Here is a 115343-nt window from a genome sequence, read left to right on the forward strand (position 1 = left end):
AATGTTTGTAACGAAGCGGCTTTATATGCTGCAAGAAAGAAGAAGGACTTTATCGAAAAGCAAGATTTCTTAGACGCTGTCGATCGTATCGTTGGTGGATTGGAGAAAAAGAATAAGATATTAACACCATTGGAGAAAAAGACGATTGCCTTCCACGAGGCGGGTCATGCTTCTGTTAGTTGGTTGTTAGAACATGCACACCCATTGGTGAAAGTGACTATTGTTCCCCGTGGTTATGCATTGGGAGCTGCATGGTATCTTCCAGAAGAACGTCAGATTACTACCAAAGAGCAACTTCTAGATGAGATGTGTGCTACTCTTGGAGGACGTGCTGCTGAAGAGATTATTTTTGGTCGTATCTCGACAGGTGCTCAAAATGATTTAGAGAAAGTTACCAAATTGGCTTACTCGATGATCTCTGTCTATGGTATGAGTGATAAAGTGGGTAATGTAAGTTTCTATGACTCATCAGGACGTCAAGATTATGGTTTTTCAAAACCATATAGTGATGAAACAGCAGTAATGATAGATCATGAAGTTCGTAATTTGATTCAAGAATCTTATGAAAGAGCGAAAGATATCATTCGCTCTAATCAAGAAGGTTTTGAAGAGTTAGCAAACACGCTACTTACTAGTGAGGTGATATTCTCGGATGATGTGGAGAAGATCTTTGGTGCTCGTCCATGGAAAAGTAAAACCGATGAGTTGGAAGATGCTTATAATGCGGATCATAAAGCTGAGGAGATGAAAAATACTTCTGAGAATATTGAAAAGGATGAAGAAGATTTAAATGAACAAACGACGGTTTAGATCAATATCTATATAGATTATATTCATATAATTAAAGAGCACCTACTTGAAGGTGCTCTTTTTTTATATGTAACTTTTGATGTATTATCTTTCTCTCATTCTCCGATGAAATAGATAGAATACATTGTAATAAGCATACAGCTAAGTTATTTTTTCTTACATTTGCATGACTAATTGATAGAGGAGTGTTAAAAAGTATTATTAAACTAAAGTGTTTTAGGTAAGAGTATCATAAAGATGTTAAGTTTACAAAAGGTCCGTAAAGAGTATGATCGTTATGATGAAGGATGGGTTCTATTGTCCTTCTCAAACGACAATGAGATGCTGGAGGATATAACTTTTTCTCTTCAAGATTTAAAGATCGTTTCTATGTTATTAGACTATAGAGATGAAAATATCAATGCTGGAGGTTTTTCTTTTTTATATGTAAGACCACAGGATGAGATGGCAGCGAAGGTTATTGTTGAACAATATAAAATATACTAAACCCATTGAATAATTTACAACAGAGAATATTGACGGGCATCCTGTTTGTATGTACGTTGGTTGGATCCATAGCCATTGGGAAATGGACATTTTTTGCACTTTTTATTTTGATTTCTTATTTGGCTACCAATGAATTTTACCATTTAGCCTATAGAGCAAAAGCTCGTCCTAATCGAAAGATAGGTATTGCTACTAGTATCTATATCTTTATTTCGTTTTTCCTTATTGCTTCAGGTTTGGTCCCATCAAAAGTAACTTTGGGTATCATCCCTCTGATTGTAGGACTTTTCGTTTATGAACTCTACAGGGATTCTAAAGTGCCTTTTTTAAATTTAGCCTTTACGATTCTAGGATTGGTTTATGTTACCACACCGTTGGCATTGTTTAACTTTTTTGTCTTTCCTCCTTCAGTAACAGGCACTCCTGTTTATTCTCCCCATCTTTTAATGGGAATATTTATTTTTGTTTGGATTAATGATTCTGGAGCTTATCTAGTTGGATCTAGGTTTGGTAGACATAAGCTTTTTGAGCGAATATCTCCTAAGAAAACTTGGGAAGGTAGTATTGGAGGTGGTGTGCTCACGATGAGTGCAGCGGTCGTGATGAGCCGTATTTTTCCACAATATGGACTGATTGATATGGTTGTAGTGGCGCTTATCACTGTAATCGCTGGTACATTAGGTGATCTTGTTGAGTCTATGTTCAAAAGAAGTATTGAGGTGAAAGATAGCGGCTCTTTTTTTCCTGGACATGGTGGTTTGTTAGATCGTTTTGATAGCATAATACTCGCAGCACCAATGGTCTATTTTTATTTTCGATTAATATCTTAACTTTTTTGATAATATACAATTAATTATTGCTTAGTAAACTATGACAACTATTCACAAAGAAGGATTTGGCATTATTGCTTTCTTCCTTATAGTTTTAGCGGGACTGGATACTTTAGTTTGGTTTTCCGGTGAGAGGATTTTCTTTTGGGTTATGTTATGTTTAACAATCCCTTTCTTTACTTTGGTAGTACGTTTTTTTCGTTATCCTAAGCGAGTTGCGAAGGTCGATGACTCTTTGGTTATTTCTCCTGCAGATGGTCAAATTGTGGCTATCGAAGAGGTTTATGAACCTGAGTTTTTTGAGGACAAACGTATTATGGTTTCTGTTTTTATGACTGTTTTTAATGTTCATATCAATTGGATTCCAGTAAAAGGAGTTGTGAAATTCTTTAGACATCATAAAGGACGTTTCTTATCTGCTTATCTACCTAAATCTTCAACTGATAATGAAAGAACAACAATGGTTGTTGAGTTGGAGAATAAGCAAGAGGTTCTTTTTCGCCAAATTGCTGGTGCTGTTGCAAAACGAATTATTAGTTACCCAAAAGAGGGAGATGTAGTAGATCAAAATACTCAATTGGGCTTTATCCGTTTTGGTTCACGTGTTGATGTTTATCTTCCATTAGGAACAGATATAAATGTTGAAATGGGAGAGATTGTAAAAGGGACTGAAACCGTTTTGGCGAAAGTTCAATAGTCATCTTTTGTTATGATAAAAAAGCATATTCCTAACTGTATTACAAGTCTGAACATTATTTCTGGTGTTTTGGCTGTTTTCTTTGCGCTTTATGGAGAGTTAACACTGTCTGTTATTGCGATTTTTTGCGGTGCTATATTTGATTTTTGTGATGGTTTAATTGCAAGAGCTCTTAAAGCATATTCAGATATTGGAAAAGAGCTAGACTCTCTTGCAGATATGATTACATTTGGTTTTGCTCCAGGAGCATTGATGTTTGCAATACTTCAAATATCACTTGATGGAGCAGTTGCTTCACCTAAAGAACTGATCTCTTCAGAATATTTAGGGTTTTATCTGTGTTCTTTGTTTATTCCAGTCTTTTCAGGATTGCGTCTCGCAAAGTTTAATGTTGACACAAGACAGTCTGAATCGTTCATAGGAATGCCAACACCTGCAAATGCAATATTTTGGTCTTCTTTAGCTCTCATGAGAGTGGGAAATACCTCCATGGATCTTTCATTGATCTTTAATCCTTGGGTGATTATTTTGCTAGGAATAGTAACGTCTTTGTTGTTGGTTTCTGAGATTCCCATGTTTTCATTTAAGTTTAAAACGTTATCCCTAAAGGAGAATAAATTACGTTTTTCATTTTTAATTGCAGTCATCGTCTTGATTGGAGTGTTTGGAATCTTAGGAATTGCATTTTCGATTTTACTTTATGTCTTTTTATCTGTGTTGCAGTACTTCTTGCACCGAAAATAAAAGCTACTACATAATATTTAAAAGTCCTTTCTATGGTTAGAAAGGATTTTTTTTGTATTTTAATTATCGAATAGAAAAATATCATGACAAATTCACAAGATGCCATATTTGAAGATCTGAATCGTGCATTAAGTGGGATTTCAGACAAAGATTTGCGTTTTTTCCCTATTGATCGCTTCAAGACGCAACTGGAAATTTTACTGCAACATCGAGATCAATGTCCTGAATGCAATATGCTTTTGAAAAAAACGAAGGAGGTAGTGCCACTTATCCCTATTGCTATAACAGATGTTGGCAAAGAGAGAAAGCAAGTGGATAGACTTCTTCGAGATATCGAGCGTCATTTGCGTAAGGTTCACCATCTTTTGCCTGAATACTACTATGCGGCCCGCTATGGTTCTATTTTTGCTGCCATTACTGTCGTTATTTCATTGATTGCCTTATGGTGTTTTCCGTCTGATAATTCTGTACTTGTTATTATTACGTTGACCTTCATATCTCTTATATTGGGTTTTTTGTGGGGGAATATTAAAGACAAACGTTTCGCTGGAGAGATAGAACACAAATCTAAAAAATAAGATTCTCATATAAGATATGGATATTAATTTCCTTGTAATAGAAGGTAATATTGGTGCAGGAAAGACGACCCTTTCCTCTATGATAAGTGAAAAACATAATGCAAAGTTGGTTTTAGAACAGTTTTCAGATAATCCTTTTCTTCCCAAATTTTATAAGGACCCTGAAAAATTTTCTTTCCCCTTAGAGATGTCATTTATGGCTGAGAGATATAATCAGTTGAAACAGCAAACAGATTTGGAGTTGTTTAAAAGTTTTACCGTTTCTGATTATTACTTTATGAAGTCGTTGATATTCTCCAAATCTACGTTACAACCTGATGAATATGGTTTGTATCGTAAATTTTTTGATATCATATATCAGAATATTCCAAAGCCATCACTCTACGTTTATCTTCATTTAAGTACGGAGAGGTTGATGGAAAATATATCCAAACGAGGACGTAGTTACGAAACGGAGATTACTTTAGACTATTTGAAGAAAATTACAGATGGCTATTTTAACTTCTTTTCTCAACAAAAAGATTTTCCTATTGTTGCAATTACTACAGATGAGTTAGATTTTGTGAAAAATAGAGATGATTATGACAAAATAGAGCAGTTGATTTTTGGAGAACGTTATCCAAAAGGTTTAACTAGGTTAATACCTTAGCTTAGAACAAAAAATTGCTTAAAAACTTTTTCATAATTAACAAATCATTTTACTTTTGTGTATAATGTAGAAATAAGTGGTTTTTAGAAAACTAATAGATGTATATCATGAAACAATTCAACTTTAGATCTTTGGGGGCTATAGCTCTTGCAACTATGTTGCTTACAGGGTGTGCTAGCCTAAAGAAGATGAAAAAGAATGCGGATAAGATTACTTACGACGTTACCCCAGAAATTCTTGAATCTCACGGTGGAAATGTTGATGTAGCTATCCAAGGACGTATCCCTGAAAGCTATTTTGTCAAAGGTGCTACGGTTAAAGCAACTCCAGTCTTTGTTTACGAAGGTGGAGAACAGGCTTTTAAACCTTATTCTCTTCAAGGAGAGAAAGTAGATGGTAATGCAAAAGTAATACCTTATTCAAAAGGTGGAAGCTTTTCTTATAAAGGAGCGGTTCCTTTTGTTGAAGGAATGAGAAAAGGGGATCTTGAAGTTCGTATCGTAGCTTCTAAAGGTTCTAAATCAGTAACTTTTGACCCTATTAAAGTGGCTGAAGGAACTATCGCTACTTCTACACTATTGGAGAACTCACCTGCTTCTATCGTAGGTATCCAAAAAGAAAAAAATACTACTGGTGTTTATGATCCAGCTATTGATCAGTTCCAAAGAGTTGTGCCTGATTCATATCGTGCAGATCTTATGTATTTGATTAATAGTGCATATGTTCGTGGACATGAGTTGAAAAAAGAGGACGTTAAAGAGTTGACTAACTATATTAAGGCTGCTTACGGCGACGAGAAAAAAGAGTTGAAAGATGTTGAGATTTCGGCTTATGCTTCTCCTGATGGTGCTTTAGACCTTAACGAGAACTTGGCTAAGAATCGTGAGAAATCAGCTTCTAAATATGTTAATCGTCAGCTTAAGCGTAACAAAATTGATACTGATGTAACTGGTCGTTTTACTCCAGAAGATTGGGAAGGTTTCAAAGAGCTTGTAGAAGCTTCTAACATCCCAGACAAGCAGTTGATTTTGCGTGTTCTTGCTATGTATAATGATCCTGAGGTTCGTGATCGTGAGATTAAAAACATTTCTGAGGCTTTCACTGTATTGGCTGACAAAGTTCTTCCTAAACTACGTCGTGCTAAAATTACAGCTTCTGTAGATGTAATCGGAAAGAGTGACGAAGAGATTGCTGCTCTAGCTTCTTCTGATGCTTCTAAATTGAACCAAGCAGAACTTCTTTACGCTGCTACTTTAACTTCTGATAAAAACCAACAGATGGCTATCTATAATGCTTTTATCAAGAATTATAGTAATGACTGGAGAGGTTTTAACAACTTAGGTATGGTTCAAATGCAAAATGGTGATGTTGATGCTGCAAGCAAAAACTTCAACAAAGCGGACCAACTAGATCCTAAAAATCCTGTAGTGATGAATAACTTGGGAGCTGTAGCACTTTCTAACGGAGATGTTGCTAAAGCAGAGAAGTTGTTCGGTGCTGCTAATGGTGCTGGTGGTCAAGTGGATTATAACCTAGGAGTTGTTGCTGTGAAGAAAGGTGACTATGATGCTGCTGTAAAATATTTCGGTAAATGTACTTGTGTAAATGCTGCATTGGCTCAAATGTTGGCTGGTGATAACAACGGTGCACTACGTACTTTGAACAGCAACAAATCTGATGATGCTTTGGTTGATTATTTGAAAGCAGTTATCGGAGCACGTACAGCTAAAACAACTTTGTTGTATGCTAGCCTTCGTGATGCGGTAGCAAAAGATGCTAAATATAAGTCTCTAGCTCAAACTGATCTTGAGTTTGCAAAGTATTTTGACGATGCTAAATTCAAAGATATCGTGAAATAATCTTATTGCACGAAGAAAAATATTATATCTTAGGGTAGCGAAAGCTACCCTTTTTTTATTCCTGTATCATGAGTGATTCTACTTTTTTTGTTGATGTTATTGTGCCTTTGCCCTTGAATGCTACGTTTACTTATCATTATGATGGGGGTCGTAATATTGTTCCAGGGATGCGAGTTGTGGTCCCTTTCCGTAATAAGCCGATGGTTGCAATTGTTCGCAATATACACCATGATTGCCCAACTGATTATAAGACGAAATCTATCTATGATATTTTAGATCTAGTTCCTAGTATACAAGATTCTCAATTGAATTTTTGGTCTTGGATTGCAAACTATTACCAGTGTTGTATTGGGGAAGTAATGAAAGCTGCAGTTCCTACCTCTCTACGATTAGATGGGGATGCTCTTATCTCAGTGTCTGAAGAGGTAGAGGTGGAAACACAAAATGAGTGGAGTGACAAGTATAGAGAGATCTACTATTATGCCTTAGGAGACAAAGCATTGAAACTGTCGAAGTTGATTAAAGAATTTGGAAAGAAAAATGTCTATTCTATAGTCTCAGACTTGGTTCAGCAAGGAGTCTTCTCTTTCGATAGCTTATTAACTAGAAATAAGCAGGTAGTAAAAATGGTAAGGTTGGCTAAAGAGTATCAACACGAAAGAACTCTGGAGATCATTATGCGAGGCTTTAGACGTTCTACAATCCAACTTGACATTCTTTCTCTTTTTTATGATAATATTTCCAGAAGTGGAGATTCATCCATTTCATTTAGTTTGTCAGAAATAAAGGCGAAATACTCTTATAGTGCGATTCAAGCTCTGATTAAAAAAGGTGTCGTCGAGAAATATGACCAATCTATTGTATTGGATGAAAATATCTCATCAACTACGAACAACTTACCGATTCTCTCTTTGGATCAAGAAAGAGTTTACAAAGAGATTTTGAGCTCTTTTTTTACCAAACAAGTTGCGTTGCTTCATGGAGTGACTGCGAGTGGAAAGACAGAAGTCTACATTCGTTTGATTGCAGATTGTTTGAAGCAGAGAAAGCAGGTGTTATACCTATTGCCTGAGATCGGATTAACGACTCAGATTGTTCGTAGATTAAAAAGTGTCTTTGGTAACAAAGTTGGACTTTATCATAGTCGTATCTCCGATAGGCAGCGAATGGAGCTGTGGAATGAGATGCTTCAGTATGATCCAAAAGTAGAGGATGGACCTTGTCAAGTAATATTAGGAGCGAGGTCTTCTATTTTTCTCCCATTCAAACACTTAGGATTGATTATTGTGGATGAAGAGCATGAAACCTCTTTTAAACAGTTTGACCCTTCCCCTAGATACAATGCTAGAGACGCTGCGATTGTACTTGCTCATATTCATCAGTGTAAGACCTTATTAGGATCCGCAACACCATCAATTGAATCGTATCATAATGCCCTTATAGGAAAATATGCTTTGTCTACTCTAGATAAGCGATTTAATGATGTTGCCTTGCCCGATATTGTTCTTGCAGATATTTCAGAGTCCAAGAGAACTAAGTCGATGCAAGGGAGTTTGACTCCGGAACTTTATCATGAAATGAAGGAGGCTCTTTCTAATAATAAACAGATTATCCTTTTTCAGAATAGAAGAGGATATGGGCTTTGGGTTCAATGTCGAGATTGTCAGTGGACTCCTAAATGTCTTCATTGCGATGTGAGTTTGACTCATCACAAAGGAGATAATGCTCTAGTATGTCATTATTGTGGATATAAAATGTATATGCCTAAGATTTGCCCCACTTGTAGTGGTTCTCAGATTCATGATATAGGTTTTGGAACAGAAAAAATAGAGTCAGAAATAGCTGCGCTTTTCCCTCAAACAAAATTATTGCGCTTAGATTTAGATACCACAAAGAAGAAACTTGCTTTTGATAAGATTGTTCGTGAATTTGAAAATCATGAAGCGGATATATTGATTGGAACCCAGATGGTAACCAAAGGATTGGATTTCTCTAATGTTGCTGTGGTGGGTATAATGAATGCGGATGCCCTACTTAATTTCCCTGATTTTCGTGCTTATGAGAGAAGTTTTCAACTCATGTTACAAGTAAGTGGTAGAGCTGGAAGAGCAAAAGGAGGTGGGAAAGTAGTAGTTCAAACAAGTGATGTGAAGAATCCGCTTTTTATGGATGTAATTCATTCTGATTATGTCGGTTTGTATCGAAATCAAATTAGGGATAGAGAACAATTTTGCTATCCACCCTTTTATAGAATGGTATCGTTGTTCGTAAAACATAAATTCCAAAATTATGTAGATCAATTTGCTGATCAATTGGCGCAGATCCTACGCCAGCAATTTGGGAATAGAGTTCTAGGTCCTGAGTATCCTCTATTAAGTCGTATACAGAATCAATATCAGAAACAGATTATTTTGAAGTTTGGGCCATCTGATTCTGTCTCTACTTCTAAAAAGAGGATTCAGCAGATTATACAGTTCTTAAATCAAAATTCAGAAATCAAGGGGGTAACTGTTGTAATAGATGTAGACCCAATGTAGGTTATTTTGCAAAAAATATCTTACTTTTGCTTTGGAGTGAATAGGGCCTGTTATAGTCTCTAATTTTGAATATTATAAATAACTATGGGAAAAATCATTGCTTTAGCAAATCAGAAAGGTGGAGTGGGAAAAACTACTACCGCTATCAATTTGGCAGCGAGTTTGTCGGTATTGGAAAAAAAGGTCTTGGTATTAGATGCCGATCCCCAAGCGAATGCCACAACTGGTTTAGGCTTTGATTTAAGTGAAGTTTCTGCTACTATATATGAATGTATTATCGATGGGATGGACCCCCGAACGATTGTACAGAAGACAGAAATGCCAGGCCTTTATTTGATTCCTTCTCATATTGATCTAGTGGGTGCAGAAGTGGAGATGTTACCTCTTCCCAATAGAGAAAAGTTGTTGAAAAAAGTGTTACTTGATATTCGAGATGATTATGATTATGTCATAATCGACTGTTCGCCCTCATTAGGATTGATTACGGTGAATGCACTTACTGCTGCTGATTCTGTTGTTATTCCGGTTCAAAGTGAATATTTTGCGCTTGAAGGTCTAGGAAAATTGTTGAATACTGTAAAAATTATTCAGAATAGATTAAATCCGACACTTGAAATTGAAGGGTTTCTGTTAACGATGTTTGACTCTCGTCTAAATCTTGCGAATGAGATTTATAAAGAGATAAAGACCCATTTCAAGAATATGGTGTTCAAAACAGTAATTTCTAGAAATATCAAACTGAGTGAAGCTCCAAGTTATGGTAAAACAGTGATTGAATATGATGCAAAATCTACAGGTGCTAAACAATATTTAGAACTTGCTAGAGAGATAATTGTTAATAATAGTAGCTTCGCTACAATCTAAGATATACTCGTTAGGAATAAGTTTAATATGGCAAAGAGAAATGCTTTAGGTAGAGGTTTAGGTGCATTAATAGATGATGCAAATATGGTAAACGATCCATCCTCATCTATCATCCATGTGGAGATAGATAAAATAGATGCAAATCCTTTTCAACCTCGTACCGAATTTGATGATGATACACTCCTTGAATTGGCGACCTCTATACAAGAGCTTGGCCTCATTCAGCCTATTACTTTAAGAAGAGTTGCAGGAGGACGTTTTCAAATTATTGCTGGAGAGCGTCGTTTTCGTGCTTCTCAAGTTGCAGGGTTAGAGTCTGTCCCTTGTTGGATTCGTGAAATACATGATGACCAGATGCTCGAAATGGCTTTGGTTGAGAATATACAGAGAGAGAACCTGACTGCGATTGAGGTTGCATTGAGTTATCAACGATTGATCGACGAATGTCGCTATACACAAGAGGTATTAAGTGATAAAGTTGGAAAGAAGAGGGCTACGATATCCAATTATTTAAGACTGCTTAAATTGCCAGCGGTTATCCAAAAAGCACTTCAACAACGTCAAATGTCTATGGGACATGCGCGTGCGATTATTAATATCGAGGATGAAGACTTCCAAATTGAGTTATTCCACCAGATTGTAACAGAAGGACTCTCCGTAAGAAAGGTGGAAGAGATCGTAAGAAATTACAACCATGGAGAGATGATCACTTCCAGCGATGAGAAAAAAAGTAAGGAAACACGTAATCCATTCCCTCAAGAGTTTGCATCTTTAGAAGATCATTTAAGAAGTTTTTTTGATACGTCAGTAAATTTTAGAATGAATAATAAAGGAAAGGGAAAGATTGTAATTCCTTTTGATGATCCAAAAGAACTTGAAAGAATTATCTCAATTCTTGATCAAACTAAAAATTAATATAATAGGTGTCGATGGAGAAAAGTAATTATTGTAGACGTTTGTTTCTTACCTTTTTTACCTTTTTGTTTTTATTGGTCTCTGTTCAAGGACAACAAAAAGTAACTGCAAAGGGTGATACTGCTTTGGTAGAAAAGAAGGTCTCGTTTAAGATGGATACAGTCAAAATATCAGATTCTACTTCGTTACCGTTAGACACAATGGAGTTGGAGCCTGTTTATCGTCTAATCCCTCGATCGCCTAAGAAAGCGTCCATCATGTCTGCCTTGGTTCCTGGATTGGGACAGATTTATAATCATAAATACTGGAAATTACCGTTGATTTATGGAGGATTTGCTGCCATGACTTATGGTTTTATGTGGAATAATAATCAGTATAAAGATTATAAAGAAGGTTACATGTTGTTGTCAAAAGGCTATGGAAATTTAAGTTCTGAAGAACAAGCTTTTTTAGCTCAGCTTATTAGAAATCCAAATTACAATCTTCAAGATCCACAAAACCAACAAGATCTTCAAAGATCATTAGAGTCAGGAATGTCTTATTATAAAAGAAATAGAGACTTAAATGTGGTTGGTATGGCTGCTCTTTATCTTTTAAATATCATCGATGCAAGTATTGATGCACACTTCTCTACTTTTGATATCAGTGATAATTTGTCTATGGATGTCCAACCTTATGCAACTCCTGATCAAATGGGAGTTGGAGTACAGTTAAAATTTTAATCTCAATCAAAAAGATCATAATGAAGTTATATTATAGCCTGCTTTTTATTGCTCTTGGGATCGTCAACGGATCGTATGGTGCTACATTACAGGAAACCAAATCAATTGATAAAGATAGTTTACAAAGAGTACAGATTAAGACGGTAAGTATGCTAGAGGTTGGTGGTCGTTACCAATGGATGTATACTGATATTGATGAGGACCTTTCTGATATCTTTACTGATAGACTTGACTCGTTGGTATTAAAATGGCGATGCCAAACTTTGACTCCTAGTGATACTGTTTCTGTCACGGAAGGATTAGATCATATAATTGATGAGAAAGAAGTTTTAAATGGAATGCTGTCTGATAGTATCTATGTCTCCCAGTTTGAGGGGATTCACTCTTTTATGGATCTATCATACAATAATACAGTTAAGAATTTCATTAATCTGTATGCTGTGCGACGAAAGAAGCAGATTGCAAATTTGTTGCAGCTTTCTGATTACTATTTCCCTATGTTTGAAGAGGTCCTTGATAGATACGACTTGCCTTTAGAGCTTAAATATCTTCCAATTATTGAATCTTCTTTAAACCCTCGCGCTTTCTCTAGAGCTGGAGCTTCAGGCCTATGGCAGTTTATGTATGGGACAGGAAAGCAATATAAGTTGCGTATCAATAGTTATGTGGACGAAAGACGCGATCCATATAAATCTACCGAAGCTGCAGCAAAGTTTCTGAAAGATCTTTACAGAATATATGGAGATTGGCAATTGGTTATCGCTGCATATAATTGTGGTCCAGGAAATGTGAATAAGGCAATACGTCGTTGTGGTGGTGCGAGAAACTATTGGGATATTTATTATCACCTTCCTCGTGAAACACGCGGTTATGTTCCCTCTTTTATTGCAGCAACCTATGTGATGAATTATGCGGATGAGTATGGTATTACCCCTTCTAAAAGATCTTTGCCTCTATCGACCGATACATTAATGGTGGGAAGCTATTTGCATTTAGAACAAGTATCTAAAGAGATGAGTATCTCCATTGATCTGCTAAGAGAACTTAATCCTCAATATAGAAAAGATATTATTCCAGCAACGGAAACCAATAGATATACCTTGCGTTTGCCTGCTGATAAGATTGCTGATTTTATCGATGATGAAGCACATGTATATGCATATGAAAGAGAAAAATATTTCCCTAACAATAGGTTGAAATCTCCAAAATCGTTGGGCTCTTATAGCTATGCTCATGTAAATATTAAGGGGAAGAAGAAAGTCTATTACAAGGTGAAATCTGGTGATAATGTTGGATTCATCGCAGAATGGTTTCACGTTAGAAGTAGTGATTTAAGGTACTGGAACAACATTCGTCGTAACATGATTCGTGTTGGACAGAAACTTGTCGTTTATGTTCCAGCATCTAAGTATAGTTATTACAAAGGTTTTAACAATATGTCTTTTGTTAAGAAACAAGAAGCGATTGGGGCAAGAGGTTATAAAAAAACTATTGCTTCTGCGTCTAGTTCTAGTAATGGCAAATTTCAGTACTATACGGTTCGCAAGAATGATACACTATGGAAAATAGCAAAGAAGTATGAAGGAGTTTCTGAGAATTCATTAAAACGTCTTAATGGGATTTCAAATGCTCGTTCTCTTTCTATTGGTAAGAAGATTAAGATTCGTAAAATATCATAATTATAGAATCTTCTAAATGGTTATTAGAAGATCCTATCGGTGAATTATTTATGATGTAGCCTTTTGCTTGATGTTGCACCATATGACGATAAAGAAAAAAGGGAAAACATATCGTTTTCCCTTTTTTTCTTTAAAGTATTATTACCAATTAAAAGATTCTCGTTGAATAGGCATACTCATGCATCGAGCACCACCACCACCACGAGCAAGTTCGGATCCTTCGATAGTGACAACGACTTTTTTATAGTCATTCACCTCTTTTTTACCTGCAATAAAGTCTAAGGCTGTGATTACCTCAAAACCATGTTTGTTCATCTCCTCAATGGTGTGTACATTTCTAGCATATCCTATCACTTTACCAGGTGCGAATGAGAAGAAGTTGGCACCACTATGCCACTGCTCTCGCTCCATGGTCCATCTATCTGCTGTTCCTCCACATTGTACAGGATCAAGTTCAATACCACGTTTGGCTAATGCTTTTAATAGATTCTCTTCAGTCTCAATCTTTTTGACTTTACCATTATCAATCTCGATGTGTATTGTCTGATATTTATTTCTACCTAATATAAGAGGTTCGTAAACCATACATTTGTCTTCTGCAAGGAATGTGAAAACCATATCAAGGTGTATAAATGATTCTGGAGTATGAGGTAACTCTTGTACAATGATATGTTTCGGTGCGTCTTTTCGTTGTTTTAACGTCTCGATGATAAAATCTATTCCTTGTGTAGTTGTTCTACTTCCACATCCAATAACAAGAAGATCTTCTGCTCCAATTTGTACATCTCCTCCTTCAATAGACACTCTTGGATCAAGAGGGAATTTACGTTTCTCCGTTAATGGGTTAATTGTTTTAGCTTGTATTGTTGGATGATATTGGAATATCGTATCCATAATAAAACTCTCTCGTTCTCTTACTTTACTTGCCATTTTACCAATAAGCACATTATCCCACATGCTCATAGATGCATCTCTTGTAAATAAGAAATTATGCAATGGGCGAAGAGCAAAGCGGTCTTCTGTAAGGTATTTGGTTAAATTGTCTCTTTGGATAGGTACCCCTTGTAGAAGTTGTACTGCAAGCTCTTCGCTAGGAATGCTTTTTAGATCTTCGATGATCTCAAAACATTTTTCTTCACAACATATCTTCTCTAATAGAACTTCTTTTGCTTCATGACTTTTTAAGGTCTCTGAGAGAAGGTCTTTCACCTCAAATACGTTTGTAATCTTTTGTAGAGCTCCTTTAAATTGAGCATACTCTTTTTGAGCAATTGAGAGGTTTAGAATATCACTATAGAGTGCTTTTTCTGCGTTCTCAGGAGTCATGTTCTCTACCTCTATCCCAGGAGTATGAACAATCACTCCATTTAATTTCCCAATTTCAGAAGTTACATTGAGTTGAAATTTTTTCATTGATTATACGATTATCTGTTTGAATACTGTCTATTTACAAATATAATTTATTATAACTATTTTAGGTATGATTATTATTTCTTCCTTACTTTGGAATAATCATGGTACTAATTACAATAATTTACAGAATCATTATGAATGCTTATCGTTCTCTCATAGTTTTCTACTTTTTGTTGTGTGTACTACCTGTTTTTGCTTCGCATCGTGGGTATTCATGTTCTCATGAATTAATAATAAAACAGGACTCTTTGACGAATGAACCTTTACTCTTACCTGAGGTGAAGGTTATACCTAATCAAAATAAGAGATATTGGAGAAGATATTATCGATTGGTGAAGAAGGTGAAAAAGGTATATCCTATGGCTAAAAATGCACGAAAAATCGTTTTAGAATATGAGTCACAGTATGACTCATTTCATAGGAAAAGGGATAGAAAGAAATTTGCTAAAGGTTTGGAGAAACAGTTGTTGAAAGAATATGAGCCTTTAATCCGTAAAATGAAAATGAGTGAAGGTCGGATCTTAATACGTCTCATTGATAGAGAGGTTCAATTAACCTCTTACCAAATTATTAAGGAGTTCAGAGGAGGTTTTTCCGCTTTTTTTTGGCAATCTGTAGCACGTATTTTCAGGCAAGATCTCAAAAGTAGATATGACCCTTATGGTGAAGATTTTCTTCTTGAACAAATTGTTTTAGCTATCGACAGAGGTGAGATCTAATATAGATCACAGAATGAATAATTTGTGATATTATTTTACAATTGAGTTTTTATTTTTTTATCGTAATATCTAAGAACAAGTGAATTAAAATTATTATTTTCGATTGCTTAATACTAATATATTCTCTTCAGTAGATTTCGAGATGATGGATACCATACAACAACAAGGATTGCGAAGAAGATTGGTGCAACAATTGGCAAAAAAAGGGTCTTTTGACCCTATTGTTTTAGATGCAATGATTCGTGTGCCTCGTCACTTATTTATTGAGCAATCATTTCTTCGTTATGCATATAAAGATATGGCTTTCCCTATTGGAGCCAATCAGACCATTTCTCAACCTTTCACTGTTGCCGCTCAAACCTCTTTACTCGATATCGCTCCCAAGATGAAGGTTTTGGAAATAGGAACTGGATCAGGTTATCAGTCTGCTATCCTATGCGAGCTAGGAGCTGAGGTTTATAGCGTGGAAAGACATCTCTCTCTTCATGAAAATGCAAAACAACGATTAACGGAACTAGGATATAAGTTACGTTTGTACTATTCTGATGGAAATATTGGAATACCAACTATTGCACCATTTGATCGTATCATTGTTACAGCAGCTGCTCCTGAAGTGCCTAATTTACTTTTAAATCAACTATCAGATGGAGGGGTGATGGTTGTTCCAGTCGGAGCTGGAGCCAAACAAGAGATGCTTAAAATTAGGCGAATAGGTAGTGAATTTAAGATAGATAACTATGGAACTTTTGCTTTTGTTCCTATGTTAAGAGGAAGAGAATAAAAAATAATGTTATGATGAATATTGCGTGTTTAACTTTTAATCCTGTTCAGGTTAATACCTATGTAATTTGGGACGAAACTTTGGAGTGTGTCATTATAGATCCAGGATGCTCTAACTCTTCAGAAGAACAACAATTAGTTGATTTTATTGAAAATAAAGGCCTATCACCAGTTCGTCTTTTAAATACTCATGGACATTTTGATCATATTTGGGGAAATAACTTTGTTTCTAAAAAGTGGAATTTAGATATAGAGGCTCATGCATTTTCTCAAGAGATTATGGATAAAGGTCCATCTCAAGGTGCGATGTTTGGGATAGATGTTCCTGAAGCAGCACCAATTAGTAAAGAGATTCAAGAAGGAGATAAAATTCATTTTGGAAATAGTACTTTAGATACTTTACATGTTCCGGGACACGAACCAGGAAGTATTGTTTTTTATAGTGCATCAGATCATTTTATGGTTTGCGGTGATGTGTTATTCAATGGGAGCATTGGTCGTACGGATCTATACAAAGGAGATTATGAACAATTGATTCGTGGAATCAAGACCAAAGTGATTATTCTCCCTGATGAAACAATTATCTATTCTGGACATGGTGTTTCAACAAGTATCGAAAATGAAAAAAGGAATAACCCATTCCTTCAATAGTTTGGATGAAATTTAATGGTTCAAAGAGGTTCTTCATGAGCCTCTTTTTTTGTTCCTGCTGTATTGAAAAAAAGAATACCTCTCTTTAGTACACTCTCTCTTAAAGGAACCTAGCTGCATTGTATTATTTCTTTTACGCTGTATAAAACTTTCGTGTGATATATTTTAATTCCTTTTGATTAGAGTTCTATATATTTTCAGAACGTAATCATGTGATGAGCGTGATCTCTGAGGTATTAAATCTCATCTTTTTAGAACTCTTCTTCTGTGGAGTATGCTATTTTTATGTTATACAATATGAAAGTTACACTTCTGTCTATTTTGTGATTAATTTTATATCAAATGTCATTTTAAAATGATTATTATCACTCTTTTTTCTTTAAATCAGTAGTAACATTAGCTAGTGATTTAATGAATCGCTAAATTGTATCAATGTTATTCATGGTAGACTATCTGTATACTATTATTTTGTAAATACATGATGGTTTGCTATTAAAATATACTTCGTTATGCCATACGAAAAATTTGTAGATAGACACATTGGTCCTAGAGACCACGAATTAAAACTAATGCTCAATGAATTAGGGGTAAATACAATGGATGAGCTAATAGCTCAGACTGTACCTAGTGATATACGTATTGGTGAGATGAAGCTTACTCCTGCTATGACAGAGAGGGCATATTTCAAACATATCAAGGAGCTCGCTGCTAAAAATAAGGTGTTCAATACCTATATTGGAATGGGGTATTATGATACGATTACTCCTTCGGTAATTCTTCGTAATGTCTTAGAAAATCCAGCGTGGTATACTTCTTACACTCCATATCAAGCTGAAATATCGCAAGGTCGATTAGAGGCACTATTGAATTTCCAAACCATGGTTGCTGAACTTACAGGTATGGAGCTTGCTAATGCATCGTTATTAGATGAAGGAACAGCTGCAGCTGAGGCCATGATTATGCTTAATAATGCTAAAGGCAGAAAAAAGAAACAAGCTGTTAAGTTTTTTGTCGATGAACAGGTTTGGCCTCAGACATTAGATGTTCTGATCACACGTTCGGAGCCACTAGGTATTGAATTGGTGGTTGGCGACTTCTGTGAGGTTACTTTAGATGACACTTATTTTGGAGTCTTGGTTCAATATCCAAACTCTGATGGGGTTGTATTGGATTATAAAGAATTTACAGATAAGTGTCATGATGTGGGGGTTCGTGTAGCTGTTGCCTCTGACCTTATGGCCTTGACTTTGTTGGAAGCACCTGGTGATTGGGGGGCTGATGTCGTTTTGGGATCTTCTCAGCGTTTTGGTATTCCTATGGGGTATGGTGGTCCTGCAGCAGCTTTCTTTGCAACAAAAGAAGAGTTTAAACGTAATATGCCTGGTCGTATCATTGGTATCACAAAAGATGCTCAAGGAAATCAGGCACTTCGTATGGCTTTGCAAACAAGAGAACAACATATTAAAAGAGAGAGAGCTACATCTAATATTTGTACTGCTCAAGCACTTTTGGCTACGATGGCGGGAATGTATGCAACCTATCATGGTCCTGAAGGGATTAAATTGATTGCAAATAGAATACATACTATTGCTTCGTTTTTGTCTAATAGTTTGATTGAGATGGGTTATTGTCAAGCCAATAAGACCTATTTTGATACTTTACGAATTGTTCTTCCTGCTCATGTTAAGCGTGAAGATATAGAGTGGTTCTCAGTGGATCTTGAGATGAATTTCCGATATTTTGATAATGGAGATGTTGGTATCTCAATTGATGAGACAACAAACCTAGAGGATATTAATTGGATTCTTGAGGTGTTTGCAAAAGCAGCAAATTTTCAAAAACCAGAAGTGAAAGATTTTCCAGAGATTAAAGCTTATACTGGACAATTTAAGCGTACGACTGAGTTCATGAAACAGGAGGTGTTTAATCGCTATCGTAGCGAGACTGAAATGGCTCGTTATATTAAAAGAATGGAGCGTAAAGATATCTCTTTGCTCAATTCGATGATTTCTCTTGGATCTTGCACAATGAAGTTGAATGCAGCAACCGAAATGTTGCCTTTGAGTTGGATCGAGTTTAATGGATTACATCCATTTATCCCTAAAAATCAAGCATTAGGTTATCATGAAATGATTGAGGAGCTTAGACGTGATTTGAGTGAGATCACTGGTTTTGCAGATATGTCTATGCAACCTAATTCAGGAGCAGCAGGCGAGTACGCAGGATTAATGGTGATTAGAGAGTATCATATCCGTCGTGGTGATAAACACCGTAATATTGTTTTGATCCCATCTTCAGCCCATGGAACGAATCCTGCTAGCGGAGTAATGGCTGGAATGAAAGTGGTGGTTACACCATGTGATGAAAATGGAAATGTGGATGTGGAAGCTTTGAGGGAGAAAGCAATCGAACATAAAGATGATTTGGCTGCTTGTATGATTACTTATCCTTCTACTCATGGTGTGTTTGAAGTCGAGATTCGTGAAATCTGTAATATAATTCATCAAAACGGAGGTCAGGTTTATATGGATGGTGCCAATATGAATGCACAGGTAGGGTTGACCAATCCAGGTTTTATTGGTGCAGATGTATGTCATTTAAATCTACATAAAACATTTGCAATCCCTCATGGTGGTGGGGGCCCAGGTGTTGGTCCTATTGGAGTCGCAAAACACCTTGTTGAGTGTCTTCCATCTCATCCTGTTATTAATAATGGACATGTTGGAATTCATGCTGTTTCTTCTGCTCCTTGGGGTAGTGCTTTGGTTCAAACGATTACCTATGGTTACATTAAGATGTTGGGTGCTGATGGTCTTAAAAAGGCTACGGAAGTCGCGATCCTTAATGCAAACTATATTGCACACCATACTAAAGATACTTATGGGGTTCTTTATAAAGGAGCCCAGGGACGTGTTGGTCATGAGCTTATTCTAGAATGTCGTGGTGTAAAAGCAACTTCTGGTATAACTGAGTCTGATATCGCAAAAAGATTAATGGATTATGGATTCCATGCTCCTACTTTGTCATTCCCTGTTCATGGAACTTTAATGATCGAGCCAACAGAAAGTGAATCGAAGTATGAGTTAGATCGATTTATTAAAACTTTAAATACTATCTATGCTGAGATAAAAGAGGTAGAGAATGGTGAAGTAGATAAAGAGGATAATGTTTTGAAAAATGCTCCTCATACTGATCTTGTGATTAGTGCAGATGAATGGAATCATAGTTATCCACGATCTAAAGCAGCATTCCCTCTCCCTTGGTTGAAAGAGAGTAAGTTCTGGGTGCCTGTTGGCCGAGTAGATGATGCTTATGGTGATAGAAATCTAGTTTGTACATGTGATCCAATAGAATCATATATGTAGAATAAGAAAATTAAAATTGTGAACCACTTTCTTGTTTAGAGAGTGGTTTTTTTGTTTTTTAACGTATTATAAAAATATTACAATATTATTGGCATATCTTTTGCATTTGCATGTTTATATTTGAAAACTAGATAAATAATTCAACTCTTATGAAACTTTTAAATCACCTAAGTGTAATTTGTTTGGCTCTTTTTGTCACTTCATGTATTAGTGACGACTTTAAGCCTAAGTCTATTGCCGAGACTTCTATGACGATGTCTTTGCAGTGTGATATGGAAAAAAATAATAGTTTAGTTCAAATTCAGTTCTTTAATGATAATAACTATACTACAGAACTAGTTGGTGGGAATAAAATTACTTTTGAGAATGAGGTTCTTCCTTATGATGCATATGGCAGTAGATATGCTCTTTATAAGCAAGATAAAACTATTTTTCAAGGTGTTTTCTCTATTGAAGGGGATAATGGACAGACCTATAAAAATATTGCATCTATAAATATGTGTGATGTTTGGATGTCAGTGATGGAAATATCTGCTGGAGATCCACTTACAATTACATGGGATGTGGAGTTAGTGGCAGATGAGTCTATGTCTGTGTATATTTATAAGGATGATTTAACAGATGATGGAAATACTTCAGGACAGTCTAATATTAACAACCAAGAGCTGGTTAAAAGTTATACTGTTGATGATGATGGTGCTACATCATTGACTATTAAGGGGGGAGATACCCAAATATTTGATGAAGGGAGTCGTTATAAAGTAGTATGCGTTCGTACTCTATTAACGAATAAGATTGATCAAGCTCCACCTCTAGGAGGACAAATGCTTACAAAATTGTTTTTGCCTCATATGAACCTTCTCGTAAAAAAAGCTGAAAATAATGAGAACTAAATATTGTACTCGGTATAAATAGAAGAAGGGAAGATTATTATCTTCCCTTCTTTATTTTAGTCTTCTATAATTCTTTATAACTTGGGCTCAAATAGGAGCTTAATTCCTATTATTGATTTATTTATGTAATGAACAAACGTATTATTTTCTTTTTTATCGTTTTGCCTTTTTTAGTTTTTGTTGCAAATACATCTGTTATTGCTCAAGAAAAAAAGGATAATTCGATAGAGATCTCTTATACAGATTCCATAATGCATGTGGATTTGTCCGAGATAACGATCATTCCTCCTTACCGGTTTAAAAATGGAAGACAGAAAAAACGTTACGAGAAATTAGAAAATCGGTTAAGACGAGTGTATCCTGTCTCTTTGATTGTTTTAAAGGAGTATGAAAAGGTTAATAAAGAGTACGATGAAGTGTATCATTCTAAAAAGAAAAGAAAAGAGTACATAAAGTGGTACCAGAAACATGTTTATGAAACTTATATAGATACGGTGAAGGCTTTAAGTTATTCTGAGAATAAACTTCTACTTAAATTAATAAGCTATCAGACTGGAAAATCTCCTTATGCTTTGATAAAAGATTTTCGAGGTACTGCAAATGCTTGGTTGTGGAGAGGTATGGCCTTTATGGCAGGTGCAAACCTGAATACTTCGATTGATGAAGAGGACGATAAGATGTTACTACACATTATTAAACGAATAGAGGCAGATCAATTTTAAAAAGTCTTTTTATTTCTTTGCTTGTGATGAATAATATTTTCAATAATATAGATGGAGATACGACTCTTGTCAACCGTGTGACTAAGACAATTGAGTCTGCAATTCTAGAAAAAAAGATACAAGAAGGTACACGTTTGCCATCTGAAAGAGAGTTGAGTGAATTGCTATCTGTAAGTAGAACTACCGTAAGGGAGGCTTTACGTACGCTTGCTGCAAAGGGGTTAGTACAGATTCGTAAGGGTAGTGGTGTATATGTTTCTCATTATGCTTTGAATAATGCACTTGACTCTGTAAACCATTTTTACAACTCTACTTTTAATGAAAAATTGTTGCCTCATTTAGTGGATTTTAGGCTAAATTTTGAGCCTAAAGTTGCTAGAATGGCCGCTAAATTTAGGAATGGTTACAATCTCGAATGTTTACGCCGTAATATAGAAAAGTCACGTTTATTTACTGAGTATACAGACCATCAAACAGCTGCGTTAGATGTTGAGTTTCATCAGCTTGTTGCTCAAGCAACCCATAACCGATTTGTTCTAGTCAGTATGGAGCCTGTATTTAATCTACTCCCTAAACTTTGTGATTCTATTTATCATGAGAGTGGTTATGCTGGTAAAGAAAAGATATGTGGAATGCATGAGATCATATATAAAGCCATTCATGATCGTAATGAGTCTTTAGCAGAAGACGCAATGCACGAACATATTTCTGCTTTTATTAGTCACTATTATGCCTATATTGAAGTGAGTGATATGCCGAAATAATAATTTATATTTGTAATCATAATTCTAAAATAGATTAAAATATATGCTGTTAAATAAGAGTAGATCCTTGTTGGTTTTAACACTGATAATCTTCTCTGGTGTATTGTTTGCCCAGAAAAATATTTCGTTAAAGAAACACGAATTTAGAGGTGCTTGGATCGCAACGGTTGCCAATATTGATTGGCCATTACAAAGAGGAGGAGATGTAGCAAAACAGAAACATGATCTTTCTGTCTTGTTAGATACTTTAAAGTCATACAATTTAAATGCTGTTATTTTTCAGATAAGACCAACTTCCGATGCCCTATACCATTCTAGTTATGAGCCGTGGTCAAAATATCTGACAGGTAGTCAAGGGAAAATGCCTGCACAGTATTTTGATCCGCTTGCTTTTGTAATTCGAGAGTGTCATTTGAGAGGAATGGAATTACATGCTTGGTTTAACCCTTATCGTATTAAACAAAGTCAAGATGATGTGTTGAGTGATTCTAATATTGCAAAGATTCACCCTGACTGGACCTTTCAATATGGTAAAAAAAGTTATTTTGATCCAGGAATTCCTCAAGTTAGAGATTGGGTTGCCAATGTTGTATCAGATGTGGTGCGTCGATATGATGTGGATGCGATTCATTTTGATGACTATTTTTATCCATACCCAATTGCTGGAGAGCAACTTCCCGATTCATTAACCTTTAGAAAATATACCAATCAATTCTCTGAATCACAGCTTAAGGATTGGAGACGAAATAATGTCAACCTAATCATAAAACAGTTAAGTGATAGTATACACTCTATTAAGCCTTGGGTGAAGTTTGGAATAAGCCCTTTTGGTGTTTGGCGTGAAAGAAGAAGTGATTTAAGAGGTTCTGATACCACTGGTGGCATGACAAACTATGATCATTTGTATGCCGATGTGTTACTATGGCAAGAGATGAAATGGATTGACTATATGTTGCCACAAATTTATTGGTATCGAGGTCAACCAAGAGTGGATTACGAGACTCTTGCTCATTGGTGGGGTGAAAATAATAAAGGACGCCATTGTTATGTTGGAAATGCTCTTTATAAAATGAAACCTAATGCGAGTAGTAATGCATGGCAAAGTTGTAATGAACCTATTGAGCAGATTAAGATTGATAGAGAAGTAGAAGGAGTATCAGGTTTCTCATTTTATTCTGCGAAGTTCTTTAAAACGAATATGATGGGACTAAAAGATTCTCTTCGAAATACATATCTGTCGACTCCTGCTTTAACTCCAAATATGTCGTGGATCGACTCCTTGCCTCCTTCATTTCCAACAAATGTTGCTATTAAAAGGGTGAAAGGGGGAAGACAAATTTATTGGGACCCTATCCTGGGAGGAGAGTTTAATAAAGCCCAGTTCTATGTCGTTTATGGTTTTAACAACTATAATGAATTTGCAAATCTTTCTTCCAAAGATATACTTCAAATATCTTCGAAGACGACTTTTGAAATTCCACGTAAGTTTTTGAGATTATTTCGAAGAAAAAAATACTATGTTATTACATCTGTCGACAGACTTAGTAATGAAAGTATTTTTAGTGAAATCTTTGAAGTGAAACAGTAGCTCGTTTTATTCATAAAAGTAGAGGTAGTCTCTATGAGACTACCTCTACTTTTTTATAGACTTAACTCATCTAGTCCTTGCTTGTATTGAATATCCTTCGGTATATTAACCTTTTCTAGTTTTTTTAAATCTGCTTGTAGATCTGCTGGGATAATGGCATAGTTGTCAATAAAATCTTTTGCTCTATCATAGTCCCCATCTCCTTGTATTGTTAGATATAGCTTTGACAAATCAACTATTGCTTTTTGCATCTTTTTAAAGTTAACATGATATCTTCCAGTGATCATATTCTTTTCAAATGCTCCTTTTTGACAGAAGTAATTGTATTTTATAATATTTGCTCTCCCTCCAGTATTACTTGTACCAAAACGAAGTGCTCTAAAGATACTAGTCATAATGGTTACATAATTCTCTTTTATATCATTTTGGATTATCTCTATGTTTTGTTTGTTTACTTGATCTATAAGATAAAGTCCGACTATATCTGCTTTACCCATTTCAATCACGGAGTATTGTTCTTTTAAGCAATCAATTACCTTGTTTTTATTGTGTACAGTCCTTTTCATTCCCATACTATGTCCGATTTCTAAAAACATTGTGTTTTCGAAAAACGCATCGAATGTAACGTATTTTTGTTGATTGTTATCGATTAATACTCTTGTTATCGGAAGCATCACTTTATTAAACTTTGCTTTTATAATATTTTTAAGTTGAATATTTCTACATCCTTTCTTTTTCTGAATATTAATGTCATTTGGTAGGTTTATTGCAATAGTTTTGTCTGGACCATTGGCATCACCTTTTGCATATAACAGATCAAATACATCTAATTGTGAGTTACTGGATGGTATCTCACTCTTATATTCAGGTGCGACTGGAAGAGATGCCTGTAGTTCTGGCAGCATATGGATGATTTTGTCTAGTTTATTAGACCATTTTTTATCTCTTTTCATTAACATTGCCTGGTATGAATATTTCATTCCATATAGTCTATCTTCATATCTTTCAATGGCACCAACGATAAAATCAATATCATTATTTTTTAGATCCATCCAAGTCAGATCACTATTATAGTATTTATCATTTGTTAAAGCCTTGGCACGTTCTAAAAGATATTTTTTAAATGTTGGATCTTTGGCATATTGTGCTGCTTCATTAATTAGTTTGGATGCTTTGGTTAACTCTATATTATATGCAATGTGATATGGCACTACATTTAATATTTGATTCGAATCTCTTCTAATAATAGTATAGTGACTTGATTTGTTTGAAATATTTAATTCATCAAATTCTGATTTGGTCATGTCTTTAGGATAGAATTCAGCTCCAAGGGACTTCTCTCCTATACCAACAATAAACGATTTGTCCTCGTTTAACTTATTCCATGGACCATAATTAATAGCTATCATCTTGTTTAAGTCTTCATCTTTTACATGATCAAATAAGACCTGTTTACTTCCCCATGATTGTCTCCAATATAGATCATCCATTATATCTGAAACTTTAATGAGTGCCTTGATCATCTTCTTGTCTGATTTATTGTAGCCAGAAAGATCCGTATTTAAATCGATGTTGGTATATTGGGCAACAAGAGACTTGGGGGTTTCGTTGCATCTGTATTCGATTTTTTTTTGAGAACATGCAAAAAAAAGAGGGATACAATACAGAAGGGTTTTTAAAAAATTCATATTTATTTTGATGTTTGTTGTTATTCTATCTGCTTTTTCAATTATATAAATGACTCATTCTGATTTTACTTATTTTATATAAAGTTAATTAAAATGATTTGTTTTTAATTGCTATTTGTCACCATTTGTTGAAATATTTTTACGATATGTTAAAATTAGTTTTGTATTTTAAATGAAACAAGTAGATTCTGAAATGGTGATATATATTTTATCTCTTCGTGCTTCTTTGATGTATTTATAAAAAAGTTAGTTTTTTATTTGGAATTATGGATTAAAAAGATGTTTCTTTGCATCGCTTTTAACAACAAAAGCACTTCGTTCTAAGACAACATTGAGAGATTCTGAATATTATCCCTTCCGCTGTGTGACTCCATTGATTCTAGCGAGATGAGAAAGAGAAGACATAAGAAGCTGATAGAAGAGCAGAAGATTGACAAGGTTTTAGATTTTGAAATAATTGAGAGTGTGATTTTAAGTGAAAAAAATAAATCAATTTTTATTTGGATCTTAAAAATGTAAAGTGTTATCTTTGCACTCACGTTCTAAAAAAGCGAACATTGTTTTTTAGTTTTTCGGAGACGAAAAATAAATGAAAAAACATTTGGAGTTTAAAGATAAAATGATTTATCTTTGCAACCGCAAAAACATCGGCGCAACGGCGACGGTGGATGAATAAGAAATAAGTTCTTTGAAGATATTTTTTTGATAATGACAAGTACAAAAAAGCAACCGTCAATCAATAGATTTTTGAGTTTTTGTTGAGCTAAATTAATTAACTTTTTATACAACGAAGAGTTTGATCCTGGCTCAGGATGAACGCTAGCGGGAGGCCTAACACATGCAAGTCGAGGGGTAACGGAGGTAGCTTGCTACCAGACGACGACCGGCGCACGGGTGAGTAACGCGTATGTAATCTGCCTTGTACAGAGGGATAGCCCAGAGAAATTTGGATTAATACCTCATAGTATTATTGAGTCGCCTGGCTCGATAATTAAAGCTCCGGCGGTACAAGATGAACATGCGTGACATTAGCTAGTTGGTAAGGTAACGGCTTACCAAGGCAACGATGTCTAGGGGTTCTGAGAGGATGATCCCCCACACTGGTACTGAGACACGGACCAGACTCCTACGGGAGGCAGCAGTGAGGAATATTGGTCAATGGACGCAAGTCTGAACCAGCCATCCCGCGTGAAGGATGACTGCCCTATGGGTTGTAAACTTCTTTTATATGCAAATAAACCTACTTTCGTGAAAGTAGCTGAAGGTAGCATATGAATAAACACCGGCTAACTCCGTGCCAGCAGCCGCGGTAATACGGAGGGTGTAAGCGTTATCCGGATTTATTGGGTTTAAAGGGTACGTAGGCGGTAATATAAGTCAGTGGTGAAATCCTGCAGCTCAACTGTAGAACTGCCATTGAAACTGTATTACTTGAGTATACTTGAGGTAGGCGGAATGAGTAGTGTAGCGGTGAAATGCTTAGATATTACTCAGAACACCGATTGCGAAGGCAGCTTACTAAGGTATAACTGACGCTGATGTACGAAAGCGTGGGGAGCGAACAGGATTAGATACCCTGGTAGTCCACGCCGTAAACGATGATTACTCGCTGTTGGCGATACACAGTCAGTGGCTAAGCGAAAGTTTTAAGTAATCCACCTGGGGAGTACGATCGCAAGATTGAAACTCAAAGGAATTGACGGGGGCCCGCACAAGCGGAGGAACATGTGGTTTAATTCGATGATACGCGAGGAACCTTACCTGGGCTTAAATGTACGGCGACCGGTCTAGAGATAGACCTTTCTTCGGACGACGTACAAGGTGCTGCATGGTTGTCGTCAGCTCGTGCCGTGAGGTGTCGGGTTAAGTCCCATAACGAGCGCAACCCTTATCTTTAGTTGCTAACAGGTTAAGCTGAGGACTCTAGAGAGACTGCCACCGTAAGGTGAGAGGAAGGTGGGGATGACGTCAAATCAGCACGGCCCTTATGTCCAGGGCTACACACGTGTTACAATGGTCAGTACAAAGGGCAGCTACCTGGCGACAGGATGCTAATCTCTAAAACTGGTCTCAGTTCGGATCGGAGTCTGCAACTCGACTCCGTGAAGCTGGATTCGCTAGTAATCGCGCATCAGCCATGGCGCGGTGAATACGTTCCCGGGCCTTGTACACACCGCCCGTCAAACCATGGAAGCTGGGGGTGCCTGAAGTCTGTTACCGAGAGGAGCGGCCTAGGGTAAAACTAGTGACTGGGGTTAAGTCGTAACAAGGTAGCCGTACCGGAAGGTGTGGCTGGAACACCTCCTTTCTGGAGCCGACAAGAACGGTTTAAGAAAATCGACAGATTAGGTTGTTTTTTCTTGTCATATCAAAAAAACCTTATATACCCACATGACCAACGTGGTGATAGCGTAAGCTGAAAAACTAAGGTGGTTATGTTTTTATAGCATAGTCCCGTAGCTCAGCTGGTTAGAGCGCTACACTGATAATGTAGAGGTCCCCAGTTCAAGTCTGGGCGGGACTACATTTAAGATAACGCAGGTTATTGGGGGGATTAGCTCAGTTGGCTAGAGCGCCTGCCTTGCACGCAGGAGGTCATCGGTTCGACTCCGATATTCTCCACACATTTATACTGATTAACTAATTAGTGTATATAAGTTCTTTGACATTCTGGAAGAAGTAATCTGTAAAAAGAATACAACAGTAATATTTTAGATTAACGAAAAGGTTAATGTAATAGAAAGTAAGTAAGGGTGTATGGTGGATGCCTTGGCTCTTAGAGGCGATGAAAGACGTGATAAGCTGCGATAAGCTTTGGGGAGGTGCAAACAACCTATGATCCGAAGATTTCTGAATGGGGCAACCCAGCCAATTTATTGGTTATCTGATTATATCAGAGGCAAACCCGGAGAACTGAAACATCTAAGTACCCGGAGGAAGAGAAAACAAAAGTGATTCCGTTAGTAGTGGCGATCGAACGCGGATTAGCCCAAACCAATTACGTTTCGGCGTAATTGGGGTTGTAGGACTGCAATATGAGATTATGCGTGAAGTGGAAGTAACTGGAAAGTTACACCAAAGATGGTGAAAGTCCTGTACACGTAAGCAAATATGATCTAGCAGTATCCTGAGTAGGGCGGGGCACGTGAAACCCTGTCTGAATCTGCCAGGACCATCTGGTAAGGCTAAATACTCCTAAGAGACCGATAGTGAACCAGTACCGTGAGGGAAAGGTGAAAAGTACCCCGAACAGGGGAGTGAAAAAGTACCTGAAACCATACACTTACAAGCGGTCGGAGCATATTTATATGTGACGGCGTGCCTTTTGCATAATGAGCCTACGAGTTACTCCTCACTGGCAAGGTTAATAGTTTAAGGCTAGGAGCCGAAGCGAAAGCGAGTCTGAATAGGGCGCTAAAGTCAGTGGGGGTAGACGCGAAACCGTGTGATCTACCCATGGGCAGGTTGAAGTCTTGGTAACACAAGATGGAGGACCGAACCAGGGAGCGTTGAAAAGCTCTTGGATGACCTGTGGGTAGGGGTGAAAGGCCAATCAAACTCGGAAATAGCTCGTACTCCCCGAAATGCATTTAGGTGCAGCCTTGGATATAGTATTGCAGAGGTAGAGCTACTGATTGGATGCGAGGGCTTCACCGCCTATCAACTCCAGACAAACTCCGAATGCTGTAATATGATTACCAGGAGTGAGGGCATGGGTGCTAAGGTCCATGTCCGAAAGGGAAAGAACCCGGACCATCAGCTAAGGTCCCCAAGTATATGTTAAGTTGAACAAACGAGGTCTGATTGCATAGACAGCTAGGATGTTGGCTTGGAAGCAGCCATTCATTTAAAGAGTGCGTAACAGCTCACTAGTCGAGCGATCGGGCATGGATAATAATCGGGCATTAAACATATCACCGAAGCTATGGATTTAATGGACTACCATTAAGTGGTAGGGGAGCATTCTAACCAGCGTTGAATGCATACTGTGAGGTGTGCTGGAGCGGTTAGAAAAGCAAATGTAGGCATAAGTAACGATAAGGGGGGCGAGAAACCCCCCCGCCGATAGACTAAGGTTTCCTGATCAACGCTAATCGGATCAGGGTTAGTCGGGACCTAAGGGAAAGCCGAACGGCGAACTCGATGGACAACAGGTTAATATTCCTGTACTTTGTATAATTGTGATGGGGCGACGGAGTGATGAAAGCACCGCGTACTGACGGAATAGTACGTTGAAGGGCTTAGGTTATGATATGTGTAGGCAAATCCGCACATTGAGCTGAAACCTGATAGTACCAAGCGTCTTCGGACAATTGGATAGTGTGCCTAAGGGCTTCCAAGAAAAACCTCTAAACGTAGATTATACAGACCCGTACCGCAAACCGACACAGGTAGTCAAGGAGAGAATCCTGAGGCGCTCGAGTGATTCATGGCTAAGGAACTAGGCAAAATCGATCCGTAACTTCGGGAGAAGGATCGCTCCTCGTAAGGGGAGCCGCAGTGAAAAGGCCCAGGCGACTGTTTATCAAAAACACAGGGCTTTGCTAAATCGAAAGATGATGTATAAGGCCTGACACCTGCCCGGTGCCGGAAGGTTAAGTGGGGGCGTTATCTTCGGAGAAGCGCTGAAATGAAGCCCCGGTAAACGGCGGCCGTAACTATAACGGTCCTAAGGTAGCGAAATTCCTTGTCGGGTAAGTTCCGACCTGCACGAATGGTGCAACGATCTGGGCACTGTCTCAGCCATGAGCTCGGTGAAATTGAAGTATCGGTGAAGATGCCGATTACCCGCAACGGGACGGAAAGACCCCGTGAACCTTTACTGCAACTTCACATTGATTCTGGGCATGTAATGTGTAGGATAGGTCGGAGACAATGAAGCGGCGTCGCTAGGCGTTGTGGAGTCGTCCTTGAAATACGACCCTTTGCCTGTTTGGAACCTAACTCAGCGATGAGGACATTGTGTGGTGGGTAGTTTGACTGGGGTGGTCGCCTCCAAAAGAGTAACGGAGGCTTCTAAAGGTACCCTCAAGACGATTGGTAACCGTCTGTAGAGTGTAATGGCACAAGGGTGCTTGACTGTGAGACCAACAAGTCGATCAGGTACGAAAGTAGAGCATAGTGATCCGGTGGTTCCGTATGGAAGGGCCATCGCTCAAAGGATAAAAGGTACTCCGGGGATAACAGGCTGATCGCTCCCAAGAGCTCATATCGACGGAGCGGTTTGGCACCTCGATGTCGGCTCGTCACATCCTGGGGCTGGAGAAGGTCCCAAGGGTTGGGCTGTTCGCCCATTAAAGTGGCACGCGAGCTGGGTTCAGAACGTCGTGAGACAGTTCGGTCCCTATCTGTTGTGGGCGCAGGAAACTTGAGAGAAGCTGCTGCTAGTACGAGAGGACCGCGGTGGACAAACCTCTGGTGTATCAGTTGTGCCGCCAGGTGCATTGCTGAGTAGCTACGTTTGGAAGAGATAAGTGCTGAAAGCATCTAAGCACGAAGCTCCACTCAAGATGAGGTTTCCTTAGAGGGTCGTTGGAGACTACGACGTTGATAGGCTGCAGGTGTAAAGGTTGCGAGACCAAAGCCGAGCAGTACTAATTACCCGAAACTTTCATTAGAATAAAGTATGTTGTATTCTAGGATTCCTTCTTCCAGGAGAAATGTCAAAATCATATTGAACTATGTATATTGATTAATATTATTAAAATTATTAGTCACGTATAAATCACCGTATTAACAATTTAAGGTGGTTATTGCATAGGGGTTCCACCTCTTCCCATTCCGAACAGAGAAGTTAAGCCCTATCGCGCCGATGGTACTGCAGAGATGTGGGAGAGTAGGTCGCCGCCCTTTTAATAAAAGCTGATTCTTCTAAAGAGTCAGCTTTTTTTGTGTCTATACTTTTCTGAAATATAACTATGCTATCGTTTTAGAAATAAAGAGATGTATCTTCTAATCTTGGGAAGAGGGACCTCTTCCCGAATTTAATGCCCTTTGGGAACAGAGAAGTTAAGCCCTATCGCGCCGATGGTACTGCAGAGATGTGGGAGAGTAGGTCGCCGCCCTTTTAATAAAAGCTGATTCTTCTAAAGAGTTAGCTTTTTTTGTGTCTATACTTTTCTGAAATAAAGGGGAACAGGGATCAGGTATCTTTTTAGGTGTACTCATATTATCTACTATCTTGGCGTCATTATGAATACACCAAATGCCCAACTATCGATGCTCATTGAGCTAATCTTACCCAAGGAGATATTTAAATAATTTGATGTAATTAATATCGAAAGTGATTCCTCTAAAGTTGATATATACCTAGATGAAAAGAATGACAATCCAGAGGAATATATTCATGCAAAACTAACCTCTAAAGGGTTTTATCCTGCAGCCATAATTAGAGATTTTTCTCTTTGAAACAAGTCTTTATTTTTATATGTATGGAGAAGAAAATGGATCAATGAAGATACTGGCAACATAGTGAGCAGTGATTGGAATAGTGTAGAAAAAGAAACTCGATTAACCAAAGAGTTTGCTTCTTTTTTTAAAGGTCTACTTGGATTCATACCCGATAAGTTGCAATAGTCTTGAGAGATTCTATAATATCAATGGCAAACAGCTCGGAGAACATACAAAAACTACTTAAGTGACTTTCGTATTTGGGAACAAAAAGAAGATGCAGACAAGTGGCTTTTATTTCCTGAGAATATAGGTAAATACTTAAGCCTAGATGAAACGAGTCTTTCAAATGGTGAGTTGTTGTAATAAGCAAATAATAATGTGTGTTTTTTCGTAATTAGTGATGTACAAAAAAAAATAGTATTAGGTAAGAGTGAGCATCGTTGCAATTCTTTAGCTTTGTCCCACATAGAGAATTTTTATTTTCTATTCATTGCCTCTGTTTTTGGTTTGGAGACCTAAAAGATCGAGGCTTTTTTATTAATATACAACTGGTGAATAGCTTTTACGAAAATTTGATGAAGTAAAGTTACCACTTACATTCGGATAAAATACCGATGGGATACCATTGATAAAGAAAACAATACGATAAAATTCGCCAATGAAAAAGGAGGAAAGTACAAACCTGAACTACTTTCTAATGAAGACACTCATAAACAATTTATTGCAAGAAGTCGTTGCTTGTTATTCAAGTCTAAAGACAAATGGAGAGAAAAATCAAACTCTAAGAGCTAAGGTACTTTTTTCATTGTATCCAGATATTGAGAAAGCATATAATCTAACTCATGAACTAAGAATGATATTTTCTCAAACACAAGAGAAAAGTATTGCATATACAAAACTTGCTAGGGGTTTTAACGAAGTTGAGATATCTGGATTTACTACATACAGCAAAAACTCTAATACAATATATAGTCACTATTCTGAAATAGTAAATTTCTTTGATAATAGAAGTACTAATGCTTCTGCTTAATCATTTAATGCAAAAATAAAAGCTTTTAGAGCCACACAAAGAGGAGTAACAGATATACTGTTTTTCTTATATCGTTTGACTAAAATATATGCTTAGTCCACCTAATATCTGGATTGATCCGATATATATTATTTAGATCTATGGGTAAATGTAAAGAGATTTCAATTTTATTTTAAAAGTTATATCCTGACCATGAGAAAGAATATCTCTTAATTCACGTTATGATTGATTTTTGTTCAAAAAGAGAAGAGTGAAGTTGTTTATGCAACACAAGCAATATGGTATAATGAAGTTGAGATCTCTTGCTTTTCTTTATTTTGTAGAATATTTAACACAATACAAAAGCATTATAATGGGATTTAAACCTTCTTTGGTAGTAGAAGTACAAATATTTCTGTAGAATCATTTAATGCCTAATTATGAGCTTTTAGAGTAATACTGAGAGGTGGTCAAATATTTCTTTTTTCCCTGTATCGCTTAACTAAAATCTATGCATAGCTCACTAATATTTGGACTGATGCAAAGATGGTTGTCTTTATGTTGGATAATGATGCGTTGTAACAAAAAATAAGCAATACATTACGATTGTATTATTTAAACAATGCTGAAATCCTTCATAAAGTCAACCTCATTGTATATAGTCTATTATCGTTTTTCTCCATAAATATAGAGCGAGTGATGGGATAGTTTGAAATTATTTTTTTCACAAACCTCTTCAATAATTTTACGAATACGAGCATCACAAAACTCAACGACTTCACCACTTTCTGTATCGATTATATGATCATGTAAGTCTTCATCAAAAGTACGTTCAAATTGTGCTATATTTTTACCAAACTGGTGTTTAACGACCAATTTACAATCCAATAGAAGTTCAATTATATTGTATAACGTTGCACGACTAACACGATAGTTTTTATTTTTCATTGAGATGTATAGAGATTCAATATCAAAATGACCTTGACGTGAATAAATCTCTTCCAAAATAGCAAACCTCTCGGGAGTCTTTCTATGCCCTTTTCTAATAAGATACTCTGTAAATATGTTTTTTACAGTTTCTTTTGTTTTAACAGTACCGCTATTCATTGTTGATCTAAGTTTAAATAGTAGAGTAAAATTACAAAATTTATTTTTATTAGATCTAAATATGACTACAATATTTCTTAATAGTTATTTGTTAGTCTGAAGTCGAACAACTGAGTCTACTCCTTTCACTCTCTTCAGAACATCTATTAAGTCCTCAAGGTCTTGAACATTATGAATATAAAGGTATAATAAGCCTTCGAATATTCCATCATGAGCTTCAAAAGTGACCGACCTGATATTGATGTCATTTTGTTTAGATATAATATTGGTGATATCGTTCAATATCCCCACACGGTCTAAGCCTTTTACTCTAATCTGGGCGAGGGATGAGAAGAGTTTAAACTTAGTCCATTGAGCGGTAACAATTTTATCGCCTTGATTGGCCATTATTTTGATAGCATTGGAACATGTTCTTTTATGAATCACAATATGTTCCTCTCCAACATAACCAATAACTTGATCTCCTGGTAGCGGAAGACAACATTCACTAAGTACGTAATCTTTATTGGTTTCGCCAAGTAAAAATGGCTTCTTTTTGTCAATAATGGTTTTTTCATCGTCTTGAGGTCTTTTCTTTGAGAATGTAAGGCGCCAATATTTAACAAATTTATTTTCGGATTTCTTCTCTAGGATTTGGTTAATATTATCAAGATCAATAATTCCCATCCCTAGATTAGCATATAGTTGTTCTTTCGTATTTAAGCTAAAGTGTCGAATGATTTTCTTTATAGTATTGGAAGATAATTGAAAGCGACTAGATTGTATTGCTTCTTCTAATAGTTCTTGTCCCTTTTCGATATGATTTTTATGTTCTTTCTTGAAAGAATTGCGTATTTTCTCTTTGGCTCTAGATGTAACCACGTCTGTGAGCCATTCAGGGGAAGGTTTCTGTTTTGAAGAGGTTAAAATCTCAATTTGATCTCCACTAGATAGCTTTTGACTAAAAGGAACCAATTTATGGTTTATTTTTGCTCCAATACATTGATCTCCAAGATGGGTATGGATATCATATGCAAAGTCAAGTACTGTTGCATTTTTTGGAAGAATTTTCATCTCTCCTTTTGGGGTAAAGACTACAATCTCATCACTAAAAAGATTCAGTTTAAAGTCATCAAGAAAATCTAGAGCATCATTTTCAGAGTTTTGTAAAACTTCACGGATTTTCTCAAACCAGCGGTTCAGTTCAATTTCTTTCTCTTTCTCTTTCGATTCGATCCCTTTATATTTATAATGTGCAGCAAATCCTCTTTCTGCCACTTCATCCATTCTTCTACTTCGAATCTGTACTTCAACCCATTTACCTTCTGGGCCCATTACGGTAACATGAAGTGCCTCGTATCCATTGGCTTTAGGAATAGTGATCCAATCTCTAATACGATCAGGGCGAGGTTTATAAATATCTGTAACCAATGAAAGAATATCAAAACATTGTCTTTTTTCAGACTTATCTTCGTTTGGATTAAAGATTATGCGTATTGCTAGAAGGTCGTATATCTCATCGAACTTGACCCCTTTATTTTGCATCTTATTCCAAATCGAATATATTGATTTAGGACGGCCATTGATTCCAATATCAAAACCTTCTTCTTTTAATTTCTTTTCAATAGGTTTACAAAAATCATTAACCAACTGCTTTCTTTGCTCTTGATTATTGAACAGTTTTAGCTTTATTTCGTTATATTCTTCAGGATGTTTGTATTTTAAGGAAAGATCTTCTAATTCTGTTTTTATTCTATATAGACCTAAGCGATGAGCAAGTGGTGCAAAAATGAAAAGGGTCTCACCGGCAATCTTAAGCTGTTTGTGCTGGGGCATTGCATCTAAGGTACGCATGTTATGTAGCCTATCTGCTAATTTAATAAGAATGACACGAACGTCATCAGAAAGAGTGAGAAGCATCTTTCTAAAGTTTGCCGCTTGTTTTGAATCGAAATTTCCAGAAAGCTTTGTTAGCCCATCTACAATATATGCTATTTTGGGTCCGAATAAGTTTTCTATGTCTTCGAGTGTGTAATCTGTATCTTCAACAACATCGTGTAGAATCGCAGATATTGCAGCTTTTGTTCCAAGTCCTATTTCACTTGTTACAATTTTGGCGACCGCAAGAGGGTGTACAATATATGGCTCACCTGATTTGCGACGAATTCCCATGTGGGCATCGTTTGCAAAGAGAAAGGCCTTTTCGAGCAATTGACGATTCTCATCAGTCAATGGTCTATTAAATGATTGAAGAAGGTCTTCATAAAGGTCTTTTATATATCGCTTTTCTGCTTCGGTCTGTAGATTCATCTTTAGATTTCTAAAAATGTGAATAAATAATCTTCTTTTGTACTAATTCTTTATACTTCTCGAGAGGTAATTTCTTGACATACATCATAACATGCCTGAGTCAACTTATCCCAACTGTATCGTTTCTTTTCTACCTTTATATTATCTACAAAGGATGTAAAGCGATTGTTTAAATAAAAGTCACTTAATGCGTTTGCAATATCTTTTGGATCTGTAGGAACAACATAACCAACTTTTTTGTCAGGAACAATTTCAGATAACCCCCCCACATCTGTTACTAACATTGGTATTTCAAAATGATATGCAATTTGTGTTACACCACTTTGAGTGGCTGACCTGTATGGCTGTGCCACAATATCTGCTGCGTTAAAATAATATTTCACCTGATCTTCTCCAATAAAATGGGTATGTAACTCTACTTTTTTTTGCAAATTGTGTGATTTTATTAGTGAAAGGTATTTGTCTGGTTTAGAATAGTACTCTCCTGCAATTAATAGTCTAATATTGGGATCAAGATCTGTGATATAACTGAAAGCCTCTATTAGTAAGTCTAGTCCCTTATAATCGCGTATAAAACCAAAAAAAAGGATATATCTATATTGGGGGTTTAACCCTAATTTTTTAATAGACTCCTCTCTTCGCACTTTTTCTCCATAATTATCAAATAAAGGGTGTACAGATAACTTTCTAGGTTTTGTTTGGTCAAATTGTTCCAACTGTTTGAGAACACTAGATGACATGGTAAGAAAACCATCGATATGTTTTACAGTGTATTTTGTCAGAATATTGTCAAAAAAACGTTTCTCATGTGGTATTATATTATCTGCAAGCAATAGTACTTTGGCATTGCTTTTTGTCTTTATAATACGTGCTATCGTACCAAATGCAGGTGATAGAAACGGAATCCAATAACGTATAATTACAATATCAGGATTAAAAGTTGCTACACTTTTACCTGTTTTTATCCAAGAAATAGGATTGATCGAATTGATACTTCTCTCAATATCTAATGAAGGGGTTTCGCATGTCGCATATTGACTGCTACCAGGGAATAGAATAGAAGGATACTGAAGAGTAAATGTAACCAATTTAACTTGGTGCCCCTCAGCTTCAAACTCTTTTGCAAAGCGTTCATTGGTTGTAGCAATACCGCCTCTATATGGCCACGCTGGACCAATGATTACTATTCTCTTTGGTTTCATAGAAATGCTTTTCTCAAAAATACGATTTCCTTACTAGAAAAAAAACTTTCGATGAATTAGGATTTTTTTTTGATACTTGGTCCATTTATACAAATAGATAGTTCAAATAGATCTTCTTACTCCCTGAGTATTATTTTGGGGATACTAACGATGAATTTAAGTCCATTCGTTCAATCACGATAATTGAAGGACATTGTTTCAGATATAATATCGTGTCTGCTTGAAATAATATAAAAATACAATATTATATTTATATATATTAACAAATATTACAATGTTGTATTAACTTTATAGTGCGTGTATTATGTTAATATCTAGTACTTATGAAGTTTATAAACCAAATAATTTCAATCGTAGTATTACTACTTCTAACTTTTCCTGTATCCTCTAAACCATCTAAGATCGTTATCAGAGGTGTTGTTTTCTGCGAAAAAGAACCTATCCCTTTTGCATCTGTTGCATTATATTCTGTGAATAAAGCTGAACTGCTTGGTGGTGCTATTTCTGATGAGACTGGAAAGTATAATATTCAAACATCTTATCATAAAGGGTATGTACTTGTTATCAGTTCCATTGGTTATCAAAAAAGAGAGATTGTAATAGAAAAAATTACTCCTATTATTAATCAAGCAATTCAATTGAAACGTACTGTTACAGATCTTGGTGAAGTACAGGTGAAGGCAAGTGCGATACAAAATAAAATTGATCGCGATGTGATTACTGTTACCAAGCAGATGAGGCAAGGAGCTCCTACGACAAGTTATCTTTTGCGTAAGAGTCCAGGGATTGACGTTGACTACGTAAATGAATCGATAACAGTTGATGGAAATAGTAATGTGCTTTTGATGGTAGATGGGAGTCGGATAGATGCCCGTTATATAAAGAACTTACCATCAAAAAGAATTGAAAAAATGGAGATCTTTAGAGAGGCAAATGGACGTTATGCAATGGAAGGGTACAATGCGGTGATTAATATAATTCTTAAAAAGAATTATAGGGGTTTTTCCTCTAATATTGAAGATACTGAAGTGTTCTCTACCAACGACAATAATGGATCGCATTTTAAATACTTCTCTACACAAAATATACAAGCGGACTATACACAGGATAAGCTTTTAGTCTATGCTACTGGTGTTCGTTATGATCAATCATCTTATGATACGATGGGGGATCAATTTGTCTTTGGTCGGAAAAAGATTATCAGTATGAACTCTGATTCAAAGAACTATAACCAAAATAACAATGTGGGATTTCTTACTGGTAAAGTAGGATTTGACTATAAATTGTCTTCTAAACAAACATTGGGTGTACAATACAGTTACAACTCCAAACCAGATGATGATAATATCAAAACCTCTGATTATACTAGATCTGTCTATGATGATTTAGAAGATAAAACACCCTCTAGTTCTTATAAAATGTTTGATGAGATTAAGAATAAAGAGAATAGTCATTCATTCCAAACAATTTTGAAGACAGAGTTATCAGATCGTTCTAAATTGAATATTGAAGGCTATTATAACTTATCAAATTCGATTAACACCACCACTTTCATTAATTCGAATCAGAATACAGGGACCAATCAAAAGATCGACAAAAGATCTGATTATTTAAAAACTGTTATAGAGTATGACCATAAAATTGGTAAGAAAGGAAATCTTGCTCTTGGTTATAATTATATTTGGAAGCTTCTGAATGATTCTGTGAACTCCTCTTTTTTATCCAATACAGGACTCCCTGTGAATGTATCCGATTATAGTTCGACTGTTACGGTTTATGATAGAAAAGAGATGTATCATCGCGTTTATGGAAACTTAAATTTTCCTTTGAGTAAAAAATTAGTTGCAGGATTCGGTTATGGGGTAGAATGGAATAAATTAGGAGACGTGAACTCTTATCAAGTTCAGCATCTTCCATATGCTCGAGTAATGTATAAACCAAACACAAAATTATCTTTTGTATTAAACTACAAGGTTAATACTCATAATCCATACCGTTCACAAACCTTAGACTATAAACGTCCTGTTGATGAGTATGAAGCTTATCTAGGAAATGCAGACCTCGAAGGTTATAGTACACACCGTGTAGATCTAGCAATTAGTATGTTTGGTAATAAACTACGAATCACCCCATACTATAGTAATAGCAAAGGAACAATTACCCAATGGGGACTAGGGTTAGAAGAAGTAGATGGTCAGAAAAGATATGTCTACAGCTATATAAATGCGGATAAGTATGATCGTATGGGGGTGGTATTTTCATCTAATATTAGGTTTACGAAGAAGTTAAACTTTAGCATTATGGGTAGTTATAATCACTACAAGATAGGATATCAAGATATCACTAAGGAAGAAGATGCTCTTGTTTATCGAGCACAACTAGTCTATTCTTTAAGAAAATATGGACTGGTGTTTGGTGCTATCTATAAGAATAACTTACAAAAAGAACCTCTTTTGATGGGGTATAGCATGAAAGGGAATGATCACTTAGCATGTCTTGTAATGAAGAACTGGAGAAAGAGTGGACTATTCTTAATGGCTTATTATGGAATACCAGCAGAAGGGGATTTGTTTGATTACTCAATTGACAATAAGTGGATTGATGATAGACCTGATATTCATTATCAAAGGAAACACTCCATGAGTACAGCAGTTCTAAAAGGGATTGGAATGGTAAAGATAGGTTGGCGATTTAATAAAGGAAAGACCCACAAAAAGATGAAGCGTCAGGACCTAGAAGAGAAAAAAGAGATAACAAATAGTACTGTCTTTTAAATTTCTCTAAAGGCTCCCTTTTGATAATGAAAACGAATGAGCCTTGTTGTAATTGAAACAACAAGGCTCATTCTTATTATTGCGAACGATGTAGAAATCCTAATAAAGTATTTTTTACTTATTTACAATACGTTCTATTTCACCATAAAATCGAACATCATCTGCTCTCCAATAAATCCTTGTAGACGATCTCCAATTTTTACTTTTCCTACTCCTTCAGGGGTTCCCGAAAAGATAATATCTCCGATTTTTAATGTCATATACTTAGAAGTATGTGCTACCAATTGATCGATATTAAAAAGCATATTTGAAGTGTTTCCTTCTTGAACAGGCTCTCCATTTTTCACTAGAGAAAATTCAATATTATTTACATCCTCAATCTCTTCTATTGGAATAAAGGTTCCAAGAACTGCTGAAGAGTCGAATGCCTTGGCTTTTTCCCACGGCAACCCTTTGTCCTTTAGATTCCTCTGGAGATCTCTTGCAGTAAAATCGATACCTAATCCCACTTCAGCATAATAGCGTGGAGCAAATTTAGTGGAGATGTTTTTTCCTAACCTATTAATTCGAAACAACACTTCAACCTCATAATGAACTTCATTGGTAAAGTCCGGTATGTAGAATGGTTTATTCTTCTGTAGAATTGAAGAGTCTGGCTTGAGAAAGAAGACAGGCTCTTGAGGAATTTGATTATTTAGTTCCTCCGCATGTTTTGCATAGTTTCTTCCAATACAAATAATTTTCATGGTATTATTTTTTCAGTTTATCATCTAAACGTATTTGGGTTAATACCTTTTTTGTATACAGAGGGAAGTCTCCACCAAGCATCCATCCATAATATCCAGGTTGTTCTTCTAGAACTTCTAGCACTGGACGACCTTTGTTCTTTCCAAAGTTAAAGACAGGAATCTTTTTGTTATTATAAACGATACGTCCTGCAAAATCAACATTATGGTCGTAACAAGAAAACTCAGAAAGTGCTTTGATATCATTTTGAATTGGAATAATCGCTTTGCCATTATCTTCGACCTCTGTATTTTCATAGCGATCTAATTGTGCTTTCAATACTTCATATGTCGCACGAGTATCATACATTGCAGAGTGTGCATTCTCCATCTCCTGATTACAATACATTTTAAATGCTGCAGCCAATGTTCTTTTCTCCATTTTATGGAAAATAGTCTGTACGTCTACGAACTTTCGTTTTTTAAGGTCAATATCTACACCAGAACGGAGAAATTCTTCTGAAAGAAGAGGAATGTCAAAACGATTCGAGTTAAAACCAGCAAGGTCACATCCTTCAATAAAACGAGCGACCTCTTTTGCTTTTTCCTTAAATGTCGAACAATTTGCCACATCTTCGTCTGTGATATGGTGTACTTTCATTGCCTCTTTTGAAATTTTCTTCTCAGGATTGATTCGCATCTCAAGTTCTTCTTCACTTCCATCAATATTGATTTTTAAGAAAGCAAACTCTATAATACGATCATTTACGATATCTAGACCTGTGGTCTCAAGGTCAAGAAAAACAATAGGGTTCTTTAAATTTAAGTTCATAGACTACTGTATAAAAAAGAGTTGAATCCAGATACTGTAAGTTGAATGGATACAAAAAATCGAACTAATAGCGACGGTTCATAACCCCTACTAGTTCGAATGAATATTATTTATTTTACGAATGAGATATGGAGAACTAAACTCCTACCATCATTGGCATTAAAAGTGTCAATATATTTTCATGATCAAATTCATCTTCACTTGGAAGAATAAGACCAGCTCTAGATGGATCACATAGTTCTAAGCGAATTTCTGAAGCATCTAAATTATTCAAAATCTCCAAAAGGAAAGTAGATTTAAATCCTATCTCTATTTCTGCTCCTTCGTTATTACAAGCTACTCGCTCAACTCCTGAAATAGCATAATCTACATCTTGTGCTGAGATGATCATCTCGTTTTTACGGATGTCTAACTTAACCAAATTACTTGCTTGATTGGCGAAAACAGAAACACGCTTAAGAGTATTATAAAAATCTAGACGATCCACCGTTACTAAGTTTGGATTATTTTTTGGTATAACAGAGTTGTATGGAGGATATTTCCCTTCAACCAAACGACATACCATATAATAATCACTCATCTCAAATACCGCATTGTAATCATCGAATTTCATGGTCACATCAAACTCTTCTTTTGGAAGAATCCCTTTAAGAAGAGAAGCTGGTTTCTTTGGCAAAACAAAAGATGCATCAAAATCACAAGTGAGATCTTTACGTTGATAGCGAACAAGTTTGTGTGCATCTGTTGCAACAAAGTTTACATTGTTTTGTGAAAACTCAACAAAAACACCATTCATTACAGGGCGTAGCTCATCATCTGCTGTTGCATAGATTGTTTTTTCAATACCATGAAGCAACACATCATGTCCAACCTGTATGGATAATTGTGATTCTTGCAACTTAGGAAGTTCTGGATAGTCCTGACCATCTTGACCTACAATAGAAAATTTACCTGTCTCAGATAGGATTTCAATACCACACTTCTCAAGATCTACTTGAAAAGTAAGAGGTTGCTCAGCAAACTCCTTAAGTGTATCAGTTAAAATTTTAGATGGGATAGCGATATATCCTTCTCCTTCAACACGCTCCGGTACGACTGAACTGATCAAAGTTGTTTCTAAATCCGAAGCAGTAATTGTAATTTTATTTTCGGAAATATGGAATAAAAAATTATCCAAAATAGGTAAAGTGTTTTTATTACTGATCACTTTACTTATTGCATTTAAATGCTTCAACAGTTCCGTACTTGAAACAACAAATTTCATATTATCTCTTTTTAATCATTATCTACTTCCTCTCGAACAACGAAAGACCGAAGTTCGTTTTAGATTGTGTTTTAATAATCAGATATTTAATACTGTACATATATCATAAAATAAAAACAATCTACTCTGTACGAATATACAAACTTCTCTCTAAATAAGTTTTCAAATGGGGCTTTTTTTTGATTCAATCCTCTTAATTTCTAACTTCTATATATATAGCGACGAACGAAAAAGAAGATCGTTCCCATTATGATCATGAAAAGTTGAGGGAATATTACATTTAGAAATTGAATCCAAAGTCTCGATTCTCTTATTTTTATCTTATCGAGGAGTCGTATTTTTAATACTTTTCCCGATAGAGAAGAGATCCCTTTTTTATCTGTGAGATATCTAAAAGCATTCGAGATAAATTCCTTATTTCCAAAAGTTTGTTTGGAGAAACGGTCATATCCTAATGGGGAATATCTCATTTTCCCATTTATCTTTTTGACCATATTGGCTAGAATTTTCCCATCAGCTACAACTAGTATCTTTGTATCTGTACTTTGGCCTTTTATCACAATATTACGAGAGAAACCAAATGCTTCAGCCATCCTATGTTGAAATGCTGATCGAAACTTTCCTTCCATGATAACTCCAATAGGGATATCTCTCTTATTAAACTGAGCTCTGTGTGGAGGATGATTTATCATTTCAAGAGACACCTCTAATGGGGTATTGGTAATTCTTGCATATGGGGAGGTCGTGAGAACTGGTGTTATTTTGACATCTTTATGTTTTGATGTAGGAGTGATCGAACTAACAAATTCACACTTAACTCGATCCAATCCTTTTCCTATTGGATGTGATTGATTAGGCATCAAAAGAGGAGAAAAGTACCAAGGAGCTGGAGTGTACTTGGGTTTCTGTCCAGATAAAGCAGTATTGACAGGAAGTCTCATGCAATCGACATCTTGTACCAAATCGGAATTTAGTCGAATGCCATATTGGAATAGTTGATCTCGAAGTGAAAGGTCATTTCCAATTGCAATAGTTGTCATTCCATGTTGAAGACTATCTAAGCTTACAGAAACAGGGTCAATGAATACAGCCATTTTCCCACCCCCCATAATGTACTGATCTAATATAAACTTCGTCCTCTCGTTAAAATTATCTTGAGGATCTGCCACCACTACTGCATCGATATTCTCTTTATCTGTCCAAAGCCTCTCTGCTGAGATATCTATAAAATGAAACTCCTCTTTCAATTCATTTCGTAATACGAATGTTTCACTAGGGTTTAGTGTTTTCCCATCTGTTATAAAAGCGATAACACTTTTCTTATGTTGCTTTAGTTTTTGGACTGCTCTTACCATTTCATACTCAAGTAACTCTGTAGAGTTATTTAAGTTTTCTTCTGGACTGAGCATACTGTTTCTCTTTAGTAAGTTCACCACGACTTCTTTACCATTACCTTTTATAATCATGGCAGGGAATAGTAACTGTGTAGATGTTCCTTCCTCCTTTTTTATTCTTATATCTGTCGGAATCAGACCTTTATTTGCAAGATATGAGAAGTATTTTTGGCGTTTGTTTATGGGAACTTCTTGATATGGATCAATTAAGTTATAGTGAAGCGGTGAGTCCGTAATTGCTGCTAAACTTTTGATCTTTTGTGTAATATTTTTCTGAAAAACACTAAACTTGGCAGGCATTTGACCTGCAAGATAGATGTCAAACTGTATTGGAAAATCAACCTCTTCTAATAAACTTTTAGTGGTAGCTGAAAGAGAGAATCTATTGTCCTCCGTTAGATCTACCTGTAAAGTTGTAAAGGTTGACATCCAAGATGTTAAAACTGAGATTATTGCAGTTGATAGTATTGTTTTTCTTCTCTGTTTATTGGTGAAAATATTCCATGTGATAATAATGGTTGCAATGCCAAGAAATAGAAAGATGACAATGAAGAAGAAAAGGATATCTTTCATCATGATAACACCTCTCGCGATAGATTGGTAATGCTTATCTATTCCTAAAGAGGAGATGGATACCCAAATATCACTCATCGGATATATTTGAGAGCCAACTCCAAAAGCATTGTATAGAAGTAGGTTTATTACAGCTGCCATCAGAAAAGAGATGATTTGACTTTCTGTTGTTACAGAACAGAAAATTCCAACAGCAATGTATATTGCTGCTAAGAAAAACAGTCCTATGTAAGAGCCAAATACTGCACCACTATCTATGCATCCTATAGGAGTGCCTAAATAATAGACTGAAAGATAATAAATTACTGTAGGGATCATTGCTATGATCACCAAGATGCAAGCTGCTAGAAACTTGCCTAAAATAATCTTTGTTCTAGAGATAGGCCTTGTTAAAAGGAGCTCAAGTGTTCGTTGTCTCTTCTCTTCCGCAAACATTTTCATGGTGATTGCAGGTGCAAGAAATAACATTACCCATGGTCCTAAATCAAATAGGCCATCAAGATTTGCATATCCTGTACTTAATAAGTTATAGTCAGAGGGAAAAACCCAAAGTAAAATGGATGTTGCGAAAAGAAAAATGGATATTACCAGATAACCTGATAAGGAGCTAAAAAATGATTGTATCTCGCGCTTTATTATAGTCCACATATTTGGATTTTTGGATTTTATGACAAACTTTTAATGATCTCTTCTGATGCCCTATCTCCTGCATCTTTCCCATCTAATTTATTTAACATCTCACTATAGCTATCGAATATTTGTTGTCGATATGATGTGTCAAGGATCAAAAGATCGAGTTCTTTCTTGACATTCTGTACGTTACATTGTTCTTGGAATATCTCTTTTACTGCTTCTCTGTCAAGAATTAAATTTACTAGTGAAAAATAGGGGATCTTCAAAAATAACCTTCTGAGAATGGTTGCAATTCTTCCCAATTCCACTTTATAACAAACGATCTGCGGTGTTCCAATTACTCCCGCTTCTAGTGCTGCTGTTCCAGAGGCTACAACAGCTGAATGAGAGTGTTTTAGAAGGTTATGTGTCTTGCCAAAAACGATCTTAATATCTGCACCTTGTTTATATTGATTATAAAGCGATTCATTAATTGCAGGAGCTCCTCCAATAACAAATTGAAAATTGGGATAGAATGTTGAGACTTTTGCCATTATAGGTAAAAGTCTTTTAATCTCTTGTACCCTACTCCCTGCTAATAAAGCCACGATTGGTCTATTATCCAACTTATTCTCTTCATAGAACTGCTCCTTTGTATCCCACTGTTTTTGATACAAAAGCTCGTCTACTGTTGGATTTCCTACAAAAGTTACTGGGTAATTATGTTTCTTATAGAAAGAGGTTTCAAATGGCAAGATTGTAAACATCTTATCCACATACTGTTTGATCCTTTTTATTCGTCCCTCTTTCCATGCCCATATTTTAGGCGATATATAGTAGAATGTTTTGAATCCGTATTTCTTTGCAATCTTTGCAACACGAAGGTTAAAACCTGGATAATCAATTAAAATAACCACGTCAGGGTTAAAATCTAAAATCTCTTTTTCTGCAAGTTTAAAATTTCTTTTGATCTCGCCAAGATTCATTACAACACTCAAAAAGCCCATAAAGGCCATCTTTTTGTAATGCTTAATCATCCCATCAGAGACAGATGCCATTTGATCACCACCAAAATAGCGGAATGTAGCCTCTTTGTCTTTACTTTTTAACCCCTTCATCAAGTTGGCTCCATGTAGATCACCTGAAGCCTCCCCTGCAATGATAAAATATCTCATTATATCTTTTATTTATCCTAAAGGGTCATCCAGAAATACCCTTTTAAAGCAAAAATTACTACAATCCAAACGATACTTATTCTTACCAGTCCTTGTTGAAAAAGATTCTTATTATATTGATTGGCAAGAAAAAATATAATAAGATTTGGAAATGCGGAAATTGATAGTAAATAGACCATTGCACCTTTTTCCATTGCAATATCAATATACTCTTTGAATGGAATCTCTGCGTATTTAGTTAAATAGGTCACGAAAAAAAATATCGTAGGGACAATAACTCCTGTTACAACCCCCGTACTGATTGAGTTAACGAAGGTTTGACGCTGTACTCTCTTCTCTCTAAATTGATTCATCTACAATTTCCAGTTTTTTAGTTCTTTGAGCATCGAATAGTCTGTTGTATCTACAGAAGTGGGAACCACCGAAGCAAAACCCTTGCTAATAAGATGTTCGTCAGTATCTACGGCATGTTTCTCTGCATTATCGAAATATCCAGAAAGCCAAAAGTATTCTCTGTTATGTGGATCCACTCTACGTTCAAACTCCTCGCTCCATTTTCCTCTCGCTTGACGGCAAACTTCGATCCCTTGGATCTCTCCTTTAGGGGCATTTACATTGAGACAAACTCCTTCAGGTAAACCTTGTGAAAGGACATTTGCAACAAGTGTTTTTACGATCGGCTCAAGGGAGCTGAAATCTGCTTCTTTACTATAGTCATCTATTGAGAAACCAATGGATGGAATTCCATGTATCGCTCCCTCCATAGCTCCTCCCATGGTACCTGAATAGATAACGGACACGGAAGTGTTTAGTCCATGGTTAATACCACTAAGTACTAAGTCAGGCTGTCTATCTACTATTTTATTTAGGGCTAGTTTGATACAATCTACAGGGGTTCCTGTACAGCTGTAAACCTTCATTAATTCTTCTTCTTTCTCTAGTCGAAGTCGCAATGGCCTATCTACAGTAATGGCAGAAGATTGTCCACTTCTTGGACCATTAGGCGCAACCACTATTACTTCAGCCATATCTTTAACAAATGAAGCAAGGCATTGAATCCCTTTTGCATCCACTCCGTCATCATTGGTGATAAGTATAAAAGGTTTTTCCATAATGTGAAATTTTAGTGATAAATGATAACATTACTATTTACAAAGATAGCAGATTCCTTCTCAGCAATTCAATAAATTAAAATAATTATTTCTTTTGTTATGATTAATAAAATGTCTCCTCAAACAGATTGATCTGTATACAAATAGACGATTATGACAGGTGTAATAAATTTATTATTATCATAGTGATAATAATATTTTAAATTGGAATTATGTTGAATGCAGTTAAGATGCAATAGGTTAAATTATATGAAATACACATGAGCCATTCTAAATGAATATTGACTTATTATGGTTCATTTTTGATATAGTATCATTTGTGTTTTTAGCTGATTATCAGTATATTTATCGTGTTTTATCATGTCCTTCTTACATTAAAATGATAGAATGTTTATTGAATAAATTATTTAATCTACTATGAAAACAAATCGTTATTTTGGAAAAATAGTACTTGGTATTGCTTTTTCCCTATCATTAATTATTACATCCTGTTCAGGACCACATCCTACAGATACAATTCCTTCGAATAGTAAAATTGTCGCTTCCTTTGATCTTTCCCATATGTTGAAAGTGGCAGAAGTGGATGATGCTAATTCTATTAAAAGTCTCTCTCTTTTAGACGGACAGATGCAGAATAGTTCGAAAGAGTTAAAAAGTTTATGGGAGAATCTATTGAAGAATCCAGATAACTCTGGAATCTCTTTTGACCAAGGGGTATATCTCTTTCGTTTTGATAACGAATCAAAGGGAGAAACCAATGGTTGTTCAATGATAATCAAGGATGTCAACAAATTTAAAGAGACTGTAGAGGTATTATGTAAAGACCTTTCTCTTACTACGGAATCTTCTAATGGATTAAATATGGTTCATATAAGTTCTACAAATCTAGTAGCTTGGAATGATACCCATATGTTGTTAATATCATCTTTGGGTGAGGAGGCTAGTCTATTAGATAAAAAGGTTGCTTCTCTCTTTACATTAGATTCAGATAAGTGTATTACTTCTGTGGATGGTTTTAAGGAGTTGTGTGCTGCCCCAAATGATATCACCATTTGGGGGTCTGGAACGAATCTAACAGCTTTATCGAAGTTTAACCCATCTCTATTATTATTTAAAGACTTGGTGAAAGATTGTTCTATGGCTGTTCATGTAAAATTCGATGATGGACAGATTGTTCTTAACAACGAATTTTATGCCCCTAAAGAGGTGAAGGCGCTATTAGGAAAATATTGGAAAGACGATTTCAATAAAGATCTATATAAAATGTTCCCTGAGAATAATATCATGATATCAGGTATGGTAGTGAATTTTGAACAGATATTAGAAAACTTAAAAGGAGAATCCTATTATACCGATGCGGATGATATGTGGAAACAATTTGCTGGTACCGATATCCAAACTTCTGTACAGAGCTTAGGAAACTCATTTATGTTCTCTATTACGGATATGAACTATACAAAAAGTAGATTTAGAAAGTCTATCTCTCCTGTCATAAATTGTGCATTGGATTACAATACAAAAAAAGAACATAAATGGCTTACTGATAATCTCGATAAGTTTTGTGAAAAAGAGGAGAGTGGTTGTTATCGCTTAACCATGGGACGTAATACTAATATGTATATTGCTGAAACAGATGAAGTACTATTTATCTCTAGTGAAAAAGACAATGTTCTTAGAGCTATTGGTCAAAAGAAATGCGATTCTGATTTTACAGATTCCAAAATTGCTTCTCATTTCACCTCGACAAAAGGTTTTTGGTACCTAGACTTAGATTATAACCACTATCCAGAAACGACGAAGAAATTAGTAGATGATAGTTTTGATAAAATGCAAAAACAATATATCGTTGGCAATATGGCTTTGATTCAGGATATTGAGATCACTTCTAATGATGCACTCTCTTCTCATGTAGAGATACACTTGAAAAATAAAAAAGAGAATAGTCTAAAACAGATCATTCACTTGGTGGATGAAAGCGCGATGAAATTTGTTCAATGATAATAAGAATAGAAAATTTAAAACCTCATTATATGTCAGAACAGGAAATCGCCTGTTCTGACATTTATTTAAAGGACTCTGTCGTATTTGAGTCTCCTAATGTCTATGTAATAAAAGCATGTTCTGGTAGGGGGAAAAGCTCCCTGTTAAATTTTATTTATGGACTTAATTACAAATATGATGGAAAGATATACTTCGATAATAAGATCGGTACTAAGCAAGTCTTTAACCACTATTTTTCTTACCTTTTTCAAGACTTAAAACTCTTTAATGATTTGTCTGTATGGGAAAATATATGCTTAAAAAATGACTTAACGAATTTTAAAGTCAAGGGGGAGATAGAAAGGATGTTACAGAAGCTCGATCTTTTTGAAAAGCGCGACCTTTTAGTTGGTAATTTGTCATTTGGTCAACAACAAAGAGTAGCGATTATTCGAACTTTATGTCAGCCTTTTCAGTTTCTTTTTTTAGATGAACCGTTTAGCCATATTGACCATGAAACCTCTTTAAAGTGTGTTGAACTTATTTCGAGTGAAGTAACCAAACAGAATGCTGGACTGATAATAACCACTCTGGATAGCTGTTCCCTATGGAACTCTAACCATACACTAGACCTTTAGCGTAATATGTTAAAAAAATTACTTGGAAAGACCTTCTCTTCTTTTCAGTTAGTGTGCTATATGATCACACTAACAGTGGGAGCAACGTTACTTTTTGTGATCCTCTCTATCGGGAGCGATATTCGACCTCTTTTGCAAAATGAATCGAAAGAGTTATCAAATCAATTGGTGGTGGTTAGTAAAAAGATCACCATCATTAAATCATTAAATAAAGAGTCCATATATTTTACCAAGAAGGAGGTCAACCAGCTACAAGAGCAACCTTTTGTAGAGAGTATCTCATTTTTTACAAGTGCTTCATTTAAAGTAAGCGCATCCATTCCCTCTACTTCCAATTTTCCTGCTTTCTACACAGAACTCTTTCTTGAAAGTGTTCCCGATGACTGTCTCGATATTCATCCTGAGCAATGGAAAGCATTTGATAAAGATCACTTTGTTCCAATCATAATACCTGAATCTTATGTGAAACTTTACAATTTTGGCTTTGCTGAGAGTCAAGGTCTTCCTGTGATGTCGCAAGAGATGATTTCTAAATTTCCTTTTAATCTTACTGTATATGGAAAAGGAAAGCAGAAAACATTGGAGGCTAAAATTGTTGGATTCTCCCAAAAGATTAACTCAATTTTAGTCCCCTTAAGATTTATGAAATCAACGAATCGTGTTTACGGGATGCGTAAAGAGAACAAACCTAGTCGTCTGCTTATTCATTTTAAGAATGTTTCAAGTACCGAAATTATCCCATTCTTAAAGAAGAATAACTACACTTTTCAGTCACAAGAAGTAAAGTTCGGACGATGGAGTATGTTGATACAGATAGGATTGATTGCAATGGTTATGATCGCATTAATTATTACACTATTATCCCTATTTTTAATTTTAATGAGTTCCAAATTGGTCATTCAAAAGAATCAACTTGTGATACACAACCTCTATTGTATAGGTGTTCCAATCTCTAGAATAGGGAATTTTTATAGTTTAAGGATCTCAATTATTTCAACCATTTCGCTACTCATTTCTTTACTCTTAGTACTTTTTATAAGGGGAGAATATGTGGATTACCTCTCTCGATATTTTAAACTAAATATGGATAATAAGACTCTGATCCTCCCATATCTCATATTATACTTATTGATTCTTTTAGGCTATCATTGGGTTCTAAACCGAAAGATTCGATCCCTTGTTGCTACGATGAATGGATAAAAAAAATGTGATTCTTTTGAATCACATTTTTTATGAAACGGTGTTTTTATAACATTTTATGATAACATCGTTTCCTTTTATGTTGTTCGTGTGGATAGTTTTTCCAATTAGAAATTGCTTTGTTGTTTGTCTCTAGCATTCCTGTGGTTTCAATATACTTCACTCCTTGAGAAACCATTTCGTTATGAAGTTCTCCAAAGATAAGAGCGACAGCACCACTTGCTTGATATTTTGGGTGTAATCCAGTAAGGAGCACATCGCACACTTCTGGGGATTTCATCGCTTTTTTAATATGCATAAATCCAAAAGGAAAAAGTTTTCCATTTGCTTTTTGCATTGCTTTCGAAAGGGAAGGGATTCCAATGGTAAAACCAGCAACTTCTTTATCTCTATCTAGCATTACTTTGACAAATCGAGGGTTGAGGAAGCTGAGGTATTTCTTGATATAGTAATCTGATGCTTCTTGATTTAATGGGACAACAGAGAATAGATCTTGAAAAGCATCATTTAATATCTCAAATATTTTATGCCCATAAGCGATAAGATCTTTATTGTTATCAAAATGAAGAATCTCAAAACCATTGCGTTTTTTTACGAGTTCCATCACTCGAGTTGCTTTCTCAGGAAGTACCATTCCTTCCACTTCTAAGCGAAATTCTACCCAATCCATCTCTTTTTCAAAACCCAAACGATCCATATGATCCTTGTAATAAGGTAAATGGTATTCAGAACCAATAGAAGGAAGACGATCAAACCCCTCTACTAACATTCCTTGATGGTCAAGATTTGAGAACCCCAAAGGCCCTTGTACTTCAACCATCCCATGAGATTTAAGCCATTCTGTAGCAGTTTGAAATAACAAATCTACCACCTCCTTGTCGTCGATAAATTCAGTTCTCGTAAATCTACCAATCTTTTTGCCTATTTTATCAATATATTTATGGTGTACAATTGCTCCGATACGACCAACACATTTGTTTTCTTTGAGTACGATCCAAAGTTTGAAATCACACTGCTTTATAATAGGATTATGTTCTGGTTTGAGCGATTTTAACTCTTCAGAGATAATGGGTGGTACCCAATATTTGGAGTTCTTATACAGGTCAAAAGGGAGTTTTACAAATTGTTTCAACTCCTTGTCAGTAGTAACTTCTATTATTTCTAAATTCATAATTACTTTACTCTTTCTTAAACTACAAAGATTGGTTAACTATAACACTCATACAAGAAAATTAACAAGTATTATCTCTAAAAAATGAAAAAATATTGAGATGCTTAAAACCGATTATTTCTTTAATTTGTTACTGTTATAGAGTCGATTATCTTAACGGTTAAAACGAATAGGAGGAACAATATGTTTAGAATTACTTTTTTATGGCTTATATCTCTCCTTGTTCTTATCCCTTGCTTATCTCTTTCTCAGATACATATTGTTGCGGTTGGTGGTGCTAGCTTTTATAAGCCACGAAATACGGTCGTTGCTGTTCGGTTGGCTTGGGAATACAATGCGGATGGCGTAATGTTAGATATCTTTCAAAGTAAGGATGCAGAATGGTTTGCATTCTCTCCACAGGACATTTCTCAATATAGTGATCGAGAATATGAGCTTCAAGGTTTAAAATCAAAAAGAATTAAGAAGATTTCATTGCACAACTCTCTCTCAAGGAGTAGTTTAAAATATCAAATTTCAACCCTTGATGATGTCATTAGTCTGTTGCCTGAAGATAAATTCTTTATTCTCAAGTTAGATGAGAAAGAGAATGAACTAAAAAGTTTGTTCAACACATTGAAGAATCACCGTAACTATTGTGCTGTACGTTATATCTCGTCTAATTGGAGTTTACTAAAGAAACTAAAAGATCTTGTTCCCAAAGATAAGATCTACTATATGTGGAATGGTTTCTCTTCTCTAGGGATTACTATCGATAATCTAAAAGAGTTTGGGATCTCTTCTATTGTATTGAAAAGCACACAGTTGAATAAACAAGGTCTGCAATGGCTTAATGAAAGTGGTATAAAGGTTCATGTTATGTTAGATTCGGAGGAAGATGGTCAAGGGTTGGTACATGAGTTTCCTTCAGTTGTGGCCCTGTTTACAACTCGTCCTCAATGGGTTCGCACCTCAATAAGTTCTATTTCGAACGAAGATGCTGTACTAATGGCTTGGGATACAATGCGATTACCTTAGTTTTTATCTTATGAATGGGTAGTGTTTGTTCAGAGCACTACCCATCCATGAGATTTTATTTGTGTCGAGATTTAAGCTCTTTTACTAAATCTTCGATTCGATATCCTTTGTACGTAAGTAATACGATAAGATGATATAAGAGATCTGCTCCTTCATACAAGAAGTTTTCATCGTCATTAGCCATTGCTCCGATTACCGTTTCCACTGCTTCTTCTCCAACCTTTTGTGTGATCTTTCGGATTCCTTTATTGAAAAGATGGGTTGTATAACTGCCTTCAGGCATCTCTTTCTTTCGTATCTCAATAAAATCCTGTAACTCGGATAGAAACTCTATCTCTTTGGTTTTATTCTCTTCTCCCCAGCATGTATCACTCCCTGTGTGGCATGTTGGACCTTGTGGTGTTGCATAAATAAGAAGCGTGTCGTGATCACAATCCAAAAGAATACGCTCTACCAAAAGAAAATTAGACGAAGTCTCTCCTTTCTGCCATAGTCTATTCTTTGTCCTGCTGAAGAAGGTTACTTTTTTATCTTTCTGGGTCTTCTCGTATGCCTCTTGGTTCATGTAACCGAGCATAAGCACTTTATTTGTTTTCGCATCTTGGATAATTGCAGGAACAAGTCCATTACCCATTTTATTGAAATCAATATTCATATTGAAGAAATTTATAAGGTTCTGATTGGGATATTTTTACTCTTTAGAAAATCTTTTAGGTGCGGTATGGATACCTCTTTATAATGAAAAATACTTGCTGCCAATGCTGCATCTGCTCTCCCTTCTATGAATGTATCTACAAAATGTTCTTCACAACCTGCTCCTCCAGATGCTATCACAGGAATCGTTAGACTGTTGTGTAGTTTTAAAAGTGCATCATTGGCAAAACCTTGTTTGGTGCCATCATGATCCATAGAGGTAAATAGGATCTCTCCAGCTCCTCGCTCTTGAGCCTCTTTAGCCCATGAGAAAAGCTCCTTGTCAGTATCTATTTTCCCTCCAGCACTTTTTACCGCCCATCTTGAGGACTCTGTTTTTGCATCTATTGCAACCACTACAAATTGGTTCCCAAATCTTTTGGCTAGTTGATCAATAAGATCAGGATTTCTAATCGCTGAGGAGTTGATAGATACTTTATCTGCTCCGTGAGCCAAAAGGATTTCCGCATCTTCGAGGGTACCAATACCTCCGCCAATAGTAAATGGAATATGAATCTCTGTTGCAATTCTTTTGACAAGCTCTTTGGTTGTTTTACGTGCTTCTTGCGTTGCCGTAATATCTAAAAGAACTAGTTCGTCTGCCCCTTGTTCTGAGTACCAGTGGGCAAGGTCAATAGGATCACCAACCGCTTTTATTCCTTCAAAGTGTATCCCTTTTACTGTCTGTCCATCCTTGATGTCTAAGCAGGGTATAATTCTTTTTGCCAGCATATCTTCTATGATTTACTAATAATATAGGCTTCAAGTTGTCTCAATGTGATATGTCCTTCGTAAATAGCCTTACCTACGATGACTGAATCAATACTATTTTGGTCAAGTTGAATAATATCATCCATTTTAGATATCCCTCCACTTGCAACCACTTGAAGGCTAGGAAAAGCAGATTTCATTTCATTGTATAGTTCAAAAGAGGGCCCTTGTAGCATTCCATCCTTTTCTATATCGGTACTGATTGTTTTTTGTATGCCTTTAGCGGTCCACTGAGAGATAAAAGTTATAATATCTAGTTCAGAAGAGGTACCCCATCCCATCGTGGATATTTTTCTATTTCGTGCATCCGATCCTAGAATGATTCTCTCGGCACCATATCTTTGGATCCATGATTCAAAGAGAATAGGATTCTGTACTGCGATACTTCCTCCTGTTATCATTTGAGCTCCCGATTCAAAAGCAACATGGATATCTTCATCTCCTTTAATTCCGCCACCAAAATCAATAATAAGATTCGTCTTAGAAGCAATCTCTTCTAAGGTTTTATAGTTGACAATATGACTTTTTTTTGCCCCTTCTAAATCGACAAGATGGAGTCGTTGAATACCATGATCTTCAAACTGTTTAGCCTGTTCTACAGGATCGCTGTTATAAGTCTTTTGGGTGGCATAGTCTCCTTTGCTTAATCGGACACATTTCCCATCTATGATGTCTATTGCTGGAATAATCTCAATCATCGCTACTATTTAGAAATAAGTTTAACATTTGTGAACCTATTTTGCCACTCTTTTCTGGATGAAATTGCATTGCCCAAAAATTATCTTTTTGTAGCATGGCACTAAAATCTTTTGTATAGTGACATGTCGCAAAGGTATCTTTGCACTTCTCTGCATAGTATGAATGGACAAAATATAGATAAGACTGGTCGAAACTATCTTTCCATTTTGATTCTTGATGAAAGTCTAAACTATTCCAACCCATGTGTGGAACTTTGGTGTCTGGAGAATCTGCAACGAAGTGTTTGACTTCAGTATCAAAGATGCCCAAACCGGCTACATCTCCCTCTTCGGAGTGTTTACACATTAGTTGTAGCCCAAGACAGATACCTAAAACTGGCTGTTGTAGTGATGGAATAAGAAGATCTAATTTCTTGCTTCGAAGATATTCTAATGCAGTTTTTGCTTGACCTACACCAGGGAAGATGATACGGTCAGCACTACAAATATCTTCGTATTGGTCGGATATAATGGTTTCAGCACCGAGCCTTTTTAAAGTCTCTTGCACCGAAAATATATTCCCACCATTGTATTTGATGATGGCAATTTTCATAAAAAGTACTGGTATACTGGGTTAAAATTGATTAATCACGGCAAAGAAGATAATCGATTACTTTAATCATATTATCGAATTCTTCTTTTTTGTATAGACGAGTCATAAATGCGATACGACCATCTTTGTCGATAACCACATTACGAGTTACTCCTGATTTCTTTATTGAAAATAGTCCGAAAACGTCTGCATTTGGGTCCAAAGCAATAGGATAAGTTACTTTCATATCCTTTTTGAATTTCTGAACCACTTTCATAGGCTCGTCTCTATCTACCCCCATAAGGAAGAAATCTGAATTGTCTTTCAGTTTATTCCATATCTGTGATTCGATATGAGGCATCTCTCTTCTACATACGGGACACCAGCTTGCAGTAAACTGCAGCATCACTACCTTCCCTTTTAGATCGCTTAGAGAAATTTCTTTCCCATCGTCTAGGGTTACTGTAAAGTCTGGAGCTTTATCTCCAACTTGGAGAATATATCCATACTCCTCTGGCATCTCATGTTGTTTGATAGAGTCTATAATATCCTCTGCTGAGATACAGATGTCTGTATTGTGTTTGCTTTTTTTACTATTACATGAGAATCCAATAAAAAGAATTGTCATGATTAGGATGAAATTGAGTTTTTTCATAAAAGTAAGATATTGATACTTAATTTAAAATGAAAAGAACATGGTCTATGAAAATACAACAGTTCTATTGTTGTATACCAGTACTTTATGACTAATATGTTTGTATACCGCCTGTGAAAGTACAATTTTTTCTAGATCCCTACCTTTATGCACTAGGTTTTGTACTGTGTCTTTATGACTTATTTGGGTTATATCCTGCATTATTATTGGTCCTGCATCAAGGTCTGATGTAACATAATGACTTGTTGCTCCAATAATTTTCACCCCACGCTTATGTGCTGCATGATAGGGTTTAGCACCTGCAAATGCTGGAAGAAAAGAGTGGTGAATATTGATCACTTTATTCGGATAATTCGAGACAAATTCTTCACTGAGTATCTGCATATATCTGGCTAAAACAATGAAGTCAACATTGTGTTTTTTTAATATTTCTATCTCTTTTTTTTCTTCTGCATGCTTGTTTTGCTTCGTTACATGGTGATGATAGAAAGGAATTCCAAAACGTTTTGCTATTGGTTCCAAGTCAGTATGATTTGAAATAATGCAAGAAATATGAACGTTCCACTCTCCATCGGAAACCCTTGCTAAGATGTCGTATAAACAGTGTGACATTTTAGAAACAAAAAGAGCCATTCGTGGCTTTTGGTTAGAAAAGTAAAGCTCATAATGTAGATGATACCTTTTGGCAAAGAGGGTATTAAAATATTCGTCAATACGATCTCTAGGAATCGAAAATGTAGCCAAATCCCACTCTAAACGCATATAAAAGATACCTTCTTCTCTGTCAACATGTTGATCTAGATAGAGTATATTTCCACTGTTTTCATTGACAAATCCAGTTACTTTTGCCAAGATCCCTTGTTGATCAGGACAGTGAAGTAGTAGTATGGCACGTTCGTTTTTCATCTCTATTATAATGTTTCTTTGGTACTTGGAATGGTAAAGTTTTCTTTGTCTTGCTTGCAAGCCATCTTTATTGATTTGGCAAATGCTTTAAAGATGCCCTCTATCTTGTGATGTTCATTTTCGCCTTCTGCTTTGATATTTATATTGCATAGAGCTTTATCACTAAATGATTTAAAGAAGTGAAAGAACATCTCTGTTGGCATGTCTCCTACATATTCCCGTTTAAAAGTGGCATCCCAAATGATCCAAGGACGTCCTCCAAAATCGATAGCTACTTGTGCTAAACAGTCATCCATAGGAAGAAGAAAACCGTATCTAGCGATCCCCTTTTTATTGCCTAATGCTTTCACCATTGCTTCTCCCAATGCAAGACCAACATCTTCGATAGTATGGTGTTCATCCACTTCTAGGTCTCCTTTTACTTGAATATCTAATTTGATACCACCATGTCTATCGATCTGTTCAAGCATATGATCAAAGAACTTTAGCCCTGTGTTTATCTCTCCTTTCTCATTCGAATCGAGGTTAATTGAGATCTGAATATCTGTTTCCGCAGTAGTTCTCTTGACCTCTCCAACTCTTGCAGTGAAAAGTATTTGGTCTACAATTTCATTCCACGATGTCGATTGAATAAGGCATGTGTCTTGAAGATTAGGAGCGAGCAAATCGTCGTTATAAAAAACAGCTTTGCACCCTAGGTTTTTAGCGAGAATGACATCCGTCTCCCTATCTCCAATCACAAGTGAGTTTTCGAGATCATATTTCTCCTCAAAATATCCTTCAAGTAACCCCGTTCTAGGTTTTCTTGTTGGAGCATTATCTGATGCAAACGTGCGGTCAATATGTACGGCTTCAAATGTGATACCTTCATTTTGAAATGTCTCCATCATTCGATTGTGTGGTCCCCAAAATGTCTCTTCAGGAAATGATGTCGTTCCTAGGCCATCTTGGTTGGTAACCATCACTAATTGATACTCCTGTGTATCTACAATTTTCTTTAGTGCACCAAATACTTCTGGTTCGAACTGTAACTTCTCAAATGAGTCTATCTGTTGATCTATAGTAGGTTCATCAATCAAGGTTCCGTCTCTATCGATGAATAAGATTTTGGTTTTATACATCTCTTTCTATGCAATTATTTCAGTTAACTGTTCGATTATCTTTTGATTCTCTATAGGCGTTCCTATGGTGATACGTAGACATCCTTCACACAATATGACCTTCGACCTGTTTCGTACAACAGTACCTTTTTTAAGAAGGGTCGAGTAAATATTTTCAGCCTCATCCATCTTTACCAATAAGAAATTTGCTTCAGAAGGAAATACCTTTATTACTGCAGGAATGGTGGATAACAGTTCTTTGACCCTCTCTCTCTCAGAGATTATCTCAGCGATTTGTTGTGAAACCATCTCCTTCTTCTCCTTTAAATATTCTAAAGCCTTTTCTTGGGTTAAAAGATTGACATTATATGGATATTTAACCTTATTAAAGAGTGTAATAATATCCTTACTAGCCATGGCCATCCCAAGTCGAATTGCTGCTAATCCCCATGCCTTACTAAGAGTCTGAAGAACTACGATATTCGGATATTTTTCAAGAAGGGTGGTCGCTGATTCTGAAAAAGAGAAGTCGATATAGGCTTCATCTATTACAACCACACCATGAAAATTATTTGCTAACGCTTGAACCGCATTCACATCCAAAATATTCCCTGATGGATTATTAGGAGAACAGAGAAAAATAAGTTTGGTATTGCTATCTATTTGAGAATTGATTTGTGGCAAATCAATTTCAAAATTATCTGTTAATAGAGCAGCCCTTCTCTCTACATTATTTACATTACCACATACTTCATACATCCCATAACTCGGAGTGATTGCAATGTAATTGTCTTTCCCTGGAATACAGAAGATACGAAAAAGTAGATCAATTGCTTCGTCACTACCATTGCCAAGAAAAATGGATTCCTCTGAAATGTTTTTTAAAGATGCAATCTCCTTCTTTAACTCTGTTTGATATGGATCCGGATATCTGTTTAATCCGTTATCAAAAGGGTTCTCATTTGCATCTAGATATATCTCCGCACTGCCTTCAAACTCATCTCTAGCACATCGATAAGGTGCTAGAGAGAGGATATTTGGCGAGACTATCTTATTTAGATTAAAAGTCATATTTCTTGTTCTTTACTTTAGACGTACACTTACCGCATTCTTATGAGCGTCTAACGATTCTGCCTCAGCCATTATCTCGATGGTTTTTCCAATATTCTGAAGCCCCTCTTTGGTTATCTCTTGATAGGTTATCTTTTTGGTAAAAGAGTCTAGGTTTACGCCACTATATGCTTTGGCCCATCCGTTGGTCGGAAGGGTGTGATTTGTCCCTGAGGCGTAGTCTCCAGCACTCTCTGGAGTGTAGTGCCCTAAAAAGATTGATCCAGCATGCTCAATTTCTGATGCGATCTCGTAAGGCGACTCTGTTGCTACGATTAAGTGTTCCGCTGCATATTGATTGGCAATCGCAATCATCTCGTTTTTGTCTTTTACGGAGATAAGAACGCTATTGTTTAGAGCCTTCTCTGCCATTGTTTTTCTATTCAATACAGCGAGTTGCTTATGAACCTCTAACTCCACTTTGTCCAACAATGATTCATCTGTTGTAACCAATATTACTTGACTATCCACTCCGTGTTCTGCTTGAGAGAGAAGGTCGGATGCAACAAACTCAGGGTATGCTGATTGGTCGGCTAAAACCATCACCTCAGATGGACCTGCTGGCATATCGATGGCACATTTTTCTAAACCAACGATCTGCTTCGCTGCAGTGACATATTGGTTTCCTGGACCAAATATCTTATCGACTGCGGGAACTGATTTGGTCCCGTATGCCATGGCAATAATGGCTTGAACTCCACCAACAGTGATCACTTTGGTTATTCCTGCAACTTTAGCAGCATAGGCGATCGCAGGATGTATGGTTCCTTTTAGATTGGGAGGCGTACACAGAACGATCTCTTTACAGCCTGCTATTTGGGCTGGAATTCCAAGCATTAATACAGTAGAGAATAGGGGGGCTGTCCCTCCTGGGATATATAGTCCCACTTTCTCAATCGCTTTCTGTTCTTGCCAACAAAATACACCTGGTGTAGTCTCTACTTTTTTTATCTCCATTCGTTGATTCTCATGAAACTTACGAATGTTTTCGGCTGCAGTGGTAATCGCTTTTTTGAGCTCTGGTTCCAAATGCAAACAAAGCATGTCGATCTCTTCTTGTTGCATCACCAATCGCTTGATATTTACTCGGTCAAATTGCGCAGTGTAGTCATGAAGAGCAATATCGTCACGAAAGAGGATGTCTTTCCGTAATTTGTGGACAAGGTCTTTTAATCCAGATTGTTGTAGTTCTGGACGTTTTAAACTTTTAGTAATCTGTTTTGGAGTAGGGTTAATAAGTCGTTTCATCTATTTTTTGTTGTTATAATATCATCTTCTCTATTGGAAGCATTAAAATACTCTCGGAACCAAGATCTTTTAGCTCTTTTATGATTCCCCAAAATTGAGGCTCATCAATAACAGAGTGTAATGAACTCCAGCCCTCTTTTGCTAGAGGTATTATAGTAGGAGACTTCATTCCTGGAAGAAGGGATTTGATCTCTTCTAATCTTAAGTTTGGTGCATTAAGCATAATATATTTCTTCCCTTTTGCTGTCTCCACTGTATCCAATCGGAATAGTAGATCTTGTAGGATATATAGCTTCTCATTGGATAGCTCCCTATTGGTAATCAAGAGTGCCTCCGATTTGGTCACGATCTCCACCTCTTTTAGGTTGTTTGAGATAAGGGTAGACCCCGAACTTACAATATCGAAGATTGCATCTGCCAAGCCAATACTTGGAGCAACTTCTACCGAACCACTAATCTCATGGATCGAAGAATTGACCATATTGTCGTCTAGATACCTCTCTAGAATCTTTGGATAAGACGTTGCAATGGTCTTGTTCTTAAACCATATAGGACCAGTATATGTCTCTGATTTTGGTATTGCCAAAGAGAGTCGACATTTGCTAAAACCTAAACGTTTGGCAATATTTACTGCCTCTCTCTTTTCTAACACTTCGTTCTCCCCAACAATTCCTACGTCGGCAATCCCATCTGCTACTGTTTTGGGAATATCATCATCGCGAAGAAATAGTACCTCTACTGGGAAATTGGTTGCTTTGGAAATGAGTTTACGCTTTCCTTGTGTTAATTGGATTCCTACATCTGAGAGTAGTTGAATAGAATCTTGATTTAATCTGCCTTTCGTCTGTATGGCTATACGTAAGGTTTTCATAATGATAGTATTTAAGAAAAAAAAACGAGCTTACCTTATTAATACGGTAAGCTCGTGAATATGTTTAGACTAATTTTAAAACATAACAATTACGGCCTACCCTTTAGGTAAGAAATGATGATGGCCGAAATGATGAATAAAATTTTTCATGTGTTTATCTGTAATTGTATATGCAATAATAGTAAAAAAAACAAAGATATATGTCATATAAACTTTTAAATTAATGTTAAGACTGCCCCTTTGTGTTAATATTGTTACTCGTGTACTCAGGCTTACTCATCGGTTCTTTTTTGTACGATATTAAATTGAGAGCAAAAAAAAAGCTTACCATGATTATGGTAAGCTTTTGAATATGTTTAGAAGAATTTTAAAACATAATAACCTCAGCCTACCCAAAAGGATAAGATATGATGATGGCCATTATGATGATTTAAAATTTTCATCTTTTTTCTTCTTTAATGATATAACAATGATAAGAATATCTTTTCAAAAAAGCTAAATAGGATTGAATTATTTTATATCATTTGTCAAATTACTGACATCCAAATTGCTGGGCGTTATAAAATATTCCTTTTTTACTATAATAACCTATTCCAATCTCTTTCCAGTGAGGAGATATTAGGTTTTTTCTGTGTCCTACGCCTTGTACTCCTCGATCAATAACATAAATCAATACAAACTCCTGGGCTGCAATAACAGCATTCGTTTTATAATCTAGATCTGTGTTTGTGCCCATGGCAATGTTCTCACCACATCTTGTCCATGAATACCCAAACGAGGTGATTCTATCTCCTAAAGAGCCACCGTAGTCATGACTTAAGTGAGCATGATTGGACAATTCTGCAGCATAGTTTGTAGCTGAGGCGATGAGTTGGTCATTTAATTTTAGAGCATTCAATGGTTGTAGTGCCATAATCTCGTTGTATGCTCCATTGTCTGTCCCTTTATTTGATGCTGCTTCCAGCCTCTTCTTAGCATATTCTTGAGGTCTTGTTCTAAGAAAGTTAATTTCATCCAACATCATTTTGTGTTCTACATTTCCTCCTTTTGCGACACTATTTGGATCCTCGTCATCTTTAGAACAAGAGATACAGGTAAATGTAGACAGCAATATTACAAGAGCGATAAGTTTATTCATGATCATTTATTTTATTAATTGGCAAGAACAATGCCATAGTAGTATTTCGCTTTACACACTCGGCTAGCATATCCTACACCAGCATATTTCCATTTTGAATCTAAAAGCAATTTTATATAATCTTCTTTGCTTCCGAAAGAGTAGTTCACAAATGAGTTTACCACCTCTTTTGCCAACTTCTTGCGATCTTTTATATATGGGCTCATCTCTGGAGTCGCAGTTCTGTGTTGAAGCTCTGTGATCTCATTCACATTTTTCATCCCGCCGTCGATGGCTCTCTGTTTTGGACTACTTCCATTGCAATTACTTCCCCATTTATATTCATAGCATATGACACGGATATAGTGGTGTTCTTTCACTGTTAACTCCTCACTAAGTTTTAGAGGCTTTTGTGGTGCAGTCGAACTTAATGTCTCTTTGACGTCCATAAGAACAAGGTCATCATCAATAAATTTATATTCTGAAGGATTCGCACGCAGTCTATTCACCTCGTTTAGTATCTCTCTTGCAAGCGCATCTTTGATCATTACAGGTTCAAATATGGTGTTGGTGCATCCACCATTTAGACAAGGATCATCTTCTCCGAGGCTGTCATCTTTCTTGGAACAGGCAGTAAAAACTAGTAGTGCAATGCATAATGTCGTAAGAGACTTAAGGTACTTCATATTTTTTAAGTTTGAGTATTTGGTGTAATAATCCTACAATTTTAATAAATATATTAACATAATAATATGTTTTGGCTCTTTATGTTCAAGATACATCATTCCGAATTTTAAGTATAAGCGTGGTGTAATTACCATAATTTATTGCCAATCAACCTTTTTGTAGTCATTTTATCTACGTTACGATCCAATGCAATAAAGAGGATCATTTAGGGGGATCCTTTATGTTTCTTCCGTACTTCCTTTACCCTTTGGTTACCCTTTAGATACCCTTTGGTTACTCAAATAGTAACCAAAGGGTATCTAAACTCTATCTAATACGTATTCAATATTGCCTGTTGGTAAGAGTTTGGATAGGGTATTTTAGAATTGTAATCACTTAGTCGTCCCAATCAATGCGGCGCGACCATATATAAAAAGTTTGACGAATATCGAACTCCATCTTGAGAATGAATTTTAAAATTGAATCTTTTCAGTTAAATGGGAGAGTAGGGGAGGGTTGAGGTAGTTTTAGCTCTCATAATAGTAAGAAACAAGGGGAAGTAAATAGGAGTGATTATCGTTGAAATCTAAAATGGATATGGTAGAATTCGTTTTGTTTTAGGGAAGGCATTAGACCTTTTGAAAAAGAATCTATTAAAAGATTTCTCTCCATTAGAGGGAGAAATCTTTTAATAAGTGGATATAGTATTCAATCCCTTTTGTAATCTCATCTAAACAAATGAATTCGTTGGCAGTATGAGATCTTGCAGAATCCCCTGGTCCTAGTTTTATTGAAGGAAAAGGAATTAGGGCTTGGTCAGACATTGTAGGAGATCCGTAAGGGACACTTCCTAGAGAGATGGCTTTCTGAACAATAGGATGTTCTACCGCAATGTTTGACGCATTTAGTCGTGTAGAGCGAGGCTTTATTTGGGCGTCTAGATTTTCTTCTAAAATATGTAGTATCTCCTTGTTGCTGTATAAGCCATTTGATCGAATATCTATTACATAGCTACATCGGTCTGGAACGACATTGTGTTGCGTCCCTGCATTAACCATTGTGACTGTAGCCTTTACTGGTCCTAGCATATCCGACTCTTTGGGGAAATGAAAATTTTCTATTTTTGCAATGTCTTTTATTGCTTTATAAATTGCATTCATCCCCTCTTCTCGTGCAGCGTGTCCTGCAACGCCATCCATTGTCGCATCGATTACCATTAATCCCTTCTCTGCGATTGCAATTTCTAGTTTGGTGGGCTCTCCTACAATCACTAGATCTAAATCCCCTAGTTTTGGAAGCAAATACTCAATTCCATTCTTTCCAGATATCTCTTCTTCTGCTGTTGCGCTCCATATTAGGTTGTAATTACGGTCGGAAATTTGTGATAGAAAGCGGAATGCAGCCATTTGAGATACAACAGAAGCTCCAGCATCATTACTCCCTAATCCAATGATCTTGTCCTCTACCTCTTCACCTCCAAATGGATCCATCGTATAATCTATAGATGGTCTCACGGTATCAATATGAGAATTAAACAAAATGGTAGGCTGTCCCTCTTTCCAATAGGGATCTTTTGCCCATAGGTTGTTTTTTCTCCTTTCATGAGGGGTTCCCCACGATGTAAGCTGATCCGATATTAAGGTACAAACTTGATCCTCCTCTTTACTAAATGATGGAGTTTGTATCATCAACTTCAAAAGTTGAATGGCATCTTTTTTGATCTGGTCAATGAAAAGGAAGGGAGTCATAACAAGAAATTATTTAGTGTATTTAAAGTTCTAGTTCAATAAGGATTATCCGCAAAGATTCGTCCCCTTTTGTGGACAATTGATATTGGATATGTGACCAATATAAACACTTTTCACCCCTTTTGCAATAGCATCGAAACAGTTCGTTAGTTTGGGTATCATACCACTATGAATGGCTCCTTGCTCTTTTAATGCATCAAATTCCTTAGGTGTGATAGCGTGAATGACACTATGATCGTCATTGGCATCTAATAGAACTCCATCTTTTTCGAAGCCATAATAGAGTGTCACCTCACACTGTTTTGCTAGAGCAGTAGCAAGAGATGCTGCGATTGTATCGGCATTTGTATTTAGTAGATTTCCCTGTTTGTCGTGGGTTAGAGGAGCAACAATTGGAGTTACGTCTTGCGTTAAAAGTTGTAGGATGGCCTTTTGATTTACAGCGTCCACATCTCCTACAAAACCGTAATCGATATGTTTAACTTCTCTCTTGTGGGCTTGAATAATATTCATATCCGCTCCCGTAAGTCCCAAGGCATTTAATCCTTTACTTTGAAGTTTCGCAACAATATTCTTATTGACCAATCCGCCATATACCATGGTTACGATCTCTAACATATTTTGATCGGTCACACGACGTCCTTCCACCATTTTTGTCTCTATCTGAAGACGTTCTGCCATAGCAGTAGCACTTCGTCCACCACCATGAACCAATATTTTTGCTCCCTCTAATTTGACAAAATCATTAAGGAAATCATTGAGAGTGTCAGGGGATTCGACAACGGCTCCCCCAACTTTTATTATCGTTACTTTCTGCATCATTACTTTATAAATCTTCAAGAATCATTTTTAATACAGCTTGTGCAGAGATCTCTCTGTTGGCAGCCTCCTCAATAACGATTGAGTTTTTGCTGTCGATTACAGAATCCGAAACAATCATATTACGGCGAACAGGAAGACAGTGCATGAATTTTGCATCATTTGTAAGCCCCATTTTTTCGGTATCGACACACCAACTTCTATCTTTTGATAGGATTTGACCATAATCGTTGTATGCAGACCAGTTTTTTGCATAGATAAAATCAGCTCCTTCAAATGCTTTTTTCTGGTCATACTCTACCGTGACTCCCTCCATGAAATGATCTGCAAGTTCGTATCCTTTTGGGTGTGTAACAACCAATTCATAATCGGTCTCTTTCATCCACTCTACAAAAGAATTTGCTACTGCTTGAGGAAGAGGTCTTGGGTGTGGAGCCCAAGTCAAGACCACTTTTGGACGTGCTGTTTTTTTATGTTCTTCAATAGTTATTAGGTCGGCAAAGCTTTGAAGTGGATGTCGTGTTGCCGCTTCCATACTAACTACAGGTACCCCAGCATAATCGATGAACTGTTGAATGATGCGTTCTTGATAATCTGCTTCTTTGTCGTCTAAGGAAGCGAAGGCTCTAACCCCTATAATATCACAATACGATCCGATAACCGGGATTGCTTCTTTCAAGTGTTCTGGCTTATCTCCATCCATTATAACACCTAATTCGCTCTCCAATTTCCAACCATCTTGATTTACATTTAGTACCATTGTGTTCATCCCAAGATTCATAGCTGCTTTTTGTGTACTCAGGCGAGTTCGTAGGCTAGAGTTAAAAAAGATAAGAATCATGGTTTTATTTATGCCAAGGTCTTTATATGCAAAACGATCGTGTTTTACCTTTTTGGCAACCTCTAAGGCTTTGTCGATACTAGGAATATCCTTAATGGAGATAAAGTTCTTCATTGATGAAATGTGTTATGTGTTAAATATCTAATTTCTTTATAAGCGACTGAGACATGGCACGTACTCTTTTTTTCGTTTTATCACTATTAGGTCCCTGGAAGAGTCTATTTAGTGTCTCAAGAAAACAGTTTTCCCAAGTGTGAAACATCTCTTGGGTGAGTGGATATTTTTCCATTACATGATGATGGTGACTAAGAATATTTCCTCGGTAGCCTCCTTCACGTAGTACAAGGGATCCCCAAAAACGAACCATAATAGGGATATGGGTTTCCCAATCAATCTTAATCACTTCGTTGTATAGGTTATCCATCTCAGAGATTTTGCATAGGTCTCTGTAGAAGGTTTCAACAAGCAGTGTGATGTCTTGGGTGTTTTCAATATCTCTTTTCATCGCTTAAAGTTTTTAGGATGTTACACGTTTCTTATTTGTCCAGAACCTTTCACAATCCACTTATAACTAGTAATCTCATCTAATGCCATTGGACCTCTTGCATGTAGTTTTTGTGTGCTGATACCGATCTCTGCTCCCAATCCAAATTGTGCTCCATCTGTAAATGCAGTGGATACATTTTGATAAACTGCAGCAGCATCTACTTGTGCACAAAAAGCATCACATCGATCTGAATTTTCTGACACAATTGCTTCAGAGTGTCTCGAACTATAAAGATCGATATGATCTAGAGCCTCTTCCATATTGTCCACTGTCTTAATCGATAGTTGCAGACTCAGATACTCTGTTCCAAAATCCTCCTCGTCGGCCTCTTCAAGTAGAGACGTAGGATAGTGTCCTGTTAGCTGTTTGTAGCTACGTGGATCTGCATGTATAATAACCTTTTTCTCTGCAAGAAGTTCTGTTAAAGAGGGCAAATCTTCTAGTCTTGATTGATGGATAAGGATACAATCCAATGCGTTACACACACTTACTCTGCGAGTTTTGGCATTGGTGATGATCGCTTTTCCTTTTTCTAAATCTCCGTCTTGATCAAAATATGTGTGACATATTCCAGCACCCGTTTCTATTACAGGAACGGTGGCATGGGTTCTTACATATTCAATGAGTTGTTGACTTCCTCTAGGAATAATTAAATCGACATATCTATCTGCGTGTAATAGCTGGTCTACCTCTTTACGATCTGTAGAGAGAAGGGTTGCGTATGCGCTGTCTAGTCCTTGTGCTTCTAGTGCTTTATGGATTAGAGAAACCAACACTTTGTTTGAGCTTGAGGCATCACTTCCCCCTTTAAGAATACAGCAATTTCCGGATTTTATACATAGAGAGAATACATCGATTGTGACATTTGGGCGTGCTTCATAAATTACTCCGATGACCCCAAAAGGGACACGCACTTTCTCAATTTGCATACCATTGGGGCGTGTTATTGATTGAAGTACTTTCCCAACAGATGATGGAAGGTTTGCAACATTTCGAAGGTCAGAGGCTATTGATTTGATTCGTTGTTCCGTGAGAAGTAGTCTATCGTATTTTGGATTGTTCAGGTCCATACGATCCAAATCTTGTTTGTTCGCTTTTAGAATTTGATCGTAATTCTCTTCCAATATATCAGCTAGATCTAGAAGCATTTCATTGATCACATTAGGTGTAATCAATGAAAGTGCTTTAGAGGCTTTACGGATGTTATATAGTGTTTTGTCAAGTTTCATCTCTTATCCAAATTTAAATATTTAACGATAGATAATCACAGTGAACAATAGGTTTTTTATTTTTTAGTCCCATCTCTTTTTTAAGAGATCCTGCATCGTAATTGGCCTTCCCGATACCAATAGTATTTCCTGATTCATCAATAATTTTGATGATCTCTCCTGAGTCGAACATCTCTACAATTTCGATGACTCCAACAGGAAGAATACTCACCCCTTCATTGGCATGAAGCGCACTACTTGCACCTTGGTTTAATCGGATGGTTCCTTGTGCAAAATCACACGAGTGACTTAACCACCTTTTTATTGGATTTGCTTTGTCTTGGGTTCTTTTGAACCAAGTGAAAGGAATCTCTGTGTTATTTGTAATGATGTCTATGATAATATTTTTTCTCAATCCACTGGCAATAGCAACATCGATACCTTGTGCTGTCATTTTATTGGCGATGTTAAATTTGGTTGCCATTCCACCTCTACCTTTAGATGATTTAAGAGGTTGAATATATTGCTGAAGAGAGGGGTCATTGGAATGAACCTCTCGAATAAGTTCAGATTTTGTGTCGTTAGGATCTCCAGTATAAAGGCCTTCTACATTGGTGAGTAAAAGAAGTATATCTGCTTTTACCATAGACGCGATAAGACCTGATAGTTCATCATTATCGGTGAACATCAACTCTTCGACAGAGATTGTATCATTTTCGTTTACTATAGGGATCACCTTCTGGGCCAAAAGGGTTTCAAAGCAATTTTTCATGTTGAGGTAATGTCCTCTATCCGAAAAATTCTCTTTGGTGGTCAGTATTTGGGCACACTGAAGTCCATGTTCATGAAAAAGATCACTATATCTGTTAATTAGTTTTACTTGACCAATGGCAGAAAATAATTGACGTTCAGAGACAGTATCCATTTTGTTTGTTGGATTCAATTGACTACGTCCTGCCGCTACTGCACCGGATGAGATTAGTATCACGTCGTAACCCAATTGGCGTAGATGTGAAATCTGATCCACCAAGTGAGCCATGATAGAGATGTTTAATTTTCCGTCTTCTTTGGTCAATACATTGCTACCGACTTTGATAGCAATACGTTTTATTTTAAAGTTCACGTCTTTCGAAACCATCTGTTCTCTCCCTATTTAATTTTATTATACGATGTAAGAACACCTTGTATTAATGCCGATGAAAAACCTTGATGTTCCATCGTGTTTAATCCAGATATTGTTACACCTTGGGGAGTGGTTACCTTATCAATCTCTTGTTCTGGATGGTTCCCATTTTGAAGGACGAGCTCTGCTGCTCCTTTCACTGTCTGTGCTGCAATCTTTAAAGCATTCTCTGCATTGAAACCAATCTCGATTCCTCCCTGTTGGGCTGCGCGAATAAAACGAAGTGCAAAGGCAATGCCACAAGCACCTAGTACGGTTGCTGCTGCCATCATATCATCTTGAATGATCAACACAGGACCCAAAGTCGAGAAAAGTGCCTTGATCGATTCAATGTTTTCCGTTGTGGTTGGTTGATGAGAAATACAAGTGATAGACTCCTGTAGTTCCACTGCTGTATTTGGCATGGCGCGAAAACAGATAGAAGGAATTTTCCACTCTTTCTCCATGGCTTCCAAACTTACCCCTGTAACTAAAGAGACAATGATCTGGTTATCGGTAAGATGATCGATAATCTCGCTCATAATGATCTCTGCCTGTTTGGGTTTTACAGCTAGAATGATAAGGTCAGCATTTTGGACTGCGGCTACATTGTTAGAGCCCACGTTTACTCCTTTTTCCTTTAGCGGCTCTAGATAGTGTACACGTCTACGTGTAACATGTATTTTCTCGGGATTAATCCCTGTCTTTAACATGCCTTCTGTTACGGCAATACCTAGGTTACCCCCGCCAATTACTGCTATCTTTTCCATATTCCAACTGTTTTTTGATGAAAAATACAATGAGTTTTATCATGTAAATATAATGATATATCACTTTTTAGTTAATAGAAAAAGGAGTAACGTGTGAATTTATAACAATTTAATACGATTCTAAGGTCTCTATCAACTTGTCGATAAAGAGAGTTGCTTCCTCTTTTGTTAAAGTTAATGGGGGGAGTAGGCGAATGATATTTTGACCACTTACTCCTGTAAAAATGTGATGTTTCTTTAATAGCTCTTGACGTATGGGAGCAATGGCTTGGTTCATCTCTATCCCAATCATCAACCCTTCCCCTCGTACTTCTTTAATCTTGTCAATATTTTGAAGTTTCTCCATTAAGAAGTCACCGACCTCCTTGGCATTATGGATCAAGTCTTGTTGTTGCATCACATCCATGACAGCAATGGTTGCTGCACATGCAAGATAGTTTCCTCCAAAGGTTGTGCCAAGCATTCCTTTCTTTGCCTTGATGTTTGGTGCAATAAGAATACCGCCTACAGGAAAACCATTACCCATCCCTTTTGCCATGGTGATGATATCCGGTTTAATACCACTGTATTGATGTGCAAAGAATTTTCCACTACGACCAAAGCCTGACTGTATCTCATCCAAAATAAGGACAATGTTGTTTTGATCACAGATATTTCTGAGTTCTTCAAGAAACGCCGTTTCTGGGATGCGTATGCCACCAATTCCTTGAATCCCCTCCACTATAATTGCAGCAATCGATTCTGATGAAACAACTTCTTTTACGGCCTCTATATCGTTTAATGGTAGCACTACATTTTGATGCTGTGCATTGATTGGGGCAATAATGTTTGGATTGTCTGTAACTGCTACTGCAGCAGATGTCCTTCCATGAAATGACTTGTCAAAAGATATAACTTTTGAGTTACCTGTATGGAAGGATGCTAGTTTTAAAGCATTCTCCACAGACTCTGCTCCTGAGTTGGTTAAGAATAGTTCGAAGTCGTCATATCCTGAAATAGCACCAAGTTTGTCTGCCAACTCATTTTGCAATGGATTCTGTACAGAGTTAGAGTAGAATCCAATGTTTTGGATTTGATTTTGCAACATCTCTACATAGTGGGGGTGGCTATGCCCAATAGAAATAACTGCATGCCCTCCATATAGGTCTAAATATTGGGTTCCTTCGCTATCAGTAATCGTGCAGTTTTTTGCTTGCACTGGTGTGATATCAAAAAGTGAGTATACGTCAAAAAGCTTCATAATTAAAAGACTACTGGTTTTAGGTGAAGTCCTGTAAATTCATCAAGACTAAAAAGAAGGTTCATATTCTGTACTGCTTGTCCAGAGGCTCCCTTTAGTAGGTTATCGGTACAGGATAATATCATTAGTTTTCCCTGATGTACCTCTAGATAAAGCACTGCTTTATTGGTATTAACCACCTGTTTCAAATCAGGATTCTCTTCTGTAATATGAACAAAAGGATGGGTTTTATAATACTCCCTATAGAGTTTTTTAGCACTTTCGATATTTCCACTATATTGGGTGTATGCACTTACAAATATCCCCCTAGTATGATTTCCTCTTATCGGGATAAAGTTAATGTGCTTATCAAAATCAGGTTGGAGCTGTTTCAAGCTCTCTCCAATTTCACCGAGGTGTTGATGAGAGAAAGCTTTGTATACAGATACGTTTCCATTTCTCCAGCTAAAATGTGATGTTCTTGATGGAGCTTGTCCAGCTCCAGTGGAACCTGTTATGGCTTGGATATGTACATCCTCTTTTAGAAGTTGTGCATGAGCCAAAGGTAAAAGAGCTAGCTGTATTCCTGTAGCAAAACATCCTGGATTTGCTATATAGTTTGCCTCCTTGATAGCAGGTCTATTTAGTTCAGGAAGACCATATATAAACTTATTGTCTTTTGTTTTTAGTCGGAAATCATGAGATAGATCGATAATCTTTACGTTGCAAGGAATCTCGGTCTGCTCTACATATATCTTAGATTTTCCATGCCCCATACACAAAAAGATAACATCTACATGTTGCATGTCGATATCAGAAAAACAGAGGTCTGTCTCTCCTATTAAATCTTTATGGACAGAGGTTACAGGTTTACCATCATTACTGCTACTTTGGATATGAGTGATGTTTGCGTATGGATGAAATAGTAATATTCTTAGAAGTTCGCCTGCAGTATAGCCCGCACCACCGACGATACCAACGTTTATTTTATAGTCCATTGGATACAATTTTAAAGCCCCCCAAACCATGTTAATGGTAGGGGGCTTGACTTTTGAATTAATCTAGGGTTTTGTATAGTTGAGAGATGATTCATTGTGAATCATCTCCATTGAAGGATTGTTTATTGATTGGATTACTCCTCGTTTACTGAATAGTAAATCTTAAGTTGATTTGAAAGGATCTTTGTGAAACCTTTTACGTCATCTGCACTCCATGCTTTGTTCATTTCCCCATATTCACCAAACTTAGATCTCATTAAATCTTTATCTGACTTTATTCCAATAAGAGTGAAATGCTCTGGTTTAAGTAGTATAGAAACCTCTCCAGTAACATTACGTTGGGTATTTTCAAGAAACTTCTCAATGTCTCTCATTACAGGGTCTAAATACATCGATTCATGCATGAACATTCCATACCAATTGCCTAGTTGGTCTTTCCAATGTTGTTGCCATTTGGTTAAGGTATGTTTTTCAAGCATTTCATGGGCTTTGATAATCAACATAGGAGCGGCCGCTTCAAAACCGACACGTCCTTTAATACCGATAATGGTGTCTCCAATGTGCATGTCACGCCCAATACCGAAAGCACTTCCAATCTCTTCGATTTTACGTATTGCATCAACTGCATTCGTATAGTCTACACCGTTTACCGAACTTATTTGTCCCTCTTTGAATCCAATTTTTATCTCTTCTGGATTACTCTTTTCTACCTGTTTCGGGTAGGCTGATTCTGGAAGTGTTTGATCAGAGGTTAAAGTCTCTTTTCCTCCGATGCTTGTTCCCCATAACCCCGCGTTGATAGAGTATTCCATCTTTTCAAAGTCTGCCTCTACTCCATGCTCTTTTAAATAATTAATCTCATATTCACGAGTTAATTGCATATCCCTAGTAGGGGTGATTACTTCGATTTGTGGGGATAGTACTTCGAATGCTAGATCAAAACGAACCTGATCATTTCCTGCACCAGTACTACCATGTGCGATATATTTTGCTCCAATTTCATTTGCATATTGAGCAATGGCCATTGCTTGGAATATTCGTTCCGAACTAACAGATATAGGGTAGGTGTTGTTACGTACCACATTGCCATATACCATATAGCGAATGCCTTTGTCGTAATATTCCTGTGTTACATCTAGGGCAACATGTTGTTTAACTCCCATTGCCAAAGCTTTCGCTTCAATGTCGTTAAGCTCATCTTGAGTGAAACCACCAGTATTGGCAATAGCCGTATACACTTCTAAACCCTTCTCTTTTGCTAGATACATAGCACAGTATGAGGTGTCTAAACCTCCACTATAAGCCAAAACTACTTTCTTGTTTTCCATTGGAGTATATAAAATTATAACGGTTTTCTAGATAATTATTATAGATCTAAAGCAATCGGTATGAACCAAAATAGGTCTCGTAGTTTAAATGTTGACAGTATTCAAATAGACGTTAACCTATCCTATCAGGATAACATACCGGTCTGCATTAGATTATGTTTTTATTTTTTGAATGCTTTGATGCTAAAAAAAGAGAGTGTTGAATTTTTATCCGATCTATTCTTTAACCACTCTTTCCATCGTTGCCACCTAGTGGTGCTTTTTTGAGGCTGTTCGTCCCATATTGGGTCGTAGAGCATTCCAGTACATAAGCATTTACTTTTGGATGTTCGTTCTAAGATGTCGTAGTTGACACAACTTTTACAACCATTCCAAAAGGCTTCATCGTCGGTTAACTCTGAAAAAGTGACTGGACGATATCCTAGTTCTGAATTAATCTTCATTACAGGAAGTCCTGTGGTTAATCCAAATATTTTAGCATCAGGGAATTTGGTGCGTGATAGGTCAAAAGCACATTTTTTTATGCGTTTAGCCAGGCCACAACCCCTAAATTCAGGGTCGACAATAAGACCTGAGTTGGCAACAAACTTATTGTGTCCCCAAGACTCTATATAGCAAAAACCTGCAAATGTGTCTCCATGAAGTGCAATAACTGCTTTCCCCTCTTGAATCTTATTTGCTACATAACCATAAGTTCGCTTAGCAATACCAGTACCGCGCTCTTTCGATGCTCTTTCAATGGTATTGTTAATGATATCTACATATTTTATATGTGTCTCGTTGGCTACTACTACGTCAATGTTGATTCCCGATTTCATCCTTTGTTTACGTCAATAATTATTGGTTATATCCCCATCTTAATCAAGATTAATAGTCTGTGATATCAATCGTATTAATTAATCGAGGGAATAGTTCAATTAATTTGCTCGCAACAGCTCTTCTAGTGATGCCTTCTCTTACTACTAAAAGGATGGTATCATCCCCAGCAATGGTTCCAAGAATCTCAAAAATGTCTTGACCATCGATGATTGCTGCAATACTGCTCGCGTATCCAGGAATGGTTTTTATTACTCCCATATTGCCTGAAAATACCAAACTCCTAAACCCATCTGCTAAGAAGTTAACATGCGTTGTGTTTGACTCATTACCGGTGGGATCCTCATCATTATCCTGTGAAGGTGGAAGGTGATAGTAGAATCCTCCATTGTTATCTCGCATTTTAACTACTCTAAGACTATTTAGGTCTCTTGATAGTGTTGCCTGTGCAACGTCGTACCCTGCTTCATCCAACAGTTTAAGCAAATGCTCATGATTTTCGATGTGGTGCTTCTTGATTAGTTCCACAATTTTTATCAATCGCTCTTTTTTAGTTTTCATTTGATGAATATTTATTCATGAATACCCTGCAAATATATGACTTTTATTCATATTACATACAAGTTTATTCATAAAAGATGAATATTTTCTTTTGTTAATTCAATGTTAATGAAAAAATATTCATTTTTATAATATTTTATTTGGAGGTTTAGCCTATTTTGCCATACATTTGCACCGTGTTCAGAATGAGACTCAAAATACCGGTCATATCGATCGCATTATTGGAAGGAATGCGTTCTCGCTACTTAATTTTTTAAGTAGTGGGGGCGCATTTTTTTTATGTTTTTTTAAATGAAATATTAGATATATACTATATACTTAAAATCGCTGAGATGCATAAATTTCGTAATGTTAAGTTAGTTTTAGAAGATGGTACGATCTTCGAAGGAAAGTCGTTTGGAAAGGAAAAGTCGATTGCAGGGGAGGTTGTCTTCTACACTGCAATGGTAGGTTATACAGAGAGCCTTTCAGATCCTTCTTATAAAGGACAAATCTTGGTCCCAACCTATCCTATGGTTGGAAATTATGGAATTCCTTCTGCAGATCAAACAGAGGGGGTAGAGGACTTTTATGAATCAGATCGTATTCATGCTTCAGGGTTAGTTGTTGCTGATTATACGGACGATTTTAGCCACTGGAATGCAGAGAAAAGTTTAAGCGATTGGCTTATCGAAAATGATGTGCCAGGTATTACAGGAATTGATACGCGTGCTTTAACAAAGATTCTTCGTGAGAAGGGATCGATGAAAGGTAAGATTGAATTTGATGATCAACCTATCGATTTTGTAGATCCAAACCAAGATAATTTGGCAGCATTGGTTAGTACTGATGATGTTGTTACTTATGGTTCTGGAAAACATAAAGTTGTTTTGGTCGATTGTGGTGTAAAGTATAATATTATTCGTTGCCTCTTAAAAAGAGATACTACAGTGATTCGTGTGCCTTGGAACTATAATTTTAATGAAATCGATTGTGATGGTATTTTCCTTTCGAATGGACCAGGTGATCCTGTTCAATGCGAAGAGACCGTAAACCACATCAAAGAGGCATTAAAAGGAGCTAAACCAATTATGGGGATCTGTTTGGGTAATCAACTTCTTGGACGTGCTGCTGGTGCAGATACGTACAAATTGAAGTATGGTCATCGTAGTCACAATCAGCCTGTACTACTAAAAGGAACACAACGTTGTTTTATTACTAGTCAGAACCATGGTTATGCTATTAATCAAGAGACTTTGCCAAGCGAATGGGAAGAGCTTTTTGTAAATGTGAATGATGGTACAAACGAAGGGGTTCGTCATAAAACTAAACCATTCTTTTCAACTCAGTTCCACCCTGAAGCTTCTTCAGGACCAGTAGATACGGAGTATCTATTCGATGAGTTTATTGAGAATATTGAGAAAAGCAAAGCACAGTAATCACAAGAAAGACATTATCTTAAAATCATGATTAATACAGATATCAAAGATAGAGTAAATAAAGTCATTGTACTAGGATCTGGAGCCCTTAAGATTGGGGAAGCAGGGGAGTTTGACTATTCTGGATCACAAGCCCTTAAGGCCTTGAAAGAGGAGGGGATTGAGACCGTATTGATTAATCCAAACATTGCAACGATACAGACATCAGAAGAGATTGCAGATAAGGTTTATTTCTTGCCTGTTACTCCTGAGTTTGTTGAAAAAGTAATTATTAAAGAAAAACCTCAAGGAATCTTGTTGGCTTTTGGTGGACAAACTGCACTTAATTGTGGGGTTGCACTTTATGAGCAAGGAATACTTGAAAAATATAATGTGGAAGTTGTAGGTACTCCAGTACAGGCAATTATCGACACAGAGGACCGCGAAATCTTTGCAGGAATCCTTGGTGAGATCCATGTAGATACACCAAAGAGTATTGCTTGTGAAAACATGGAAAATGCAAAAATTGCTGCCACGAAGATTGGTTTCCCTCTAATTATTCGTGCTGCATATACGCTTGGAGGTATGGGTTCTGGGTTCTGTAATAATATGGATGAACTAGAAACACTTGCCAACAATGCTTTCTCTTACTCTCCTCAGATTCTTGTAGAAGAGTCTTTGAAGGGATGGAAAGAGGTCGAGTATGAGGTGGTACGTGACCGTTACAATAACTGTATTACAGTTTGTAACATGGAGAATTTCGATCCTCTAGGTATTCATACAGGAGAGTCTATAGTTGTTGCTCCATCTCAAACTCTTACGAATGCGGAGTATCATAAGCTTCGTGAGGTGAGTATTCGAATTATCCGTCGTGTAGGTATTGTAGGGGAGTGTAACGTACAATTTGCTTTGGATCCAAATTCAGAGGAGTATCGTGTGATCGAGGTGAATGCTCGCCTTTCTCGTTCTTCTGCGCTTGCATCAAAAGCTACAGGTTACCCTCTTGCTTTTGTGGCTGCCAAACTAGGATTAGGTTATGGTGTTCATGAGTTGAAAAATTCCGTTACAAAAGAGACTACTGCATGTTTCGAGCCTGCTCTTGACTATTGTGTGTGTAAGATTCCTCGTTGGGATTTGACTAAATTCTCAGGGGTTGCACAGCAGCTAGGTTCAAGTATGAAGTCTGTTGGAGAAATTATGTCTATTGGACGTACTTTTGAGGAGGCTATGCAGAAAGGGCTTCGTATGGTGGGTCTTGGAATGCACGGTTTCGTAGGAAACAGAGGAGAGATGGAGATCGATAATATCGATGAGGAACTTCAACGTCCTACAGATCGTCGTGTGTTTGCTATTGCTGAGGCATTCCATAAAGGGTACTCAGTGGATAAAGTGTGGGAAATGACTCGTATTGATAAGTTTTTCCTAAGCAAACTATACCGTATCTACCAGATGCGTTGTGACCTAATGGAACACAACGATCTAGAATCTCTTGGTAAGGAGATGCTTCTTGAATCGAAGAAGTTAGGATTCTCTGATTTCCAGATTGCTAGAATGGTATTGAAAGGAGAGACCTCTTCGATGCAAGCGGATACACTACAAGTACGTGAATATCGTAAGTCTTTAAATGTGACTCCTTTTGTGAAGCAAATTGATACGCTTGCAGGAGAGTATCCAGCTCAGACAAATTATCTATATATGACATATCATGGTCAAGAGCATGATGTGGAGTTTACTGATGACTTTAAATCAGTTCTTGTATTAGGTTCTGGTGCTTATCGTATCGGTTCTTCTGTAGAGTTTGATTGGTGTGGTGTGAATGCCGTAAATACAATCAAAGATCATGGATATCGTTCGATTATGTTGAACTATAATCCTGAAACGGTTTCTACCGACTATGACAACTGCGATCGTCTCTATTTTGATGAACTTTCGTTGGAACGCGTCTTAGATGTCAACGACTTTGAATCATTGAAAGGGGTTGTAGTCTCTACAGGTGGTCAGATACCAAATAACCTAGCAATGAAACTTCATGGTCAGAATGTTCCTATTCTTGGTACCTCTCCATTGAAGATTGACAATGCGGAAGATCGTCAGAAATTCTCTGCTATGTTAGATGTGTTGGGTATTGATCAGCCTCGTTGGAAAGAGCTCTCTTCTATGAATGAGATCTTTGATTTTGTTGGAGAGGTTGGGTTCCCTGTTTTGGTTCGTCCTTCTTATGTGCTTTCTGGTGCTGCGATGAATGTAGTAACAGATAAGGATCAACTAGAGGGATTCTTGAGAATGGCTGCCCATGTATCTAAAGAGCATCCAGTGGTTGTTTCTGAATTCATCGAACAGGCAAAAGAGATTGAAGTGGATGCGGTAGCAAAAGATGGTGAGATTGTTGCTTATGCAATATCAGAGCATGTGGAGTTTGCTGGAGTTCACTCGGGAGATGCTACCATTGTGTTCCCTCCTCAGAAATTGTATGTGGAGACAATACGTCGTGTAAAACGTATCGCTCGCCAAATTGCAGAAGCACTAGAGATTACTGGTCCTTTCAATATGCAGTTGCTTGCAAAAGATAACGATATTAAGGTGATTGAGTGTAATCTAAGAGCTTCTCGTTCTTTCCCATTTGTTTCTAAAGTACTTAAAACAAACTTGATTGAGATCGCAACGAAGGCAATGTTGGATGTCCCATTTGAAAAGCCAGATAAATCGCTATTTGAATTGGATTATGTGGGGGTTAAAGCTCCTCAATTCTCATTCCACCGTCTGTTGAATGCCGATCCTGTATTGGGTGTTGATATGTCTTCAACAGGGGAGGTTGCTTGTTTGGGAGAGAACTTCTACGAAGCGATGTATAAAGCGATGTTGTCTGTAGGATATCGTACTCCTGAAAAGAATATTTTGATCTCATCAGGGCCGTTAAGAGGAAAAGTAGAGCTTCTAAATAGTGCCAAGATGTTGAAGGAGAGAGGTTACAATCTATTCGCTACAGCAGGAACACAGAAATTCTTTGCAGAGAATGGGGTTGAGTCAGAATTGGTTTACTGGCCAGATGAAGCGCAACATCCTAATGCAATTGATTTGATTAAGGATAAGAAGATTGATTTGGTGATCAATATTCCTAAAGATCACACAAAACGTGAGTTATCTAATGGATACAATGTACGTCGTAATGCGATCGACTTCAATGTTCCATTGATTACTAATGCTCGTGTTGCTAGTGCATTTATCTACTCTTTCTGTAAGCAAGATATTGATAATGATCTATTGATTAAATCATGGGGTGAGTATTAATCTCTGATTTATAACAAATAAAAAAGGTCGGGACTCATATTTAAGAGTTCCGACCTTTTTGTTTATAGTTAAAACGATCATCATAATCAATAGATCGTTTTTGAACTAGATTAAGTATTATTTAGAACTTAAACTTAACTCCTAACATAATGGTTTGGGTTTCAAGATAGTCTTTTTGTGTCATCGTAAAGCCCTGCCCATAAGTAGTGGTTTCAATCTTGTCTGTGTTGAATAAGTCATTTGCATTTACGAATACCTCACCTTGTCCTTTCATAATGGCTTTTGAAATTCCAAAGTTAAACCTTTGGTGTGATGAGATCTCGCTTTGAGGTCTAATATCTGGTGCATAGTATATATAGCTCATCTGCATTTGAACTCCATGTTTTAAGTCAAAATTACCATTGATCTTAAAATTATAGGTGTTGTTTGTCTGTTTGTCAATATGATAATCTATCCCATTAGGATCTGGATAATAGATGGTACCATCTGTTGCGCCTATGGTGTTTACATACCAGTTCAAGTTGGCATCAAGGGTGAAAAATGATGTTATCTTCTGATTGAATACCCACTCAATTCCTTGATTCGTCCCATCTCCAAAGTTGTCTGGAACATAGTTTATCACATTGGTTCGGTTTGGATCCTGTATGGCAACTCTTCCAATGATATCCTCAATCTTCTTATGATATGCGGATACTGTCATGGCTCCTCCCTTCCAATCATATTTGTATGCCAATTCAAAATTGGTAGTATATTGAGGTTGTAATGCAGGGTTTCCTGTTCTTAGAATTTCGGGATCATCATACTTAGGGAATGGACGCAACTGAAATTCATCTGGCCTATCAATTCGCTTATTGGCAAAGAATGATACTTTGTGATTCTCTAGTATGTGATAGGTTAAACGTAGGTTTGGATAGAAGTTAAAGTAGTTGGTTGGATAGTTGTCGTTGTAGTATATATTGTCGTCACTTAATTGGTAATCTACCCAAGACTGTTCAAATCTCCCACCAACTTCTAAATCTAACTTTTTGTGGATATATACATAGTTAATGTATGCCGCTAAGACGTTCTCTGTGTAATCAGACCAATCTCCTAGATTTGGGTCCATATATCCTGTGGACGGGTCTCCTGAATAAATGTCATAAGTAATTGGTATATTTCTTAAGTTAAGAAACACACCTGTTTCGAATCGTCCTGAAGAGGTTGGTTTTACATAATCTAATGTGATGTTGTGGATATATTCACTGACGATAAGGTGGGTAGAATCATTCTTCGTAGCTCCTTGTTGAATGCCATCTGCATTATAGAAGCTGTCCGAAAATGGAAACAATTCATCTTCTCGTCCTCCTGTTCCATGGTATGCAATGTCAAGAGTATGTCCTTTTTGTTCAAAATCGTGGTGATATAGTGCTGCGATATTAAGGAATTTGGTGTCTTCGTTCTCTGTCCACTCCCACAGTCTGTTGTCTTTGCCTGCAGAGTTATATATATATGGAACATCCCCATGGTCCACGTGGTATTCGTCTTCCCATAAACCATAGACTGTGATTTTATTCTGTTGATCGATAAACCAATCTACCCCAAACTTTACATTATAAAAGAGTTGTTCTCGCATCTCCGAGAATTGTTGGTCTGTTATGTCCCCGTTATCGTATATTCTTTGAGAAAATATATTGCTATTAATTTTCTTCCTAGCTGTAGCATCTGCTTGGATAAAATAGTTAATCTTTTCAGACCTATAGTTTAATAGAATACTCGGAGTAACCTTCGGAGTAAATCGATATTTGTCTTGGATAGATATACCTGCTATATTCTGTGGAGAGTTTGTGAGTTCTCCAACCCCTGTAGAGAGTGAAACTTCTCCATTGAATCCCTTTTTGATCTCTTTCTTATAGACAATGTTGATGATTCCTGCATTTCCTTTGCTATCATATTTAGAAGATGGATTATTTATAATCTCAATCTTTTCAATATTTGATGAAGAAATTGCATCTAGGTTCGTTGCAGTCCCAAAGCCTGTTAAGCTAGATTGATGTCCATCAACTAAAACTAATACATTCTTGCTCCCTCTCAACGATACCGTTCCATCCCCATCAATGGAAACTCCTGGGAGGTTTTGCATTGCCTTTAGTACTGATCCTCCTGACTGAGAGATATTCTGATCTAATTTATAACTTTTTTTCTGTAGCCCGTTAGATTGCCCATCTTTACTTGCAACCACACTTACAGCATCTAGTTGTTGAATATCCTGTTCTAAATATATCTTTCCAATGTAATAATTGGGATTTTTTTTACTAACAAATAAGGATTGGGTGTTTTTTTTGTATCCAAGAGTGTTGATAGTGATGGAGATATCTCCCTCTTTCTTAATGGATATAGAAAATTGTCCATTCTCGTTTGTAATTCCTCCAGAGAGAAAGTTGGCGTTTTTGTCCATTACTCTTACGGTGGAAAATGGAATGGTGGTTTGATTTTTTTTATCTAATACGATACCACTTATTTTTATTTGTGCTAATAGTGGAAAGTGAAGAATAAATACAAAAAGAAGTAGTATAAACCTTCTATTTTGATGTCTCATACTATGGATAGTTTTTATTGATAATAAAATTATTTGTAATTATAATCAATTGTAGTTTTGTGTTATACCATAGTATTCTAGTTCTAACTATATTTAATATAATAAATGTGAAATCATTAAATTCAGGTATTTTGTACTAGTTTTCAGTAGGCTATTTTGACATACTTTATAAGAAGAGACTTCTCTTCTCGATTTCTATCCATTTAGTAAACAAAAAAAGGAGCAGTACTTTGTCTGTACTACTCCTTTGGTATAATAATAAGATATTATCGTTTCTATTCAAATCTTTCGATCTTTTTCATGATAGAGAAGATAAACGAAGCTGCAATTAAACAAAGAACGATAAATACAGCCCATACTTGCCATATTTCGAATTTATCATACATGTAACTACCAACACCTAGAAGTAGGTTTCCAACCGCAGTGGCACCCAACCAAGCACCTTGCATGATACCTTGATATTTAGGAGGAGATACTTTTGAAACAAATGATAGTCCCATTGGGCTTAAGAATAGTTCGGCAATCGTTAAAGTAAAATAAGTTCCGATCAACCATCCTGTTCCTACACGTGCATGTTCGGTGTTTGCTTGTGCATCAGCCAAAGTACCCAAATGAAGTGATCCGATAAGTAGAATAGCAAATCCAATTGCAGTAATCAACATACCATAACCAATCTTACGTGGTGCTGAAGGCTCTTTTCCTCTTTTATTCAACCATGCAAAGTATCCCACAATAATAGGTGTTAAGAACACAATCATTGTTGGGTTAAAGTGCTGGAATAACTCTGGAGAGAATGCATTTACAAGATCATTGTTGATGTAAAAAAGATAGATTCCAATACATGATGCAATCAATACAGCAATAGATACCAATTGATTTTTAAGGTCATTTCTATTTATAATAATACTACGCAACGATAGGATACCAGCAACAATAGTAAGTAGAGACCAAATATTGAACACAAGGTATGTTCCAGGTCCTACCTCTTGCACTGTAAAGTCTTTTGCAAACATTGTCATAGTAAGTCCATTCTGGTGGAATGCCATCCAGAAGAAGATTACTGTAGCAAACACTAGGAATAGAGCGATAAGACGTTGTTTCGTCTCTTCTTTAGACATCTCTGCAACTTCTCCATTTTCAGTTGTTTTCACTTGAACATCAGGAAGTTTGTGCTTAAACACCATATAGATAATAAATGAGAATATCATCATTCCACCTGCAACTCCAAATGCCCAGTTAAATGCTGAACTATATGCAGTTAGATAATCGTTGCAGAATTGAGTTAGATCAACATGTGATCCCATCATATTATCTGCAATAGATTGTAATTGAGAAGTGCTCTCTAATGTTTTATCTTGGAATTGATGTATTAATGAAGGAAGTTCGTCATTACGAATAAATCCCTCTTTTTTAATAAACCAATTGATTGTTGAAGAAGCAACAGTTGGTGCAAATAAGGCTCCAATATTGATTCCCATATAGAAGATAGAAAATGCTGAATCTCGAAGGTGTGAATATTTAGGATCGTCATATAACTGTCCAACAACTGCTTGTAAGTTTCCTTTAAAAAGACCATTACCTAATGCAATGACAGCCAATGCTCCAATAGTAAACGTTAAATTCAATCCAGGAACAGCCATGAATATATAACCTGCGAGCATGGTAATCAAACCAACACCAATGACGCCTTTGAAATTTTTTGTTCTGTCGGCAATGATTCCACCAACTAACGCAAGTCCATATATAGCTCCATAAAAACCACTATAAATTTTACCGGCTTCAGTACCTGACATTCCATATTTTGCCATAAGATAATACACCAAGATACCCATCATGGTATAGAATCCAAATCGCTCACCCATGTTTGCAAAGAAGGCAATCAAGAGTCCCTTCGGATGTTTTTTTAGCATAGCTATTCGTTTAATTAATTTGTTCTAAATAAATTCCTATTATCGCAAATATAGTTCTTTTTTTATTTTAGATTAGTGCATTCTTATGCTAATTTTATGTTGTATGATAGTGTAAACATATGATTTTTATTAGTTTGTAATCTTCTGCTCTTGATCTCTAATGAATTACAATTTGTTTGTCAAAACGTTTTATTGTAACTTAGAACAAACTAGTATTTTTTCTTTTTTAACTTTTACCATTTCTTACCCAGTTATTTATTATATAATATTCTATGAAGTTATGGAGTCCAACACAGATCCTAGAATGGGATCTAATAACATGTAGAACTGAGGGTATTACCTCTATTGAGTTGATGTACCGCGCTGCATCAAAATGGGTTCAGTCATTTACAAAGTATTATCCCAAAAGATTCTCGGTGTTAGTGGTCGTTGGTCCTGGTAATAACGGAGGAGATGGTCTTGTCATTGCTTCTTTACTCTATGAACTTGGCTACACCGTGAAGATATATGCTGTACACCCTTCTGTGACTAAAAGTGATGATGCATTGTTTTATTATCATGAACTTGTTGAAAAAAGTAAGATTGAAATATGCTATTTTCCACAGTCTCCTCAAGATGTTTTTATGACGTTGTCTTCTCCTTCAGTGGTTGTTGATGCGCTCTTTGGTATAGGTCTTTCACGAAATATAAGAGGAGCTTATCAAGAAGTGGTGGAATGGATGAATCGTATTGTAGAACCTATTGTATCAGTGGATGTGCCTTCAGGATTATCTTTAAGAAACTTTAAAAAACAGTCCGGTAGTATTGTGCAAGCAACACATACTTTTACTTTTGAAGTGCCCAAAGTAGACTTTTTCTTCCCAGAGAATGCTCCTCTTATTGGAGAATTGTGTACTATTCCTATTGGGTTGACAGAAAATGGGTTGGATGGAGAGACTCCAATTTGTGAGTATATCACTATTTCATGGATTACATCTCATTTAATTGCTCCGAAACGATACTCTCATAAGGGGACTTATGGTCATGCAATGATTATTGCAGGATCAGAAGGAATGATGGGAGCATCTATCTTAGCTTGTAAAGGTGCATTGTCTGGAGGATGTGGGCTTATTACGACCCATATTCCCAATTCATATGAGACTCTAATACATCAATCTGTTCCCGAACTGTTAGTCTCTTCAGATGAAAGTAATCAGTGCTTCTCTTCCCTACCAAAAATGGATGGTATCAAGGCTATTGGTATTGGCCCAGGATTAGGCCAAAGTGCTATTACACAAGAGGCCCTCTATTTGCTTATGAGAAAATATCATTATCCCATGGTGTTAGATGCAGATGCTTTAAATATCTTATCCGACAATCCAGATTGGCTAATAGAGATTCCTGGGAACTCTATTTTAACCCCTCATCTTAAGGAATTTGATCGTCTATTTGGGACCTCTTTTGATACATGGGAGCGTATTGAAAAAGCAAAACGTATAGCTATATTTTATCGAATTAATATACTTATTAAGGGGAAGAACAGTATTATTGTGGATCGTTACGGTAGCTGGAGTATCAATAGTAGTGGAAATTCGGTATTATCTAAGGGGGGAAGTGGAGATGTATTAACGGGGTTGATTACATCCCTTATTGCGCGTGGTTACAGAGCTGAAGTTGCCTTGCGTCTAGGAGTTTGGATTCATGGAAAAGCAGGAGATGTCTTTGCAGCACAAGGGGATAATGTGAGTTTGAATATTTCTACATTGCCAACTTATATTGGAAGAGTTTGGGAGTTGTTACAAAATTCCTCTTCCAAATAATTGGTAGGAAAAGAAAATAATATGAAATTTACGTCCAAGTATTAATCTATATTGTAAACTATTTCTTTTATTATGAAGACTTTTAAGATATTGGCTCTTTTGATGTTCTGCAACCTATTGGTTATGGCTGCACCAGATCGTAAAAAAGGGGAGGAAGTGAAGGTCCCTTATCAAAATGGACCTGTATATGCACTTCCTGCTACAGGGATACGTGTTTATGTTGATGCTGTTTATGAGGAATTTATCCCTGGTCCGTATCAAAAGTATGCTGAAGAGTTGTTGCAAATTACCAATACCAAGAAAAAGTCTTTCGCTTCATGGAAGATTAAGACGATTAGATTCGGGTCGTTTGTTACTGCTGATGCTGCGGAGTATCACCAAGTGAAGAGTGAGAACATGACACATTTATCAGTTAATAGTTACGGGATAATAAAAGGGATTAATGGTGAGTTTGAAGACCAAATTACTCCAATACCTTGTTCTCAAAATGACTTTATGACAATAGAGCCTTCTTCTTTTTCATGGAATGATCTCTCTATTCAAGAGTTCGTTCAAGTGAATGATTCTCTTCCTGAACAGTGGGTGAAGCTTTCAGAGAAGCAAAAGGCATATGATGCAGCACATACCATCACCAAGTTAAGAAAACGTAGATTTCATATGTTGTCTTCAGAGTATGAGACTGTTCCACCAGATGGTGATGCTTATAAGGTTGTTGTTGATCAATTGAAAAAGATCGAAAATAGATATACTGAGTTGTTTACAGGTAAGCATATCAAACGCACCCGTTCATTTGTTTTCGATGTGGTTCCTGGCAATAGTGCGATTGTGGCTTTCCGATTCGATTCACAAAAAGGAGTAGTTCCTACTTCGGATCTTTCAGGTAAGCCAATGATGTTAAGTGTTACTGCTAATGCACAAATGAAATCATCTCTTAAAAAGCAATCTGGTGCTAGTTCAGTATCTCCTGAAGGATTGTACTACAGAATGCCATGTCTGTCAGAGATCGTTTTAATGGATGGTACAAAAGTGATTGCAACATCAAAGATGATGATTGCTCAACAAGGGGTGAGATTCCCTTTATCCCCAAATTTCTGTGTCAAAGAGAATAAATACGAAATTACCTATAACCAGAATACAGGGGCATTGAATAGCGTAAAGCAGTTGGTTCCTTTAAAAGTGGAAGAGGATTAATTTTAATAAGATAAATAATAAAGAGGTTTGTACATATATATAGGTTTGATGTACAAACCTTTTTTTTATAATATAGTAAATCACAGATGAGCAATAAAAAGCAACTAGAGTGTATTATAGTAGATAAATGTAATACATCATTAGATGGGAAATATCTTCCATTGGCAACCCAAATGGCTGACACTCTTCAGATTCGAGAAGACGAAATTTTGTCAGATAAAGATTTTGAGATGATCGCTTCAGGAGTTGTATATGCTGCTTCGATACATCTCTCTTTAACAGAGGGTTTGATGATTGATGACGAAGAGATAGCGATGGCTTTTGGTATCTCTATTCCACAAATGGAGGAGATGGCAAACCATCTTTTTCAACTAGAGTCGTTATTAGGTGCTAGCGATGCTGAAATGGATCGTATGGAAACAGAGGTCGATTTGCCCAAAGAGACAAAAGTTGAAGATCCTGAAATCTTGTCAAGTGGTCCACTTACAATCAATCGTTTTGCAGTGACTCTTACTCCCAAACAACTGTTCGTAGACTTCTTAAACAGAATGGAAGTAAGTGAAACTCCTTTACATATGGAACATTTTAGAAATCAGAGTTCTGTATACCTAATTGATGATAAAGAGGATGTTCATCTTGGAGCCCCTGAACTGTTCTTAGCACCTCATGCTGAGAATATGGTGCAAATGGAGTTAACCAAAGAGTTTGTGGATTCTAAATATTGGCCTACTGGTATCGATATGGATCACCTATTAAGTTGGTTTGACTATAGCATCTCTATTATGGTGACAGATTTACATGCACCCAATGCTTTGATTCACGATATTGAGGAATAATATTATTTTAAATTTAATATAAAGAGTGATTGGTCATTAATCATATTGGTTGTATGGCACAATTGCTATTTTTACACTCATAACATAGAATTACAAATAACATGAATACTGCACAAAAATCTTTACGTGACAAACCTGTCGCGAGGTGGTCTGCTCTGATCATCGTTTCAATAACCATGTTCTGTGGTTATTTCTTTACAGATGTAATGTCTCCGTTAAAACCTCTATTGGAGAAAGACCTTGGTTGGACTAGTGGTGACTACGGCTGGTTTACTAGTGCCTACGGTTGGTTCAATGTGTTTTTCTTTATGCTTTTTATTGGGGGAATTATCCTCGATAAAGTAGGAGCGAGAATTACAGGACTACTGGCTTCAGGTATTATGGTTATCGGTGCATCATTAAAGTATTATGCTATCGCGAATACATTTCCTGAGGGTGCTACTATTCTAGGACATTCAAAGCAAGTTGCACTTGCAGCACTTGGATTTGCTATTTTTGGAACAGGTGTTGAAATTATGGGTATTACGGTATCTAAGATTATTGTGCGTTGGTTCAAAGGGTATGAGATGGCATTGGCAATGGGGCTTCAAGTAGCTGTTGCACGTATCGGAACCCTTTTGGCGATGGCTGCACCTTTAAGAATCGTTGACTATTTTCATGGCAATATTGCTGCTCCATTGGCGTTCTGTTTGGTTCTATTGATCATTGGCTTTCTTTCTTATTTCGTTTACATTGTGATGGATAAGAAACTAGAGGCATCTATGGAAAAAGTAGAGGATGGTCAAGAGTCTGATTCAGAAGAAGGGTTCTCATTCAAAGATCTAAAGGCAGTCTTTGCCAATAGAGGTTTTTGGTATATCGCAATCCTTTGTGTATTATTCTACTCTTCGGTATTTCCATTCTTGAAATATGCAACAGACTTCTTTATTAATAAATTTGGAATGGCACCAGAAAGAGCTGGAGATCTTCCGGGATTATTGCCTTTAGGTACTCTTTTCTTGACTCCTATCTTTGGAGGTATTTATGATAAAGTAGGTAAAGGTGCTACGATTATGATTATTGGATCTATTCTATTGGTTCTTATTCATGGATTGTTTGCTGTAGAGGGTTTAACTAACGTTACTTTGGCTGTGATATTGGTACTTCTTTTAGGGGTAGCTCTTTCTCTTGTTCCTTCAGCAATGTGGCCATCTGTAGCAAAAATTATTCCTGAGAAACAGTTAGGAACAGCTTTTTCGATGATCTTCTGGGTACAAAACTGGGGACTAATGGGAGTACCTCTTTTGATTGGTGTAGTTCTTGAAAAGTTTTGTATTACCTCTGCTCCAGGTGCAGAAAAGGTTACATACAACTATCATATACCGATGTTAATCTTTATGGGTTTTGGTGTTTTAAGTGTGGTATTTGCCTTCCTACTTAAAAATGCTGATAAAAAGAAAGGTTATGGATTAGAACTTCCTAACATGAAAAAGTAATTTAGTCTATATAGTGATACAAAGAAGAGAAGTCGTGAACGGCTTCTCTTTTTTTGTCTTTAATTCCTTTATACTTCAGAATTTACTTTACCGATGTTCGAGTACGACTAGCTTTATCTTATTTAAAACAATGAACAAAAACTTAGCTAGGCATAAGCTCACTTTTGAATCTTTTTAAGAATTTTATAGAAGGTTACTAGCCATCTCAGCCAAAGCACTTCTTTCTCCTTTCACAAGATCTAAATGTGCGAACATCTCTTGTCCTTTCATCTTAGATGTTAGATAAGCCAAACCATTTGACTTTTGGTCTAAATATGGAGAGTCTATCTGGTGGATATCCCCTGTAAAAATAATCTTAGTTCCCTCTCCTGCACGAGTAATGATGGTTTTCACTTCGTGAGGTGTCAAGTTTTGGGCTTCATCTACGATAAAGAAAGTGTTCGACAAGCTTCTACCTCTTATAAATGCCAAAGCTGTGATGATAAGACGTTCCTGTTTTTGCATTTCATCGATTTTAGCAAACTCTTGGCTATTGATATTAAAACTTCTCTTTATCACTGATAGATTGTCAAATAAAGGTGCCATATAAGGAGCCACCTTCTCTTTTGCATCTCCAGGAAGGAAACCTAAATCTTTGTTACTAAGAGCAACAATTGGACGTGCTAGCATCACCTGGTCATATATATAGTTCTGTTGTAATGCAGCTGCTAGAGCTAGTAGTGTCTTTCCTGTTCCTGCCTTGCCAGTTATAGAGATCAACTTTAAGTCAGGGTTTAAAAGTGCATCAAAACACATGGTTTGTTCTGCATTTCTTGGTTTGATACCGTAAGTTGTCACCTTATCTACCTTTTTGATGGTGTTGGTATGGGCTACATATTTAGCGAGAACACTACTGTTTTGACTTCTGAGAATCAGATATTGATTGGGCATAAGCTTTTCAAGTCCACTCTCTTCCAATGGGATTTCGCCTCTTTCATAAAGCTCATTGATGATAGCCGTATTGTAATCATCAATTTTTTTAATTCCAAACAAAAGATCATCAACTTTTGGTACTTGATCGCTTTTATAATCTTCTGCCTCAAGGTGAAGTGATTTTGCCTTCATGCGAAGATTAACATCTTTTGTAACCAATGCTACTTTGCAATAATCACATGATGATTCATTCTGTTTTTTTATCCATAAAGCAATAGCGAGAATCTTATGATCAGGAATATTTTCAGAAAAAGAAGCCTTCATTTCATCACTGAAAGGCTTTCCTAGTTCTATTCGTAGTTTTCCTTTTCCTTCTCCAAGGCTTCGTCCAGAATTAAACAGTTCATCTCCTACAATACTATCGAGTTCTCTTACGAACTGTCTTGCTTGATAGTTAATAGGATCATTCCCTTTCTTAAATTTATCCAACTCCTCTAGCACCGTGATAGGAATAACCACATCATTGTTCTCGAAATGATGTATACAACGATGATCATGAAGTATTACGTTTGTGTCGAGAATAAAAATCTTTTTATTATCCATACTGCTTTAATTTAGTGAGTTACTATTTTATGCAGAAAAGTGGAGGTGAAAAAGTAGGTAAACCATGACAAAACTTCTCAATATCGTAAAAACAAATAAGAATTCATCCTTTGATTCTTTCTTTTTATTTGCCACTTTGTAAATGCCGTTTCTATATTGTTTCTAACAATTAAGAGGCTGGGTTGTTTCTATATATTTAAGATAATTTAGTTAAAAAAATATCATATGGGAGATTATCAAACCACTTTAGAATATCTATATGAGCAGCTACCTTTCTTTCAAAGACAAGGAGCTAGTGCATATAAACACGATTTGGCAGTGACACTAAGTTTAGATGAAATATATAATCATCCTCATGCAAACTATCGTACCATTCATGTTGCAGGAACTAATGGAAAGGGGAGTGTTTCGAACATGATTGCGTCGATTCTTCATCAAGCAGGTTATAAGGTAGGGTTGTATACATCTCCTCATCTGAAAGATTTTCGCGAGCGTATTCGTGTGAATGGTGAGATGATTTCAGAAGAGAGTGTTGTCGATTTTGTAGAACACTATAAGATGATATCTCCTGAGATCACTCCATCCTTCTTTGAGATCACCGTCGCCATGGCTTTTGACTATTTTGATAAACAGAATGTTGATATTGCAGTGGTTGAGGTCGGTATGGGAGGACGCCTAGACAGTACTAATATTATTCATCCTGATCTTTCTGTTATAACCAATATCGGTCTAGATCACACCCAATTCCTTGGGGATACTTTACCACAAGTAGCGAAAGAGAAAGCTGGGATTATTAAGAACGGTGTACCTGTGATCATTGGGAAATCACAGAAGGAGTGTCTGGATGTGTTTAGTGAACATGCACAAGAGTTGAATGCTTCATTTACTTTAGCTGACCAGGTTTATCATGTCGAGTCGCATGAGTTAGTAGAAGATCGACGAATCATTCAACTTAAAAAAGGGAATGGTTTTGTATATCCCAATTTGTCGGTTTCTCTTCAAGGTAGGTACCAAGTGGAAAACGTAGTAACAGTGGTGGCTGTCTTTGAAAAGTTGATTACTATGGGATACAAACTAACGGAGTCTGATCTATACAACGGCTTGCGAAATATTCAAGAAAATACTGGCTTAAAAGGTCGTTGGCAAAAGATTGCCAAGAAACCACTAGTGGTATGCGATACAGGTCATAATGTAGATGGTATTGCACAGGTAGTTCACCAAATTGAGGAGACAAAATACGAAGCCCTACATATGGTTCTTGGAATGGTTTCTGATAAAGATGTTAGAGGAGTGTTAAAGCTTTTACCTAAAGAGGCAACCTACTATTTCTGTTCGCCAGATATTCCACGTGCGATGGAGGCTGAAGTCCTTCAAGAGAAGGCAAAAGAGTTCGGATTGACAGGAAGTTGTTATGACAGTGTAAAAGAGGCTTTAAAAGTCGCGTGGGAGCGTGCAGATGACAAAGATATGGTATTTGTTGGTGGAAGTACTTTTGTTGTTGCAGAGGTTGTTTAAATAAAAAATATCGATTTTATTTATATAGAAGGGATAAAGATGAATTCTTTATCCCTTCTATTTTTTATCGCTTGTAGTTTTGTATCACAAAAAGTATCTGATATAGAACCTCTGCGATATTGTACAGTATGACTAGTTTTTGTCGTTTAGAACCCTTCTCACAGACTTCAATGGCCGTTGTTAGCTCGTCTAAAAATGATTTAAACTCAATAACAGGAATCTCATCTACTTGGTCTAGATTGATTCTACTTATTTTATCTAGTTCCTCTCCAATACGAAGATATGCCCACGACTCTTGTTCTGAAAAGTGAGTCGGTGTGTGGCGATGGGAACCAAAAGCGGAAAGATAAGAGATCAATGCATGATTTAGGTATGTTAGATGGAATGCTGCTTCTTGCTTCCTTTTACTAGATTTTGGTTCTAGTTTCATCCCTTGCCATGCTTGGGTTAAAGAGTTGTCTGCAATGTGTGCTCTTTGTCTCGCTTTAGCATAAGAGGTCTCATTTAGTTCACACATATGGTAGGCTTTCAATATCGCTTTATAGTACAAATTATTTCTTCTGAGTGCAGTGGACAAAAGAATTGGTAGTTTGTCTTTTTGCCAATCAGGCCATAAGAATCGAACAGATAAGATTGCTAATGTCGCACCGATTAAAGTATCCAATATTCTTGCTCCCATCATTTCAACTCCCATTCCTGATATGAGGTTAAATGCCGAGATAACAAAGATTGTAATGAAGATAACGGAACGAGAATATCGACGTTTCAGCCATAGAAAGAAGGCAAAATTTGCGACTAATAAGGTTAATATTTGTCCTGGTAATGTTGGCATCAATTGCGATATAATAACCCCTGTTACAACTCCCGAGAGCGTTCCGAAGATACGCTGAAACAGTCTTTGTTTGGTTTCACTATAACTTGGTTGACAAACAAATAAACTAGTCAGAATAATCCATTCTCCCTTTTGAATATGAAATACAGTTGTCAGGATGTACCCTAACAGAAAGCAGGATGAAAGACGAATTGCATATCTCAATCTTGCATTACGAAAGTTTAGTTGTGATCGTATTTTCTGTTTCACATCCACATGCTTCTTGTAGAAGTTTGGAAGTACAATAATATCTTTGTTATACTCGATATTTTTTAATGCCAAATGAGATTGGATCAAGCTATGAATAAGCAGTGATAGTGGATGGTCATGAAATTGTGGATGTTTGCGTCTTTGGTCTTTTAGTACCCCTATGACCCACTCAAGAGAGGAAGGATGGTGATATGCATCGCCACTTAAAAGACTTTTAGACATATTACGACATGCTTTAGAAAGCAGGTGAAGCATCTGTCCAATACCTTGTAATAGTGGACCATTATTGGGTTCATTGATAAGGGTCGTATATTGCTCATGGGTTGCAGTTGCTCTTTCGTGAAGTGTTTGTAATAGAACAAAACGATGGAGATATGGCTTTAATTTCTCTTTATTATCAATTGAGTTTGTATAACTTTGAAGTACATTTTTACATCTCTCTAATGCAATTACGACCAAGATATTTTGCTGAGCTAAGCTATTCATCTTTTTCTCGATGTTGATCTCTTCACCAGGAAAAAGCGAAGATTTCATCTGCATATACTTAGATAGTGCCATGTAGCCACGAGATAGTTGCTCCTCAAGCAATCTGTAGGGATGAATTAAAAGAAGTAGCCATGAAATTAACCCATATGTTAACGCGCCAGTACATAGCAATACTGGTTGTAGATACCAGGAGCTACTAAGGCTTGATCCCAACATGGCATAGATCCCAATAAGAATGGCACCAAAAGTGATCCCCCTAAAACGTTCGTCGATACCACCAATAATAATAAAGATAATGGTTGAACTAACCATCCCTATTGCAAAGAATACAGGATAAGGCCTAAGTAGTTCCACGGAAGCGGTCGCGATGAAAAAGCATACTATCGTGATTCCCAAAGAGGTGATACGACCTTTAGGATGATCATCGGTTTCTGCCAATGCACCTGCGATAACTCCTAAACTAAGAGTTACACCTACAAAGGATTTTCCTATAAGGATAAACGGTAGTGCAATGAAAACCATTGCTAACGTTACTTTTAACGCAAGTAGACGGTCTGGATAGAGCCAAAATGTCTCTTTTAGCCATTTTCTAATAGGGGTTAATTTTTTCTTTAATCCTGTTCCCATATTTGTTATAACGATCTTCAGTGGAATTATGTTTTTGTTGGATAGTTTTTCTCCCCTTCAAAAGAGAAATATCCTTGAAGATATATTGTAGAGTCTTTCTAATGAAAGACTCCACGATATATTTATACTAAGTAACCGTAGTCAGCGCTATATCTAAGCATTTGCTCAGCAAAGTTTTCTGTGTAGTCAATGGAGATATCAACGATTTCACCCTTTTCTTCAACTGCTGTAAGTTTTGGATTCAAAAATCCAGAGTATGGAGGGATATTTAGTTTTTTATATCTCTCTAGCACTTCTTGATGTAATTCGGAATCTATCTTCACTCCATAGCACTCTACCAATTCTTTTCCCGCTTCATAATCCCCTTCAGATTTAATTCGCTGCACCTCTTTTAGTAGGGTTCCAAAAAGTTCTCTTAATGCATCATAGTCTTGAATAACAAAGTAGGTTTTACCCTCTTTTGTCTTTCTTGTGATAATATTTAGATCTTTTCCTTTCTCGTAAGCCCACTTCGCAATAAGTTGTCTATTCCTCATGTGAGACTCTTCAATATCTTTTCCAAGTTCAATACGAACTAATTGTGTTAAAAGTCCGTTTCTGATATATCCATCATACTCTGTCTTTCCAACTTCGATAGAGGGGATCAAGCCTAGAGATACTAGTTTTGGATCCATAATATAGTATAGAGCAAAAAGGTCAGCACGTGCCTCTTCTAACGTGGAGTGATAATTCTTTAGTGAATCAACAGGTACTCCATCAAGCATCTTTCCTGAACCATGTCCCAAACACTCATGTAGATCCGTATGTAAGTTGCTTCCAAGGTAACCATAGCGCTCTGCATTTGCTATCTCTTCTTCAGAATATGCAAATTCATTTAAGAAACCAGAGCCTTTGGATGCTTTATCATAAGCGGAAGTGATATTTTCGATAGTAACAGATTTTGAACCATATGACTCTCGAATCCATTCCGCATTTGGTAGGTTAATACCAATAGGGGTTGCTGGGTAACAATCGCCACCTAGCATCGCAACATGAATTACCTTCGCTGATACACCATTCACCTCTGCCTTTTTGTGTTTGGCTTCTGTAGGAGAATTGTCTTCGAACCATTGTGCATTGTTGCTGATAATTTGAGTCCTCTTGGTTGCTTCGTGGTCTGTATATTGTACAACAGATTCCCAACTAGCTTTCATTCCAAGTGCATCTCCATACACTTCAATAAAACCATTGATAAAATCAACCTCTCCAGAAAGTTCTTTCACCCATTCAATATTATATAAATCAAAAAGATGAAGGTCTCCCGTCTTATAATAGTCTATTAATAGAGAGATACATTTCTCTTGTTGTTGGTTCTCACAAACATTTTTAGCCTTATCTAGCCAATATATGATATTCTGTATGGCCTCTCCGTATTTACCGTTCAACCTCCATACCTCTTCTTGGATCGTTCCATTCTCGTCTTTTGTAAGACGGCTATTAAGTCCTCTAGATGGTTGTTCTCTCTCTTCTTTATCAGCTATCTCAGAATAAAAAGTCTCCGCTTCTTTTTGACTAACGTGGTGATAGTAGTTGTTCGCAGAGGTTTTTATTAGATCGACAGATGAATCTAATGATACTCTTTTGGCTTTATAAGTAGTGTCAAAGAGAAGATTGTTTAATAATACCTTTTCTTTTTGATTAAGATCGATATTTGCTCCCACACATAAACTGTTCCACTCTTCTTGAGTAATATGAGTTGTAAACTTATCCATGGAGTAGTGGTGGTGAATACCATTTGCAAACCAAATTCGTTTTACAAAGGTGGTAAAACGTTCCCACAACACATTTGAGACATGCTCTTTCTGACCAGATTTATATATTTTTTCTAGTATAGATCTTAAAAGAAGGTTCTCGCTTCCATTCTGATCCCATAAGATATCTCTTCCACATAGGGCCGCTTGTGATAGGAAGTATATATAGGTCTTCTGCTGAAGGTCTAATTGATTAAAATTCTCTAACTTATATCGAAGGATCTTTGTATCTGCAAACTTCTCTATATAGTATTTGAAATTATCAGTGGTTTCCATATAATGCTATTTTTTATTTAGAACAGGGAGAAATGTTAATAGCTCCTCTTTCTTAGTCGTAGTTCTTTCTAATCTCTGTTTGTCTGATTCAAACTCAAGAATATTCCCACGAATTCTTTTGATGTTACTGATATTGGCAATAATTGATCGCTGTACCTTATAAAATTGTTCTTTAGGTAATGATTCATTGACCGATTTTAATGTTGCATGTACCATGTGACATCCCGTTTTTGTATAGAAACGGACATAGTTCTCTTCCGATTCAATAAATAGAATTTCGCTGTATGCTAGGTTTATATGGGTGTTGTTCGATTTGATTAATATCTTATCCGAAATAGGGGATTTGTCTCTAATTTGTATTGCTTTTTCTACTCGATTCACCGCTTTAAGCAGTCGTTGTAACGGAATCGGTTTAAGTAGATAATCAATACATTCATGATCAAAGGCTTCGGGACCATAATTCTCTTTAGAAGAGATCATAATTACTGGAGGTTTTTCATCTAATGATTCTAAAATATCAATGCCAGACATCTCTGGTAATTCAATGTCTAGAATAATAAAATCAATCTCTTCTCTTTTTTTATTCCAAACATTAATGCCCTCAATGCCATCGGTCGCTTGAAATAAATAGTTAATCCGACTATCTTTCTTTAATAGTCTAGATAAAGTACTTTGAACTAGGGGATCGTCATCAATTATTAAACAGTTCATACTAGATTGAGTTTAGTGTATCGTTAATTTTACTTATGCTCCTCTTCCCAATTTTGGATAATGCGGTCAGATGCTTTGATCGAACGTTTCAGCCATTCGAACTTGATCTCATGTTTCTCCTCTTCAGTGAGTTGCCAAGGAATAGATTCTTTTCGTATTCTAGTGGCAAGATCTTGCATGACCAATGAGGCACATACTGAGATATTAAAACTTTCGGTAAAACCAAACATCGGGACTTTTATAAATTCATCCGCTTCTTCTCTTACAATGTCTGAAATTCCCGTAAGTTCTGTTCCAAAAACAAGTGCAGTCTTCCCTTTAGAAAGATCAAAGTCTTGTAAAAAAACATCTCTCTCGTGTGGTGTAGTTGCCACGATACGATACCCTTGTTCTTTAAGGTTCTTAAGTGCTGTGCGGGTGTTATTCTCTTGTTCGTTATATTTGTGTATGTCTAGCCATTTACTAGATCCCATTGCAATCTCTTGGTGCACATTAAATTCGTTGTTGTTTTCAATAATATGTACATCTTGTATACCAAAACAGTCACATGATCGAAGTACTGCACTCGCATTTTGTGCTTGAAAGATATTTTCAAGAACGACGGTTAAATAACGAGTTCTATTCTCTATGACACGGTCAAATAGAGAGGTTCGTGCTTCAGTAGCAAAGGACTCGAGGTGTTGTATGATCTCTTTCATATGCAATAGTTTTCTTGAGGTTTCATCCTTGACGTATGATTCCTTTCTGATAGGGTACAAATATAAAAATAAAAAAGGGAGCATTTCTGCTCCCTAATCCAATACTCAAGAAAATATCTTATTAGTTGATTTTATTACCAAAGTCTTGTCCTGCTTTAAATCGAACAATTCTTTTTGCTTCTACTTTTACAGGTTTTCCTGTAGCAGGATTTCTAACCTCGCGTGCTTCTCTATCAATTGTATAAAAAGATCCAAAACCAGCAATGATTAAACGATCTTCATTTTTCAATGTCTCCATTGTTGCATTAAGGAAAGTTTCAACAGTCTTCTTTGTGTCCTTAATTGTCATTCCAGTTTCTTCAGAAACTTTTTTTATTAATTCTGTTTTGTTCATGGTTATGTATATTAAAATGGTTAAGATACAAGTTCTATTTAATTTTCATAGACTCTGTGTCTATACTCTATTTAATTCAAATTATTTTTGTTTTTAGACTCTAAAACTCTTTATAATAAAGGTTTAATGTCTTAAAATTCACAAAATATTTTAACATATAAAAGAAAACTGCTGATTTTGAGCTCTTTTTCTACTATAAAAACTAATTTCTTACATAAATGTTCATTAGTTTGCATAAAAAACCTCTTTTTTACCAATAAATGGGCTTTATGTCTATTTTCTTATTGTCTTAAACCTATATTTAGTTCAATTTAGTGATCAATAATAGTAGGATTCTCTTTATCGATCACTTTTTACTCAAAAAAAATAATTTTTTTTTATTGTTGAATTGTATTGAAAACCAAATGTTAGGAAATGTTTGGCTCAAAAAACAAGAAAAAAATATTTCAATATGTTTGCAGGTAATACAAAAAGTCCTACTTTTGCTACCGCAATTACGGAGAGATGGCAGAGTGGTCGAATGCGGTGGTCTTGAAAACCATTGTACCGCGAGGTACCGGGGGTTCGAATCCCTCTCTCTCCGCAACACACGGGTGTAGCTCAGTTGGTAGAGCACTGGTCTCCAAAACCAGGTGTCGGGAGTTCGAGTCTCTCCTCCCGTGCGAGTTCTTAAAAATATTGATAATAATACCTCTTCAATTATTGGAGAGATGGCAGAGTGGTCGAATGCGGTGGTCTTGAAAACCATTGTACCGCGAGGTACCGGGGGTTCGAATCCCTCTCTCTCCGCTGTGAGATTAAAAGAGGTATTATTATAAGGAGAGATGGCAGAGTGGTCGAATGCGGTGGTCTTGAAAACCATTGTACCGCGAGGTACCGGGGGTTCGAATCCCTCTCTCTCCGCACCGTTTCGGGGTGTAGCGCAGTCCGGTTAGCGCACCTGCTTTGGGAGCAGGGGGTCCCAGGTTCGAATCCTGGTACCCCGACAGATTTAAAACAGATCAACCATCTTTAGGAGGGGTGGGTGAGTGGCTGAAACCACCAGTTTGCTAAACTGACGTACTCTATTCGGGTACCGGGGGTTCGAATCCCCCTCTCTCCGCAAGAAGCTTCAATCATTTTGATTGAAGCTTTTTTGTTTTCTATATATTCTTTTTAACCTTCACTTTTTTTTATGATGGATCAAGAACCATGCATTGTTTTAGCTGGATCTGTAAAATATTTATAGAAAAAGAGGATGTAGACTCATTGGAATATATCTCCTATTCAGATATTCTCGAAATACATTTCAAACATATTGTTCATCGTTGATAGATGAATGGGATGCAGAGGAAATGTCGATACTATATTGCAATATTTCTAATATCAAATGATATGTATTTTCAATCATATATTTGTATCATATCATGCAATACAACGCTATCCAATAAATTGAATCAATCAATTTAAATCAAACCAAAAATAGTTCAGATGATACTATATTGATATATAATATTACAATGTGTCCGTCATTCAACAGATTAGTGCTGACACCCCTAGACAAGGCACTGTCTTGTCTAGGGGTGTTGACATATATGGGGTGCATCGGGGGGATGTTAATATTAAACTGCAATCTTAGCACTGGAACCTTATCTTACAATTTCTAATATTACATGAGTGATATAACTCAATTTGCATCTGTATAATTTTCCAAAACCCAGTTCCAATATATATCTTTCCCTTCTAATAAATCATTCCATGTTGGCTGCAACAATACATCTGGTACTAAACATTCTATGTTACATTGTGAAGCATCTGGTCTTTTGAATATTTTGTGACTTACAAAACCTTTGATCTTGGTGTTTGGTAACTCGAATGAAAGAAGATCTCCATAACTGCATGGTTTATAGGAACTTTTGTCTCCTATGACGATTCCTATGTTATTATCCATTGCTGTTGTAATTAGCATTCCTGCACTACTATAATTGACTACCTCCCCAAAAAAGTTGTGTTGTTATTGTAAGTATTTGAAATTCATTACATAATATATGTATAAAGACGAGGAAAGCTAGATTAAAAATGTTATTTTAAGTTTGACAACAATAACCATTTAAAACCTAGCTCATGAACAAGGTACTAACAAAACAAATACAGAACAAGCTAAGTCTCTATTTTTGTAAATTAAATAGGGTTCATCCATCTTTTGCGTATATATTTTGATGTATTGCTTTTATTCTTAGCATAAAAAAATCTAAGTCACGATATCCATATGCTTGTCTTTTGATGGTTTTAATTTTGTTATTTATCCCTTCTAAGGGACCAGTAGAGATATGGCACTTATACCAATTCAGAACTCCTGTTTTGTGTTTGATTAATAGTTCTACCATTTTCTTAAGCTGTGGTATTTCAGTCTCATTTACCTCTTCTATCCATTGTTTAAGGAATTTTGAAGCGTCTCCAATATTATTTTGATTCCATAACTCCCTCAATTCTTCTTTCAAATAGTATGCATAAAACAAAGTAGTATTTGTTTCTAATGCTTTTTCAAGTCTTGAGTCTTCCTCTTTCTCAAGGTTGAGATTCTCTGAATTCTTTAACAATAGCCAACGACTTCCTTTTAAATTTTTCTTGATAACCTTATCCTTCTCTTTGTTGTATAGATCTCTTCTTATTTTACTTATAGTCTCATTTAGTTTCTTTATTATATGAAAATGGTCAAATACCATAGTAGCTTTAGGAGCATTGGTTTTTACTGAAAGAATATAGGCAGGTGACATATCAATGGCAACAGACTCTATTTGGACTTTATTGATCTTTATACGTTTCCAAAAAGGAACTAATGTCTCAGAACCTTTACCTTTTCCTACATGTAAAACGACTCCTTTATCTAAGTCATATACACAAGTCATATATACATGTCCCTTTTTCACTGCAAATTCATCGATTGCAATATGTTTCACCCCCTTAAGCCTAGGAGAATGATATTTTGATTTTAAGTGAGACTTAATGATCTCTTTTACAATATTCCAGTTAAGGTCTAAAAGTCGACTGATTGATTGAATCGTCATATGAGAAGAGAGAAGTAAAACCATCTTTTCTAAAGAGCGAATATAGGACTTCTGCTCTTTGGCAAACCTTAAATGTTTCTGTCGTACGATCTTGCATTTTTTGCAATAGAGGCGTTGAACATCTATGATAATAACACTCTTCTTCTTGCCTATCATTGGCCCCTTAAAGCTACGTGTAACAACTCCGCAACATATAACGTGCAATCTTTTACAGCGACTACAACGTAGTTTATCTTTTTTTGTCTTAACTTTAAGTTGAATGGTATCCCCTACATAAGTTGTGGATAATAATTGCTGGTCTTGTAAACCTAGACAATGATATATACTACTGGTATTCATAATCTATAGAGTTTTTGGCAAGAAATAACTATAGAATATGTTTACCAGTTTTTTTGTTCATATACGCAATTCATGGAAGAATCCTATATTTTAATACAAAAGCCGCAATGCCTCTTGAGTTAAGCCACTTGGCTATGTCGGTTCCCTCCCAATCGTAAGCCAATCCACTATAGCCTCCTCCTGGCATAATTAAAACAGCTTTACCGGTTGAACTTTTTTTGCAAGGAACATAGACTGGATGTGCAACTTTTTACCGGCCAAAAAGTTAAGCCGCACATTGATTATATAATTCCATAAATTCCAATGGAGATCGGTATCCCAGTTTTGAGTGTATTCTTTTCCTGTTATACCAAACTTCAATAAAATAAAATATTTCAGTTTTGCTTGAAATCTAGAGTAATAGTGTCTATGATTCTTGCATTCAAGTCGTAAATGCAACGCTATATTCTAAATATAAGGTTTGTTAAATTGCTAAAGTATGGGGTACAAAAAAGGAGGATTACTCCTCCTTAATATTAAGTTTGTCTCCATATTATTAACACAAAAACCGACCAAGATATAGTGTGCGTTATGGGACAACTAAATATTGAGCAAAGGTATAAGATAGAATTGATGTATGCAATAGGTGCAAGTTATCAAACGATTGGGACTTTAATAAGTAGAGATAAGTTTGTGGTATGCAGGGAGATCAAAAGAAACACCAATCCCTTAACAGGTAAATATTGTGCGTTGTATGCTGATACTTTGAGTAAGAAAAGACATAGGGAGAAACGTAAGCATATCAAAATGGATGCTCTTATGAAGGATTATATCCTATTTTATTTAAAGGAAGGTTATAGTCCAGAGCAGATAAAAGGGAGAAGTGAAAATGCTGGAATAAGTTGTGTGTCTCATGAGTCAATTTATCTCCATATATGGAAGGATAAAAAAGAAGGAGGTGAGTTATATAAATACTTAAGGCACAAGCATAAGAAGTATTCTAAAAGAGGCTCTAAAAAGGAGTTTAGAGGTAAGATGGAAGACCGTGTAAGTATAGATTTACGTCCAAATGTTGTAGAAGAAAAGCAGCGTTTTGGTGATCTTGAGATAGATACAATCATTGGAAAGGATCGTAAAGGAGCTATTCTTACGATTAATGATCGATGTACTGGTTTGTGCTGGATAAGGTTACTGGAAGGTAAAAATGCCAAAGCATTGGCTCAAAAGACAATAGATGCTCTAGTTCCTTTTAAAGACCTAATACACACAATCACATCAGACAATGGTAGAGAGTTTTATGAACACAAACAGATAGCCAAGAAATTAAATATTGACTTCTATTTTGCACACCCTTATCACTCTTGGGAAAGAGGTGCTAATGAGAACCTTAATGGTTTAATTCGACAATATATACCAAAGGGAAGTTCTTTTGAAAACTTGACTCAAGAGAAAATTAAATCGATACAGAATAAGTTAAATAATAGACCTCGAAAAAGACTACAATACGATAAGCCTATTGAGGTCTATAAAAAGTTAAATTTGGATAAAATAGTTGCATTTGTCGCTTGAATCCACGATTAATCATTTCAGATTTGATTATCTTAAAGAAATTTTCAGCTAAGGCATTATCCCGTCAATTTCCTTTTTTACTCATACTTTGAATTACATTCGCCTTTTTAAATTATTTTTAAATTTTCTGCTACATATTGTACTCCTTGATCAGAGTGAAATAGCATTTTGGCCTTAGTTTTACGATTGCGTTTGGTCATTTTTTAGGCCTTCATTACAGTGTTTTCTGCCGTCATGTCCTCAGACATTGACCATCCTACAATAGAGTGATCAAAAAGATACATTATTGTAGTAAGGTATAGCCAGCCTTGCTCTGTTGGAATATATGTAAGATCAGATACCCCAACTTTGCAAGGTTTATTAGTCTTGAATTCTCGATTAAGAAGATTTGGTGCAACTAGTTTACCATGGACTGATCTAGTCGTTTGAGGTTTGTAACTTTTACAAATACAACTTTTTATACCATTTGTTTCATAATCCGAGCAACACGGTTTCTTGATGTAGTGACACCATTTTGATCAAGAACTGCTGTAATCTTATTGCTACCATATCGACGTTTCGATTCTTTATACTCTTTCAGCACGAGCTTTGTATCCTTCTCCCATGCTATATTTCTTTGGAATGGTATATCTTTTTTCCATTCATAATAAGCTGAGCTACTTATGTCTAGTGTTTTACACATACTTTTGACAGAAAACATCGTACTATTATCTGACACAAACTCATAAGTTAGCTGTCGCTCTTGGAGAATATGTTGATGGCTTTTTTTAATATACTTTGTTCCATACGAACTTGCTTCAGCTCTTTTTCAAGTTGTGATATTCTTGCTTCTTCGTCTGTCTGAACTGGATTGCCATTACCCTGAAATGAGTTTTTTTCATAAGTATGAAATTCACGACCCCATCGTCGTATCATATGAGCATCGATGTTGTGCTCTTCAGCAACTGAAGGAGCATCTCTACCACTATCAACAAGATTAACAATCATCATCTTGAACTCTCTTTCGTAACTCCTTCTTTTTCATATTCCCATAATAGAAATTTATTATTTTTCTGTAATTAAGGGGCTTAACCTGTTATCCGTACAAATATACCACATCCAATTCTTAAAAAAAGCAGCAGACCCTTTAGTTATTCGTGTTCACTTTGCTACACTATTCCAATTTCCTGTAATGACTTTATCTTTGTTTTCATTTTCCCATTTTCTACGCCTGTAATGCAATTAAAGTGAATTGTTGCTTAATGTGGAATCATCAATGGTTATCATAGGTAAGAATCTCTTAGAAGGATGTTTGTCATCGTTGTATTCCTCTGGATAAATATTATTTTCATCAAGGTAAATGTCTACCTCCGACTCTTGCTCAACAATATGAGCCATGTCAAAATACTTAAATATCTCCTTTGGAAGGGTTAACTCTATAACTAGTGATAATTCTGAATTCTTTTATTTCATAATAGAACGAAGTTGAAAATAAAATTATACCTAACAAGGAACTAATCCTCCCTGATATATTGCCTGATCATATATTAATAATTGTCATATATTTTACATTGTCTTGTACAATAAATATAGCATAGACTTGTAATTACTACCGATTTGAACAATTACATATTATTATCAAATAAAGCCCTAATAGGATTAAAAAACCTACTTATCAATCGCATTTCCTTTGTAACTATTTCTGCAGTTCCATCCATTTCTTGAACAAACTTAAGCTGTTCTTTATAAGTAGATGTCATTCCATTAGTTAAAGCGATCTCTGCCACATAACCATCTTTTCCAGGAACCATAGAAATTCCTTTAATAACACCTTTTAACATGCCGAATTCCATATAAGGAAACCCAGTTAATTTGATATTAACTAATTGACCTTTCTCCACCTTTCCAAAATTTATAGGATTAATAACTGCCTTAGCAATAATCTTAGTTTCATCTTCTGGAATAACTGTTGCTAACCAATCACCAGTTCTTATTATTTGATTCGAACTCCAATAACCTGCTAGTGTAATTTTTCCTCGAATAGGGGATGATATTACATACTTATCTTTCCATTTATTGATTTCAGAAGTAAGAAGTTGTAAGCTCTCGTCTAAAGACAAACTAAATTGGTAATTCTCTTGTTCCATTTGTAACTTCGTTTCAAGAATAGTTTCTTCTAACTTTATGATAGACAATTCTGTTCTTTTCATGTTAGCTTCGAAACCAACTAAGTTCGTATACATTTTAATATAAGATTGCTTCGAACGTTCATATTCTGCAGTTGCAATTATCTTTCCATTGCAATACAGTATAGAATCTCTATGAAATCCATTTTTTGACAGAGTTAGGTCACGATTATGAAGGTTATATTGAAATTTCTGTTTGGAAAATATTTCTTTTTGATTTCGAATTTGCTGTTTTAACAGTTTAATTTTTTGCGGCAAACGATTCCTATCTAAATATCCTTTGTATTCTTTCCAATTCTTTTGAAAGACTGTAAATCGGTGCTGAATATCTCCTAATGCCAACATTCCAATACTCATCTCTTTTTGAACAATTTGATCCCAACTTTTTTTTTCAATAATTGAGTTAAGGCTTTGTTCAAGTGCAAATACATCCTTAAAATTTGCTGTATTTTTTATAACAGCAACGACTTGTCCTTCCATAACACTTTGTTCATCCTTGACCAAAATGCACTCAATTTGGCCACCAGCTTTAACTTCTAATGGTGCTGGTGTATTATAAGTTGTTAACATTAATCGTGCTGAAACCACCTCAGGGTACTTAAACAAATAACTTCCTATTAAAATCCCTATGAAAATTAAAAAAATTAAGCTTAAACCATACCGAATAATCCACCCAGGAATTTGGCCCAATACCTCCTGAAGTTCTTCACTTTGCATTTCGTGCTTTTCAATATCTTTCACAAATCATTTATTTAAAAAATATGTATTAATAAACTCATAGAGGACATATTAAAAATACTCTCAACTATCAGTTGTTATGTGATATTTAATTATTGTGTTTATTTATCATGGTTTTTTTATAATCGTAATTATAATATTTAGTTTAATATATTAGCTTAAAGAAACATTTAATGACCCAGTTCCAACTGATCTTTCACAAGCCTGTAGTATACACCCTTACTTTCAACCAATTGATTGTGATTTCCAATTTCAACCACCTCCCCTCTATCTAGAACTACGATCTGATCAGCTTTTTTAACTGTACTTAGACGGTGTGCTGCAACAACTACCGTTTTTCCTTTAAAAAATTGATCTAAATTTTCCATTATAATCTTTTCATTATTCGCATCCAGTGCATTTGTTGCTTCATCAAAAAAGAGGTAATCGGGGTTCTTATATACCGAACGGGCAATTAATATTCGTTGTTTTTGGCCTGTGCTAAGTCCATGCCCATCAGTTCCAATTTTTGTTTCATAACCTAAAGGAAGAGAATCTATGAACTCCTTAATATTTGCAGTCTGAATAGCTCTCTCAATTTGTTCATTATTTGGGTATTCATCCATTACTCCAATATTATTAATAATACTATCTGAAAAGATAAATCCCTCTTGCATAACAACTCCACATTTCTTCCTCCATTCTCGAGGGCTGTATTTATGAAGAGGAGTTCCATTTAATAAGATTTCTCCTTTTGTTGGCTCATAAAAACCAAGCAATAATTTTATTAAAGTCGTCTTCCCACTTCCACTTGTTCCAACAAGAGCTGTTACTTTACTTGCGGGAATTGTAAGATTAATTTTTCTGAGTACTTTTTCTGAATGTGGTCCATCATATTGATACGTTAGTCTTCTAATACTAATTTCTTTTGATGCTGGTATAGCCCTAATTTTATTATTATCAACATCCTCTTCCTCTTTTTTATCATGAATCTCACCTAAACGCTCTAGACTTATTTTTGCATCTTGTGCAGCTTGAATAAAACCAATAAACTGCTGAATAGGGGCATCAAGTTGACCAATAATGTACTGTACTGCCATCATCATACCTAGTGTCATGTTTCCTGTTACAACAGCTTTTGCAGAAAGAAAAGAGATTAAAACATTTTTGATTTGGTTAATGAAAGTAGCACCTATTTGCTGAGACTGATTTAGTGACATTCCTTGTATATTGATTTTAAACAATTTTGCCTGTATTCTCTCCCATTCCCACCGTTTCTGTTTCTCGCATCCATTTATTTTGATTTCTTGCATTCCGGAAACTAACTGCACTAAGTTACTTTGATTTGCAGATCTCTGCTGGAAACGTTTATAGTCTAATTTTCGCCGTTTTTTTAGAAACAAAAGAACCCAACCTACATACAAGGCACTTCCAACAAAAAATGTCCCAAGGATACCTGGATGATATGTAGCCATAATAACAGAATATATAATCAGTGAAATCAATGCAAAAATGATACTAATCAAAGAACCTGTCAAAAATGACTGAATTCGTTCATGATCATCTATACGTTGCATGATATCTCCAATTAGTTTAACATCAAAAAAAGAGATTGGAAGTTTCATTAGTTTAATTAGAAAATCTGAAATCAATGAAATACTAACACGTGTTGTAACATGCAACATTAACCAGCTTCTAATAAATCCATTAGCAGTCTGACCTAATGTTAAAATAATTTGAGCCACTAAAACCATTATAATAAAAGCCAAGTCATTATTACTAATGCCATAATCTACAATTGATTGGGTTAAAAAAGGGAAAATAAGGCTTATAATACTCCCTGTGAACATGCCAAGCATTAATTGTAAAATATATTTATGATATGGCTGTAAATACCTTAGTAAATATCTAAACTTAAGTTTTTCACCGCTTTCATCTTCTTGACTATAGAATTTCGGAGTAGTCTCTAGTAAAAGAGCTACCCCTTCTATGGTAGCCCCTTTTGTAGTACTGAGCCAGTAATGTAGAAATTCCTCTTTTGTGTATGTCAACAAACCTTTTGCAGGATCAGCAACATGAATATTCACTTTATCTCTATTTTTTCGAAATTTTGATAGTCTATGCTTTTTAATTTCATATACTACAGCAAAGTGGTTTTGATTCCAATGTACTATGCATGGAAGTTGAATCTCATTTTGCAATTGTTCCCAAGACAATCGGTAGCCCTTTGTTCTGAAACCTATTTTTTCAGCGGCATCACTTATGCCCATTAAAGAAACTCCTTCATTCGATATATGTGCAAGTCTTCTCAAGAATTGAAGACTATAATTTTTACCATAGTATTTAGAAATCATTCGCAAACAGGTAGGTCCACAGTCCATGGCATCTAGCTGTCTGTAGTATGGGAATTTTGACATACAATAATGTAATTATAATAAGGTAGTAATGTAAGTTTAATTTTGTATCTAAATAATATTACAATCTTTAAGATATGAGTGATATAACTCAATTTCATCTGTATAATTTTCCAAAACCCAGTTCCAATATATATCTTTCCCTTCTAAAAAATCATTCCATGTTTGCTGCAACAATACATCTGGTACTAAACATTCTATGTTACATTGTGAAATATTCGGTCTTTTGAATATTTTGTGACTTACAAACCCTTTGATCTTAGTGTTTGGCAACTCGAATGAAAGAAGATCTCCACAACTGCATGGCTTATAGGAACTTTTGTCTCCTATAACGATTCCTATGTTATTATCCATTGCTGTTGTAATTAGCATTCCTGCACTACTATAAGTATTTGAGTTTTGAATAAAAACTACTTTTCCTTTGAAAATCAAAGCTTCATTACTATTAATAGGAAAATTATTATCAGACTTATTCTCTGAAATTGACTTAGACAAGCTAGGTAATGTGTAGCCACTATGTAATTCTCCCATTTTAAAGCTTTTTTGAGCTTTTACAAATTCATCCTCGTATGTTGAAGCTAATGTAGGATAATTTTGCTTCCATAACTCCGAGAAACGGATATAAGAACTTATATTCTTGATTTCATCTGCAGGCATTAACCAAGATAGTAATTGATTACACAAATTACTATTCCCCCCTTTATTGTCTCTAACATCAATTACTAATGTTTCAATACCGTTTACCCTTATTGAATCAAACATTCCTGACAGAAACTTATCAAATCTTGGGAAACGAGATGTTTTTGCTTGCAAGTCTCTCTCGGGAATATTTGGGTATCTTGAAAGATATTGCTGACGCAATGAATTTTGATCAAAACAGGCATTAAATTGAAAATAACAAATTCCTTTTTCTGGAACTAAGGTGTAATGAAAGGGTACCTTATAATTCTTTCGAATAGTTTTATTATTGTTTTGAATTTGTTGTGAAACAATGTTTAATTTATTTTTAGCTACTGGCTTTATAAAAGTATTGGTTCCATCTTTAAATGTAAGTTGTAATGATGAATCTGCCCTACAATATGGAGTATGTTGCCACATTGAATGTAATTGCATAAAACTCCCTACCTTACTTTTGAAATAGATATCATTATCACTACTAATAAGTTGCTTAAAGGAACTGAAAATTTCATCAATATTATAACCATTTATCTTCGAAACCTGTTTCCCTAGAAATGATTTATACTCTTTATTTATACTAGCTATATGTAAATCATTATCATCTATAAAATAAACAATTGGATAAATAGCATTAGAGTTAAACTCAGGTTTTAAGGTTGTATGTCCGTCATTTAACAGCGTCATGACTCCCTGCATATAGCTCCATAATTCTTCTTTGGAATCACACTCTTCAGCCCATTCATAGCCACTTTTTTTTAAGCTGTCAATGTTAAATGGGTATGTGTTCTTATCAGCAAATGCAGGATGGCTATCTTTAAGTAAGCTTATCAAAAGAAGATAATCTTTTTGATATATATTTCCTTTAATATAAGCCTCTGATTTTTGACCCTCAAGGTTTACATATTTTTTGTTGTTGTGTCCATTTCGTTTTTGCAAGCCGAATGTGCTTATTCCTGATATCAAAAGAATTAGCAAAAATATTGATTGTTTCTTCAAAGTTTCTTAGATTTTAGTTTATAATTAGATTAGTTATATTTGAAAGTATCCATAACACTACATAAGCAACATAACATTGCATTTACATATTACGATCGTAGCCTGATATGACTAATTGTATTTGTGTAAATAATCATCTATAACCATTAATTTATTATGAATAGGAAAGCTTCATCAATATATTTTCAGCGATTGATTAATCCTCTAATTTTTTAAAAATACCAATTAGAAAAGAATTTCTTCATAATTAAGTATGCAAAAATAAATGCATACTTAATTAATTCTCAACATTAGATTAAATAGTTATAAATGTGCGTAACCATAATTTTTTGAACAATCAAACAAACACAATGCAATCAGGCTATTTGCATAATAATATACCTTACAGTTAGTTGTGCAAACTTAAACATCGCAACCATTATAACCTCCAATTAAAAGGCCAAGTTCTATATTTGAGTGTTGAACTTATTTAGCTAATTTTAGATGTTTTTACAAACTTAATCTATAATTTTTTATATTTATTATTGTAATTTTATTTATTCCTGTCCAGAAGCTCAGCAATTTTTCTTTTTGATACATAATGTATGTCAATAAAATCTTCTAACATTGACTTTGCTGGTATACAAAAGTCTTGATTCCTTTGCTTCTCATCCATGCACCCTCCATAACAAGAAGGAAATAGAATACATGACTTACATTTACTATCCAATAGTACATCTCCATTAATCGCAAGGTCTGATAACAATGAATAGTTAGTAATTGTTTGTGTACCAAATATAGAACCTACTTTTTTCTCAGGCACACCAAGGTGATGCCAACATTTATACAACTCTCCTTCGGGTCCAACGACAAACGAATTCATTTGTTGCACCATGCAACCTTTAGATGCTCTATGAGGATAAATATCTTTCGTATATATTCCATGCTCATCAAATAATTTCTTTAAAAAGTTTCCTTTTTGAGTGCCATCTTCAAAACAACTACCAGCCTGACAACCATTTCCATAATCGCGAACAAATGCAGGATAAAGGCTCACTTTATTTCCAAATTTTTCTCGAAGAGTATGAAATAGTGGTACGTATTGATCCGAATTATTCGTACTGATATTCATTCGTATAGATATGTTTAGCTTATCATGTTTAGCTATAAAAGCATCAATATTAGACATGATTTTATCAAAGGATCCTTTGCCATTTTTTAACTTTCGTGTGTTATTGTGTGTTTCAGCTGTACCATCCAAAGTAATTTGAAATCCAGTAATTTTTAAATCTTCTAAATGATCTATGAGTTTATCCAATAAAAAGCCATTAGTTACCATGAAAGCGGTATAGTTTTTTACTCTTTTTTGTAATTCAGCGGACAAATATTTAATGGTTTTTATATCTAATGTTGGTTCACCCCCATACCATATCACACCAATTGAATCAATATTATTATATTTATTATCAACAAATTCTAAAATACCATCTCGAACTTGTTGAGACATGCTTTTGTTAGCTCTATCCTCTTCATAGCAATAGGGGCAACTAAAATTACACGCACGGGTAGGTGCAATAGTCAGAGATAATAATTTGGAATTAAATCGCTTATTAAATGTCGTTAACATTAATTTGTTAACTTCATTAGCGTTAGACTCAACCAAAAAACGACCATCAATTAAGAATTTAAACTGATCATCATTAGGGTTAATACAATTAGGATCTTCCTTTATAGTTAAGATTGTATTATAGTCATCTTGATTTAACTCCACAAGCATATTTGATAGTGAACTATATAGCAAATATGCTTTTGCCTTCTTTGAATAATACAAATAATTGTAAGTACTCCACTCCATAGAAAAAAGATTAAACCTATTACACTTCATTTATAATAGGTTGTATTAAATAACAAAAAAAACGTTATTAGGTAGAAAAGTGCTACCCAATAACGTTTATATATCTACTCTTGTATACGGTTTTGTTTAACGAAAAAATCTGCAGGCCAACATGCATCAACCGCGCAAACATCAACAGCACAAAGTTCAATTTGACAAGCATTAGCACCGCAAGCATTACCACCACAACCGGCAACACCGCAAGCATCTCCTCCGCATGCGTCTCCACCACATTCATTACCACCGCAAGCATTACCACCACATGCGTATCCACCACATCCTCCTCCAGTAAGTTGCGAGAGTTCCATATTAGTTAAAATTTCTTTAGATAAACCTTTTTCAATGATCTTTGGAGACAGGGAAATTGCATTTAAGTAATAAATAAATATTGTTATCTTTGCTACGTTAGTTATGGCATATTCTGCCTTTTACATTCTGTATTATTATTCAAGGGAGATGTCCCTTTCTAAAAAAAACATGAGTGAAGCAATAGTAAATAATTATGATAATAAGTTTGCTCTTTATTTCCTTCCATTAGAAGATCCTCGAAGAATACAAAAAGGCAATTTTATGTACCCACTTATAGAAGTTCTATTTCTTTCATTGTCAGCTATATTAAGTGGTTTTAAAACCAATGAAGATATTGCACAATTTGGAGAGCTTAAAATCGATTGGCTCAGAAAATTTTATCCGTACGCATCAGGGATTCCATCACACGATACCATTGGTCGAGTATTTAGACATTTAGATTCTTCTCTCTTTAACGAGTGTTTTATCAAGTGGTCTTCAAGCTTAACAAAGCTTACATCTAATCAAGTAATAGGTATTGATGGAAAGACCATTAAGGGATCTGCTAATACAAAGAAGAATGCAATTCATGTTGTCTCTGCCTTTGCCTCAGATAATGGTTTATGTTTAGGACAGGTTACCACCAATAAAAAGAGTAATGAAATAACAGCCATTCCAGAATTGTTAGATCTTATTACTATCAAAGGCATGGTTGTTACAACAGATGCAATGGGCTGTCAAACTGAAATTGCAAATAAAATACTAGAAAAAGAAGGTGACTATATTCTACAAGTAAAAGGCAATCAGAAGAAAACTAAAGAGGAGCTTGATATTCAGTTTAATACAGATATTGTTTGTGATTCTAATATAA

At 36.1% G+C, this 115343-nt stretch carries 92 protein-coding genes, 8 tRNA genes and 3 rRNA genes (2 of these 103 only partly in view); 47 read left to right on the plus strand and 56 right to left on the minus strand.

What is annotated here, in order from left to right:
- The 13 genes from ftsH to K4L44_13375 all read left to right on the plus strand — a co-directional run.
- Nucleotides 1-810, plus strand: the final stretch of a protein-coding gene (ftsH, locus tag K4L44_13315; GenBank protein QZE13546.1) for an ATP-dependent zinc metalloprotease FtsH. The gene continues 1257 nt to the left of window position 1, outside the view; only the last 810 of its 2067 coding nucleotides appear in the window; the start codon falls outside the window, past its left edge; the stop codon is at nt 808-810.
- Nucleotides 811-1047: 237 nt separating this feature from the next.
- Entirely contained in the window at nt 1048-1296 is a 249-nt protein-coding gene (locus tag K4L44_13320; protein ID QZE13547.1) for a hypothetical protein, read from the plus strand.
- Between the two features lie 5 nt (nt 1297-1301).
- Complete coding sequence (locus K4L44_13325; GenBank protein QZE13548.1) at nt 1302-2126, plus strand: phosphatidate cytidylyltransferase; 825 nt, start codon at nt 1302-1304, stop codon at nt 2124-2126.
- A 40-nt stretch (nt 2127-2166) separates the two neighbouring features.
- Nucleotides 2167-2823 carry a phosphatidylserine decarboxylase family protein gene (locus K4L44_13330; protein ID QZE13549.1) on the plus strand — a complete coding sequence of 219 codons (657 nt, stop codon included), beginning with the start codon at nt 2167-2169 and terminating at the stop codon, nt 2821-2823.
- 12 nt (nt 2824-2835) lie between these two features.
- Nucleotides 2836-3567, plus strand: coding sequence for a CDP-alcohol phosphatidyltransferase family protein (locus K4L44_13335; GenBank protein ID QZE13550.1), 732 nt, complete (start codon nt 2836-2838; stop codon nt 3565-3567).
- Nucleotides 3568-3650: 83 nt separating this feature from the next.
- Nucleotides 3651-4145: a hypothetical protein gene (locus tag K4L44_13340; protein QZE13551.1), complete on the plus strand. Its 495-nt coding sequence runs from the start codon at nt 3651-3653 to the stop codon at nt 4143-4145.
- Between the two features lie 16 nt (nt 4146-4161).
- A complete protein-coding gene (locus K4L44_13345; GenBank protein ID QZE13552.1) occupies nt 4162-4794 on the plus strand; it encodes a deoxynucleoside kinase in 633 nt (210 codons plus the stop codon).
- 107 nt (nt 4795-4901) lie between these two features.
- Nucleotides 4902-6653, plus strand: coding sequence for a hypothetical protein (locus K4L44_13350; GenBank protein QZE13553.1), 1752 nt, complete (start codon nt 4902-4904; stop codon nt 6651-6653).
- Between the two features lie 68 nt (nt 6654-6721).
- On the plus strand, nt 6722-9190 hold the full coding sequence (gene priA / locus K4L44_13355) for a primosomal protein N' (protein QZE13554.1): 2469 nt from the start codon (nt 6722-6724) through the stop codon (nt 9188-9190).
- Between the two features lie 84 nt (nt 9191-9274).
- Complete coding sequence (locus tag K4L44_13360; GenBank protein ID QZE13555.1) at nt 9275-10054, plus strand: AAA family ATPase; 780 nt, start codon at nt 9275-9277, stop codon at nt 10052-10054.
- 27 nt (nt 10055-10081) lie between these two features.
- Nucleotides 10082-10969, plus strand: coding sequence for a ParB/RepB/Spo0J family partition protein (locus K4L44_13365; GenBank protein QZE13556.1), 888 nt, complete (start codon nt 10082-10084; stop codon nt 10967-10969).
- A 14-nt stretch (nt 10970-10983) separates the two neighbouring features.
- Complete coding sequence (locus K4L44_13370) at nt 10984-11691, plus strand: hypothetical protein (GenBank protein QZE13557.1); 708 nt, start codon at nt 10984-10986, stop codon at nt 11689-11691.
- 20 nt (nt 11692-11711) lie between these two features.
- Complete coding sequence (locus K4L44_13375) at nt 11712-13370, plus strand: transglycosylase SLT domain-containing protein (protein ID QZE13558.1); 1659 nt, start codon at nt 11712-11714, stop codon at nt 13368-13370.
- Between the two features lie 141 nt (nt 13371-13511).
- Here the strand turns inward: K4L44_13375 and K4L44_13380 are convergent, their stop codons facing one another.
- The gene (locus K4L44_13380) at nt 13512-14783 is read right to left on the minus strand and encodes an arginine deiminase (GenBank protein ID QZE13559.1); all 1272 of its coding nucleotides are present in this window, start codon (nt 14781-14783) and stop codon (nt 13512-13514) included.
- Between the two features lie 248 nt (nt 14784-15031).
- Here K4L44_13380 and K4L44_13385 point away from each other — a divergent pair, with 248 nt between their 5' ends.
- The 8 genes from K4L44_13385 to K4L44_13420 all read left to right on the plus strand — a co-directional run bounded on the left by K4L44_13385 (nt 15032) and on the right by K4L44_13420 (nt 24265).
- Complete coding sequence (locus K4L44_13385) at nt 15032-15502, plus strand: DUF4294 domain-containing protein (GenBank protein QZE13560.1); 471 nt, start codon at nt 15032-15034, stop codon at nt 15500-15502.
- A gap of 142 nt (nt 15503-15644) precedes the next feature.
- Nucleotides 15645-16283, plus strand: coding sequence for a protein-L-isoaspartate(D-aspartate) O-methyltransferase (locus K4L44_13390; GenBank protein QZE13561.1), 639 nt, complete (start codon nt 15645-15647; stop codon nt 16281-16283).
- Nucleotides 16284-16294: 11 nt separating this feature from the next.
- Entirely contained in the window at nt 16295-16933 is a 639-nt protein-coding gene (locus K4L44_13395; GenBank protein QZE13562.1) for an MBL fold metallo-hydrolase, read from the plus strand.
- Nucleotides 16934-17442: 509 nt separating this feature from the next.
- Entirely contained in the window at nt 17443-20298 is a 2856-nt protein-coding gene (gene gcvP / locus K4L44_13400) for an aminomethyl-transferring glycine dehydrogenase (GenBank protein QZE13563.1), read from the plus strand.
- Between the two features lie 149 nt (nt 20299-20447).
- Nucleotides 20448-21191 carry a hypothetical protein gene (locus K4L44_13405; GenBank protein ID QZE13564.1) on the plus strand — a complete coding sequence of 248 codons (744 nt, stop codon included), beginning with the start codon at nt 20448-20450 and terminating at the stop codon, nt 21189-21191.
- Nucleotides 21192-21319: 128 nt separating this feature from the next.
- Nucleotides 21320-21913: a DUF4294 domain-containing protein gene (locus K4L44_13410; GenBank protein ID QZE13565.1), complete on the plus strand. Its 594-nt coding sequence runs from the start codon at nt 21320-21322 to the stop codon at nt 21911-21913.
- Nucleotides 21914-21939: 26 nt separating this feature from the next.
- Nucleotides 21940-22677, plus strand: coding sequence for a FadR family transcriptional regulator (locus K4L44_13415; protein ID QZE13566.1), 738 nt, complete (start codon nt 21940-21942; stop codon nt 22675-22677).
- A 43-nt stretch (nt 22678-22720) separates the two neighbouring features.
- The gene (locus tag K4L44_13420) at nt 22721-24265 is read left to right on the plus strand and encodes a family 10 glycosylhydrolase (GenBank protein QZE13567.1); all 1545 of its coding nucleotides are present in this window, start codon (nt 22721-22723) and stop codon (nt 24263-24265) included.
- A gap of 53 nt (nt 24266-24318) precedes the next feature.
- Here the strand turns inward: K4L44_13420 and K4L44_13425 are convergent, their stop codons facing one another.
- Nucleotides 24319-25953 (minus strand): Zn-dependent hydrolase, encoded by a 1635-nt coding sequence (locus K4L44_13425; GenBank protein ID QZE13568.1) that lies wholly within the window; start codon nt 25951-25953, stop codon nt 24319-24321.
- Between the two features lie 784 nt (nt 25954-26737).
- Between K4L44_13425 and K4L44_13430 the strand changes: the two genes are divergently transcribed.
- The 5 genes from K4L44_13430 (at nt 26738) to rrf (ending at nt 31806) form a co-directional block, all read left to right on the plus strand.
- Nucleotides 26738-28261, plus strand: a 16S ribosomal RNA gene (locus K4L44_13430).
- A gap of 142 nt (nt 28262-28403) precedes the next feature.
- A tRNA-Ile gene (locus K4L44_13435) sits at nt 28404-28477 on the plus strand.
- Between the two features lie 24 nt (nt 28478-28501).
- Nucleotides 28502-28575: transfer RNA gene (locus K4L44_13440), tRNA-Ala, on the plus strand.
- A 115-nt stretch (nt 28576-28690) separates the two neighbouring features.
- Nucleotides 28691-31570, plus strand: a 23S ribosomal RNA gene (locus K4L44_13445).
- 125 nt (nt 31571-31695) lie between these two features.
- Nucleotides 31696-31806 (plus strand): 5S ribosomal RNA (rrf, locus tag K4L44_13450).
- Together the 16S, 23S and 5S rRNA genes with 2 tRNA genes alongside form the textbook arrangement of a ribosomal RNA operon.
- 518 nt (nt 31807-32324) lie before the next feature.
- Here rrf and K4L44_13455 read toward each other — a convergent pair.
- Nucleotides 32325-32510, minus strand: a complete 186-nt coding sequence (locus tag K4L44_13455; GenBank protein ID QZE13569.1) for a hypothetical protein — start codon at nt 32508-32510, stop codon at nt 32325-32327.
- A gap of 494 nt (nt 32511-33004) precedes the next feature.
- Here K4L44_13455 and K4L44_13460 point away from each other — a divergent pair, with 494 nt between their 5' ends.
- Nucleotides 33005-33376, plus strand: a complete 372-nt coding sequence (locus K4L44_13460) for a transposase (protein QZE13570.1) — start codon at nt 33005-33007, stop codon at nt 33374-33376.
- Nucleotides 33377-34021: 645 nt separating this feature from the next.
- Here the strand turns inward: K4L44_13460 and K4L44_13465 are convergent.
- From K4L44_13465 to K4L44_13475, 3 genes are all read right to left on the minus strand, one after another.
- Complete coding sequence (locus K4L44_13465; GenBank protein QZE13571.1) at nt 34022-34462, minus strand: transcriptional repressor; 441 nt, start codon at nt 34460-34462, stop codon at nt 34022-34024.
- An 84-nt stretch (nt 34463-34546) separates the two neighbouring features.
- Nucleotides 34547-36751, minus strand: a complete 2205-nt coding sequence (locus tag K4L44_13470) for a RelA/SpoT family protein (protein QZE13572.1) — start codon at nt 36749-36751, stop codon at nt 34547-34549.
- Between the two features lie 50 nt (nt 36752-36801).
- A complete protein-coding gene (locus K4L44_13475; protein ID QZE13573.1) occupies nt 36802-37953 on the minus strand; it encodes a glycosyltransferase family 4 protein in 1152 nt (383 codons plus the stop codon).
- Nucleotides 37954-38276: 323 nt separating this feature from the next.
- On the opposite strand from K4L44_13475, the gene K4L44_13480 reads away from it, so the two are divergent.
- Entirely contained in the window at nt 38277-40727 is a 2451-nt protein-coding gene (locus tag K4L44_13480) for an outer membrane beta-barrel protein (GenBank protein ID QZE13574.1), read from the plus strand.
- 134 nt (nt 40728-40861) lie between these two features.
- Here K4L44_13480 and K4L44_13485 read toward each other — a convergent pair whose 3' ends face one another.
- From K4L44_13485 to surE, 7 genes are all read right to left on the minus strand, one after another.
- A complete protein-coding gene (locus K4L44_13485) occupies nt 40862-41473 on the minus strand; it encodes a fumarylacetoacetate hydrolase family protein (protein QZE13575.1) in 612 nt (203 codons plus the stop codon).
- A 4-nt stretch (nt 41474-41477) separates the two neighbouring features.
- Nucleotides 41478-42284, minus strand: a complete 807-nt coding sequence (locus tag K4L44_13490; protein QZE13576.1) for a 3'-5' exonuclease — start codon at nt 42282-42284, stop codon at nt 41478-41480.
- Nucleotides 42285-42420: 136 nt separating this feature from the next.
- The gene (gene dnaN, locus K4L44_13495) at nt 42421-43548 is read right to left on the minus strand and encodes a DNA polymerase III subunit beta (protein ID QZE13577.1); all 1128 of its coding nucleotides are present in this window, start codon (nt 43546-43548) and stop codon (nt 42421-42423) included.
- 200 nt (nt 43549-43748) lie between these two features.
- Nucleotides 43749-46163: a gliding motility-associated ABC transporter substrate-binding protein GldG gene (gldG, locus tag K4L44_13500; GenBank protein ID QZE13578.1), complete on the minus strand. Its 2415-nt coding sequence runs from the start codon at nt 46161-46163 to the stop codon at nt 43749-43751.
- A gap of 17 nt (nt 46164-46180) precedes the next feature.
- The gene (lpxB, locus tag K4L44_13505) at nt 46181-47302 is read right to left on the minus strand and encodes a lipid-A-disaccharide synthase (protein QZE13579.1); all 1122 of its coding nucleotides are present in this window, start codon (nt 47300-47302) and stop codon (nt 46181-46183) included.
- A gap of 17 nt (nt 47303-47319) precedes the next feature.
- Nucleotides 47320-47655 (minus strand): hypothetical protein, encoded by a 336-nt coding sequence (locus K4L44_13510; GenBank protein QZE13580.1) that lies wholly within the window; start codon nt 47653-47655, stop codon nt 47320-47322.
- On the minus strand, nt 47656-48414 hold the full coding sequence (gene surE / locus K4L44_13515) for a 5'/3'-nucleotidase SurE (GenBank protein QZE13581.1): 759 nt from the start codon (nt 48412-48414) through the stop codon (nt 47656-47658).
- A 417-nt stretch (nt 48415-48831) separates the two neighbouring features.
- On the opposite strand from surE, the gene K4L44_13520 reads away from it, so the two are divergent.
- Genes K4L44_13520 through K4L44_13530 form a run of 3 tightly spaced genes read left to right on the plus strand, consistent with a single transcriptional unit; the run spans nt 48832 to nt 52232 of the window.
- Nucleotides 48832-50412, plus strand: a complete 1581-nt coding sequence (locus tag K4L44_13520; protein QZE13582.1) for a DUF4836 family protein — start codon at nt 48832-48834, stop codon at nt 50410-50412.
- Between the two features lie 32 nt (nt 50413-50444).
- Nucleotides 50445-51032: an ATP-binding cassette domain-containing protein gene (locus K4L44_13525; protein QZE13583.1), complete on the plus strand. Its 588-nt coding sequence runs from the start codon at nt 50445-50447 to the stop codon at nt 51030-51032.
- Between the two features lie 6 nt (nt 51033-51038).
- Nucleotides 51039-52232, plus strand: coding sequence for a hypothetical protein (locus K4L44_13530; protein QZE13584.1), 1194 nt, complete (start codon nt 51039-51041; stop codon nt 52230-52232).
- 46 nt (nt 52233-52278) lie between these two features.
- Here K4L44_13530 and K4L44_13535 read toward each other — a convergent pair whose 3' ends face one another.
- The gene (locus K4L44_13535; GenBank protein ID QZE13585.1) at nt 52279-53403 is read right to left on the minus strand and encodes a hypothetical protein; all 1125 of its coding nucleotides are present in this window, start codon (nt 53401-53403) and stop codon (nt 52279-52281) included.
- Nucleotides 53404-53586: 183 nt separating this feature from the next.
- Between K4L44_13535 and K4L44_13540 the strand changes: the two genes are divergently transcribed.
- Nucleotides 53587-54420 carry a hypothetical protein gene (locus tag K4L44_13540; protein QZE13586.1) on the plus strand — a complete coding sequence of 278 codons (834 nt, stop codon included), beginning with the start codon at nt 53587-53589 and terminating at the stop codon, nt 54418-54420.
- A gap of 55 nt (nt 54421-54475) precedes the next feature.
- Here the strand turns inward: K4L44_13540 and K4L44_13545 are convergent, their stop codons facing one another.
- The 24 genes from K4L44_13545 to K4L44_13660 form a co-directional block, all read right to left on the minus strand.
- On the minus strand, nt 54476-55075 hold the full coding sequence (locus K4L44_13545) for a bifunctional phosphoribosyl-AMP cyclohydrolase/phosphoribosyl-ATP diphosphatase HisIE (GenBank protein ID QZE13587.1): 600 nt from the start codon (nt 55073-55075) through the stop codon (nt 54476-54478).
- Between the two features lie 11 nt (nt 55076-55086).
- Entirely contained in the window at nt 55087-55845 is a 759-nt protein-coding gene (gene hisF, locus K4L44_13550) for an imidazole glycerol phosphate synthase subunit HisF (protein QZE13588.1), read from the minus strand.
- Between the two features lie 5 nt (nt 55846-55850).
- Entirely contained in the window at nt 55851-56582 is a 732-nt protein-coding gene (hisA, locus tag K4L44_13555) for a 1-(5-phosphoribosyl)-5-[(5-phosphoribosylamino)methylideneamino]imidazole-4-carboxamide isomerase (protein ID QZE13589.1), read from the minus strand.
- Entirely contained in the window at nt 56575-57174 is a 600-nt protein-coding gene (gene hisH, locus K4L44_13560) for an imidazole glycerol phosphate synthase subunit HisH (GenBank protein ID QZE13590.1), read from the minus strand. The genes hisA and hisH overlap by 8 nt, the downstream gene beginning before the upstream one ends.
- 31 nt (nt 57175-57205) lie before the next feature.
- The gene (locus tag K4L44_13565; GenBank protein QZE16008.1) at nt 57206-57673 is read right to left on the minus strand and encodes a TlpA family protein disulfide reductase; all 468 of its coding nucleotides are present in this window, start codon (nt 57671-57673) and stop codon (nt 57206-57208) included.
- A gap of 180 nt (nt 57674-57853) precedes the next feature.
- Nucleotides 57854-58714 carry a formyltetrahydrofolate deformylase gene (gene purU, locus K4L44_13570; protein QZE13591.1) on the minus strand — a complete coding sequence of 287 codons (861 nt, stop codon included), beginning with the start codon at nt 58712-58714 and terminating at the stop codon, nt 57854-57856.
- 5 nt (nt 58715-58719) lie between these two features.
- On the minus strand, nt 58720-59835 hold the full coding sequence (gene hisB, locus K4L44_13575) for a bifunctional histidinol-phosphatase/imidazoleglycerol-phosphate dehydratase HisB (GenBank protein ID QZE13592.1): 1116 nt from the start codon (nt 59833-59835) through the stop codon (nt 58720-58722).
- Nucleotides 59836-59841: 6 nt separating this feature from the next.
- On the minus strand, nt 59842-60885 hold the full coding sequence (gene hisC, locus K4L44_13580) for a histidinol-phosphate transaminase (GenBank protein ID QZE13593.1): 1044 nt from the start codon (nt 60883-60885) through the stop codon (nt 59842-59844).
- Nucleotides 60886-60897: 12 nt separating this feature from the next.
- Nucleotides 60898-62172: a histidinol dehydrogenase gene (gene hisD, locus K4L44_13585; protein ID QZE13594.1), complete on the minus strand. Its 1275-nt coding sequence runs from the start codon at nt 62170-62172 to the stop codon at nt 60898-60900.
- Nucleotides 62173-62185: 13 nt separating this feature from the next.
- Nucleotides 62186-63043: an ATP phosphoribosyltransferase gene (gene hisG / locus K4L44_13590; GenBank protein QZE13595.1), complete on the minus strand. Its 858-nt coding sequence runs from the start codon at nt 63041-63043 to the stop codon at nt 62186-62188.
- A gap of 532 nt (nt 63044-63575) precedes the next feature.
- Entirely contained in the window at nt 63576-64181 is a 606-nt protein-coding gene (locus K4L44_13595) for a CAP domain-containing protein (protein QZE13596.1), read from the minus strand.
- Between the two features lie 14 nt (nt 64182-64195).
- Nucleotides 64196-64846 carry a hypothetical protein gene (locus tag K4L44_13600; GenBank protein ID QZE13597.1) on the minus strand — a complete coding sequence of 217 codons (651 nt, stop codon included), beginning with the start codon at nt 64844-64846 and terminating at the stop codon, nt 64196-64198.
- A gap of 651 nt (nt 64847-65497) precedes the next feature.
- Entirely contained in the window at nt 65498-66574 is a 1077-nt protein-coding gene (locus K4L44_13605; GenBank protein QZE13598.1) for a M20 family metallo-hydrolase, read from the minus strand.
- A gap of 45 nt (nt 66575-66619) precedes the next feature.
- Nucleotides 66620-67396 (minus strand): acetylglutamate kinase, encoded by a 777-nt coding sequence (gene argB / locus K4L44_13610; GenBank protein ID QZE13599.1) that lies wholly within the window; start codon nt 67394-67396, stop codon nt 66620-66622.
- Nucleotides 67397-67400: 4 nt separating this feature from the next.
- On the minus strand, nt 67401-68348 hold the full coding sequence (locus K4L44_13615) for an N-acetylornithine carbamoyltransferase (protein ID QZE13600.1): 948 nt from the start codon (nt 68346-68348) through the stop codon (nt 67401-67403).
- Between the two features lie 19 nt (nt 68349-68367).
- On the minus strand, nt 68368-68739 hold the full coding sequence (locus K4L44_13620; GenBank protein ID QZE13601.1) for a group III truncated hemoglobin: 372 nt from the start codon (nt 68737-68739) through the stop codon (nt 68368-68370).
- Nucleotides 68740-68759: 20 nt separating this feature from the next.
- A complete protein-coding gene (locus K4L44_13625) occupies nt 68760-70010 on the minus strand; it encodes a glutamate-5-semialdehyde dehydrogenase (GenBank protein QZE13602.1) in 1251 nt (416 codons plus the stop codon).
- 13 nt (nt 70011-70023) lie between these two features.
- The gene (gene proB / locus K4L44_13630; protein ID QZE13603.1) at nt 70024-71127 is read right to left on the minus strand and encodes a glutamate 5-kinase; all 1104 of its coding nucleotides are present in this window, start codon (nt 71125-71127) and stop codon (nt 70024-70026) included.
- A gap of 11 nt (nt 71128-71138) precedes the next feature.
- Entirely contained in the window at nt 71139-71921 is a 783-nt protein-coding gene (gene proC, locus K4L44_13635; protein QZE13604.1) for a pyrroline-5-carboxylate reductase, read from the minus strand.
- 109 nt (nt 71922-72030) lie between these two features.
- The gene (locus K4L44_13640) at nt 72031-73161 is read right to left on the minus strand and encodes an aminotransferase class III-fold pyridoxal phosphate-dependent enzyme (protein ID QZE13605.1); all 1131 of its coding nucleotides are present in this window, start codon (nt 73159-73161) and stop codon (nt 72031-72033) included.
- A gap of 2 nt (nt 73162-73163) precedes the next feature.
- Complete coding sequence (gene argC / locus K4L44_13645; protein QZE13606.1) at nt 73164-74138, minus strand: N-acetyl-gamma-glutamyl-phosphate reductase; 975 nt, start codon at nt 74136-74138, stop codon at nt 73164-73166.
- Between the two features lie 134 nt (nt 74139-74272).
- Nucleotides 74273-75466 (minus strand): argininosuccinate synthase, encoded by a 1194-nt coding sequence (gene argG / locus K4L44_13650; GenBank protein ID QZE13607.1) that lies wholly within the window; start codon nt 75464-75466, stop codon nt 74273-74275.
- A 161-nt stretch (nt 75467-75627) separates the two neighbouring features.
- Entirely contained in the window at nt 75628-76284 is a 657-nt protein-coding gene (locus tag K4L44_13655) for a GNAT family N-acetyltransferase (GenBank protein ID QZE13608.1), read from the minus strand.
- A gap of 49 nt (nt 76285-76333) precedes the next feature.
- The gene (locus K4L44_13660; GenBank protein QZE13609.1) at nt 76334-76843 is read right to left on the minus strand and encodes an ArgR family transcriptional regulator; all 510 of its coding nucleotides are present in this window, start codon (nt 76841-76843) and stop codon (nt 76334-76336) included.
- 332 nt (nt 76844-77175) lie between these two features.
- Between K4L44_13660 and carA the strand changes: the two genes are divergently transcribed.
- Together carA and carB are read left to right on the plus strand one after the other, a co-directional pair.
- Nucleotides 77176-78261, plus strand: coding sequence for a glutamine-hydrolyzing carbamoyl-phosphate synthase small subunit (gene carA / locus K4L44_13665; GenBank protein QZE13610.1), 1086 nt, complete (start codon nt 77176-77178; stop codon nt 78259-78261).
- A gap of 42 nt (nt 78262-78303) precedes the next feature.
- Nucleotides 78304-81528 (plus strand): carbamoyl-phosphate synthase (glutamine-hydrolyzing) large subunit, encoded by a 3225-nt coding sequence (carB, locus tag K4L44_13670; GenBank protein ID QZE16009.1) that lies wholly within the window; start codon nt 78304-78306, stop codon nt 81526-81528.
- 121 nt (nt 81529-81649) lie between these two features.
- Here carB and K4L44_13675 read toward each other — a convergent pair whose 3' ends face one another.
- Both K4L44_13675 and K4L44_13680 read right to left on the minus strand, forming a co-directional pair.
- On the minus strand, nt 81650-84103 hold the full coding sequence (locus K4L44_13675) for a TonB-dependent receptor (GenBank protein ID QZE13611.1): 2454 nt from the start codon (nt 84101-84103) through the stop codon (nt 81650-81652).
- Between the two features lie 275 nt (nt 84104-84378).
- Entirely contained in the window at nt 84379-86013 is a 1635-nt protein-coding gene (locus K4L44_13680; GenBank protein QZE13612.1) for a peptide MFS transporter, read from the minus strand.
- A 272-nt stretch (nt 86014-86285) separates the two neighbouring features.
- Between K4L44_13680 and K4L44_13685 the strand changes: the two genes are divergently transcribed.
- From K4L44_13685 to K4L44_13700, 4 genes are all read left to right on the plus strand, one after another.
- A complete protein-coding gene (locus K4L44_13685; protein QZE13613.1) occupies nt 86286-87812 on the plus strand; it encodes an NAD(P)H-hydrate dehydratase in 1527 nt (508 codons plus the stop codon).
- Between the two features lie 72 nt (nt 87813-87884).
- The gene (locus K4L44_13690; GenBank protein QZE13614.1) at nt 87885-89003 is read left to right on the plus strand and encodes a DUF4831 family protein; all 1119 of its coding nucleotides are present in this window, start codon (nt 87885-87887) and stop codon (nt 89001-89003) included.
- A gap of 86 nt (nt 89004-89089) precedes the next feature.
- Nucleotides 89090-89839, plus strand: coding sequence for a hypothetical protein (locus K4L44_13695; protein QZE13615.1), 750 nt, complete (start codon nt 89090-89092; stop codon nt 89837-89839).
- A gap of 101 nt (nt 89840-89940) precedes the next feature.
- Nucleotides 89941-91314: an MFS transporter gene (locus tag K4L44_13700; protein QZE13616.1), complete on the plus strand. Its 1374-nt coding sequence runs from the start codon at nt 89941-89943 to the stop codon at nt 91312-91314.
- A 183-nt stretch (nt 91315-91497) separates the two neighbouring features.
- Here the strand turns inward: K4L44_13700 and K4L44_13705 are convergent, their stop codons facing one another.
- Nucleotides 91498-92829, minus strand: coding sequence for a PhoH family protein (locus K4L44_13705; GenBank protein QZE13617.1), 1332 nt, complete (start codon nt 92827-92829; stop codon nt 91498-91500).
- Nucleotides 92830-93054: 225 nt separating this feature from the next.
- Here K4L44_13705 and K4L44_13710 point away from each other — a divergent pair, with 225 nt between their 5' ends.
- Nucleotides 93055-94344 (plus strand): bifunctional folylpolyglutamate synthase/dihydrofolate synthase, encoded by a 1290-nt coding sequence (locus K4L44_13710; protein QZE13618.1) that lies wholly within the window; start codon nt 93055-93057, stop codon nt 94342-94344.
- A 64-nt stretch (nt 94345-94408) separates the two neighbouring features.
- Here K4L44_13710 and K4L44_13715 read toward each other — a convergent pair whose 3' ends face one another.
- The 5 genes from K4L44_13715 to K4L44_13735 all read right to left on the minus strand — a co-directional run bounded on the left by K4L44_13715 (nt 94409) and on the right by K4L44_13735 (nt 100407).
- On the minus strand, nt 94409-96538 hold the full coding sequence (locus K4L44_13715) for an FUSC family protein (GenBank protein ID QZE13619.1): 2130 nt from the start codon (nt 96536-96538) through the stop codon (nt 94409-94411).
- Nucleotides 96539-96660: 122 nt separating this feature from the next.
- Entirely contained in the window at nt 96661-98604 is a 1944-nt protein-coding gene (locus tag K4L44_13720; protein QZE13620.1) for a dipeptidyl peptidase 3, read from the minus strand.
- Nucleotides 98605-98610: 6 nt separating this feature from the next.
- Nucleotides 98611-99315: a LytTR family DNA-binding domain-containing protein gene (locus K4L44_13725; protein ID QZE13621.1), complete on the minus strand. Its 705-nt coding sequence runs from the start codon at nt 99313-99315 to the stop codon at nt 98611-98613.
- Between the two features lie 29 nt (nt 99316-99344).
- Nucleotides 99345-100013, minus strand: a complete 669-nt coding sequence (locus K4L44_13730) for an RNA methyltransferase (protein ID QZE13622.1) — start codon at nt 100011-100013, stop codon at nt 99345-99347.
- Nucleotides 100014-100134: 121 nt separating this feature from the next.
- On the minus strand, nt 100135-100407 hold the full coding sequence (locus K4L44_13735) for an HU family DNA-binding protein (protein ID QZE13623.1): 273 nt from the start codon (nt 100405-100407) through the stop codon (nt 100135-100137).
- A gap of 498 nt (nt 100408-100905) precedes the next feature.
- Between K4L44_13735 and K4L44_13740 the strand changes: the two genes are divergently transcribed.
- From K4L44_13740 to K4L44_13765, 6 genes are all read left to right on the plus strand, one after another.
- Nucleotides 100906-100990 (plus strand) — tRNA-Ser (locus tag K4L44_13740).
- A 6-nt stretch (nt 100991-100996) separates the two neighbouring features.
- Nucleotides 100997-101069 (plus strand) — tRNA-Trp (locus tag K4L44_13745).
- A 42-nt stretch (nt 101070-101111) separates the two neighbouring features.
- Nucleotides 101112-101196, plus strand: a tRNA-Ser gene (locus K4L44_13750).
- 29 nt (nt 101197-101225) lie between these two features.
- Nucleotides 101226-101310, plus strand: a tRNA-Ser gene (locus tag K4L44_13755).
- A gap of 8 nt (nt 101311-101318) precedes the next feature.
- A tRNA-Pro gene (locus K4L44_13760) sits at nt 101319-101393 on the plus strand.
- A gap of 28 nt (nt 101394-101421) precedes the next feature.
- Nucleotides 101422-101509: transfer RNA gene (locus K4L44_13765), tRNA-Ser, on the plus strand.
- A 564-nt stretch (nt 101510-102073) separates the two neighbouring features.
- Here the strand turns inward: K4L44_13765 and K4L44_13770 are convergent.
- The gene (locus tag K4L44_13770) at nt 102074-102337 is read right to left on the minus strand and encodes a hypothetical protein (GenBank protein ID QZE13624.1); all 264 of its coding nucleotides are present in this window, start codon (nt 102335-102337) and stop codon (nt 102074-102076) included.
- Nucleotides 102338-102578: 241 nt separating this feature from the next.
- The gene (locus K4L44_13775; protein QZE13625.1) at nt 102579-103793 is read right to left on the minus strand and encodes an ISL3 family transposase; all 1215 of its coding nucleotides are present in this window, start codon (nt 103791-103793) and stop codon (nt 102579-102581) included.
- A 570-nt stretch (nt 103794-104363) separates the two neighbouring features.
- On the opposite strand from K4L44_13775, the gene K4L44_13780 reads away from it, so the two are divergent.
- Nucleotides 104364-105341: an IS30 family transposase gene (locus tag K4L44_13780; protein QZE13626.1), complete on the plus strand. Its 978-nt coding sequence runs from the start codon at nt 104364-104366 to the stop codon at nt 105339-105341.
- A gap of 457 nt (nt 105342-105798) precedes the next feature.
- Here K4L44_13780 and K4L44_13785 read toward each other — a convergent pair whose 3' ends face one another.
- From K4L44_13785 to K4L44_13820, 8 genes are all read right to left on the minus strand, one after another.
- Nucleotides 105799-106059 (minus strand): IS3 family transposase, encoded by a 261-nt coding sequence (locus tag K4L44_13785; protein ID QZE13627.1) that lies wholly within the window; start codon nt 106057-106059, stop codon nt 105799-105801.
- A gap of 11 nt (nt 106060-106070) precedes the next feature.
- Nucleotides 106071-106331: a transposase gene (locus K4L44_13790; GenBank protein QZE13628.1), complete on the minus strand. Its 261-nt coding sequence runs from the start codon at nt 106329-106331 to the stop codon at nt 106071-106073.
- Between the two features lie 231 nt (nt 106332-106562).
- Nucleotides 106563-106718: a hypothetical protein gene (locus K4L44_13795; GenBank protein QZE13629.1), complete on the minus strand. Its 156-nt coding sequence runs from the start codon at nt 106716-106718 to the stop codon at nt 106563-106565.
- A gap of 227 nt (nt 106719-106945) precedes the next feature.
- Nucleotides 106946-108247, minus strand: coding sequence for an HlyD family efflux transporter periplasmic adaptor subunit (locus K4L44_13800; GenBank protein QZE13630.1), 1302 nt, complete (start codon nt 108245-108247; stop codon nt 106946-106948).
- Between the two features lie 167 nt (nt 108248-108414).
- On the minus strand, nt 108415-110640 hold the full coding sequence (locus K4L44_13805; protein ID QZE13631.1) for a peptidase domain-containing ABC transporter: 2226 nt from the start codon (nt 110638-110640) through the stop codon (nt 108415-108417).
- Nucleotides 110641-110688: 48 nt separating this feature from the next.
- Nucleotides 110689-112311 (minus strand): hypothetical protein, encoded by a 1623-nt coding sequence (locus tag K4L44_13810; GenBank protein ID QZE13632.1) that lies wholly within the window; start codon nt 112309-112311, stop codon nt 110689-110691.
- Nucleotides 112312-112843: 532 nt separating this feature from the next.
- Complete coding sequence (locus K4L44_13815) at nt 112844-114145, minus strand: radical SAM protein (protein ID QZE13633.1); 1302 nt, start codon at nt 114143-114145, stop codon at nt 112844-112846.
- A 104-nt stretch (nt 114146-114249) separates the two neighbouring features.
- The gene (locus K4L44_13820; protein ID QZE13634.1) at nt 114250-114492 is read right to left on the minus strand and encodes a Cys-every-fifth RiPP peptide CefA; all 243 of its coding nucleotides are present in this window, start codon (nt 114490-114492) and stop codon (nt 114250-114252) included.
- Nucleotides 114493-114661: 169 nt separating this feature from the next.
- Here K4L44_13820 and K4L44_13825 point away from each other — a divergent pair, with 169 nt between their 5' ends.
- Nucleotides 114662-115343, plus strand: the 5' portion of a protein-coding gene (locus K4L44_13825; GenBank protein QZE13635.1) for an ISAs1 family transposase. The gene runs 455 nt beyond the window's last position; only the first 682 of its 1137 coding nucleotides appear in the window; its start codon is at nt 114662-114664; its stop codon lies beyond the right edge, outside the window.

The organism is Prolixibacteraceae bacterium (assembly GCA_019720755.1).
Lineage (GTDB): Bacteria > Bacteroidota > Bacteroidia > Bacteroidales > Prolixibacteraceae > Halosquirtibacter > Halosquirtibacter laminarini.

Coding starts and splice junctions, on each gene's coding strand:
- K4L44_13335 (QZE13550.1), top strand. CDS start 2,836: ATGATAAAAAAGCATATTCCTAACTGTATTACAAGTCTGAACATTATT.
- priA (QZE13554.1), top strand. CDS start 6,722: ATGAGTGATTCTACTTTTTTTGTTGATGTTATTGTGCCTTTGCCCTTG.
- K4L44_13530 (QZE13584.1), top strand. CDS start 51,039: ATGTTAAAAAAATTACTTGGAAAGACCTTCTCTTCTTTTCAGTTAGTG.
- gldG (QZE13578.1), bottom strand. CDS start 46,163: ATGTGGACTATAATAAAGCGCGAGATACAATCATTTTTTAGCTCCTTA.
- K4L44_13410 (QZE13565.1), top strand. CDS start 21,320: ATGAACAAACGTATTATTTTCTTTTTTATCGTTTTGCCTTTTTTAGTT.
- K4L44_13420 (QZE13567.1), top strand. CDS start 22,721: ATGCTGTTAAATAAGAGTAGATCCTTGTTGGTTTTAACACTGATAATC.
- K4L44_13675 (QZE13611.1), bottom strand. CDS start 84,103: ATGAGACATCAAAATAGAAGGTTTATACTACTTCTTTTTGTATTTATT.
- carA (QZE13610.1), top strand. CDS start 77,176: ATGCATAAATTTCGTAATGTTAAGTTAGTTTTAGAAGATGGTACGATC.
- argB (QZE13599.1), bottom strand. CDS start 67,396: ATGATGCAGAAAGTAACGATAATAAAAGTTGGGGGAGCCGTTGTCGAA.
- K4L44_13660 (QZE13609.1), bottom strand. CDS start 76,843: ATGAAAACTAAAAAAGAGCGATTGATAAAAATTGTGGAACTAATCAAG.
- K4L44_13485 (QZE13575.1), bottom strand. CDS start 41,473: ATGAAAATTATTTGTATTGGAAGAAACTATGCAAAACATGCGGAGGAA.
- K4L44_13605 (QZE13598.1), bottom strand. CDS start 66,574: ATGACTCCCTTCCTTTTCATTGACCAGATCAAAAAAGATGCCATTCAA.
- hisH (QZE13590.1), bottom strand. CDS start 57,174: ATGAAAATTGCCATCATCAAATACAATGGTGGGAATATATTTTCGGTG.
- K4L44_13350 (QZE13553.1), top strand. CDS start 4,902: ATGAAACAATTCAACTTTAGATCTTTGGGGGCTATAGCTCTTGCAACT.
- K4L44_13510 (QZE13580.1), bottom strand. CDS start 47,655: ATGAATCAATTTAGAGAGAAGAGAGTACAGCGTCAAACCTTCGTTAAC.
- K4L44_13540 (QZE13586.1), top strand. CDS start 53,587: ATGTTTAGAATTACTTTTTTATGGCTTATATCTCTCCTTGTTCTTATC.
- K4L44_13345 (QZE13552.1), top strand. CDS start 4,162: ATGGATATTAATTTCCTTGTAATAGAAGGTAATATTGGTGCAGGAAAG.
- K4L44_13680 (QZE13612.1), bottom strand. CDS start 86,013: ATGCTAAAAAAACATCCGAAGGGACTCTTGATTGCCTTCTTTGCAAAC.
- hisC (QZE13593.1), bottom strand. CDS start 60,885: ATGACTTTTAATCTAAATAAGATAGTCTCGCCAAATATCCTCTCTCTA.
- K4L44_13320 (QZE13547.1), top strand. CDS start 1,048: ATGTTAAGTTTACAAAAGGTCCGTAAAGAGTATGATCGTTATGATGAA.
- K4L44_13490 (QZE13576.1), bottom strand. CDS start 42,284: ATGAACTTAAATTTAAAGAACCCTATTGTTTTTCTTGACCTTGAGACC.
- K4L44_13520 (QZE13582.1), top strand. CDS start 48,832: ATGAAAACAAATCGTTATTTTGGAAAAATAGTACTTGGTATTGCTTTT.
- hisB (QZE13592.1), bottom strand. CDS start 59,835: ATGTATAAAACCAAAATCTTATTCATCGATAGAGACGGAACCTTGATT.
- K4L44_13470 (QZE13572.1), bottom strand. CDS start 36,751: ATGAATCTACAGACCGAAGCAGAAAAGCGATATATAAAAGACCTTTAT.
- K4L44_13525 (QZE13583.1), top strand. CDS start 50,445: ATGTCAGAACAGGAAATCGCCTGTTCTGACATTTATTTAAAGGACTCT.
- K4L44_13330 (QZE13549.1), top strand. CDS start 2,167: ATGACAACTATTCACAAAGAAGGATTTGGCATTATTGCTTTCTTCCTT.
- K4L44_13770 (QZE13624.1), bottom strand. CDS start 102,337: ATGGATAATAACATAGGAATCGTCATAGGAGACAAAAGTTCCTATAAA.
- dnaN (QZE13577.1), bottom strand. CDS start 43,548: ATGAAATTTGTTGTTTCAAGTACGGAACTGTTGAAGCATTTAAATGCA.
- K4L44_13790 (QZE13628.1), bottom strand. CDS start 106,331: ATGATGATTGTTAATCTTGTTGATAGTGGTAGAGATGCTCCTTCAGTT.
- K4L44_13460 (QZE13570.1), top strand. CDS start 33,005: ATGAAAAAGGAGGAAAGTACAAACCTGAACTACTTTCTAATGAAGACA.
- K4L44_13375 (QZE13558.1), top strand. CDS start 11,712: ATGAAGTTATATTATAGCCTGCTTTTTATTGCTCTTGGGATCGTCAAC.
- K4L44_13480 (QZE13574.1), top strand. CDS start 38,277: ATGAAGTTTATAAACCAAATAATTTCAATCGTAGTATTACTACTTCTA.
- K4L44_13390 (QZE13561.1), top strand. CDS start 15,645: ATGATGGATACCATACAACAACAAGGATTGCGAAGAAGATTGGTGCAA.
- hisG (QZE13595.1), bottom strand. CDS start 63,043: ATGAAAACCTTACGTATAGCCATACAGACGAAAGGCAGATTAAATCAA.
- K4L44_13735 (QZE13623.1), bottom strand. CDS start 100,407: ATGAACAAAACAGAATTAATAAAAAAAGTTTCTGAAGAAACTGGAATG.
- K4L44_13820 (QZE13634.1), bottom strand. CDS start 114,492: ATGGAACTCTCGCAACTTACTGGAGGAGGATGTGGTGGATACGCATGT.
- K4L44_13405 (QZE13564.1), top strand. CDS start 20,448: ATGAAACTTTTAAATCACCTAAGTGTAATTTGTTTGGCTCTTTTTGTC.
- K4L44_13700 (QZE13616.1), top strand. CDS start 89,941: ATGAATACTGCACAAAAATCTTTACGTGACAAACCTGTCGCGAGGTGG.
- K4L44_13620 (QZE13601.1), bottom strand. CDS start 68,739: ATGAAAAGAGATATTGAAAACACCCAAGACATCACACTGCTTGTTGAA.
- K4L44_13595 (QZE13596.1), bottom strand. CDS start 64,181: ATGAATAAACTTATCGCTCTTGTAATATTGCTGTCTACATTTACCTGT.
- K4L44_13805 (QZE13631.1), bottom strand. CDS start 110,640: ATGTCAAAATTCCCATACTACAGACAGCTAGATGCCATGGACTGTGGA.
- K4L44_13340 (QZE13551.1), top strand. CDS start 3,651: ATGACAAATTCACAAGATGCCATATTTGAAGATCTGAATCGTGCATTA.
- K4L44_13725 (QZE13621.1), bottom strand. CDS start 99,315: ATGAACTGTTTAATAATTGATGACGATCCCCTAGTTCAAAGTACTTTA.
- hisF (QZE13588.1), bottom strand. CDS start 55,845: ATGCTGGCAAAAAGAATTATACCCTGCTTAGACATCAAGGATGGACAG.
- K4L44_13365 (QZE13556.1), top strand. CDS start 10,082: ATGGCAAAGAGAAATGCTTTAGGTAGAGGTTTAGGTGCATTAATAGAT.
- purU (QZE13591.1), bottom strand. CDS start 58,714: ATGAAAAACGAACGTGCCATACTACTACTTCACTGTCCTGATCAACAA.
- K4L44_13415 (QZE13566.1), top strand. CDS start 21,940: ATGAATAATATTTTCAATAATATAGATGGAGATACGACTCTTGTCAAC.
- K4L44_13815 (QZE13633.1), bottom strand. CDS start 114,145: ATGGAGTGGAGTACTTACAATTATTTGTATTATTCAAAGAAGGCAAAA.
- argC (QZE13606.1), bottom strand. CDS start 74,138: ATGGACTATAAAATAAACGTTGGTATCGTCGGTGGTGCGGGCTATACT.
- K4L44_13360 (QZE13555.1), top strand. CDS start 9,275: ATGGGAAAAATCATTGCTTTAGCAAATCAGAAAGGTGGAGTGGGAAAA.
- K4L44_13705 (QZE13617.1), bottom strand. CDS start 92,829: ATGGATAATAAAAAGATTTTTATTCTCGACACAAACGTAATACTTCAT.
- K4L44_13710 (QZE13618.1), top strand. CDS start 93,055: ATGGGAGATTATCAAACCACTTTAGAATATCTATATGAGCAGCTACCT.
- proC (QZE13604.1), bottom strand. CDS start 71,921: ATGGAAAAGATAGCAGTAATTGGCGGGGGTAACCTAGGTATTGCCGTA.
- K4L44_13695 (QZE13615.1), top strand. CDS start 89,090: ATGAGCAATAAAAAGCAACTAGAGTGTATTATAGTAGATAAATGTAAT.
- K4L44_13370 (QZE13557.1), top strand. CDS start 10,984: ATGGAGAAAAGTAATTATTGTAGACGTTTGTTTCTTACCTTTTTTACC.
- K4L44_13720 (QZE13620.1), bottom strand. CDS start 98,604: ATGGAAACCACTGATAATTTCAAATACTATATAGAGAAGTTTGCAGAT.
- K4L44_13380 (QZE13559.1), bottom strand. CDS start 14,783: ATGAAAAAATTTCAACTCAATGTAACTTCTGAAATTGGGAAATTAAAT.
- K4L44_13465 (QZE13571.1), bottom strand. CDS start 34,462: ATGAATAGCGGTACTGTTAAAACAAAAGAAACTGTAAAAAACATATTT.
- K4L44_13730 (QZE13622.1), bottom strand. CDS start 100,013: ATGAAAGAGATCATACAACACCTCGAGTCCTTTGCTACTGAAGCACGA.
- K4L44_13615 (QZE13600.1), bottom strand. CDS start 68,348: ATGAAGAACTTTATCTCCATTAAGGATATTCCTAGTATCGACAAAGCC.
- K4L44_13640 (QZE13605.1), bottom strand. CDS start 73,161: ATGAAGCTTTTTGACGTATACTCACTTTTTGATATCACACCAGTGCAA.
- K4L44_13475 (QZE13573.1), bottom strand. CDS start 37,953: ATGAAACCAAAGAGAATAGTAATCATTGGTCCAGCGTGGCCATATAGA.
- argG (QZE13607.1), bottom strand. CDS start 75,466: ATGGAAAACAAGAAAGTAGTTTTGGCTTATAGTGGAGGTTTAGACACC.
- K4L44_13795 (QZE13629.1), bottom strand. CDS start 106,718: ATGGCTCATATTGTTGAGCAAGAGTCGGAGGTAGACATTTACCTTGAT.
- K4L44_13775 (QZE13625.1), bottom strand. CDS start 103,793: ATGAATACCAGTAGTATATATCATTGTCTAGGTTTACAAGACCAGCAA.
- K4L44_13600 (QZE13597.1), bottom strand. CDS start 64,846: ATGAAGTACCTTAAGTCTCTTACGACATTATGCATTGCACTACTAGTT.
- K4L44_13565 (QZE16008.1), bottom strand. CDS start 57,673: ATGCCAGAGGAGTATGGATATATTCTCCAAGTTGGAGATAAAGCTCCA.
- hisA (QZE13589.1), bottom strand. CDS start 56,582: ATGATTGAGATTATTCCAGCAATAGACATCATAGATGGGAAATGTGTC.
- K4L44_13425 (QZE13568.1), bottom strand. CDS start 25,953: ATGAATTTTTTAAAAACCCTTCTGTATTGTATCCCTCTTTTTTTTGCA.
- K4L44_13715 (QZE13619.1), bottom strand. CDS start 96,538: ATGGGAACAGGATTAAAGAAAAAATTAACCCCTATTAGAAAATGGCTA.
- proB (QZE13603.1), bottom strand. CDS start 71,127: ATGGTTTCGAAAGACGTGAACTTTAAAATAAAACGTATTGCTATCAAA.
- K4L44_13545 (QZE13587.1), bottom strand. CDS start 55,075: ATGAATATTGATTTCAATAAAATGGGTAATGGACTTGTTCCTGCAATT.
- K4L44_13780 (QZE13626.1), top strand. CDS start 104,364: ATGGGACAACTAAATATTGAGCAAAGGTATAAGATAGAATTGATGTAT.
- K4L44_13690 (QZE13614.1), top strand. CDS start 87,885: ATGAAGACTTTTAAGATATTGGCTCTTTTGATGTTCTGCAACCTATTG.
- hisD (QZE13594.1), bottom strand. CDS start 62,172: ATGAAACGACTTATTAACCCTACTCCAAAACAGATTACTAAAAGTTTA.
- K4L44_13685 (QZE13613.1), top strand. CDS start 86,286: ATGAAGTTATGGAGTCCAACACAGATCCTAGAATGGGATCTAATAACA.
- K4L44_13455 (QZE13569.1), bottom strand. CDS start 32,510: ATGAATCCAAGTAGACCTTTAAAAAAAGAAGCAAACTCTTTGGTTAAT.
- surE (QZE13581.1), bottom strand. CDS start 48,414: ATGGAAAAACCTTTTATACTTATCACCAATGATGACGGAGTGGATGCA.
- K4L44_13655 (QZE13608.1), bottom strand. CDS start 76,284: ATGAAATCGGGAATCAACATTGACGTAGTAGTAGCCAACGAGACACAT.
- K4L44_13535 (QZE13585.1), bottom strand. CDS start 53,403: ATGAATTTAGAAATAATAGAAGTTACTACTGACAAGGAGTTGAAACAA.
- K4L44_13395 (QZE13562.1), top strand. CDS start 16,295: ATGATGAATATTGCGTGTTTAACTTTTAATCCTGTTCAGGTTAATACC.
- gcvP (QZE13563.1), top strand. CDS start 17,443: ATGCCATACGAAAAATTTGTAGATAGACACATTGGTCCTAGAGACCAC.
- K4L44_13625 (QZE13602.1), bottom strand. CDS start 70,010: ATGAAACTTGACAAAACACTATATAACATCCGTAAAGCCTCTAAAGCA.
- lpxB (QZE13579.1), bottom strand. CDS start 47,302: ATGAGATATTTTATCATTGCAGGGGAGGCTTCAGGTGATCTACATGGA.